We start from the raw sequence: 115,343 nt of genomic DNA, 5'->3' as shown, positions 1-115,343 counted from the left end.
GGTGGTGGAAAACGTGGTTCTGGATCACGAGACCCGAGAAGCGGATTATTCCGACCGGGAGCTGACGCCGAACACCCGTGTGGGATATCCGATTGATTTTATCGATAATGCGGAGATTTCGGGAAAGGGCGGAATCCCGAAGGTGGTAATCTTCCTGACGGCGGATTCCTTTGGCGTACTGCCGCCGATTTCCAGACTGTCCAAGAATGTGGCCATGTACCAGTTCGTCACCGGTTTTACCGCAAAGGTGGCCGGCACGGAGCGGGGCATCAAGGAACCGCAGCCGACATTCTCCACACTGTTCGGGGAACCGTTCATGCCGCTGAGAGCGGAATGCTATGCGGAGATGCTGGGCGAGCGTCTGGAGAAATATGGCACAAAAGTATATTTGGTGAATACCGGCTGGACCGGTGGTGCGTACGGTACCGGTTCCAGAATGAAGTTGAAGTACACCCGGGCAATGATTCATGCGGCTCTGGAAGGAAAGCTGGACGATGTGGAGTACGTTCACGACGACCTCTTTAATTTGGACATTCCACAGAGCTGCCCGGATGTACCGGCAGAAATCATGAATCCGAGAGATACTTGGAAGGATAAGCAGGCGTACGATCTTCAGGCCAGAGAATTGGCGAAAATGTTCCAGGACAACTTTGAAAAAAAGTATCCGGACATGAAGAAAGAAATCGCCGCTGCCGGACCGCATGTAGACAACATCGAGGATGAAGCGGCCGCAATGTAACGAAAAAACAAATGGTGGATAAGGAAAGGAGAATCCGGTGTAAATCGGATTCCTTTTTCTGTTGGAGAATTACTCTTCGTCGATTGGGTAGTTTTCCTATGAAGAGTTGGTGAAGTCGTGGAATTACGGCAATCGATGTGCTATTATCAGTCTCATACGTAGAGTGCTAATTCGCACAGAAAATGAGGTAGATTATGAACGAGGTAAAAACACCGAAGAAACCGGTGATTAATTTCTGGATTGGTGCATTGATGGTACTTCTGTGCATCAATATTTTTCTGAAACCGTATATTCAGAAGATGCAGATTCAAGATGTGAAGTACAGCACCTTTATCTCCCAGACCGAAAAAAAGCAGGTGAAAGAGGTGGAGGTGCAGGAAAATAAAATCGTGTTTACTTTGAAGGATGACGACAAGATCTACGAAACCGCAAAGATGAACGATCCGGAGCTGATCGACCGGCTGTCGGAATCCGGCGCCAAGTTCTCCGGGGAGATTAACGAAACCATGTCTCCGCTGGCAAGCTTCCTGTTGACGTGGATTTTACCAATCTTGCTCTTCATGTGGCTGGGCAAGCGGATGCAGAAGAGCCTGATGGATAAGTCCGGCGGCGGTGCCGGTTCCATGATGTTCGGAATGGGTAAGTCCAATGCGAAGATATACGTGCAGTCCACCAACGGCATCAAGTTCTCCGATGTAGCCGGGGAGGATGAGGCCAAAGAGAATCTACAGGAAATCGTGGATTATCTCCACGACCCGAATAAATACAAGACCATCGGTGCCTCTATGCCGAAGGGCGTGCTTCTGGTGGGTCCTCCGGGAACCGGTAAGACCATGTTGGCAAAAGCCGTAGCGGGGGAATCCAATGTGCCCTTCTTCTCCATTTCCGGATCGGAATTCGTGGAGATGTTCGTAGGCATGGGTGCCTCAAAGGTTCGGGATTTGTTCAAGCAGGCGAAGGAGAAGGCTCCGTGCATTGTTTTTATCGACGAGATCGATACCATCGGTAAAAAGAGAGAGGGCCAGGTTGGCGGAAACGATGAGCGGGAGCAGACCCTGAATCAGCTGCTGACGGAGATGGACGGATTCGAAGGAAACAACGGCGTCATTATTCTGGCGGCGACCAACCGTCCGGATTCCCTGGATCCGGCACTGACGAGACCGGGACGGTTTGACCGGAGAGTACCGGTGGAACTTCCGGATCTGAAGGGACGAGAAGCGATTCTGCGGGTTCACGCCAAGAAGATTAAAGTGGAGCCGAATGTGGATTACGAGAAAATCGCTCGGATGGCCTCCGGTGCTTCCGGTGCGGAGCTGGCCAATATCGTAAACGAAGCGGCACTTCGGGCGGTTCGGGACAAGCGTCACTTTGCCACGGAAGCGGATCTGGAGGAAAGCATTGAAGTGGTTATCGCCGGATATCAGAAGAAGAATGCCATTCTGACGGATCGGGAGAAGTGGACCGTCTCCTACCATGAAATCGGTCATGCTTTGGTGGCCGCAAAGCAGAGCCACTCTGCACCGGTTCAGAAGATTACCATCATTCCGCGAACTTCCGGAGCGCTGGGATACACCATGCAGGTAGAGGAAGGAAATCACTACCTGATGACCAAGAAGGAGATGGAGAACCGAATTGCCACCTTTACCGGCGGCAGGGCAGCAGAGGAAATCGTCTTCGGGGATGTGACCACCGGCGCCTCCAACGATATCGAGCAGGCCACCAAGATGGCCCGTGCCATGATTACCCGATACGGAATGAGTTCGGACTTCGATATGGTGGCGTTGGAGACGGTGTCCAACCAATACCTGGGCGGAGATGCCTCCCTGGCATGCTCGGCGGAGACCCAGAAGAAGATCGACGAAAAGGTGGTAGCGCTGGTGCGTCAGCAGCATGAAAAGGCAGCCGGTATTCTGCTGGAAAATCGAGAGAAATTAGATGAGTTGGCACGGTACCTGTACCAGAAGGAGACCATTACCGGCGAGGAATTTATGAAGATTCTAAATGAAGATGGGGCTCCTGCAGCTGAAATTTAGAAACGCTTTCAAATCGAAAGAGGGCGGATTGTTTCAAAATCGAAACAATCCGCCCTCTTTTTGAAAAGAACAAAATGACGGAGGTAAAGTATTCCAAATCTGTGGAAAAGTTTTCTTGACAAAAGAAAAAAAGACGCTTAAAGGCGAATATCAAAGGGTATCCGAGGTTTTAGTTATCCACAATCAGTTGTTCACGAGATTGTATACAATTTTTCGAATTCTTGTGGAAAATTCCCAATCCGTTGAAAAAACTGACTTTGCGGAATGTTAATAAATTGTAAAGAACAGGTAAGAGCAAAAAAGAACAGCCGGAGTTTTTGACCCGGCTGTGAAAAAAACAATGGAAAACAATTTCCGTTAAAAAGCATTTTTTGTAAATAATTTCTAGTCGTTCGGAGAGGCATTTTCGGCGGCGGAGCCCCCTCGAAACCCCATTACCAGTTCTAGGTATGTTAGAGGCTCGATGACCGGTTGGATAAATGACAGTTCAGAAAGAAATTCCCGGAGGCGATTTTCTGTGGCAGATTTCACATTTAATCGGTTTTCCGGAAGGACAATCTCGACTTCAATGTAGTTTCCCAGTCCGTCCAGTTCGTCCAGACAGACGGTAAGGTCCTCTTTCTTGTATTCTTTCCGGCGCTTCTTCACCTCCGCAGCGGAGCGAAAACCCAGCGCCAGCAGAATCTGCCGCATTTTGTGTTCGTTTTCCACCCGGGTTTCCAACTCTCGGCGGCTCTGACCGATGTGGGAATCATTGGCACCTTTGTAGGTGATGCAGCAATGGGAGGTTCCATCGTTATGCTGTTCCCGACGGATTCGCAGGGCTTCATCCGTCTTCTTAAAATCCCGTTTCGGATGGTTGAAGTATTCGTCTTGCTGAGTGAAGGCGCGGATTTCTTGGAAGCCTTGCTCCTTCAGATGTTGTTCCAGCTCCGGTCGTTTCGAGCTGTCGTATTGTGCTTTCAGTTCGATTTCTTTCATTAAATTGCCGATTTTCCTTTCTAAAATTGCGGAGAATGCAGTTTCCCGCAAACCCATCAACATATATAGGATAAACGGAAAACCCGACGGATTCAATCTTTCTTTCATGGGAAATGGGTGAAATTACGGTAGAAATTGTATACTGCTCATACAATTTTTAAATTTCTTGTATAGAATTATAGACAAACAAAAAAGATTCATGTAAAATAAACGTGTTGTTTTTTACAATTTACTTCGAAATTATATGTGAAGGAGAATGATTTTATGGAAGCAATTAATAACGTGGTTTTGGCGGTCAGCAATTTTCTGTACCAGCCATTCATTCTTCCGGTGATCCTGTTGGTGGGCGGACTGTATTTCACGATTCGTACCGGCGGTGTTCAGATTCGGATGTTCAAGGATTGTCTTCGGGTGGTTACGGAAAAGCCGAAGACGGAGAACGGCATTTCATCCTTCGGGGCGCTGATGGTATCCACCGCATCCCGAGTTGGTACCGGTAATATTATCGGTGTGGCAACGGCGGTAATCTGCGGCGGATCCGGTGCGATTTTCTGGATGTGGCTCAGTGCCTTCTTGGGCGGAGCGTCTGCTTTCATCGAGTCCACGCTGGCGCAGATCTACAAAAAGAAGAATGCGGACGGCTCCAGCTATGGCGGACCGGCGTTCTACATGAGAGATGCGCTGAACGCAAGATGGCTGGGCGTGATTTTCTCCGTACTGATTATCTTCACCTATGCGATTGGATATAACATGCTGGCGGCGTTCAACCTGCAGTCCACCTTCAAGGTGTTCAGCTTCTACGGGGACCGCACACCGGCAATCATCGGTGTCATCCTGGCCGCGCTGTTCGGTGCCGTTGTCATCGGCGGTGCACACCGTCTGGTAAAGGTAACCGGCGTTCTGGTTCCGGTGATGGGCATTATATATGTGGCAATTTCTCTGATTGTGCTGGTACTGAATATCGGAAACGTTCCGGCAATGTTCGCCGGCATCTTCAAGAATGCCTTTGATTTCCAGGCAATTTTCGGCGGTTTTGCGGGATCCTGCATTATGTTCGGAATCAAGAGAGGTCTCTACTCCAATGAGGCCGGTATGGGTTCCGCACCGAATGCGGCGGCAACGGCGGACGTTTCCCACCCGGTAAAGCAGGGTCTGGTTCAGATGCTGTCCGTATTCATCGATACCATGCTGATTTGCACCGCTACTGCGTTCATGTGCCTCAGCACCAACGTCATTCCGCAGAATTATCTGGGTGCGGATGGAAGTGCGGATGCAGCGGGATACGTTCAGGCGGCTACCGCATCCACACTTGGAAAATTCGGTCCAATTTTCATCGCATTTGCAATGTGCCTGTTCGCATTCACCACATTGATCGGAAACTATTCCTACTGTGAAGGATGCATCCGGTTCATCATTCAGAGAGACATCAAGCCGGGCGAGCTGCTGGCATTCCGTCTCTTCGCTACCGCACTGGTATTCGTGGGTTCCATCGCTTCGGCGGCACTGGTATGGAACACCGCAGATATGATGCAGGGCTTGATGGTTATCACGAATATGCCGACCATCTTGCTGCTGGGCGGAACCGCGGTAAAATGCCTGCGGGATTACCAGAAGCAGAAGGCGGAAGGAAAGGATCCGCATTTCGTGGCTGCAGATATCGAGCTGAAGCAGGATACGGATTTCTGGAAATAGGAATTCTGAACATTATAAAAGAAAAGACGGTTTCCCTAGGGTGACCGTCTTTTTGCATATATACGACGAAAGGGGGCACCACGTCCTCGGCCCTGAACGGGAATTCCGACGACACGCCGGCAATGAAGAACCAAAATTAACAGCGGGACCCTTCGAAAAGGATCCCGCTGTTTTGAATGGAATGTAAATATATCGATGACTTAGTTGTTGATCAGCTTCTCATCATCCTTGTTCCAGCTGTACAGCTTCCGGATATCTTCACCCACCGATTCGCAAGGATGCTCCGATGCTCTCTGACGCATCATCTTGAAGTGAACCTGACCGCCGGCCATGTCGTCCAGGAAGCCTCTTGCGAAGGAACCGTCCTGAATGTCGTGGAGAATATCCTTCATCGCCTTCTTGGTGTCTTCGGTGATAATCTTCGGACCGGTTACATAGTCACCGAATTCAGCGGTGTTGGAAATGGAATAACGCATTCCGGCAAAACCGCTTTCGTAGATCAGGTCTACAATCAGTTTCATTTCGTGGATGCATTCGAAGTATGCATTCCGAGGGTCGTAACCGGCTTCGGTCAGTGTCTCGTAACCGGCCTGCATCAGTGCACATACGCCGCCGCAGAGAACTGCCTGTTCGCCGAAGAGGTCGGTCTCGGTTTCTGTTCTAAATGTGGTCTCCAGTACGCCGGCTCTTGCAACGCCAAGACCTGCCGCATATGCCAGCGCTCTGTCCAGTGCCTTTCCGGTGGCATCCTGCTGAACGGCAACCAGTGCCGGTGTGCCTCTGCCTGCCTGGAACTCGGAACGAACAGTATGTCCCGGAGCCTTTGGTGCAATCATGGTCACATCCACGTCAGCCGGTGGATTGATCAGACCGTAGTGAATATTAAATCCGTGAGCAAACATCAGCATATTGCCGGCTTCCAGATTCGGTGCGATGTCTTTCGCATACATTGCAGCCTGTGTCTCATCGTGGGTAAGAATCATAACGATATCTGCCCATTTAGCGGCTTCTGCGGTGGTGAGAACCTTCAGACCCTGAGCCTCTGCCTTTGCTTTGGACTTGGAACCTTCATACAGACCGACAACAACGTCGCATCCGGATTCCTTCAGGTTCAATGCATGGGCATGGCCCTGACTTCCGTAACCGATAACGGCGATCTTCTGTCCGTCCAATACGCTCAGATCACAATCGGCTTCATAATAAATCTTGTGGTTTTCGTAACTGCTCATCTCTAATTTTCCTCCTAATATATTATCCCAACAATTAATCCGCAAACCATACTCAGTTGTATGTTGTATGACAACATAATAAACTTGTCTGACCGCAATGTCAATAGCTTTTTTGTTGTTTTTCACATAAAAACAATATTTTTTTAGATTAACTGTTCCGTCCAAAGCGCACGGTGCAGGTGAATCGTCATGACGCTGCGCATGGCTTCCGCATCTCTTTTTCGCAGAAAGTCGATGATCATGAAGTTGTCGTTGTAGGCCCCTTCCGCTACCGCATCCCATTTGTACTCCAGCTCAAAGGTTTTCTGAATGGTCTGATTCACCACTGGCAGAAAATGATCGAAGAACCGATTGTGAGATGCCCGAATCAGGGCATCGTGAAAAGCGATTTCCCGCTGGATGATTTCTTCATTGTTGAAGTCATGGGTGAACTGCTCCTGGGTGGCTTTCACCAGGCGGACAATCTCTTCAATCTCTTCATCCGTCGCCCGTTGGCAGGCCAGAGCGGCCGCGGCGGGCTCAATAATCAGCCGTGCTTCGTAGAGGTCTTTCAGGGTGACCTTCTTTTCATCGAAAGAGGGAAGGGTAGAGGCCAATTGGTCTTTTCGTTCCGTGACGAAGGTTCCTTTTCCGCGCTGAACCTGAAGCAGTCCTTCCGCGACCAGGATTCGGATGGCTTCCCGCAAAGTGGTTCGGCTGACCCCCAGCTCCAGTGAGAGATGGTTTTCGTTGGGCAGCTTACTGCCCGGTGCGTAATCCACTCCGCTTTGAATCTGGGCTCGAAGGGTATCCGCCGTTCGCTGTGCTAAGTTGGTTTTATTCTGAGACATGGTATTCTCCTAACTCTGTTCCGTAAAAATATATTGCGATGTATGATGTTATACAAATATGACGAGTTATCATACAATAATTTATCACCGAGAAAACAGATTGTAAATAGAAAATCCGGAAAAAGTCTCTAATTCCGGAATCGGCATCCATCAAAAAACAGTAGAAATAACTGGCTATAGGAAGAACCTAATTGAACACCTCTTCGGAATTATTTATACTGAAATGAATAGTGTTATAGAATTCAAGAGGTGAGGTTGAAATCATGAAGGAACAATTGATTATTTTGGACGGCGGCATGGGAACCGATTTGCAGCATTCCGGACTGAAGCCGGGAGAAAATCCGGCGGTGTACGGCATGACCCATGCAGCAGAAATTCGAGATATCCACATGAAATATATCAAGAAAGGCACAAATTGCATCTACACCAATACCTTCGGTGCCAGCGGCAACAAGCTGAAGGGCAGCGGGTATTCCGTGGATGAGGTGGTGCAGCGAAACGTGGAAACGGCCGTGGAAGCGGTACGCTTGATGAGGGAACAGGGCCGGGAGTGCATGGTGGCGCTGGACGTAGGCCCTCTGGGTGAGTTGCTGGAACCGCTGGGGACACTTCCCTTTGAAGAGGCCTACCGGGCCTATGCGGAAATCGTGGAGGCCGGTGAGAAAGCCGGCGCGGATCTGGTGGTGTTCGAAACCTTTACGGATCTGTATGAAATGAAAGCAGCGGTGCTGGCGGCGAAAGAGCATTCCAATCTGCCGATTTGGTCCACCATGTCTTTCGAGGCCAACGGCCGTACCTTCCTGGGAACTTCGGCAGCCGCCATGGCGCTGACCTTGGAAGGACTGGGTGTTGCGGCGCTGGGCATCAACTGCTCGCTGGGACCGAAGGAAATCCTTCCGATTGCGGAGTCCATGATGGAGTGGACAAACCTGCCGATGATTATCAAGCCCAACGCGGGTCTGCCGGATCCGCGAACCGGGAAATACGACATCACCGCGGTGGAATTTGCGGAAGAGATGGTGCCGTTTCTGGAGAAGGGCGTAGGCATCGTCGGAGGATGCTGCGGAACCAATACGGATTTTATCCGTGCCCTATCCCATAAAAGCAGCCATTACAATCCGGCAGGACGGATTCCGAAATCCCGGAATGGCGTATGCTCCGCCGGTTCGGTGGCGGAATATGGAAAGCTGAATATCATCGGGGAGCGAATCAATCCGACGGGCAAAAAGAAATTGCAGCAGGCGCTCCGGGATGGCGACATGGACTACATCAAGAAGCTGGCGGTGGAACAGTACGAATCCGGTGCGCAGATTCTGGACGTTAATGTAGGCGCCCCGGGCGTGGACGAAGTGGCGCTGATGCCAAAGGTGATTCAGGCGGTGCAGAGCGTGACGGACATTCCGCTGCAGCTGGATTCCGTGGATCCGGAAGTACTGCGGGCCGGCCTTCGGGTGGTGAACGGACGGCCGATAGTGAATTCCGTGAACGGAGAACGGGAGCGGCTGGATTCCGTGCTTCCGCTGGTGGCGGACTACGGCACGGCGGTGCTGGGTCTGGCCATGGATGAGGACGGCATTCCGGAAGATGCGGAGGGCCGAATTCAGGTGGCGGAGCGGATTCTCCGGGAAGCAGATGGATATGGGATTCCGCGGGAAGACGTGATTGTGGATTGTCTGACCCTGACGGTATCGGCCCAGCAGGAGCAGGCACGGGAGACGCTGCGGGCAGTCCGTCGGATTCACGACGAGTTCGGCCTGCACTGTGCTTTGGGCGTCAGCAACATCTCCTTCGGCCTCCCGATGCGGCGGTACATCACCACCAGTTTCCTCACCCAGGCGATGGGGGCGGGACTGGATTTTCCGATTGTCAATATTAACGAGAAGGCGATTCGGGATGCCGTAGCGGCGTTCCGGGTGCTGAGCGGGGAGGATGCGGACAGCGGAAATTACATTCGGGATTACGCGGCGGAAGAGGCGGAGCGGAAAGCGAAACTGAAGGCGGCAAAAGAAAACAAGAGCGATGCCGGAGGGACCGGCAAGGGCGTAACGGAATCCGGCGTGTCCGGCGCCAAAAGCGATTCGAAGGAAGATCCGCTGCAGGCGGCGGTCATCAAGGGGTTGGAACAGGAGACCCGGGAGATTACAAAGAAGCTTCTCCTTCAGGAAGAGGCAATGAGTATTATCAGCGGCCGAATCATTCCGGCACTGGACAAGGTGGGAGCGCTGTACGAAAGCGGGGAATTCTTCCTGCCTCAGCTCCTCAATGCGGCGACGGCGGCCTGCGCCGGACTGGACCTGATTAAAAAGGAAATCGCTGCTTCCGGTACCCGGCAGGTATCCAAAGGACGGATTATTCTGGCCACGGTAGAAGGGGATATTCACGATATCGGAAAGAATATCGTGAAGGTGGTGCTGGAAAATTACGGCTACGACGTACTGGACCTGGGACGTGACGTGCCGGTGCAGACGGTGGTGGATGCTGCGGTGGAAAATGACGTGTACCTGATTGGGTTGTCGGCATTGATGACCACCACGGTACCGGCCATGAAAGCCACCATCGATGCCCTGCGAGAAGCCGGTCACCCATGTAAAATCATGGTGGGCGGTGCGGTGATGACGCCGGAATATGCGGAGGAAATCGGCGCGGATTACTATTCCAAGGATGCCCAGGGTGCCGTGGCAATTGCGAAGGAAGTACTGGGCTAGAGAAGGATGGGATGAAAGAAGATATGGAACAATTGACTTTTAGAGAGGAACTGTCCCGGGGGACGATGGTATTCGACGGAGGAATGGGCACCTATTTCTCTGCATCGGAGAAGCTGCCGGGGCAGGGCTGCGAGATGGCAAATATCGAGAAACCTCTGCTGATTTCCGCCATCCACCGGGAATATTTGGAAGCCGGTGCCCGGGCCATTAAGACCAATACATTTTCCTCCAACCGGGTGGCCTATCCCGGCGGAAACGATGTGGTGCTCCGGCAGATTCGGGCGGGATTTCGGCTGGCCGGCCGGACGGCAGAAGCCTATGGCGCACATGTTTTTGCGGATATCGGTCCGGTGACCGGTCTGGATGAGGTGCGCACGAAGGAAGAATATCGGTATATCATCGATGCATTTCTGGAACAGGGGGCGAAAAATTTTCTGTTCGAGACCAATTCCAATACCATCGGACTCCTGGAGAGTGCCCGGTACATTCGAAGCCGGGTGCCGGATGCATATGTGATTATCTCCTATGCGGTGCTGCCCGGCGGATATACCCGTGACGGACTTTTTGGGGAGGATTTGCTGCAGGAAACAGGTGCATCGCCCTTCGTGGATGCGGTGGGCTTGAACTGCATCAGCGGGGTTCGGCAGCTGCAGTCCCTGCTGGAGCAGATGAATACGGAAGGACTGACCCTTTCCGTGATGCCGAATTCCGGAAGCCCGGTGGTCATTCAGCATCGCACCATCTATCAGAGCGATCCGGAATATTTCGGCCGTGAATTGGCAGAACTGGCGGCAAAAGGCGTGGCCATTGTGGGCGGCTGCTGCGGAACCACGCCGAAGCACATTGCAGCGCTGACGGAAGCGTTGAAGAGCGTTTCAGCCGACGGAACACTGCGTTCGGTTCCAAGAGCGGCGGCACCGGAAATGAAGGAGAGTGCGTTCTTTCGAAAGCTGCGGCAGGGGGAGAAGCCCATTGCCGTGGAATTCGACCCATCGGGATACGCGGATATAGGAAAATACATAGAAAATGCCAAGGGGCTCTGTGATGTGGGTGCCGATGTGATTACCATTGCGGACTGCCCGACGGCAAAGGCACGGATGGATTCCAGCCTGGTAGCCTGTATGCTCCGGCGGGAGGGTATCGAGCCCCTCCCGCATTTGACCTGCCGAGATCGAAATCTGAACGCCTCTCAGGCACTCCTCATGGGGCTCAGCGCCGCAGAGGTGCAGAACCTCCTGATTGTCACCGGAGACCCGATTCCGACCGCGGAGCGAGACGAGGTGAAGAGCGTCTACCAATTCAATTCCCGAAAGATGACCCACTTTATTCGCGGTCTGGAAAAGAAAGGGGCAATTCATCCCTTCCACGTGTTCGGCGCACTGAATATCAACGCGATTAATTTCGACGCGGAGTTGGGCCGGGCGGAAAAGAAAATCGACAAGGGCATGCAGGGCCTGCTGACGCAGCCGGTGCTGAGCCGCCGGGGATTGGAGAATCTGAGACGGGCAAAAACATCTTTGAACTGCTATATTCTGGGCGGAATTATTCCGGTTATCAGCGAACGAAATGCTCGTTTTATGAACAGCGAGGTGAACGGCATCGATGTGGAAGAGGCGCTGATTCAGCGATATGTGGGTTTGAACCGGGAAGAGGCGGAAAATCTGGCTCTGGAGGTATCCGTGGAAATCGGGAAAGCGATAGCGAGTTCGGCAGACGGATTCTACGTGATCACTCCTTTTAACCGGGTCAGCCTGGTCAGCCGAATCGTGGAAGCGATTCGGGACGGACATGTCATTTCCTAGACAATTATAGAGTTTTCCCATAGACCGTGTTATAATACAAATACTCAATTTGTACGTTATGATTATGTTAGGAGATATTTGTATGAAAAAGATTGGTGTACTGGGTGCCGGAACGATTGGCATGTCTCTGGCGCGGATGCTGTATAACAGCGGTCACGATGTTTTGGTATGGTCTGCCGTGGAGGCGGAGCTGGTGGCTTGTGAGACGACCCGGAAACATAAGAATCTGCCGGGAATGGTAATTCCGGACGGTGTTCGTTTTACCAGAAGCCTGGAGGAAGTGTGCACGGATAAGGACGTGCTGATGTTCGCCATCCCGTCCGTATTCATCCGTTCCACCGCCGCGAAGGCACGGGATTACATCGTGGACGGACAGATTATCGCCGATGTGGGCAAAGGCGTGGAGGAGAGCACGTTCATGACCATGTCCCAGATTCTGGAGGATGAGCTGAACAAGGACGGAAAGCACGGAAACGTGAAGGTGGTGGCTTTGTCCGGACCGACACACGCAGAGGAAATTGCGCTGGATATGCCGACCACAATCGTTGCAGCCAGTGAGGATATGGATGCGGCGAAATACGTACAGGACGTCTTCACCAATACCTGCATGAGAGTATATACCAATGCGGACGTAATTGGCGTGGAGCTGTGCGGTGCCATGAAGAACGTCATCGCTCTGGCTTGCGGAATTGCCAACGGCATCGGTTGCGGCGACAATGCCAAGGCGGCGCTGATTACCCGCGGTATGGCGGAGATTTCCAGACTGGGTACGAAGATGGGTTGCATGGAGCAGACGTTTACCGGACTGGCAGGAATCGGTGATTTGATCGTTACCGCTACCAGCATGCACAGCCGGAACAACCGTTGCGGCAATCTGATCGGACAGGGCAAGTCCGTAGAAGAAGCGGTAAAAGAAGTCGGTCAGGTCGTGGAAGGACTGAATGCGCTTCCGGCAGCAATGGCTTTGTCGAAAAAGTATGATGTAGAGATGCCGATTACCATGGCACTGGACAGCATCGTGAACCGCGGCGCAAACCCGATTGATGTGGTAGAGAAGCTGATGAGCCGGGCGAAAAAATCGGAGGTATCCGAGGATGTTCTGATTCAGTTCTTCGAAAAGAAGAAGGCGGAACGGAAATAGAATCAGGGGAAAACCGGATTTGATAATAACCCAATAGCAAAGAAAACAGGACTGTCGCTTTTTGATATGTACCCTCTTTCCTGGACACCCAGGAGGGAGGGTACATATCACTTGACAGTCCTGTTTTCTTACGTCTTTTTTGATGTATCGGTTATTGGCCGTCGTTGGCGGCGTCGCCGCCACCGCCGCCGGTATTGCCGCCGCCACCGGTGTTGTCACCGCCACCGGTGTTGTCACCGCCGCCGGTATTACCGCCGCCACCGGTGTTTCCGCCGCCGGTATTGCCACCGCCGCCGGTATTGCCGCCACCGCCGGTATTGCCGCCACCGGTGTTTCCGCCGTTGTGGTTTCCGCCGGAGCTGCTGCCGCCGGAACCGTTGCCACCGCCGCTTCCGGAACCGCCGGTGGACGGGTTGTCCGCAGAGGAACCGGAATCCGGTTTCTTGGAATTGGTGTTCTTCTTGCCGGAACTTGTTCCGGAAGAATTGTTGTAGGAGGAGCCGGAGTTGGTTTCCGTTCCTTTGATGTAGTATTCACTGCCTTTCTGAACCACATCGGCTGGCTTGCTCGGATAGGAGCCTTCTTTTGCCGCCGCGATGTTGTTCATAATCCGTCCCCACAGTGCCGCTGCGCCGGAGGAATCGGAGGACAGTTGGATGTTGTAGTCCGTACCGATCCAAAGGGCTGCCGCGTAGTGCGGTGTGAAACCGTTGAACCAGATATCGTAGTTGTTGGATGTGGTTCCGGTCTTACCGCCGGCCTGAACGCCGGACAGCGCCGCACCGGTACCGGTACCCTGAGAAACAACGGATTTCATCATATCCGTCAGGATGTAGGCAACGCCTTCATCCAATACCTTTGTCTCCTTGGATTCCGAAGTCAGAAGGAGATTTCCGTTCCGATCCAGAACCTTCCGGTATGCGATGGAGGACTGGCGGGTGCCGCCGTTCGGAATGGCGGCAAAAGCCTGTGCCATTTCAATCGGCTTTGCACCGCTGGAGAGGCCACCCAGCGCCAAAGCCGCTGCGTTCTCATCGTTGTTGTCGCCCTCTCGGTTCAAGGTGGTGATGCCGAACTTTTCCACCAGATTTGCGGAATACTCCGAACCAACCTGCAGCCATATTTTTACCGCACATACGTTGGAGGAAAGCTGCATGGCTCTTCTCATGGAAATCCGGCCCTTGTATCCGCCGTAGGAGTTGGACGGCCAGGTCCGACCTTCGAAGGTCAGCGGTTCGTCCACGATGGTGGATCCGGCGGTCATGTAATCGCCGTAATATTTCGTTCCCTGGGTGTCGTTGTTGTAATCCGTGTACTGATATTTCTCATCCTTCTGCAAGTAGTCGTAGCTCTTCTGCAGTGCCGCGCCGTATACCGCCAGCGGCTTGATGGAGGATCCCGGCTGTCTCGGATTCAGTGCTCGGTTGAAGAGACCGCTTCCGTGAGAGCCGCGGCCACCGATCATGGCCTTAATCTCTCCGGTGCCCACTTCAGCGATAACCATGGCACCCTGCGGTTGAATGACTTTATCCGTCATGGTAATCAGCGCATCCTTCAGCACCAGCTTGCTTCCGGATTTCTTAATCATATCCGGGTTGCTCTTGATGTAATCCGCATCGATGGTGACGTTGCCGTTCTTATCCATGGTTTTGTTCGCCGCCGGAATGTTCACGTAGCCGGTGGCGTAGATGTAGAATTCGCCGCCTTCGCTGGTGTAGGAAGGTTTCAGCTCCACGCTGTAATCCGTGCCGCTGTCCACCGTCGTTTTGTAGAAGTTCAGACGTTTTCCGGCCTTGAGGGTAACGGAGCCGTCGGAGTTCTCCTTGAATTCACTGCTTTTCAGCGTCATATCGCCCTTGCCGTTCACCAGGTTGCTGTGCTTGTACAGAGAAATCGCACCCTTGTCCGTGGTCACGTTTCCGTTGCTGTCCGTATGCAAGTTCAGCAGCGACGGGAAATTGCTCGGATTCTTGAAGGCCTCATCCACCGTCTTCTGGGCTTCAGAGTCCATGGTGGAATAAATCTTCAGACCGCCGCTGTATACCAGCTTCTGAGCGGTCTCCTCATCCATATCGTATTCCTTCTTCAGGTCCTGAATGATTTCGTCGGCCATGTAATCCTTGAAGTAGGTGCTGATTTTATCATTATCCGTGGAAATCGTCGGATCGATAAAGTCTGTCAGTTTCTTATCCTTATTCTCCCGATACTGCTTGTCCGAAATGTACCCCTGGTCCTTCATCAGAGACAGGCAGAGCTGACGTCTGGACTTGGCAATATCGTTGGCGTAGTACTTCTCGCCGCCCACGGTAATCTTCGTCATATCCGAAGTGTCCGTGATACCCGACGGATCTTTAATCAGCGCGTAGGTGTCCGGGGACTGAGGCATGGTGGCCAGAGCCGCACACTGAACCAGGCTGAGGTCCTTTACATCCTTGGAAAAATAACATTCGGATGCCGCTTCGATACCGTAGTTGCCGTAGCCGTAATAAATGCTGTTCAGGTATGCGGTGACGATTTCTTCCTTGGAAAGGGCGTGCTCAATCCGCGCCGCGTACCACATCTCGATGATCTTACGCCGCAGGCTTCGCTGGCTCATGATATCCGGAAGGTAGACGTTTCGGGCCAGCTGCTGGGTCAAGGTACTGGTACCGCTGATTCCGCCGCCGGTAAAGGATTGGAGGACCGCACCCACCATTCGCTTCCAGTTGAAACCGTGGTGATCCCAGAACGTTTTATCTTCCAGGGCCACGATGGCGTTCACCATGTTCTTCGGCAGCTGCTTGTACTTGATGATGGTTCTCTTCTGGCCGTTGCTGACGGAATCCACTGCATCCCCATTATCGTCGTAGACGATGGAATCCGTAGAAATCGCATCGTAGATGTTCTTCGGATCGATGCTCGGCGCCGTGATGATGACCACCGCAGAGTACAGAATTCCGAGAGACACCAGCGTGGCAACGGTTCGTCTTCCGAACTTGAAAATCTTCTTTCTCCGGGAGAGAGGATTACCGTTCTTGTCCACCCAATGGTTCGGGTTCAAATCGTAGATGAACGCATCGAACTTCGGATGAGCATCCCGGAAATTATAAAACTTCTCTTTGAGGCTGCCCGCTTTCGCATCCGGTCTCGGCCGTTTCGGTGCCGGCATCTTGTTTCCGGCGTCCTTCTTCTTTCGGCTAAAAGAAAATTTCTTCTTTCCGTCGGTTTCCGGCGAGGCCGAAGTTTCCGCGGCATGCTTGTTCTTTCCGCCGCCCATAAATTCCTGTTCAAAGGCGGCGATATCATCGAACTGCTCGACATCGCGTTTTGGACTGTTTCCGGAAGGGGACGGGCGGCTCGGTGTCGCCGGCCGGGTGCCGGAAGCAGCTTTTCGCAGATCGTCTTTACGAATTACAGTGGTTTGGTCCGATGCATTTCGGGTGGAATCCGTCGCCTGAGGCGGGGTCGCTTTCTCCGCCATTCGCCGGGCGGCCTTCTCCCGTTCCAGCCGCTCCTTCGCCATCTGGCGGGCCAGCTTCTGCATCAGTTCATAATCGGTTGGTTTTCTATCGCTCATAGTCTTTAATCCTTAATTCCTTTACATATAAATACATAAAAGCACATGTTATTTTACCATGAGAGAGGGGTGAAATAAACAAATCCTCGGGATTTCCAGATAAACTTCAAAAAAATAGAACAAAGCTAGAAACAATTACCATGCCCGGAAAGCAAATATTGTTTCGGTTCGAAGAGGTGCGTCAGGATATATATTGAATCAATATCTGATGATAAAAAAACAGAAATGCGGCCTTGATTGAATTGTTTTTCGCCCTAGAGTATAATTACAACATCTGAGATTTTGAGAGGTACATAATTATGAGCAATTACGATTTATCTACGAAGTGCATCCACTCCGGATACACTCCATCGAAGGGAGAGCCTTGCGCTCTGCCGATTTATCAGAGCACGACGTTTAAATACGACACCACGGCGGAGATGGGCGACCTGTTCGACCTGAAGGCAGAAGGCTATTTTTACACGAGGCTTCAGAACCCGACCAACGATGCGGTGGCAGCAAAAATTGCCGACTTGGAAGGCGGCGTGGCGGCTCTTTTGACGTCCTCGGGACAGGCGGCCAACTTCTACGCTGTTTTTAACATCTGCGAGGCGGGAGACCACGTTGTGGCGGCGTCCACCATCTACGGCGGAACTTTCAACCTGCTGGGCGTTACCTTTAAGAAGCTGGGCATCGACTGCACCTTCGTGGATACCGATGCATCGGAAGAAGAGCTTGCGGCGGCATTCCGTCCGAACACCAAGGCGGTTCTGGCGGAGACCATTGCAAACCCGGCACTGGTCATTCTGGATATTGAGAAATTCGCCAAGGTGGCACACGACCACGGTGTTCCGCTGATTGTGGACAATACATTCCCGACACCGGTGAACTGCAGACCGATTGAATGGGGTGCGGATATCGTGACCCATTCCACCACAAAATACATGGACGGTCATGCGGTACAGGTGGGCGGCGCAATCGTGGACAGCGGAAACTTCGATTGGGAGAAGTACGGCCACAAGTATCACGGACTGACGGAGCCGGATGAATCCTATCACGGCATCGTGTACACAAAGCAGTTCGGAAAGAAGGCGTACATCACCAAAGCAACTTCCCAGCTGATGCGGGATCTGGGATCCATTCCGTCGCCGAACAACTGCTTCCTGCTGAACATGGGTCTGGAGACGCTTCCGCTTCGGATGGAACGTCACTGCGAAAACGCTCAGGAAATCGCAGAGTATTTGGATGCCCATGAGAAGGTTTCGCACGTAAGCTATGCCGGACTGCCGGGCGACAAGTACTATGAACTGGCGCAGAAGTACATGAGAGACGGAAAGACCTGCGGCGTCATTTCCTTCGAACTGAAGGGTGGAAGAGAAGCAGCGGTGCGCTTTATGGACAGCCTGAAGCTGGCACAGATTGCCACCCACGTAGCGGCGACCCGAACCATGGTTCTCCATCCGGCCAGCCACACCCACCGTCAGATGAACGACGAGCAGCTGGCGGAAGCCGGAGTATCTCCGGGCCTGATTCGTCTCTCCATCGGTATCGAGAGTGCAAAGGATATCATTGCCGATCTGGAACAGGCGCTGCAGAATGCGTAGAGATTGAAAAGTGAAAGACCTGCGACCACAGAGAAGTTGCCGCAGGTCTTTTTTGGTTCTTCATTTTTTTGCGCCGGAGCGCAATAACGTGGTGCCTCACACTCGTCAAATCCTTGATCTTTCGTTGCGGGGCACCACGTCGCTGGTGCAGACCGGTGCTTCGGAGGGATGGACGTGGTGCCGCACACCTGTCAAAGCCTTGATTTTTCGTTGCGGGGCACCACGTCGCTGGTGCCGGCCGGTGCTTCGGAGGGATGGACGTGGTGCCTCACACCTGTCAAAGCTTTGATTCTTCGTTGTGGGGCACCACGTCGTTGCCGCCGGAAAGCAATTTAACTTTACTGCGAAGCTCTAATTTAGGTGCTTTCCGGGAAAGCAGAAGAAATTGACGACGAAGCGCTCCTCACCGGGGCTTCGTCGTCAATTCTCTCCATTTGAAATTATAGAAATGAAAAGAGCTGCACGAAGGCCCTCCGCCGGTCTTCGTGCAGCTCTTTTACTATTTAATAATCTTAATAAACAATATCCCCCAGTGCGGACTGAATCAGTTTGGATGCCAGGATGCCGGTCTTGTTCCGCTCATCCAGAATCGGATTCACTTCCACCATGTCCATGGACAGCAGTTTGTGGGACTGTGCCAGAAGCTCAACGGCGATAAAGGATTCCCGGGCGGTGAGGCCGCTGTGAACCATCGTGCCGGTGCCCGGTGCCACCTCCGGGGTCACCGCATCGATATCAAAGCTCAGGTGGATACCGGAGGTTTCGTCGGAGGCAATCTCGATGGCTTTGCGAATGACCGTTGGCATTCCCAGTTCGTCAATCATGTTAATCGGGAACACGGTGATTCCGGCCTCCTTCATCCGTTCCGCTTCCTTCGGGTCGATATCCCTTCCGGCAATCTGAACGCAATTCTTTACCTTAATATATGCCGGATCCTGTCCGTAATTCACCATGCAGTCCGGACCGTATCCGCACACTGCGGAGAACGGCATGCCGTGCATGTTTCCGGTGCTGGTGGTTTCCTCATTGTTCCAGTCTCCGTGAGCGTCAATCCAAATGACACCGATGCCGCCCTTATCCTGATATGCTTTGCTGACCGCAGAGATACTGCCGGCGGCGATGCTGTGGTCACCTCCCAGCACCAGCGGGAAACGACCTCGGGACAGAGACGTGGTCACCTTATCGTACAGCTTGCGATTCACGTCGATGACCTGCTCGTAATTTCGCATGGTCTCCGAGGTTTTGCCCCGAAGGAGCGGGAGGATGTCTCCCTTGTCGTGAACGTCGAAGCCCATACCTTTCAGATCATCCAGAAGTCCGGCATAGCGAATGGCGGCCGGACCCATGGCAACGCCTCTCTTGGAAGCCCCAAAATCCATCTGAACACCGATTACGTCAATTGATTTATTCATAGGAATCTCCTTTCCGAAAAAACAACATTACGGCGAGTCGGAAACGTCCGGCGTTCCCCTCGCTCTTTTTATGGCTATTATTATAGCTCAATCCATATCAATAATACAGAGAAAAGTGATAAAATATGGAGCAGTGAAAATTAAGAAAAAATTAAGAAAATACATCGGAAAATCTTAAGATGCCGTAAATATAATGGATTCAAGAAAGAGAGGAGCGGATATGAACATTTTGGTGTGTGACGACGATAAGGAAATTGTGCGTGCCATCGGCATCTATTTGAAGAATGAGGGATATCGGGTGCTGGAGGCCTATGACGGCATTGAGGCACTGGACATCCTGCGAAAGGAAGAGATTCATCTGATTATCATGGACATCATGATGCCGCGGATGGATGGGATGCAGGCCACGGTTCGGATTCGAGAGGAAAAGAACATTCCGATTATCATGCTTTCGGCGAAATCGGAGGATTATGACAAAATCGGCGGTCTGGGAGCCGGAGCGGATGATTACGTGACGAAGCCGTTCAATCCCATGGAGCCTCGCTATCTGAAAGTGGTCTGGGGAACCGGATACAAGATTGAAAAGTACTAGGAGGAACAGATGGACGAGAATAAGAAAAAAATGATTTTTTACGTGGGATTGGTGGGCTGCTTTCTGTGGTCCACCGTCCTGATGGTAACGGTGCCCATGACCCCGATCTTGGTGAGAATTCGGGATTTGCAAGGAAAGATGAAATTCAGCAAAAGCGATTTTGCGTCGAAGGAAATGGTGCTGTGGACCATCGTCATATTTGCGGCCGTTTTGCTAGCAATCAGCATCGGAATGGCCGTTGCAGGATGTGGGCGCCGGGAAGCGGACGGATCCATCCATCGGAACTGGTTTGACCGGTGGCTGCCGGAGCTGCACATCTGCATCGGCATTTTCTGTGCGGTTTCGTACATTTCGATTTCCATCGGAATGTATTCGGCGTACTTCAATTGGGAACTTCCCATGAAGATCTTTGCCGGGGACGGTGCCAAAACCCTGAATGCCTGCATGATTCTGGAAGGATACCATATGGATCTCCTGGGAGATGCCGCCTGGATTTCCGCCGGGGCAATCGTGGCGTTGATGATTTTGGCCACGGTTCTGGTAACGGGCATCGGAATGGCCAGCCTTCTCGCTTTGGTTCGAAATCTGAAGAACAAAACCTTGTTCTCCGGGTCCATCCTGGGACGGCTGTACCCGAGGCTGGTGACGCTGACGGAGCGCAGCGAGAACTTCTACCGAAAGCTGCTCATTGCTTTGATTCTGCTGATTTTCCTTTCCTGCACGCCGCTGGGATTGGTGGTGGCGCTTCTGCTGGTGATTTTTTTCTTCCCGAAATATTACCGAAAGTACGATGAGGTGAAGAAGGGCATCCACGCAGCGGCAGCGGGAGACTTCTCTTACCGAATTCACCTGGAAGGAAACGGCGAATTCGAGCGGCTGGCGCAGGAGGTAAACGCCATCTCCGAGGCGAAAGAGAAAGCACTGGAATCGGAAATGCGAAGCCGGAGAATGAAGACGGAACTGATTACCAACGTATCCCACGACCTTCGGACCCCTCTCACATCCATCATCACCTATGTGGACTTGCTGAAGAAGGCGGAACCGGGCAGCGCAGAGACGGCGGAATACCTGGAGGTGCTGGAATCCAAATCCAAACGGCTGAATCATCTGGTGAACAGCCTTTTCGATGCGGCCAAAGCCAGTAGCGGCGACATCTCGGTGGAATGGATGAACGTGGATATGAAGACCCTGACAGAACAGGCGCTGGGAGAATTCTCCGATGACTTCGAGAAAAATAACTTGACGCCGGTATTCCACGGGACCGAGGAATCCACGATGGTGTATGCCGACGGGAAGCTGATGTTCCGGATTATGGAAAACCTCCTGGGCAACGTGAAGAAGTACGCCATGGCAGGAAGCCGGGTGTACGTGGATCTGGTGCCGGAAGGCAGCCGAGTGACGTTGACTGTGAAAAATATCTCGGCGGCACCGCTGAACATCACCGCATCGGATCTGATGGAACGATCGGTTCGCGGAGACGATTCGCGAAACACGGAGGGGAGCGGACTGGGCCTTTCCATCGCGGGAGATCTGGCGGAACTGATGAAGGGCGATTTCCATGTGGAAATCGACGGCGACCTGTTCAAGGCGGTGCTCACCATGCCGCGAATTTTCTGCGAGACCGAGCCGGCGAAGCCGCAGGACATTAAAGATGATGAAACCGTAAATTTGAATGTTACCACAGCGTCGGATTCGCCGGACATCTTGGAACTATAAAAAGTTTGTAAAATAAATTATTTTTACCGCGACAAAAGTAGTGTGCAACAGCCCCAAAAATGATACAATAACCACGTATGTAAAATTAAGTGATTTACGATTAGGAGATGTATTATGACCTTACTTGATGCGTTTTCGCTGCTTGGAGGTGTGGGGCTGTTCCTTTACGGTATGACCGTCATGTCGGCGGGACTGAAGGATGCAGCCGGAGACAATCTTCAAGCGATTCTGGAGAAAGCGACGTCCAATAAGATAACCGCGGTGTTCGTGGGAATGGTGATGACCATTCTGGTGCAGAGTTCTTCGGCGACGGACATCATGGTAATCGGTTTTGTTAACTCGGGAATGATGACCTTGTTCCAGGCGCTGGGCGTTATCATGGGTGCCAACATCGGTACCACGGTGACGGCACAGATTACGGCCTTCAACCTGGCGGCTTACGCACCGGTGATTATGTTCCTCGGTGTGGTGGCATTCCTCTTTATTAAGAACAACACGGTAAAATATGTGGGCGAGGTAATCATGGGCTTTGGAATGCTCTTCGTGGGCATTACCATCATGAAGACGGCGATTGCCCCTCTGTCCCAGAGCGAAGCCTTTATCCGAGTGATTTCCGGACTGGATAATCCGTTCCTGGCGGTGCTCTTTGGCGTGGCCTTCACGGCGCTGCTGCAGAGTTCCTCCTCCTCGACGGTTATCTTCCAGACCTTTGCGGTACAGGGACTGTTGAGCTATCATACGGCGGTGTACCTGGTAATCGGTGCGGCCATCGGTTCCGTGACACCGAACCTGATTGCGTCCCTGACGGTGAACCGGAACGGAAAGCGTTCGGCCATCCTGAACCTGGTATTTAACCTGATTCGTGCCGTGGTGCTGATGATTCTGATTGCAATCTTCCCACAGATTCTCACCGCAATCCAATCTCTGTCCCCGGACGACATCGGAAGACAGATTGCGAATACCCACACGATGTTCGCCATTATCGCGGTAATCATCGAGCTGCCGTTCATGAAGTATCTGGTAAAAATAGTAGAACGTCTTATCCCGGTACTGCCGGAAGAGAACGAACGGATGATGGATCGTTCGCTGCAGTACATGATCAATGTGAAGAAGATGCCAACCAGTATCGCCCTTCGTCAGACCCAGTTGGAAATTGCCAGAATGGGACGCATTGCGGCAAAGAACCTGCGTGAATCGGTGGAATGCTTCTTCGACTACGATACGTCCAAGGCGGAACGGATTCGGATTCGGGAAGACAGCGTGGATATTCTCAACGATTTGATTGATGAGGGAATGGCGGATCTTCGAGATTTCGCCTTCGGTTCGGAAGGCTTAAAGCATATGTCCGAGTTCTCCATTACCATAACGGATTTCGAGCGTCTGTCGGATCATGCGGTGAACATCGTGGAGTATGCGGAGCAGATGCTGGCAAAGCACAGCCTTATGTCGCCGGATGCCCGGGATGAACTGTACATGATGGCCAGGGATGCGGTAGAAATCGTGGAGTTGGCGGTAGATGTATTTGAATCCGGAGAGACCATTCCGTTGCAGCGGATTGAGAAGCTGGAGAACCGACTGGACCGTCAGGAGAAGGAATTGGTGGATCACCATATCGTTCGTCTGATGGGAAATACTTGCGATCCGTTGGCAGGAGTCATCTTCACCAATCTGGTAACGGATTTGGAACGCTGCGGCGACCATGCGTACAACGTTGCATACGCGCTTTCGGATATCAATCCGAAGGAAATGGAAATGCCGGGTGTGACGGTGGTTCCGATAGAAGATGAAGCGGTGAACGAATAGAATAATGAGCATACGAAAATGCGGCTCCGGATGGGGCCGCATTTTTTCGTATGACGCGTTGTATTGTCGCAATCCTTTGTTATTCTTGATGAAATTTGTTCTTGTGGTTCACCGGATAGAGCCAGTGTCCAAATATGGTGTAGAGAATCATCAGCACGACACCCACGGCCCAGGAGATCGGGTACAGCACGAAGATACCGTTAATTGTGGTGTAGTGAGGCAGAATCAGCTGAATCCAGAAAATCCGGAAGAGGCAGAGGGAAATCAGCAGCACTGCCATCGGCGGAATGCTCTTTCCCGTTCCTCGGATGGTTCCCGCCAGTCCGTGAAGGATGCTCAGCAGCCAGTAGAACGGACAGAAGTAGTGCATGGCTTGCTTCCCGTAGGCCACAACCCCCGAATCGTCGGTGAACAGGCGCATAATCGGGTCGGCGAAAAGCAGAATCAGAGCCCCGGTGACGATGGTGTAGATAATGCCGATCCACAGGGTCTTGTTCATCCCCTTCTTCACCCGGTCCAGCTTTCCGGCGCCGAAATTCTGTCCGGTGAAGGTGGTAACCGCCATGCTGATGCTCATCACCGGAAGGATGTTGAATCCATCGACCTTCAGGTAAGCCCCGAAGCCGGCCATCGACGTCGCCCCGAAGCCGTTGACGCTGGCCTGTACCAGCACGTTGGAGATGGCGATGACCGTGTTCTGGATTCCTGCCGGAAGGCCCACCTTGATAATCCGAATGCACACCATCTTGTGGAAGCGGATTTTCTTCAGGGAAACCTGATAGGATTCATTTGTCTTCAGCAGGAAGTGCATGGAGAACACACAGGAAATGAACTGGCTGAATACCGTAGCGATGGCCGCACCGGCAATGCCCATCCGCAGGAGGGCTACCAGGACAATATCCAAGACGATATTGGTGATGGAAGCGATGGCCAGATAGATCAGCGAACGCTTGGAGTTTCCCACAGCATTCAGTATGCCGGAAACCATGTTATACAGCACGGTAAAAATCGTTCCTGCAAAATAAATTTTCAGATAGACGATGGATTCCGGCAAGACCTCTTTCGGCGTATCCATCCAGAGGAGCAGCGGCCGGCTGACCAGAACCCCCAGGATACTCATGACAACGCCCAGAAAAAGGGCGATGGCGATGGATGTATGAACCGCTTTCTGAACACCGTTTCGATTCTGTCCTCCCAGGTATTGAGAGACGATAACTCCGGCACCCACGGCGGCACCCTGGGCGAAGGAGATGATCAGAAAAATCAGGGAACCGCTGGATCCCACGGCTGCCAGTGCATTGGCGCCGACGAATTTTCCCACGATGATGGAGTCAAAGGTATTGTAAAATTGCTGCAGCAGGTTTCCCAGAATCAATGGGACGGAAAACAGAAGAATTTCCTTGAGAATATTTCCTTCCGTCATCAGATGGGTGCTGCTTGAATTCGTACTCATGAAGGACCACCCTTTCTTTTTTTTATCTATAATGAAATTTTATAACGTAAACTCAAACGACACAATAGTGATTTTAAAAGTCTAAACGGAATCTTCGGATTTGTCAAATGTACTCTTTCGAGTGCTGTTAAAAATAACCAAATAGTTTAAAATGACAGTACGAAGCACTGCGCAATAGGGCGCCGACGGATTCAGAGTCGGAGAGCAAGCCCGATGATGAACAGAAAGGAGGTTTGTCATGAAGAAGAAATTTTTTGCCATTCTTGTGGCAGGAGCGGTATTTTTCTCGATGCTTCCGATGGTGGCATTCGGTGATACCGGAAATGGAAGCGAACCCCCGAACGGGACTCCGCAAACCGAAATGGGTACGCCGAATTCAACCGATCCGGATAATTTGATCGATTCGGAAGAGCCGGATGGTGAGGAGGATGTATACGCCGATTCCGGAGACATGAGCAAGACGTCGGCGAAGATAAAGGCCGGCGAGAAAATGCAGCTGTCGGTAATCAATGAAAATCCGGCAGGATCCTTCATCGACGTGTATTGGGAAACCACCAATAAGAAGGTGGCAACGGTGGACCAGGATGGCAAAGTGACCGCCCTGAAGGCCGGTAAGTGCACTATTAAGGCAACATTCCCGAACGGAAAGGTAATTACCTGTAAGGTAACGGTTGTTCCGCACCTCAAGTACACAAAGGTGACGCTGTGGAAGCAGAGTTCCCAGACCAACAAACTGCTGGGGGCGACATCGAAGGTGAAATGGAAGACTTCTTCCAAGAAGATTGCAACGGTATCTTCCAAGGGAAAGATTAAAGGAAAGAAAGCCGGAAAGTGCAAAGTAACCGCGGTTCACAAGGGTAAGAAGTATGTGTGCACCGTATACGTACGGAATCCGAAGCTCAGAAGCAAGAAAACGACCATTCATAATACGGCATATTATCAGCAGAGAGTTACCGGCGGCTCCGGAAAAATTAAGTGGACCACTTCCAACAAGAAGGTGGCGACGGTGAATTCCAAGGGCAAGATTACTGCTCGAAAAGCGGGCAAGTGCACCATCACCGCTGTGAGAAACGGCGTGAAGATGCATTGTAAGGTAACGGTTCCGTCCAAGTATCAAGGAACGAAGGTTCCGGACTTTGGCGCAAAGTTCGGCAAACTCCGTTACGATACCGAACATTGGGGCGAGGATCCGGATGTTCACATCTACTACAAGAAGGTGAGCAAGGATCAGGTAAAAAAATACTTGGCCGCGGTAAAGAAGGCCGGTTTGAAAAAGCAGAAAATGAGTGACGGCCGGACTTGCTACCAGCATGCAAACGGCGACGGAATCACCTACAGCCTGAAAAAGGGCAAGCTGCATATCAACTTGTACAACATTCACGATTTCGAAAACAGCGGGGCCGATGAAGAGTAAGGCGAGTCGATTGACTCCAAAGCGGGTTTAAAAGATTCCCGATGAAAGTAAACGTGTACTGAAGGGGAAAAATTCCTGCAGTATAATGTTCCCATGGATCGCAGAAAATTGATGATATACACGGGAATGCTGATTGCAGGAATTACCGCAGGGTACATATGTCTGGAGCGGCACCGGCCGGTGGAAGGAATCCTCCTTCTTGCCGGGATTGCCGGGAGCTTCGCCGCAATTTCGGAACAGATAGGTAAAGAGTATGGCATGACGCGAAAACAGCTTCGCGTCATGCTTCTTTTTCTGATGGTGGGATTTTTCAATTTCGCACTGAACTACAACCGCTATTACACCGACGAGACCCTGCTGAAGCGGGACCAAATCGCCTTCAAAGAAATGAAAATCCTCCACGTCCGGGAGCAGGAAAAGTACATCGCCTATGAGGGCACCGCCCATCTTCCTTCCGGCCGCCGCCGGATTCTGTGCCGAGACTATTCGGAGAATCGAAGCCCCCTTTCCGTGGGAACCGTTGCTCGGGTGTCCGGGGAACTGTCCCTTCCGGAAGAGGCCCGAAATCCGGGATGCTTTAACTACCGCCTGCATTTAAAGGGGAAGGGGATTGTGTACACCGTAAACGCGCAAGGAATCCGAACACGCAGCATATCCCGCCGTCCGACGGATGTTTTCCACCGGAAGCTGCAGCAGCGGAGAAACGATTTTCTGGATAAATTTCGCCATCGGCCGACGGTGCGGGGTTTTCTGAAGGGAATTCTCTTCGGCGACCGAGGGGAACTGGAGGAAGAAACCTATCGGGAATTCACGGAAAACGGAACCGCCCACATCCTGGCTGTCAGCGGACTGCACGTGGGGTTCTTGATTGCGCTCTTAAACGCCCTGGCTCGAAAGCGGAAGTATTGGAAGATTACGATGGGGATTTTTCTGGTGCTGATTCTCTACGGCGAGCTCACGGAGTGGAGCCCGTCTACCCTGCGGGCGGTGCTGATTGCCATCCTCTCCATGAGCGGGATGTATCTCAATCGCGCCTTCGACCTCACCACGGGCACCGCCGCAGCAGCTTTTGGTGTGCTGATGGTGCAGCCGTATCAGCTGTTTCAGACCGGTTTCATCATGTCCTACCTGGCGATTCTGGGAATGGCCTTCCTCACCCGGCCGCTGAGCCATTTTCTGGGCGAGGGGCTTGCCTCTCTGATGTCGCTCCAGATGATGATGATTCCCTTTCAGATATACGCCTTCAATCGGTTCAATCCGCTGACGGTACTGATCAACCTGCCCATTATTTTCCTGGCATCGGTGCTGGTTCCCTGCGGGGTCATCCTGTTTCTGTTCAGCGGCCTGATTTCATCCGGCGGCATTCCGGCAGAAAGCATAAGCCGGCTCACCGAACTGCTGGTGGGACTGAATCGGATGCTCCACATGAACGGAAGTCTCAGCGGGAGCTTCACCTCCGCGGGGACGGCGGAGCTCATCCTGTTCTATCTGATACTCCTGTTCCTGAGTTCCGAACTGTTTCGGGTGATGGTTCTTCGCCGGGATGGAACGAATCTTCGGCGTCTCTTTTTAATCCTGACGATTCCCGCTCTGCTGCTGGTTTTGGGATTTCGGAATCCTCTGGCCGGGGCCGAGGTTGTTTTTATCGACGTGGGGCAGGGAGATGCCATTCATCTGCGAAGCGGCGGCAAGAACGTGCTCATCGACGGGGGCGGCGATTCCAAGCGGAATGTGGGCACGGGTACGCTGCAGCCCTATTTGCTGAAAAACGGGGCGCGGACGCTGGATCTGTCCATTTGCACCCACCTTCATATGGATCATTATCGCGGGGTGCAGGCGTTATCGGAGGTTTTGCCGGTAAAAGCATTTGCGCTGCCGGGGGTGTACCGGGGACTTCCGGAGACGCCCAAGGGGGCACGGTTGCTGCGGCGGGGAGAGGTGATTCGAATCTCCGATGAAATGTCCGTGAAAGTCCTGTGGCCGGAATCCGAAGAGCTGCCGGGTGGGGTGACGGAGGCGGAAAGCAGCGATGAAAATCTCCTGAACGGGGTCTATCGGATCGACTACCGGGGCATCCGCATCCTGGTGACCGGCGACCTCCTTGAGGAAGGCGAGGCGGATATGGTAAAATACTACGCAGGTACGCAGGAGCTACGGTGCGATGTGTTGAAGGTGGCCCATCACGGAAGTCACAGCAGCAGCAGCGAGGCGTTTCTGGATGCGGTGCGCCCGAAGGCGGCGGTGATTCAGGTGGGGAAAAAGAACCGGTACGGACATCCTCACCGGGAAACGCTGGAGAAGCTGAAGCGGCGGAATATTCCGGTGTACCGAAATGACCGGCACGGGGCCATCGGGCTGCGGGTGCGCCGGAACAAGATTTTAATAGATAGGATGATGAATTAGATGTCATATAAAGAGTTTCGAAAAGATTTGCGGAGCAGCATGTTCAACAACGTGGTGATGCTCACGGGAAAGGAAAACTTCCTGGTGCACTGGGCGGTGAACCAGCTGAAGAAAAAGTACGGCGGGAAGGAGTTCCAGGCGCAGAACGTTCACGAATTCGACGGTGCCCAGGCGGATATCGACGAAGTCATCGGCATGGCCCGGACCCCATCCATGTTCCCCGGCCACCGGGTGCTGATCGTTCGAAATTATCCGTGGCTTTTCCAGAAGAAGGGGAAGGAAGAGCTGAAGGAATTCCAGGAAGGGGCCGGTGCCCGACTGCTGGAGTACGCGGCCGGGGCGGATCACAGCGAGTACGCGTCCATGATCATCATGACGGTGGATGCACAGTACTATAAGGATTCCAGTCCTCGAAACTGCGGCCTGACGGCCTACGGAAAAAAGCTCCTGCAGAAATCTTCCGGATACGAAATGAATACCCTGAACCGGGCGGAGCTGGAAGGTTTTATCGGGAAGCGGGTGAAGGCGGCGGGAAAGCAGATGACCCGGAATCAACTGAACTATCTGATTGACCTGTCCGGTTATTATAACGAAGAGAGCGTCTATCGCCTGGACGACTTGGAGAACGATCTCCACAAAATCCTCTATTCCACGGAGGGAGAGCAGATTACCAACGAGGAAATCGAGGATCTGATGGCGGGAGATGCGGACAAATTCGTGTTCCACCTAATCGATGCCCTGATGAGCGGCAATCGGAAGACGGCCATCACCCTGACGGAGCATATCCTGTACGAGGACCCCAAAGCCTCATTTCAGGTCATCGGCCTTCTCATCAGTCAGTTCGAGATGATGTACGATGCCCACCTGGCCATCGAGAAGGGGGTGGACCTAAAGCGGATGGCAAAGGAAATCGGCGTCAACGAATACCGGTTCAAGAAGGCCTACGGCGCCGCGAAGAAATTCCGCAAAAACAGAATTCGCGATTTGCTGATTCAGCTGTACAACGCGGATCGGGACATCAAGCGGGGAAATCTAAGCGACCGGGCCGCCCTGGAAGCGTTTATTCTGCATGTGTAGGGATGGAACAGAAAACAAGTTAAATGTAATTCAAAAAAACAGGAATATAAAAAATATAATTTAATATACACAAGAGCGTAAATCCTTTATAATGTAAGAACAGGGATGGAGATTACACGTAAAACTGTTCTAAAACAAAGAGGTGAAGAATATGAACACATTACTTCAACTTGCGATTCTGGTAATAAACATCTTCATTTACGCAGGCATGTTTTACTTATTGTACCGCTTTGTTCGGAAAATACCGGAAATTGATTTGTACTTAAGTCAATTTAGAAAACAAAAACACAATACAGATAATGATAAAAACAAAAAAGATACTGATGCGGATAACTAGAAGATCGGACGAAGATGCGACAACCAAACACAATCCGTTACGGGCGATGCATCTAAAAAAAAGTGAAGAGCCTCAAAACAGGGCTCTTCACTTTTATTTTACCGCGGCAGAGGCGTTTAGTTCCCGTGCGGCATCCAGTGCGCTGGTGCTGTCCGGATCTCCGCTGATCATGCCCGCCAGCATGTGGATTTTGCCGTCCTCATCCAACCGGAGGATATCCGTGTGGGTGGAATTTTCTGACAGGCTTTTCTGGATCCGGAAGTTGGAGTTCCCGTAAGCCGCAATCTGAGGTAGGTGGGTGATGCAGAGAATCTGGTGATGTTCGGAAATCTCCCGCATTTTTTTGCCCACCACCAGGGCGGTTTTGCCGCTGATTCCCGTGTCGATTTCATCGAAAATCATGGTTTCCACCGAATCGTTGTCGCCGATGATGTGCTTGAAAGCCAACATGATTCGGGAAATTTCACCGCCGGAAGCGATGCGGGAAAGAGGCCGCAGAGGCTCTCCCGGGTTGGTGGAAATCATGTACTCCATGGCATCGTAGCCGTTTGGACCGATTTCCGGAAGGCGCGTGGTGTGAATGGCAAATTCGGAATTGGCGAAAGCCAAATCCTTCAGTTCTCGTGTCAACGCTTGGGTGAGCTGTTCCCCGTTTTTCTTTCGGAGGTCGCTGACTCGGTCGGCTTGTTTTTCCAGCCGGGCATAGGCTTCATCCATATCCTTCCGCCGCTGCTCAATCTCGGCATCGAAATTGTCGATGATATTTAGTTTTCCCGCAAGCTCTTCGCCGTATGCGATGATTTCCGGGATGCTCATGCGGTATTTTCGCTTGGCATCTTCGATGATGCTGAGGCGTTCCGAAGCCCGGTCGATGTCCGCATCGGAGTAGTTCAGGGAAGATCGCATGTCCCGAAGGGCATCGGAGATGTCCACGATGCTGTAGTAGTTCTCGTCCAGGGTCTGGGCGAAACTCTCAAAATCTTCGCTGAGGGAGGCGATGGTCTGCAGTCCGTCGATGGCTTTTCGAAGACCGGAAAGCACGGACTCGTCCTTTTCATAGAGGTTGTCATACGCTCCGTTCACCGCGGAATATATTTTTTCACTGTTCTTCATGAGCTCCAGTTGTTCCTTGAGCTCATCATCCTCGCCGTCGTAAAGATTCAGGTTCCGGATGTAGTCCGATTCAAATCGGTAGAAGTCCTGCTGCCGAAGTGCTTCCGCCTCTTCGGATCGAAGGGAGTTGTAGGATTTCTTCCGTTCTGAATACTGTTGGTAGAGGTCGTGCAGTGTATCCAGTTCGCCGGAAAGTTCTTTGTGGCGGTAACGGTCCGTAATTTCCAGATGGTTCTGTGGGTCCAGAATTACCTGATTGTCGTATTGACCGTGGATGTCCACAAAAGAGCTGCAGAATTTACGAAGTTGGGCCAGGGTCACCAGTTCTCCGTTGAGCTTGGAGATACTCTTTCCGGAGGCCATCAATTCTCGGACGATGATGACGTCTTCTCCCTCTAAAGTTCCGGCAATCTGAATGCGGGCCTTGGCAGTTCCGGTTCGAACCATGGAAATGTCCGCCCGGCCACCCAAAGCAGTACTGATGGCTTCCACCAGTACGGATTTGCCGGCACCGGTCTCACCGGTGATAATGTTCAGTCCTTCCGTTAAATCGAAGGAAAGGTGTTCTATGGTTGCAAAATTATCGATGATAATTCGATTAATCATTTCTATCCCTCTTGGAAATCATGTTTTCGAACAGGCTGATAATCTCGGCGACATTCTCTTCTTTGTCCACGATTATCAGCATGGTATTATCGCCGGCAATAGAACCCACCACGTGGTCCAATTCCAGACAGTCGATGGCTTCCGCAGCCGCATTTCCGCAGCCGGAAAGGGTTTTGATGACAATCAGATTTCCGGCATGTGCGGTGGAAATGATGGTTTCGCGGAAAATCTTAATGAACCGGTCGGAAATCGGTTGTTCATCGTATTTCCCGGCTGTATATTTATACTTTCCGTTTCCGGCCAATGCTTTGACCAGCTGAAGCTCCTTGATGTCTCTGGAAATTGTCGCCTGGGTCACTTTGAAACCGGCCTGGTTCAGCAAATCCTGAAGCTGATCCTGGGTCTCTACTACATTGTTGGCGATAATCTCAAGTATCTTGTTCTGTCTCGAATAACGCATGGGGTCCTCCTGAAATGCCGCATGGGTCTGCGCCCATCTTATGATTAGTTTGATTATATCACAGGCATTCACAAAAACGGATAAAAATTTATTATCATGAATATTATATAATTCGATAAAAGTTGTTCCTATCCGGCCATCCGCGCCGCTGCCTGTGCCTGCATTTGCTGTTTCAGAAATTCCTCGGGATTGACGCCCGTTGTTTTTTCCTGGACAGTCGGACTCGTAAAGAATTCCCGTTGGATCATTTTATCTATTTTTTCTGTATCGATGGTACCGCCGCCGTCTTCGAAGGTTGTGAGAATATTTTTGCCCAAAACAAAGCCGAGAGAGGCGAGCTCGACGGTTTTGATGCAGAAATTGTTGCGGTACCCGGCACCCTTTGCATCGTGATACCAGTAACCGAGATGTTCCAGAATATATAGCTTCCCGGTCAGCGGATGCAAAATCAGAAAATCCGGATAGACGATGCGGCCTTCGATGATAATCGGAAATTCATAAATCACAAGCAATCCGGCACTGACCAGGTGGTCGTAGATAATCGCTTCAATCCGGCTGCGCACCAGCGTTCCGTCAATGGTGGAAACAGTGCATTTTTCGGGATATTTCACCGGTATAGATTCCTTTAATTCCAGCAGTTTCAGGTACCACTTCTGAGTTGCATCCGGTACCGGCTCCGCTTCGCGAAGATTCGCCGGAACGTAACATTTCGGAAGCCTCTTGCGGATTTCTTCCGTGGTGATATCGATGTAATTATCCTGAAAATGCTTGAGCGCAGCGATGTTGCTTTCCAGCATCGAAATCAGAACTTTTGTTGCGCGAAGGTTCTGAATTCGTTGTACTGTAGTGTGCTTCTCGTTTCCGATATATTTCGGCTTCTTGCCGGGCCGGTGACCGGTGAAATAGGTTCGTCCGCCGGTTGTGCGAGCGTTGAGAAAGATTCCGTCGTATTCCTTTAGCTTCAGTGCCTTCTGCTTACACTTCCGGAGCAGTTCCTCGTGCTGCTGCAGAATGCCGGAAATTACTTTTAAAAATACAGTTGTCATATTGAGTACCTCCTTATGCTGATTATGCCATAAAAAAAATTCCCCTTCAGTACACATTTATCGAGAATAATCGAGATTTTGCAATATCCGGCCGCATTCGAAGCCGGCCGAGTGCTTGAGCCGCCTGACGTGGTGCTTGCCGACGAAGGAACAAGGGTTAGCGAGGGATGAAGCACCACGCCCCCGGGGCCGGTCGGGAAAATGGGGAGCCGGACGTGGTGCTTCTCGACGAAGAAATAAGGGCTGGAGGGCAGTGAGGCACCACGCCCCCGGGGCCGGTCGGCATTTTGAGGCGGAGGACGTGGTGCTCCTCGACGAAGAAACAAGGGCTGGAGGGCAGTGGGGCACCACGTCCCCGGGGCCGGTCGGCATTTTGGAGCGGAGGACGTGGTGCTTGCCGACGAAGAAATAAGAGCTAGAGGGCAGTGAGGCACCACGTCCTCGGCCCGGCTCGGCCGACTTTTCGATGATTCGCCGGATCATTGTCCGGACGCATGCGAAGCCGGCCGGGCTATTAGACAAAGGAAGCGTTTTTTGGTAAAATAGCCCGAGGAGTTTTAGAAGAATGAGAATACTTGGAATCGATCCGGGGTATGCCATCATGGGATACGGAATCCTGGATTATAACGGAAATCGTTTTCGAACCGTAGATTACGGATCCATTGAAACGGAGGCGCATACACCGATGCCGCAGCGGCTGAATCAGCTGTTTGACGGGCTGAATGAAGTGATTCAGAAATACCAGCCGGAAGAGGCGTCCATTGAGGAACTTTTTTTTAACAGCAATACAACTACGGCGATTAAAGTGGGCGAGGCAAGAGGCGTTGCCCTTTTGGCGTGTGAGCGGAACGGACTTCGTGTTTCGGAGTACACGCCGCTGCAGATTAAGCAGGCGCTGGTGGGCTACGGCCGGGCGGAGAAAAAACAGGTGCAGAATATGGTCAAGGTAATTCTGAATTTGAAGGAAGTACCGAAGCCGGATGATACGGCGGATGCGGTGGCGGCGGCCATTTGCCATGCGCATTCCAGAAATAACAGGGTGATAGGATGATTAGACATATTACGGGAAAATATCTTTTTTATGAGAAAGGATCCATCGTGGTGGAGACGCAGGGCGGAATCGGTTTCCGGATTCACGTGGCGGATACCTCGCCGGTGCTGAATGCTCGGGAGGGAGATGTGGTTCAACTGTATACGTATATGCAGGTGAAGGACGACGGCATGTCCCTGTTCGGTTTTAATGACCGGGATGCGCTGACTCTTTTCGAGCAGCTGCTGACAGTGAACGGCGTGGGACCGAAAGCCGGTCTGGCCATCATGTCCATCGGCACGGTGAACCAGATTAAAGCGTTTATCATGCATAAGGATGCCAAATCCATTGCGAAGGCGCAGGGCGTTGGAAAGAAAACGGCGGAACGGGTGATTTTGGAACTGGCGGACAAGGTGAGTGCCGTTCCGATTCAGGATGCGGAAATCGCGACGGAATCGGCGGTACTGTTCTCCGACGAACGGAACAACGCGGTGGTGGCCCTGACCACTTTGGGATACAGTAAAGCAGAGGCGGAGGAAGCCATCGGTCACGTGCCGGAGGATGATCTGACCATCGAAGAATACATCAAGAAGTCCCTGAAATTCCTGATGTAGGAAAGGAAATTACCATATTTATGGAAGAACAGATTACATCAAGACAGATGCAGCCCTCGGATTTGGAGGGGGAACATACCCTTCGTCCTCAATATCTCAGCGAGTACTGTGGGCAGTCGGGAAATAAAGAGAATTTATCCATATACATCGAGGCGGCAAAGATGCGGGGTGAGTCCCTGGATCACGTGCTTTTCTACGGACCGCCGGGACTGGGAAAAACAACATTGGCGGGAATCATTTCCAACGAGCTGGGCGTGGATATCAAAATCACATCCGGCCCGGCCATCGGAAGAGCCGGAGATCTGGCTGCCATTCTGACCAATTTGAATGAAAACGATGTGCTTTTCATCGACGAGATTCACCGGCTGAATCGGTCGGTGGAAGAGGTGCTGTATTCCGCCATGGAAGACTATGCGCTGGATATCGTCATCGGAAAAGGCCCATCGGCTCGGTCCCTTCGGATTGACCTGTCTCATTTTACCCTAATTGGCGCCACTACGCGGGCGGGAAGCCTTTCGGCACCGCTTCGGGATCGGTTCGGAATCATTTGCAAATTCGATTTCTATACCGTGGAGGAACTGAAGGAAATCCTCCGCCGGTCGGCGCGGGTGATGAACGTGCGCATCGATGAAGAGTCCCTGACGGAGCTGGCGAAACGTTCCCGAGGGACGCCGCGAATCGCCAACCGCATGCTGAAGCGGGTGCGGGATTTTTCGGAGGTCATTCAGGACGGAAACGTGGATATCGATATCACCCGGAAAGCGCTGGATGCTTTGGGGGTCGATGACATGGGACTGGAGAAGCTGGATCGAGAGATTCTCACCACGATTATCAAGGGCTTCAACGGCGGCCCGGTGGGAATCGAGACCATCGCTTCCGCAATCGGTGAAGAGCGAGTGACGCTGGAGGATGTGAACGAACCGTACCTGATTCAGTCCGAGCTGATGTATCGGACGCAGAAGGGACGGATGGCATCCCGGAAGGCTTACGAGCATCTGGGGCTGATGGCGCTCTATTCGGAAAAGTAAAAACAAGATTCGGGAAAGCCGAACGAAACGAAAAATCATATTATATAATAAAGAAGGAAACACATGAAATTAGAAGATTTTGATTATCACCTGCCAGAGGAGCTGATTGCTCAGACCCCGGCACAACAAAGAGATTCCTGCCGGCTGATGGTTCTGAACCGGGAGAAGAACAGCATTGAGCACCGCCATTTTCACGATATTTTGGACTATCTGAAACCGGGAGACTGCATGGTTCTGAACGATTCCAGGGTAATTCCCGCCAGACTGTTCGGGCGAAAGGCGGTGACGGGAGCCCACATTGAATTCCTGCTGATTAAGCGGCTGGAAGGGGATGTGTGGGAAACCATGGTTCGCCCGGGAAAGAGATTGAAGGAAGGAGACACGGTAGTGTTCGATTCCGAGCACCTGTTCCAGGCCCATATTCTGGGTTTCCAGGATCCGGATCAGGGAACCCGGAAGGTTCGTTTTGAGTACGAAGGCATTTTCATGGAGCGGCTGGAAGAGCTGGGCAGCATGCCACTTCCGCCCTACATCGAGCGGCCGGCGGACGACACGGACAAAGAAACCTATCAGACGGTATACAGCCGTATTGACGGATCGGTAGCCGCACCGACAGCCGGACTTCATTTTACCAAAGAGCTGCTGAAGGAAATCGAAGAGAAGGGCGTGAAAATCGCCTATGTCACTCTGCACGTGGGCATCGGCACCTTCCGTCCGGTAAAATGCGAGAATATCGAGGAGCACCACATGCATTTCGAGGAGTATTCGGTGACGGAGGAGAATGCGAAGATCATCAACGACGCCATCGACGCGGGTCAGCGGATCATCTCCGTGGGCACCACGTCCACCCGAACTTTGGAGAGTGCGGCGGTGGAGACGCCGGAGGGCTTCCGGATTCAGGCCGGCCACAACAGCACCGGAATTTTCATCTATCCGGGATATGAATTTAAGATTGTAAAAGCATTGATCACCAATTTCCATCTTCCGAAGTCCACACTTCTGATGCTGATTTCCGCATTATACGATCGGGAACACATTCTGGAAGCGTACGAAGAAGCGGTTCGGGAAAAATATCGCTTCTTCAGCTACGGAGATGCGATGCTGATTGAATAATCTCCGATAAATTGCAATATTAATCAAGAAATAAAGAGGTACTATGAGCAACGCAGTAACATATGAATTAATTCATCAGGATACCAGAACTCGTGCCCGTAGGGGACGGATTACCACTCCCCACGGCACCATCGAAACCCCGGTATTTATGCCAGTGGGCACTCAGGCTACGGTGAAAGCCATGAAACCGGAAGATGTGGAGGCCACCGGTGCCGAAATCATTCTGGGAAACACCTACCATCTCTATTTGAGACCCGGCGAGGATATCGTTCGAGAGGCCGGCGGACTTCATAAGTTCATGAACTGGAATCGCCCGATTCTCACGGACAGCGGCGGCTTCCAGGTTTTTTCCCTGGGTAAATTCCGTAAAATCACAGAGGAAGGAGTTACCTTCAAATCCTACATTGACGGATCCAAGCACATGATGAGACCGGAGACGTCCATTGACATCCAGAATGCGCTGGGGGCAGATATCATCATGGCTTTCGACGAATGCGTGGAATACGAAGCGGAGAAGCCGTACGTGGCACGTTCTCTGGAGCGGACCACTCGCTGGCTCAAGCGATGCAAGGACCACCACCAAAACACGGAGCAGCAGTCCCTCTTCGGAATCATGCAGGGCGGAATGTTCAAGGATCTACGGAGAATCAGCGCGGAGCAGATCGTGGATCTGGACCTGCCGGGCTATGCCATCGGCGGACTGTCCGTCGGAGAGCCGAAGGACATTATGCTGGATGTGCTGGACGATTGTGTGGATTATCTGCCAAAAGAAAAACCGCGCTACCTCATGGGGGTTGGCACCGTGGATTACTTATTCGAAGGCGTTGAGCGTGGGGTGGATATGTTCGACTGCGTACTGCCGACCCGTCTTGCGAGACACGGCGTAGCCATGACCTCCCACGGAAATGTGAACATCAAAAACGCCGTGCATCAAAGAGATTTCAGCACACTGGATCCGGAATGCGACTGCTACGTATGCCGAAATTATTCCAGAGCGTACTTGAGACATCTTTTCAAATCCAACGAGATTCTCAGCTCCATGCTGCTCTCGGAGCACAACATTCACTTCCTGGTGAACATGATGAAGAATATTCGAAAATCCATAGAGGAAGACCGTTTCGTCGAATACAAGAAGGAGTTCTATGACAAATATGGAGAATTTTAAAGAATGTAAGCTGAACGGCCTTTGCGGCGGCTGCCTGCACCAGGGCGTTCCCTATGAAGAGCAGTATCGACTGAAGAATCAGCAGGTGCTGGACCTTTTCGACCGATTCCACGTGGATGCCTCCGTGTATCAGGGAATGGTTCCGGCGGAGACCCCGTACCGGTACCGCAACAAGATGGAATATACCTTCGGAGATGTGGAAATCGGCGGACCTCTGGAGCTGGGCATGCATCAGAAGGGTCGCTTCATGTCCATCGTTACCTGCGATGAATGTCAGCTGGTACCGGAAGATTTCAATCGGATTCTGTCGGCCACCCTGAACTTCTGCAGGGAGAGAGAATATTCTTTTTACCATAAAAAAACTCATACGGGCTTGCTGCGGAATCTGGTGGTGCGCCATGGTGTTCGCTCTAACGAGGTGTTGGTGAACATCATCACCAGCAGCGAGGAGGGCTTTGACGAAGCCGGATACGTGGAGCTGCTTCAGGGACTGGAGCTGGACAATACGCTGGTGGGCATCGTTCGTACGTTCAACGACAGCCTGGCGGATGCGGTAATCGACGAGGGCACGAAAATCCTTTACGGCCGGGATTTCTATTACGAAGAAATTCTGGGCTTGAAATTCCAGGTGAAGGCTTTCGCCTTCTTCCAAACCAACATCAATGCGGTGGAGCGTCTGTATTCCGATGCGCTGAACCTGCTGCCGGATATTCATGAAAAAACAGTATACGATCTGTACTGCGGCACCGGCACAATCACGCAGCTGATGGCGCTGAAGGCGAAGAAAGTCTACGGCGTGGAAATCGTGGAGGATTCCGTGGAAGCCGCTCGGCACAATGCGGAGCTGAACGGAATTACCAACTGCGAATTCCTGTGCGGCGACGTTCGGAAAAAGCTGGACGAGCTGACGGAAAAACCGGACATGATTGTGGTCGACCCACCGAGAGCCGGCATGCACGACAAAGTGGTGCACATGCTGTGCCGGTACGACATCCCGGAAATCCTGTACATCTCCTGCAACCCGAAAACCATGTGCATGAATCTGGAACTTTTCAAAATGAACGGCTACGAACCCGTATACATGAAAACCTACGACAACTTCCCGATGACAAAGCATGTTGAGACGGTTGTATTGCTGTCAAAAATGAACACAACCAAGTAAGAAAACCTATTGAAATCAAAGGCTTTTTCGGTTTCTATCGTTAAACGGTAGAAAGGAACCCGGAGAAGCCTTTAGTTTTATCAATGCTATCGTTCACGTGGAAACATATCCGGAATGGATGGTTGACGCTAGGGGATTGATAACAAGGTAAGTGAACCCTAAAAAGGGTTCAGATTTTCAGGTAAATATTGCTATTTTCAACCAAATGGTTTATAGTGAGAATTACCTTCATCCCAATCATATTCATATTTGTTCATCTATTTCCGATGGTGATTCCCGACACCATCACAATTCATTTTTACGTAGCTTGTGGCTACGATCCTGCGCCAGGTTCGGTGCGAATTTTCAATTATACAAAATCTAATAGTAGAGGAGGATTTAATGTTCACACGAAAAGAGCATCGTTTTTTTAATGACCCTTACTTTAAGATTGTGAGGGAAGAGCAGCAGTACATTGAAGTCCAGTCAGTTAACACAGGACACTGCTGGAATGTTTTTAAGAATCAATTCGAGCCTACATGCAAAGTAAAGCTGTATCACAAGCATAAGAGCACAGATCAGTATTATCACGAGCACAGACAGTGCAGAACTGTTGCAGAGGCCATTAAGGAAATAAAGGAGCATGACGAATACGTTCTTCAGGAAGCTGAGCGAAAGAAGAATCGAGAAGCAAATGCTTCAGAACAAGAAACTCGTCATCTGAAAGTTTATGAGACGAGTGGATATAAGTACAAGCCAACACCTATGATTATGCTGAAAGGCGAATGGCTTAGAAGCTGGGGATTTGACGCCGGAGCAGAAGTAGATGTTGTCTGCGAAGGTGATGGAAGACTTGTAATAAAAGCGGTTAATGAATAATGATATAGCGTTATGGCATAGTAAAGAGCTGTAACGCTATATTTTTAACATTTTGTAAATTTGGTATGCGAATACCAAAATATATTGACAAGAAATAACGATGGTGATATAGTATCGTTAGAAGGTTTAGAATGTCATACACCAGGAGGAGCTACTAATGAAAAAGAACGATGTAAGAATTGATAGAATATATTCCTTCTTCAATGCGATAAGAGGGAACAACACACCAAGTGAGTATCAGAGCGTCTTGGCTATATTAAAAAAGGTTATGGTGCTACAGGATTGTGCACTTAATGAAATGGATTATGATGAGCTGTATCAGCTCATGCTCAGCGTGGCTGAAGATTTTGAAGTTAGAAATCCATTCCCGGATAAAGGAAGGTTTGTAGATATTTACAGAACATTACAAGGTTTTGATGAAGTGACGTGGACAGACATACTTGAGTATGGCGACCCAAGATCGAAGTTTAGAGTTCCGGAATCTGTTGTTGATGAGATGGAGAAAAACTTTATTGATGGGTTCCAGGAAGTGCTTATAGCAGAAGCGGAAAAGTTCTCACCTTTCTTAGAGAGGTTGATTGAAACACATTATGATTCCCATTTCACGCTGACTACAATGGATGCTTTCTACTATAAGGTGTTGACGGAGATGTTCGAAGATAACGAAATGGTAGATATCAAACAGACGAACATTTATCAGTATGAATTTACTTCTGAACGTTTTGACTTGATTCTTGCGGTTCCGCTATTTGGAGTGAGAGACAAAGCTGATGAAAGCTCGCAGTTCATTTGCAGAGAGTATGACATGATCGCAGCAGAGAATCTGGCACTTCATTTAAGAAGCGAAGGTATTTTATCTATTGTGCTTCCGGCCAAAATTACATTTGGTGGTGGTAGTGTAAAAGAATTGAGAGAGTTTCTGCAGTCGATGTATTGCCTTAAGGAGATATCAGATCTTCCTTCAGGAATCTTTGAAAACACTGGCGTGAAGACCTTCCTTCTTAAAATCACAACAGGAAGAACAGATGAAGTTACTATCAAGCGCTTTGTGTTTGAGGATGACAATGCTCGTAAGAGCGGTAATAAAAAGCTGGTACTTCAGGATGATACTTTTGTTCTTGAAGATGAATTAACGGATATGGGCGACTGGAATGTTGATCGTATCTTTGAGTCTCAGGATGAGGACTGGATTAAGTTTCAGGAATCAAATGTGAAGAAACAGGAACTTGGAACCGTTGCAACGATCTTCAGAGGAAAATCTGTAAATCGTAAAGATCCGAATGGAAGTATAGGTGTTGTTAATATTTCTAATATTGGTGAATACGAGATTGATTATTCTTCACTTGATCATCTTGAAGAAGAGGAACGTAAAGTAACGAATTACATTCTTCAGACAGGAGATTTATTGATTCCGGCCAGAGGTACAGCTATTAGAGTAGCAATCTTTGAAGAGCAGCCATACCCATGTATTGCATCATCAAATGTGATTGTAATCAGAGCGACTGATGAGAGTTTATCAACAACATTCTTGAAGCTGTTCTTTGATAGCCCGCTTGGTAGAAAAATGCTTGTTACAAGACAGCAGGGAACTGCGGTAATGAACATCAGTTACAAGGAGTTAAATAATATAGAAATTCCGCTTCCGTCAATCGAGGAGCAGAAGTCGATTGCGGAAGAGTATAACAGAGAACTTGAAGCATACAAGAAAGCGATTCAGACTGCAGAAAACAGATGGAACTCTACGCTGGCTAAGCTTCAAGGAAGAATTTAAGGAGGTCGTTTAATGTTAGGAGCGATTATCGGTGACATCGTAGGGTCACGATTCGAATGGAATAATAATAGGAGCAAGGACTTTGACTTCCTTACATATAAGTGCTTTCCGACAGATGACAGCATTATGAGTTTGGCAGTTGCTCAAGCCATTCTGGTTAGTAAACCGAATCATAGTGATTTGTCTAAGAATGCAGTTGAATGTATGCAGGCGGTCGGAAGAAATTATCCAAACTGTGGTTATGGCGGAAGCTTTCATGGTTGGATTTTCTCAGATAATCCTAAGCCATATAACAGCTATGGAAACGGAGCTGCGATGAGAGTGAGTGCTGCAGGTTTTGCGGCAGATAGCTTGGAAGAGGCAAAACTTCTTTCTAAATTAGTTACAGAAGTAAGTCATAATCATCCAGAAGGTATCAAAGGAGCTGAAGCTACAGCGGTTGCAATTTATATGGCAAAGACCGGTAGCAATATGCTGGAGATAAGAGACTACATTGATAAGAATTATTATCCAATGAATTTTACGCTGGATGAGATAAGAGATACATACCAGTTTAATGAGACTTGTCAGGATACAGTGCCTCAGGCGCTGACAGCCTTCTTCGAGTCGACTGATTTTGAGGATGCAATTAGAAATGCAATTTCAATTGGTGGCGACAGTGATACGGTTGCTGCTATTTGTGGAGGTATCGCAGAAGCATATTATGGCATTCCTACAGATATTAGAAAACATGCATTGACATTCCTGGACCAGCAACTGATGCAGTTGCTTATCTTGTTTGAAAACAAGTATCCGCCAGTGATGGAGAAGAAGCGTAAGAATATGAGTGTTAGCATTAAACGTGCTGCTAGCAAGAAAGTAAAAACAGGAGGTCGTGAGAAGATGATACAGTCAGCTACAGCTACTGCAGATCAGGAACTGAAAGAATCAATTCCTGAGAATGAAGAAACAACAAGTAAAAAGTTATTTGCTCATCTTTATGAGGCCTGCAATATACTTCGTGGACCTATTAACCAGGATGAATTCAAGGATTACGTTACACCAATCTTGTTCTTTAAGAGAATTAGTGATGTATACGATGAAGAAACACAAGAAGCATTAGAAGCCTCTGGCGGAGATGAAGAGTTCGCAGCTTTTGATGAGAACCATAGCTTCATCATTCCTGATGGCTGCCATTGGAACGACCTCAGAAATGCAAGCAAGGATGTTGGTCTTATTATTGCAAAGGCTATGAACGGTATTGAAAGAGCAAACCCTGAAACGCTGAGTGGAGTGTTCTCTAGTTTTGACGGAGTAACATGGACTGATAAATCAAAGCTGACAGACGAAAGACTGAAAGATCTGATCGAGCATATGTCAAGCTTGAAGGTTGGCAATAAAAATTACAGTGCTGATGTAATGGGAGATGCTTACGAGTACCTTATTAAAAAGTTCGCTGATCTTTCAAAGAAGAATGCCGGTGAGTATTACACACCAAGAACGATTGTAAAACTTATGGTAATGCTTCTTGATCCAAAACCGGGCGATACAGTTTACGATCCTGCCTGCGGAACAGGTGGTATGTTAATTGAGGCGATCCGACACATTGATGATCGTCAGATGACTTACGGTAAAATCTATGGTCAGGAGAACAATCTTTCTACATCAGCCATTGCAAGAATGAACTTGTTCTTGCATGGCGCAAGTGACTTCAAGGTTGCTCAGGGAGATACACTCCGTACACCAAGATTTATCGAACATAACCAGTTAATGAAATTTAACTGTGTACTTGCAAATCCTCCATTCGGTCAGGAGAAGTGGGGGGCTGATGCATTCGAGTCTGACAAATATGGTCGTAATATCTGGGGCTGTCCTTCAGATTCTAATGCCGATTATGCGTGGCTCCAACACATGGTTAAGTCAATGAAACCGATGGAAGGAAAGGTTGCTGTTGTATTACCTCAAGGTGTACTTTTCCATAGTGGTAAGGAAGGCGATATCAGAGAGCAGCTCATCAAGAGTGACATGATCGAAGCTGTAATCGCACTTGCAGGTGGAGTGTTCTACGGAACTGGCGTATCAGCATGTATCATTTTCTTGAACAATCATAAGAAAGCAGCTCATAAGGGTAAGGTTTGTCTGATAGATGCAACAAATATCTATACACCGAAGCGTGCCCAGAACGTGATGGAAGAGAAGGATATTAAAGAAATTTATGATCTGTATCAGGGATACGAGGACGTTATTGAGAAGTGTAAGATCGTAACGATCGACGATCTTGATGCAGCAGGAAATACATTAGCTGTGAATACTTATATTGAGAAAAAGAAGCAAGAAGTTGTTTCACCTGCAGTTGTAAAAGCACAGTACTTTGAGGCTTTAGAGAATGTAAGAAAGGCTGAAGCTAAGATGAAAGCATTATTGATTGAAGGAGGTTACGTAAATGAGCAGTAAGATTACTATAGATGAACTCGAAAAATACCTCTGGGGATCTGCAGTATTGCTTCGTACCCATGTGGATGCCGGAGCTTACAAGCAGTACATTTTCCCGTTATTATTTTTTAAACGTCTAAGCGATGTTTATGATGAGGAGAGTAGAAATGCCAAAGAAGAATTTGGCGAAGAAGCTTTGGAGTGGGATGAAAGCCATCAGTTTAAGATTCCAGCTGGTGCTCATTGGAGTGATGTAAGAAATGTTTCGAAGGATGTTGGTAAAGCAATCGCAGAAGCATTCCATAAGATTGAAGCAGCAAATCCAGATAAGCTTCAGGGCATTTTCGGAGATGCTTCATGGACAAATAAAAACAGACTTCCAGATAGATTGTTAAAGGATCTTATGGAGCACTTCAGTTCAAAGACACTGAGTATTGAAAACTGTCCAGCAGACGAGCTTGGCCAGGGATATGAGTACTTGATTAAACAGTTTGCAGATGATAGCGGACACACAGCACAGGAGTTTTACACAAACAGAACAGTTGTAAATCTTATGACCGAAATGTTGAAGCCGCAGCCAGGAGAGTCAATTTATGATCCTACTTGTGGTAGTGCAGGTATGTTGATTTCTGCAGTTGCTTACTTGAAACAGCAGAAAAAGGAGTGGAGAAATCTTGCGATTTACGGGCAGGAAATTGTTACTTTGACATCAGCTATTGCGAGAATGAACCTTCTGCTTCATGGCGTACAGGATTTCCAGATTGTAAATGCGGATACCTTAAAGACACCAGCGTTCACTGATCATGCAAAGTTACAGCAGTTCGATTTAGTTCTCGCAAATCCACCTTATTCTATTAAAAATTGGGACAGAACAGCATTTGAGTCAGACAAGTATGGACGTAATTTCTTAGGAACGCCTCCTCAAGGTAGAGCCGACTATGCTTTCTTCCAGCATATACTTAAGAGTATGGACCCGATTTCAGGCCGTTGTGCAATTCTCTTCCCTCATGGCGTACTGTTTAGAGGAGAAGAACAGGAAATGAGAGAAAATCTGGTGCGTTCAGACTTGATCGAGTGTGTATTAGGTATTGGAAGAAACTTATTCTATAACTCTCCAATGGAAGCATGCATTGTGATCTGCAGGACTAAGAAGCCGGCAGCCAGAAAAGGGAAAATACTGTTTATCAATGCAAAGCATGAAGTAACAAGAAAAAATGCACAGAGTTATCTTGAGGAATCCCATATCAAAAAGATAGCAGATGCATATTTGAACTACGAAGAGATAGATAAGTTCTCAAAGGTAGTTTCAACGAAAGATGTTCTTGCAAATGACGGAGAGCTTACAATTTCACTGTATTTACCAGAAGAAAATACAGATGAGATATTAACAATAGAAGAGGCTGTTGATGCGTGGTCAGAGATCAGCGAAAGAACAGCAAACGAATACACTAAGCTGACAAAAATGATAAAGGAGGTGAATAAGGATGCCACATTATAAGTTTGATCAGATTGCATTTAATATTACTGATAAGAAAATGCCAGAGCCTGGCGACGAAAAGATGTATATCGGTCTTGAGCATCTTGATTCAGGAAGCCTTAAGATTACAAGATGGGGAAGTGAAGTTGAGCTTACTGGACAGAAACTTGTAATGAGAAAGGGAGATGTCCTTTTTGGAAGAAGAAATACGTATCTTAGAAGAGCTGCGATTGCACCGCATGATGGTATTTTTTCTGCGCATGGCATGATTTTCAGACCTAAGACCCAGGTGATTGATCCGGAATACTTCCCGTTCTTCATTTCATCAAATTATTTTATGGACGCGGCGATCCGTATTTCGGTGGGATCTTTGTCACCTACTGTTAACTGGAAAACTTTAAAAGAGCTTGAGTTTGACCTTCCTTCACTGGAAGAACAAAGAAGGAATGCTGCTTTATTAAAGTCGATAAACGAAACAAAGGAAGCATATCAAGAGCTTCTCATTCAGACAGATAATCTTGTGAAATCGCAATTTATCGAGATGTTTGGGGATTGTATAAGGAATGATAAAGAGTGGAATGTTCGCTTATTACAGGATGTTCTTGCAGAAGGATGCCGAGTTACATACGGTATTGTAAAAACTGAAGATGACATTCCTGGAGGCGTTCCCGTATTTCGTCCTGTTGACATTTCGCAGGGACATGTTCCAACCAGATCCGAATTAAAAAGAACATCAAAAGAGATATCAGATCAATATAAGCGAACTATCCTAAATGGAGATGAATTACTGATTACAATTAGAGGTTCTGTTGGAGAAACATTTCAGATTTCAAAGGAATTCGAGGGCTGCAATGTTGCTCGAAATATTGTACCGCTTAGAGCGAATACCGAGATACTTCTGCAAGGCTTCTTGAAGGCAGTAATCGATTCAGTAGCATTCCAAGAGAAAATTGCAAGCATTACGAAAGGTGTAGCGTTGAAAGGAATAAACATCAACGAATTCAAAGTGTGTCCGATTATATTGCCACCGATCGAGATGCAACAGCAATGGGTAGAGTTTGCACAACAGAGCGATAAATCAAAATTTGAATTGAAGGAAGCAATTAAGAGCTGCGATGCACTCATGAAAGCTATCCTGTTTACTAATCTTGAAGAAAAGGAGGGCTAACATATGCCACAGTTTAATGAAGACAATACAGTTGAACAACTGTTTATTGATACATTAAAGAAAAATGGCTGGAAGTATGTTCCTGCGGATCAGCTTCCTAGAGATTTAACAGATGTAATTGTTGAACCTATGGTAAAGGATGCATTGATTCGATTGAATCCAGAGATTGCAGAAGATCCATCCAGAGCTGATGAAGTTATATATAAACTTCGTGCAATGCTCCAGCCATTCCCTAGCGACAATCTGGTTGCTCAGAATGAAGCTTTTAAGAAGAAATTATTCGAAGAAAATTCATATCCATTTGGCAAGGATGGAAGACCGACTCCGATCAATTTCTTTGGGACAATAACAAAAGACGAACTTGCAAAGAACGAGTATGTTGTTACTAATCAGTGGGTATATCCTACGGTTGAGAATGGCAAACGATTTGATATTGTCCTTCTGATTAATGGTTTTCCTGTAGCTATAGGTGAACTTAAAACACCTGTACGTAATGCCATTACATGGTTGGACGGAGCCCAGGACATTGCAGATTATGAGAAATCTGTACCAGAGATGTTTGTTCCTAACGTTTTTAATTTTGCTTCTGAAGGAAAATGCTATCGTTATGGTTCCATCAATATGCCATTAACAAAGTGGGGCCCTTGGCATACACCAGATCATAAGACAGAAGGAAGTCTTGCTGATGTTAAGATCAGCGTTGCTGATATGATCACGCCTGAAAAGGTTATGGACATCATGCAGTTCTTCACTTTGTTCTCAACAGATAAGAAGCATCGCAAGATTAAAGTCATCTGTAGATATCAGCAGTATGAAGCTGCAAACCTTATGGTTGAACGTGTAAAAGCCGGATATCCTAAACAGGGTCTTATCTGGCACTTCCAGGGATCTGGTAAATCGTTACTTATGGTTTTCGCAGCTCAGAAGCTTCGAATGATGCCGGAGTTAAATAATCCTACAGTAGTTATCGTAGATGATAGAATCGATCTTGAAACACAGATTACCGGTGATTTTAATGCAGCAGATATTCCTAATCTCCAGTCACTTGGAACAAAAGAAGAGTTGATGAACTTCTTTGAACAGGATATGCGTAAAATTGCCATTACGACTATTTATAGATTCGGTGATGTCGAAAAGGCACTTAACCTTAGAGATAACATTATTCTGATGGTGGATGAAGCACATAGAACACAGGAAGGTGACTATGGTGAAAAGATGCGTCTTGCATTACCAAATGCATTCTTCTTTGGTTTAACAGGTACACCTATCAATCGTCTTGATAAGAATACATTTAAGACCTTCGGTGCAATCGAAGATAAGAGCGGATACATGAGTAAATACTCATTCTCTGATTCTATCAGAGATAAGGCCACACTTCCGTTGAACTTTGAGCCTGTACCGATTGATTTGCATGTTGATAAGGACAAGCTTAACCAGGCGTTTGATGAAATGACAGAAGGTCTTTCTGATGAAGATAAGGGTGAGCTTTCAAAGAACGTTACGATGAAAGCTATCATGTATGACCGCAAGCGTATCAGAAAAGTTGTGGAGCATATAGTTAATCACTTCAGAACAAAGATTGAGCCTAATGGATATAAAGCTCAGATTGTTGTGTTCGATCGTGAATGTTGCCTTATGTATAAAGAGGAGCTCGATAAGCTGGTTCCGCCTGAGCAGTCAACAATTGTCATGACAACAGGTGACGACAAGGCAGGTCGTTATAAAAAGTACAAGAGAAATCGTGATGAAGAGGCAAAGGTGCTTGATCACTTTAGAGAGCCAAATGATCCGTTGAAATTTGTTATTGTTACAAATAAGCTTCTTACCGGATTTGATGCACCGATTCTTCAGGTAATGTACCTTGATAAACCTATGAAAGACCATAACCTTTTACAGGCAATCTGTCGTGTAAACAGAACCTATGATGAAGGAAAAACAAATGGTCTTATTGTAGACTATATTGGAATTTTTGATAACGTTGCAAAGGCATTAAACTTCGATGAGGCTGGAATGAAGAAGGTAGTAACGAACATCGAAGAAGTAAAGAAGCAGGTGCCCGCTTTAATGCGTAAATGCTTAAGTTACTTTATGGGCGTAGACAGAACTGTTGAAGGCTGGGAAGGTTTACTGGCAGCGCAGGAATGTTTACCTAACAATAAAGTAAAAGATGAGTTTGCTGCAGACTATCGAGTATTGAACAGAGCATGGAACGCTTTGTCTCCTGATCCTTTCTTAGAGCCATTTAAGTATGACTACGTATGGATTAGTAAAGTGTACGAATCTGTAAAACCTACTGATAATAGAGGTGCTCTTGTCTGGGCTGCTCTTGGTGCCAAGACTTTGGAACTTGTACATCAGCATATCGAAGTCGGAGAAGTTCATGAGGATGTAGATATTCTTACTCTTGATGCAGCACTTATCGACGAGTTCATTGAAAAGCAGAAAGATATCAAAAAGACGACTATGAAGGTTGAAATCGACCTTGTTGCAAAGATACAGAAACATGCAAAAGATCCAAAGTTCAAGCAGCTTGGAGAAAAGCTCGAAGAGCTTCGTGAAAAGCATGAGCAAGGTCTTATTACCAGCATCGAGTTCCTTAAGTTACTGTTAGAGCTTGCAAAAGAAGCAGCACGAGCAGAAAAGGAGGTTGTTCCTGAGGAAGAGATCGATCGTGGTAAGGCAGCTCTTACAGAGTTGTTTAATGGACTTCGTAATGATAAAACACCGGTAATCGTGGAACGCATCGTAACTGATATTGACGACATTGTAAAAATTGTTAGATTTGATGGATGGCAGAAAACAACGACCGGAAAGAATGAAGTTAAGAAAGCGCTTAGAAGCGTTGTCTGGATCAAGTATAAGATTAAAGACAAAGAGGTATTCGATAAGGCCTATAACTATATCGAGCAGTATTATTAATACTGTTGTCCCTGATAAAATTTGTTAATGGCGCAGGATGTTGGTATAAAGGAGAAACTAATATGAAAGCGTCATTAATAAAAGAAATTGAAAACAGAATGCAATCGCATTTAGACCCTGAACAGATGGGGCAGCTTCACCAGGTACTGGAAAGCTGCCTCAGTTCTACTAATGCTGAAGATAGCAAAGCGGACTTAATTAAGCTATTTTTGGCTGCAAAAAGGGTCGAAGGCTGTTCTGAGAAAACTGTAAAATATTACGATTCTACGATAAGAAATGCAGTGGAGAAAATTGATAAGGATGTTACGCAGATTACGACTGATGATTTGAGACTGTACCTTGACGACTACCAGGTCACAAGTAAAATCAGTAAGGTTACTGTAGACAATATTAGAAGAATTCTCTCCAGCTTTTTCTCGTGGTTAGAGGATGAAGACTATATTGTTAAAAGCCCGGTCCGTAGAATTCATAAGGTTAAGAGCTGCAAAACTGTCAAAGAGACATACACTGATGAAGACCTTGAATTGATGCGTGATGAATGTGATGGCATTCGAGACCTGGCGATTATAGACATTTTGGCGTCGACAGGTATGAGGGTTGGAGAGCTGGTACGACTTGATAAGAAGGACATAGATTTTCAGAATAGGGAGTGTATTGTCCTTGGAAAAGGTAATAAGCAGCGTAAGGTGTATTTTGATGCGAGAACAAAATTGCATTTAAAAAAATATATTGATTCTAGAACAGATGATAATGAAGCATTGTTTGTTTCGCTTCAGAAGCCTCACAATAGGTTGCAGATAAGTGGTGTTGAGATCAGGCTCCGAGAACTGGGTGCAAAACTTAATATTGATAAAGTTCATCCGCACAGATTCCGTCGCACTCTTGCAACATCTGCAATTGATAAAGGAATGCCGATTGAGCAGGTTCAAAAACTTCTGGGACATCAAAGCATCGATACAACGTTGCAGTACAGTATGGTAAGCCAGAATAATGTTAAGGAGTCCCACAGGAAGTATATTGGATAGCTATCGCAATTTATCGAGATGTTTGGTGATCTTGATAAGAATACAAAACAGTTTCCTAATAGAAAATTAAATGAGATATCAGCATATTGGAATGGTCTTACTTATAAACCTGCTGATGCAGTGGAAGCTGGAAGCGGAACTCTGGTTCTGAGATCAAGCAACATTCAGGATGGATCTTTAGCATTTGACGACAATGTCTATGTGGGGTGCACGATTAAAGAGAAACTCTTTGTTCAGGATAATGATATTCTAATGTGTTCTAGAAATGGAAGCGCCGCATTAGTAGGGAAAACGGCTTTAATTAAAGGTCTTACAGAGCCTACAACATTTGGTGCATTTATGATGATAATACGAAGTGATTATTATTCGTATTTAAAAACATATTTTGAGACTCCTTTCTTTAGAAATAAAATATCAACCGGAACTTCTACTATCAATCAGATAACCGGAAAAATGCTTAATGAGATATCTCTTCCGGTTCCAGATATGGACACAGTTAGAAGGTTTGAAGAGTTTACTCATCAAAGCGATAAATCAAAATTTGTAAGGTTCAAATCGCAATTTATCGAGATGTTTGGGTTGCCGGAGCGCAATACACATGAATATGAAATTGGTACAATCGGAGATGTTGTAAAGGATGTTCATTATGGTACTGCAAAAAAGGCATCGGAAGATGGACGATATATTTATATTAGAATGAACAATATCACATATGATGGTGATTTGGACCTAACAGATATAAAGCGTATTGATGTTCCAGAAAAGGATCTTTCAGGATGTATGGTTCAAGAAGGTGATGTGCTTTTTAACAGAACAAACAGCAAGGATTTAGTTGGAAAGACATGCCATTTTACTGGCGATGAGCCGATGATAATTGCAGGTTATATCATTCGTTTACGTATGAACGGCAAGGTGTTACCGGAATATGTTTCTACATTTATGAACCTTGACCGAAGTAAAAAACTTCTTTACAGCATGGCAAAGGGTGCTGTTGGACAAGCAAATATAAATGCTAAAGAAGTTCAATCTATTCCTATTGTTATACCTCCAGAAAATTTACAACAGGAATTTTTGAAGCTTCGTAAGCAGAGCGATAAATCAAAATAATTATGAGGAGGGGTGCTTTTGCAAAAGTACAAAAGCTTTGAGAAGTATTTAGAAAGTAAATACTACAATGAGATGTTCAAAGCCATCAAAAATTATATGTGGGGCCATAAGAATTCATTGGGTCTGTATTCATACGTGGTCCTGGATATGTCCTACATAGAATTAGATGATATTCACGTAAGAGGTGTATCTTTCCATAAAGGAGAAGGTAATATCCTTACATTTAAAGCATCGGTTGAGGCCGATGTAATTTTAAAAGGATTAGGTACACGAGACTATGAAGCGGACCAGCAGCAGGTATGGTTTTCCGTTTCTTTTACCGGACACCTGCTGGCAGGCTTAAATATGGTTACCATCACTGGAGTGGATTTATACAGCAAAGATAAATTCAAAGCTGAAGATTCACTAAGTAAATTCCTGGTGCCATATCTGTATTCAAAAGACCTGGATTCAGAAGCTGAGAAGTTTTTGAAGAAGTATTATCCTAAGGCGTTAAAAACACCGATGGCTATTGATATGAACGAGTTACTTGAGAATATGTGTCTGGAAATGCGCTATGCGCCGCTGCCAGATAATATTTTCGGTATGACATACTTTGCTGAAGCTGATGTAGAAGTTTGCGATGCACTGAAAAGAAATTCGCATGTAGAGCATATTGAGGCTGGTACTATTCTGATCAATCCGATGATCTTCTTTATGAGAAATGTTGGTTCAAAGAATAATACCGTCATTCATGAAGCTGTCCATTGGGATCGACACAGTGACTTCTTTGAGTTACAGAAACTGCTGAACGACGATATCAGTCACATCAAATGCGAAGTTGTAGAATCATATGATGGCAAAACGGCAGGAATAGACAACGCGTTGAAGTGGATGGAGTGGCAGGCAAACGCTCTTGCACCTCATATTTTAATGCCGGCTGAAACGACTAAGATTAAGTTTAAGGAGATTCTGGCAGAGACCAGAAGGACATATCCAAAAGAGCGAAACGCAGTGATTTTTGAATTCGCAATCACATCGCTGGCTAACTTCTTTGATGTGTCTGTGATTTCTGCAAAGATAAGATTGACTGAACTAGGGTTTGATTTGGCTGAAGGCACTGGTGTCTATGTGGATGGTAAGTATTATCCTCCATATAGCTTCAAAAAAGGAAGTCTGAAGAGAAATCAGACATTCACAATTGATGCACGAAATGCCATCGTCGAGTCATTTGTAAACCCGGCACTTGCTGCCCAGGTTGAGAACGGAAGTATCATATATGCAAATTGCATGTATTGTATCAATGATGAGAAGTACGTGACTCGAAATGACAATGGTACTCCGATACTTACAGATTATGCGTTGGAACATGTTGATGAGTGCTGCTTGGCATTCGATAGAAAGACACGCATCAGTAACAAGTACGACGATTCTTATTACAGAGTTTGTTTCTTATGTAGAGACATCAAGTCTGAGAATATTGTCGAAGCGACGTATGATCCTGACTATAAGAACAACCAGGATGTTGCAGAAAGAGCAAAAGAGATTGCAAAATCTAAGAAGATCATGCAGGAAACTATTAAGGTTCAGAAAGAGACTGCAGGATTAGAATTCCATGAGTGCTTAGCTTACCATATGGAAAGACGAGGCCTTACTGAAGAGGAGTTAGCATTCCGTTCCGGGCTTAGTTCTCGTATGGTTGGTGATTATCATAGAAAGCCTTGTAATATACAGCTCCCGGCGGTGCTGGCACTTTGCATCGGTATGAATCTGAAAAGAGAATATTGCTATTCACTTATTGAGAAGGCTGGATTTACTCTTAAGACTTCCAATGAGCACATGGTATATAAATTCTTGATAGACAATCATACAGATGAGAATCTTGATTCTTGGAATGCGACCCTGGCGGAATTTGGCATTGAGCAGCAGCTTCCAAGCAATAGAAAGAAAGCTGTGTAAAAAAATAAAAATATTTTTTGAAATCCGGAAGTCCGACTTCTGGATTTCTTTTATAAAAATCATATAGAAACAGACAGCCCTATGGCAGACAGGTAAAACTGTTTGCTGTAGGGCTTTTTTTGCGTTAAAAAGGGCCCTTTTTGCATGATTTTCCCGGAAGTCCGGCTTCCTGTTTGAAAAAATCGAATTGAACTATAGTAACGATAGTGAAGCACAAAGCTTCCAAATAGACACTTGGTGATGGCCCTCTGATCAAGGGATTTCCTAACTTTACCGGTGTCTCACAACTTAGTGATGTCGGCAAGAGTAGGACTTGTTGACCACGTAAATCAACGGAGGAATCCATATGATGAGTGGTCACGTAATACCTTTTTTCGACAACTTTAGCTATGCGGTTTCCTCCGCGTCAATCACAGGAGGAAATAGCAGATGGCTAAAAACGAATTTTACAGAGACTTTAGTAACAGAAAATCATTCAACAATGCACCTGTAAGTGCTGATGAAGAACTTGTACCAGCAGTGCTTACAAAGGATATGAAGGTTACATTGAAACCGATGGGTCTGGATTATGGAAATGTTGAAACTTGGACTTTTCCAAATGGACAGAAGGTTCCGGTAGTCTTTATTCCTAACAAGAAAGGCTTCATGGATATTTACATGAAATTCTTTAACGGTGAAGTTGAGAGATATCTGAAACACAAGGATGAAGAACAGTCTGACGATCTGTCATTGGATAAGTTCTTAGAGGACATTGATGATGAAGACGGCGAAGGTTTCGATCCTACTGGAACAACTGAGAACGAGGATAAAGCATTTGTAATGATGGTGTTTGAACTTCTTATTGAGGATCTTGAAGCACAGGACGTTAACATGGGAAAGATTATCCGTTTACTTGCTGATGGTTTTCAGAAGAAAGAGATCCTGGATCAGGTTGATCTTGGAAAAGGTAAAACCCAGGGATATGCTTTTATCGAAAAGACCCAGAAGATCGCTCTTAAGATTTATAACGATAAGTTCCGCGATTAAGAATCTGTAAGCAACAATAGAGAGAGCAGTATCGGAGTAGCTAACCGGTACTGCTTTTCTTTCACTTGCAATCACTCAGAACAAATTGCGCCGAGCGATTGACAGATGTATAAAGGTGTGCTATATTTTAATCAGAACAAAATGTGCCGAGTGGTCAGAACGTATCGTGCAGAGTAAATATATGAAAGGGTGATTATAATGCAGAAATTAAAGAAGTATTTAAGTGAAGTACATCCAGAACAGTATCACATCTTTGATTCTCACCAGGAGCAGATGCTTAATCGTGGCATGGATCATAAGGATAGAGATTATGAAGCTTATAGCTACAACATCCATAAGAACAGTAAACCGAAAGCAGGAGATGTGTTCCTGTATCGTAGACCGGGAAAGTCTACTGCCAATAGAAAGTTTAACATTTATGGGGGTGGCGTTATCGACTTTATTACCGAGCCAGATGCAGATGGTAATGTGTTCGCTGTCGTAAAGCTTCCATTCAAATTAAAGGAACCGTTGGAGCAGAAAACAAGTAAGTTCTTAGAGGACTTTGAATGGACTTCAAAACAGAAGAAGCCTGGTTCATGGGAGCATTTCTGGAACCAGTACGGTATGAACGTTATCGATGAGCATGACTTCTGGGGCTTAGTTGGCGATCAGGAGTACATCGTACCTGGTAATACTAATCCATACAATCCTTATGTTAAAGAAGCGGCAGAAGAGCTCACTGAGACATCAGAGGGTTTTGATATTCAGGGCTTTCAGATCAACATCGAGGATGAAGAGGATCAGAAAAAGATGCCTAGTGGTAAGGCAGAAGCATCTCATGAGTTAACAGGTAAGCACGTGGACTACAAGAAACTCCAGTCTGCTAAGACATCCGTTGGTAAAGCAGGTGAGTATCTGGTATTAGATCTTCTTCGTGAACAGTATGAAGGTACAGATGTTTTTATCGAGCATGTGGCAGAGACAGAAGGCGACGGCTGTGGTTATGATATCAGAATCACCTTCCCAGACAAGAAGGAAATTCGTATTGAAGTTAAGACGACCACATCAGCATACATTGATGGATTCTATCTCACACCTCGTGAGCTGAACGCGGCAAGACAGTGCTTGTTCGAGGAGGCATCAAAGTGGAAGTCATATCACATCTATCGTGTATATAACTTCGATCCTAAAAATAAGACAGCTAACATCAAGATCTTCGATCACTTCAACGACGCAGACTTCAGATTAGCACCGACCTGTTGGAAGGTCCACATTAGATAAGAAAGAGAGGAATTTTAATGGCAGCAAATAATGTCCAGACAAACAACGCAAAACCTACAGCAAATAAACAGTCAGCACCAAAGCAGCCAGCAAAAACAGTAAATAAGAATCCTGGCACAGAAGCAGTAGATAGAGCTTTTGACGGAGTAACTGAATATTGCAAAAACGATCCAAAGACTGCTAAGAGAATCGGTGGAAGTATCATGCTTGGTACTGGTATTGGTATCGCAGTTGGCGGCGGTTTGATGATAGCTTCATCATTCTAATACAACCTAATATACAAAACGAATCCCGGAAAGCAGTGAGTGCTGACCGGGATTTTCTTTTAGTCTTTCTTATAAAATTCTGTTGTGTATCCATCGGCACGAAGTAAGATGTCAGGCATCCATGAAGGATTATGAGCCATAGCCTTACATACATCATCAAGAGATACAGTATCTTTGCATTCGATGATCAGTTCGTCATGGACGTGACCGCAGATGAAGAAGCCGGGCAGGTTCTTCATAGCATTCATAAGCAGGTCCCTGGATACAGCCTGAACTACATTCTCGACGAACTTCGGACCGTAACTTTCGAGACGTTCCCATTTCTTAGTGGAGCCGATACCTTCATAGGTTACAGATTCACCACCAAATTTGTTCTCACCAATACGAGGCTTAATGTATGTAAGCTTCCTTCCAGATGGGAGAGTGATGAACAACATTCCGCTGCGCCAGGTGAATTTAATGCCATGAGAACTGGTGCTGGTATGCATCTTGATTGCGCTCTTAACAGCATTATCAAAGTCCCACCATAAAGATACGATGTTCGGATTAGACTCACGCCAAGCATCTACAAGTGGCTGAAGTTCATCCTCAGTAAGGCCCATTTCAAGAGCTCCCATCGCTTTTAAAGCGCCAACACTGCCGCCATAGCCAAGGGCCAATTCCGCGATCTTACCTTTCTGACGAAGGTGTCCGTTGATGCCATGCTTTTCAACCGGAACATGGAACATCTGTGATGCAGAAGCGCAGTAGATGTCGCCACCGTTTTTGAATACTTCAGCTCGCCAGGACTCTCCAGCAAGATGTGCGATCACACGTGCTTCAATGGCACTGAAGTCTGCTACATAGAACTTGTATCCAGGTCTTGCAATAAAGGCAGTGCGGATCAGCTGTGAAAGTGTATCAGGGATATCATCATATAAAAGTTCTAATGAATCATAGTCACCGATCCTTACAAGCTCTCTGGCTTCAGCAAGATCATTCATGTGATTTTGAGGGAGATTTTGCAGCTGGATGATACGTCCAGCCCAGCGGCCGGTTCTGTTGGCTCCGTAAAACTGAAACATACCTCTGGCACGAGTATCCTTACAGGCGGCATTTTCCATTGCCTGATACTTTTTAACAGAGCTTTTTGCAAGCTGCTGACGAAGGGCAAGTACCTGCGCTAAGTCTTCTGGTGCATCTTTGATGAGTTCAGCGACAGCTTTCTTTCCAAGTGTATCCGTCTCAAGGCCCTGATCAGATAACCAGGCTTTCATCTGAGCTACACTGTTGGGATTTTCAAGGTCCGTCATATCCTTCATCTGGGCTGCGATATCAGTCTTGGAGCGTTCATCAAAAGCAATCGCATTTTTCACAAGCTGCATATCTACAAGAATACCTCTGTCGTTAATGGACTGGTCCAGATGGTACTCATCCCATACAAAGTCCGGAACCGGGAACTTGTGAAGCTTCTCTTTGATTCCCATCTCAACTTCAACGTCACGCTTGTTATAAGCTTTGAAGGTAGACCATTTATCCGGTGCATGATGAGGCAGGTTTCTGGTTCTGCCACCATTGGTCTTGGTAGGCTTGCAAGGGACGCAGAAGTATCGGATTAAATCTTTACCTTCTTTCATTTTCTGATCTTTAAGACCAAGCACAGCACCGACTCCTTCCAGTGATAACGGAAGTCCCATGTAGGCACTCCAGATCATAGTGCAACGCCATGAGGCAGGGTTTAAGTAATTTGATACGGTATCGCCTGCAGCACCATAGGTTTTGAATCGGTCAGGGTAGTGCTTCTTTAACCAGTAAGATAAGCAGACTCTCTCGAATACTGCATTAAAGGCCCATTTGATTACTGTATCATCAACCAGTGCGTCCAAGATCTCATACGGAAGTGTATCCCCGCAGGCAAGATCATAAACTGTGACCGGCTCGTTATTGATGGATACTGCAAAGAGTAGTATCTCGAAATTATCTGATTCAGCGTATTTGTATACGCCGCTTTTTTTGATATCGACATCGCTGTACGTTTCTAAGTCGATGGACATTTCATGTATTGTCATATAGAACCTCCTAACAAAACAGGTGGCTAAGAGATAAGCTCCCAGCCACCTGCCGATTATTCATTGTCTGTCTTAACTTCTTCTGCAATATGCTTCTTGTCTCGGCGGGCCTTGATCTTTTTCTTAATAGTTCTGAACAGATCAACTACCATCATTCCGACCATAGCGATGAACCATCCCATTGTTGCACCAAAGCACATAGATAACATTAAGTGTTCGTAAGTTGTCATGATAAGCACCTCATTTCTTTATTTGTCTTTACGTGAACGCCAGCGGTTAAGATCCTTCATTACAGTTCTATAAGCTGATGTCAGAACAGAAAGAATGAACTTGATCAGGTTGTAGATGATGAAACCGTAGATCACGAAGATCAAAGTATAACCGGCTGCGTAGAACACAAACTGATTTGCAGATTCAATAATAGTTTCCATGGATTTACCTCTTTTCTAAGATGACCGGCAGCAGGTCATCCACTGCCGGCCTTGTGTATTTATTATGATTAGCTAAGGAAATCGTCATCTTCTTCAGTAGCGAAGTCGTCCTCAGCTCTAGACTTACCACCAAGCGGCTCACCATCGCGAATCTTCTGAAGGTTGTTAAGACCACAGGCAATACCACGATTACCGTTAGAGTTGAATGCGTAAAGGTTGATAGAAGCTCTACCATATACACCGCTGTATACCTCAGAACGATCCAAGATAGGCTGACGGTCAGCGTCTACGATACCAGGAGCAGTAGCAGAGTTGGCGTTGATAAAGTAGCTGTTGGCATAGGCTTCATCGCCAGGTCTCTCTCTGTCACCATCACGAAGAGGGTTCTTGATCACATCAAGTGCCGGGCATACCTTTGCGGTACCCTTAAGCTTAGATTCACCTTCCTCGTAAGCTGCCTGGATAGCAGCGCGGATCTTGTTGACGGTTACTGTGTCAGACTTCGGAATGATAAGAGATACGCTGTACTTAGGTGCGCCTCCATTGATTGACTTAGGGTCCCATACGTTTGCGTAAGACCATCTAGTGTTTACTCCAGTAATAACTTTTGTAGGGTTTGCAATTTTAGACATAATATTTTCCTCCTGATTAATTGTCTTTGAAATCATCTGCTGCAGTGTTCATCGCGGGTCTTTTATCAGACTCCGGAACAAGTGCAGGTTTACCCGGTGGCTTATATACAAGTCCACCTAATAACTGTTCAAACTGCTTCTTTCCAAGCAGTGAGCTCATGGCTGTAATACCAAGGAGCTTCTTTTCATATGGATCATATCCAGCTTCCGTTACCGTAGCTGCGACGACTGCTTCGTCTGTATATTTGCGGTTACTTCTACCTTCAACGATCTTGAATCCTTCGTAGTGCGTACCAGCCTGTGCCTGGGTAAGTGCGTAATCTTTGATGTCATTTCCCCAGTTGATGAGCTGATCGATTCTTGGAAGGATTGCTGCAATCTCGAAATCATCTAAGGTTGCTGGCATCTCGAAATCGTACTTTGCAAGCTCAAGGTTTGTTTCCGCACGTTTTCTACAAGTCGCTTTCACTTTACAGAACTGACAGTGATCGCCAGCTTTGAATTCACCTTTGCCTTCATATGCAAGGGCAGCGGTAGGTTTTAATACTTCCTCGGCCCAGGTAAGAAGATCTTCTTTGGTGATGGAGCTAGTAGATACATTGTCGCGGCGAGGCTGGAAGATCGTCATCTCGATGCGGCTTACATCGTATAAGTCATCGAATGCTTCCAGAGCACCTAAGGCGTAGCACATCATCTGTGTGTTACCTTCGCTTTCAACCAGAACTCCCAGTCCATGCTTGTAGTCGATGATGTGAAGGACCTCATCTGCGATGATGACACAGTCGCCAGTTCCGAATCCGTTCTCAACCCAGCGGGAGAAGTCTAAGCGCTGCTCGATGAATACCATCGGATCACTGCAGTAGGCTTTTGCTCTCTCATACTGTTCAAGTACGTAGTTGGTGTATTCCTCGGCGCAATTCTGCATCTCGCCATTGTAATAACTAAGGTTTTCTGTTGGATCTTCTACATCTCTACCCAGAGCCTTTTCTACAAGGTAGGCACACAGTTCATGGCAATCAGTGCCTTCCTGGGCGTAGGGTGAAGATTCATCTTTGATTCCCTCGCAGAGCTTTGCAGACGGTGGACAGTTGATCCAGCGGTGCGAAGCAGAAGCGGAGAGGAATGCATGCTTAGCCATTGATCAGTTCCTCGGCTGCTGCAACTAAAGCAACGTAGTCTTCCTCTTTCACTTCGCTCAGGCGGTTAGCACCGAACTTAGTTAAGAGAGCTTTTGCTTCAGCTTTCTTACCCTTACCAGCAAGTGAAGCCATGATTCCACGTACTTCCTGGAAGGAATACTTCTTTACTTCAGGTGCAGGCTCTTCCTTTTTAACAGAAGGCTTGCTTTCAGTTCTCTCAGGTTCTGCTGTATCAGAGAACATTTCTCTTAAAGCAGTAGCAGCTTCGATCATCTTCTGACCGGCTGTGATCATCTCATCAAGAACCTGATCCAGATTTGACATCTTGCTCATTTGTCTTAACCTCTCTTTCATTTTCTAATTCTTGTCTCAGTTTGGCTGCCAGTCTCTTTGCTACGACACTGATGGCGATGAGGGTATCAATAAGTTCTTCATCGACGGAGTCAATAGCGCTGGCATGATCTCTTGTGGTAGTCATCGTCTTAACCTCGCTTTCCGATTGGCTTTGTGCCTTTCTAACTTCCTAAGGGGATTTGAAGGATGAAATTCCGGGTTTCCAGAAAACTTTTTTATTTTTTTCTTGGAAGCTTTTGTTCAGCTCGTCCTTCTAACTTCCTAAGGGAAAATCCGAGGTGTAATTCCGGGTTTTGTGAAAATAAAAATGTCAGGCCGATTTTCGCTATATAAAAGGAAGCGATTCGGTCTGACATATTTTTTTTGAACTTTTTTATTCGGAAGCCGGAATCTGGCTCACGAAATCCCCTTAGGAAGTTGAAGAAGGAAATCTTCTATCTTTTAACGAAAGGCGGGTGAAAGCGATGAGAGCATACGGCTTCAATCAGGAAGGTTACCCTGATCCAACTGCAGCAAAAGCAGTAGCGAATGTATCGAAGGCAGAAAAGAAGTATTTACCTCTTGTATATATCTGCTCGAAGTATTCCGGCGACACTGCAAACAATACAGAAGCAGCCAAGCGCTACAGCAGATTTGCAGTCGACTCAGGTGCCATTCCGTTAGCTCCACACTTACTGCTTCCTCTTTATATGAAGGAAGACACCGAAAGAGATCTGGCCATGTTCATGGACAAGGTGTTCTTAGGAAAGTGTGATGAGCTGTGGGTCTTTGGAACGGAAGCGTCTCCGGGCATGCGCATGGAGATAGCGAAAGCGAAGAAGCACCGTAAGAAAATCAGATATTTTGACAACGAGTGCAGAGAAACTAATGAAGCTCTGGATATCGGGCCAGAGAGAAAGCAGGAGGAAAGTTAAATGAACTTTGTTATTTACACAGCTAACTGCACTGGAAACGCTGCGAACTGCGACTATCCAAATAAGGTAGTAGTCGATAGCGAGCAGACGCTTAAAGAAGCAGTCAAAAAAGATCATGTCTGTGCTTCTTATAAGGATAACTACAGAAGCAACGACAATTTCATTTCTTCGGATGTGATTGTGATGGATGTGGATAACGACCACACAGCTAATCCGGATGAGTTTATTACAGCAGAAAAGATGGATGAGCTGTTCCCTGATATCAGCTACTGCCTGGTACCGAGCCGCCATCATATGCTGCCTAAGGGAACACACCCTGCAGCACCGAGATTCCATGTGATGTTTCCGGTGGAGGCTATCACAGACGCGAATGCTTATGCAAAGACCAAGGAACTTCTTTATAAGATGTATCCCTTTTTTGATGACAATGCACTCGATGCAGCCAGATTCTTATTTGGTTGTGATGTGAAAGAGATTACCTGGCATGAAGGCTGGCTTTCCATCATGGATGAAATCGCAGACGGTGATCTGGTGGAATCAGATACAGATGATGAAGAGTTCGATGCTCCGGTATCAAGCGGGCCTATCTTAGAAGGAAGCCGCAACAATACCATGAGCCATTTCGCAGGTCGTATCTTAAAGAAGCTTGGTGTATGTGAAAAGGCGAAGCAGGCCTACATGGAAAGAGCTGCAAAGTGCGAGCCTCCATTATCACAGGAAGAGCTTGATACCATCTGGAATAGTGCCATCAAGTTCTATGAGAAGGTGGCAGCGCAGGATGGTTACGTAGCACCGGGAGAATACAACGATGAGTTTGGTACCAGCTTCTTAAAGCCGGAAGATTACTCCGATATTGGTGAGGCAAAGGTTCTGGCCAGAGAGTGTATCAGCAGACTTAGATTTACCAGCGCTACAGACTACATTACCTTCCAAGGAGACCGCTGGCATGAAGATAAACAGAAGTCTCTTGGTACGGTTGAAGATTTCATGGACGCGCAGCTTACAGATGCAAACGAAGCAATCCGTATTGCAGAGGAAGCGCTGATCTCCATTGGTGTCAGCGAAACAGATGTAAAGGGCCGCACAAAGGATCTTCCTAAGATGGTACCAATCGACAAGATGGGCATGCTCTATGCTCTGATCGGTGCGGATACCTATAAGAAGTTCGTCATGAAATACCGTAACTACAAGAACATCGTAAATACCCAGAATGCAGCTAAGCCTATGCTGGCCATTGATGTATCGGAGCTTGATTACGATCCGGAACTCTTAAATACACCTGGCGGTACTTACGATTTAACAAAAGGTCTTGATGGAGCCCATGCACACGATCCGGATGACCTTATTACAAAGGTAACTGCAGTCGCTCCTGGCGATAAAGGCAGAAAGCTTTGGGAGGACTCGCTTAGTTTGTTCTTCTGTGGAGATAAGGAACTGATCGATTATGTTCAGGAGATTGTCGGTATGGCAGCAGTCGGTAAGGTTTACGCAGAGCACATGATCATCGCTTATGGTGGCGGTGCGAATGGTAAGTCAACCTTCTGGAACACCATCGCCAGAGTGCTTGGTAATTACTCAGGCAAGTTATCAGCTGAGGCTCTTACCATGAACTGCAAGCGTAACGTCAAACCTGAGATGGCAGAGCTTAAAGGCAAGCGTCTCATCATTGCATCGGAGTTGGAAGAAGGAACCAGACTTAATACCGGTATGGTAAAGCAGCTTTGTTCGATCGACCCGATTGAAGCAGAGAAGAAGTTCAAAGATCCATTCCACTTTGATCCGTCGCATACACTGGTGCTTTATACGAACCACCTTCCTAAGGTATCAGCCAATGATGATGGTACCTGGAGAAGACTGATTGTCATTCCGTTTAATGCAAAGATTACCGGCAAGTCCGACATCAAAAACTATGCTGATTATCTTTTTGAAAACGCAGGACCTTCCATCATGACATGGATTATCGAGGGTGCGAAGAAGGCGATTGATAAAGGATATAAGTTCAAAGAACCTAAGCTGGTTGCGGATGCCATCAATGCATATCGTGAGGAGAATGACTGGTTAGGTCAGTTCGTAGAGGACCACTGTGATGTGGGTGCTTCTTATGAAGCAAAGTCTAGTGAGCTTTATCAGGCATACCGCGCAAGCTGTTTATTGAATGGTGAGTATGTCCGCAGCACGTCAGATTTCTATGGATCACTTGAGAAGGCAGGCTTTACGAGACGTAGAACCAGAGACGGAAGAATGATCCAGGGACTTCGTCTTAAGTCTGGACAGGACTTCATGGAGTGACACTCGTGACAGTCATTTTCTAAAGTTTGATAGAAGTTATGGCTCTTGTGCCAGTCGTGACACTTAAAACCATAACTTCTTATAACTGAAAATACTGTTTTTTATATATGTGTGTCAGTCGTGCCAGTCTTTACGTAAAAGTCTCTATAGGAGAATAAAAAAATTTATATAGAGAAGGTTATGAAATCACTGGCACGAGCGTCACACTTACAAATTTCAACTGATGAAGAATTGGAGGATTCAGGTATGTTAGCAAAAAAGAATCGAACGATTGATGAATATAAGAAGGCCGGAGCCGAGATGCGACTTTTCAAGAACTTAGGTACTAAGCTCGCGGTGGATATTTCCAAAGTGGTATCTGCTTCCGATTACGAGATGTTAAGTAGAGCCCTTCACCGCATTGATGAAGTATGCAGTAGAGCAGAAGACAATATGTTTTCAGACTTCCCAGAGTTAGGTAATGAATACATCGGTGTCTTCTATGGCAATGTGGGAGACCAGCCACGTAACCACCTTGATGGAGAAATCATCAACCTTGCAAAGCAGGTGAGCGATGAGCTCTTTAAGTAAGCGTGAAAGTTTCATCGAAAAGAAATTAGTGCAGGAGGTTAAGAAGCGTGGTGGCTTATGCGAGAAGTGGATATCCGGAACTTCTGGTTGGCCAGACCGTATCGTAATCCTGCCTGCAGGAAAGATCGGATTTGTTGAGGTGAAGGCTCCCGGAAAGGAGCCAAGACCTCTGCAGGTTCATAGACACAAACAACTACGTGCCCTGGGTTATAAGGTTTACGTCTTAGACCAGGAATCACAGATTGGAGGTATCCTTGATGGAATACAAACCACATGATTATCAAAAGTATGCGACCGAGTTTATTGTGACCCATCCGGTTGCAGCAGTTATTTTACAAATGGGTCTTGGAAAAACAGTCTGTACCTTAGATGCCATTAACCAGCTGATGTACGACAGCTTTGAGGTCCGAAAGGTGCTGGTAATCGCACCGCTTCGTGTTGCAAAGGTTACGTGGAGCGATGAAATCCGTAAATGGAAAAATCTTAGTCACTTAAGATACAGCATCGCAGTTGGTACAGAAAAGGAAAGAATAGCAGCTCTTAATGCAGATGCAGATATCTATATTATCAACCGCGAGAACGTACAGTGGTTGGTAGAAAAAAGCGGAGTGCCATTCGAGTACGACATGGTTGTAATCGACGAGCTGAGTTCTTTTAAGAATTGGAATTCAAAACGCTTCAAAGCATTTATGAAAGTCAGACCTCGTGTGAAGAGAGTGGTTGGTCTTACCGGTACACCTTCTCCCAACGGCATGATGGATTTATTCGCACAGTTTAAGTGCCTGGATATGGGAGCGAGACTTGGAAGGTTCATCACGCAGTACCGTAATTGTTATTTTGTACCGGATCGTATGAACGGACAGATTGTGTATTCCTACCGCTTACGTCCAGGTGCAGAGAAACAGATCTACGATAAGATTTCTGACATCACTATTTCCATGAAGGCACTGGATCATCTTAAGATGCCAGAGCTTATTGAAAACAGATATCCGGTTTATATGGATGAAAAGGAAGCTGCCATGTATGACGAGCTTCGATCTGATTTGATTCTTCCTTATAAAGAAGATGAAGCAATCACTGCAGCGAATGCAGCAGCTCTTTCTGGTAAGCTTTGTCAGATGGCAAACGGTGCTGTGTATTCAGAGGGTGGAGATACGGTACATATCCATGACCGTAAGCTTGAAGCCTTAGAAGATATTATCGAAGCAGCACAGGGACCAATCCTTCTTTGTTACTGGTTCAAACATGACCTGGAGCGTATTGAAAAGAAGCTTCAAGAGCTGAAGGTAAGCTTTGATAGGATCACCACTGAGGATAGTATTCGTAAGTGGAATGCCGGAAAGCTGGATGTTGGTTTGATCCATCCTGCTTCTGCTGGGCATGGACTTAATTTGCAGCAGGGTGGAAACGTGATTGTTTGGTTTGGACTTACCTGGTCCTTAGAGTTATACCAGCAGACCAATGCCCGCCTTTGGAGACAAGGACAGTCTAATAAAACCGTTGTGGTACAGCACATTGTAACTGCCGGAACCATTGATGAAGATATTCTGGATGCCTTAACAAGTAAAGATGCAAGCCAGAACAGACTGATCAATGCGGTGAAGGCACAACTGTAAATGAGCCAAGTATGGCCGAGTCAATCAGAGTCAATCCGAGAGAAATATTATGATCGGAGGTACTCTTATGAGCAATAAGAATTCATACGATCCCTACGAGCAGCTAGCCAATGCAATCGTGTTAGCTGCGGTGAGGGATTACCGAGATGCAAATAGAAAGCTGTCCAGAGGACGAAAGAACCAAGCTGCCCTTGAAACCAAAGAGGAGTGCTTACGATTTTTTCGCTCTGGCTGGTTTAAGGCTCTTACTGAAATCGATCCAGAGTACCTGATTAAGAAGCTGGATGAGGAGGTAGTAAGATGACAGCTAAAGAGTATTTATCACAGGGTTATCGTCTGGAGCAGATTATCAAGCTGATTAAAATGGATATTGAGTATTGGCAGGATCTTGCCAGCAGCGTATCCTCTCCTGGATTTGAAGAGCACTTCAATGCAACCAGAAATACAGACGCACCCTTTGTCAAACAGATTTATAAGATGATGGAGTATCAGGATCTGCTTACAGAAAAGCTGGAACTGCATATGAATCTTAAGAGGGAGATGCAGAAAGCCATTGAATCGATGAGCAATCAGGATGAACGTTTGGTTCTTGAGTTCCGTTATATAAAGAACCTTACCTGGCCGCGCATCGCTGATCTGATGTATGTGGATGAAAGCACTGTTCGCAGATGGCACAACAAAGCTTTGAATCATTTTGTTGTTCCAGAAAATCCTACAACAATTTAATATTGCGCGGAAATGAGCGCCTTTGAGCGGGTTCCTATCATGGTATAGTATAATCAGCGAAAAAGGATAAAGACATGACCCACATAGCCTCGTTGGATAAAAACCACCGGGGCTTTTGTTATGCCTAGACCCAGGAAGGAGGAAAGACCGGTGCCACGAAAACCGAAGAAGCCATGTGCTGTGCCAGGATGTCCGAACCTTACTGAAGGAAGATATTGTGAAGAACATACGAAACAGGAAAACGCACGCTACGAGAAGTATGACAGAGATCCTGCTGTACGCCGTAGGTATGGACGAGTCTGGAAACGTATCCGCGATACCTATGTAAAGACCCATCCCTTCTGTGAGCTTTGTTATGAGAAGGGTGTGATTGTACCTGTTGAAGAAGTGCATCACAAAGTTCCTTTAGCTGAAGGAGGAACTCACGAGCGCAGCAACTTGATTTCTCTTTGCAAGAGCTGTCACTCACAGATACATGCTGAGCGAGGAGACAGATGGAACAAAGATAAAAAATATACTTATTAAGGTGTCAGTCGTGACAGTCAAAGTATAAAGTATTTCAGAATTTTTGTGTGACAGTCGTGTCGGGAGGGGCGGTCAAAATCTCTACGGATCGGCTTCCCCGCCAACGGCGTCGGGGTCAAACGCGCAAAAATCCGATTTCAAACAGGGAATTAAACCCTGAAACGTTAATTCATAAGAAGGCAGGTGCAAGAATATGGCCAAAGATGGAACAGCCAGAGGCGGAGCCAGGTATGGTGCTGGTCGAAAGCCAAAGCCACTGGCCGATAGAGTGATGGCGGGTGAAGCTGCAGTTTCTATAGAGCTTCCTGACCCACCAATTTTTGAAGGGAATGATGTCCCTCCAGTAAAGCAATACCTGAAAGCAAAGCAGAAAGCCGGTAAGGACTTATGCGCTGCAGAGGTATATGAAGAAACATGGAAATGGCTGAAGGATAGAGGTTGCGAAAGGCTGGTAAATTCTCAGTTGATTGAGCAGTACGCCATGAGCGTATCCAGATGGATTCAGTGTGAGGAGTGTATATCTGAATACGGCTTCTTAGCGAAACATCCCACAACTGGCAACGCAATCGCATCTCCATACGTATCCATGTCGCAGCAGTACATGAAGCAAGTAAATCAGATCTGGTATCAGATCTTCCAGGTAGTAAAGGAGAATTGTTCGCAGCCATTTTCCGGTAACACGCCGCAGGACGATGTGATGGAGAGACTGTTAAGAACAAGGAAGGGAATGTAACTATGATTGAAAAAGTAAACCCAAGCCATCCGGATAAGGTGGCTGATCGAATAGCGGGTGCCATTGTGGATTTGGCATATGCTGCAGAAGAAAACCCTAAAATCGCAGTTGAAGTTTTAATTGGACATGGTAAGTGCCATGCGATTATCGAAACTACTGCAGAGATTAATCCACTTGATGTAAAAGATGCGATTCACCGCATTGCCGGCGGTGTATGGGCCGATATTGATATCGTTCCTCAGGATGAACATTTAGCTGGTAACCAGAAAGAGAAAATTCGCTGCGGCGACAATGGTATCTTTAAGGGCATGCCTCTTACAGAGGAGCAGAAAGCACTCTCTAAGATTGCTCGTGAAATCTACACTGTCTATCCATTTGATGGAAAGTATATCCTGGATCAGGCAAAGCTCATTATCTGTCAGTCCAATGCAAAAAGTGTACATTTAAGAGAAATCTACACTGAGGCCATAATCAATCCGCTTGGCGACTGGACCGGTGGCACAGATGTAGATACCGGTGCTACGAATAGAAAACTTGGTTCAGATATGGCCGACTCTGTTACTGGTGGAGGACTTCATGGTAAAGACCTTAGCAAAGCAGATGTGAGTGTAAATATTCACGCATTCTTAAAGGCACAGAGAACCGGTAAGCCAGTCGAGCTTTGTTGTGCGATTGGAGACGACACGATTGATGGCGTGCCTTACAACGAGATTGTTGCTGAGGCAAAAGCATACATTGATTCTGTTGGCGGATTTGAAAAGTTCGCTGAATGGGGTCTTTTCTAAGGAGGCGCCAATGAATACGAATAAAACTACACATATGGAAATGGTAGCAGTTGAAAAGCTGGTGCCATATGTAAACAATGCCCGAACTCATAGTCAGGAGCAGATCACAAAGCTTAGATCTTCTCTTCGTGAGTTCGGGTTTATTAATCCCGTCATCATTGATAAAGATTATGGAGTGATTGCTGGACATGGCAGACTGATGGCTGCAAAGGAAGAAGGAATCACTGAGGTACCATGTGTACTTGTTGATTACCTTACCGAAGCGCAGAAGAAAGCCTACATCATTGCAGATAACCGATTCGCTCAGGATGCTGGTTGGGATGAAGAACTTTTAAAAATTGAGATTGAAGCATTACAGGCAGAGTCGTTTGATGTATCTCTTACCGGTTTTGAGGATCAGGAAATTGCAGATCTGTTTGCTGGTGATGATGAGACTGGTGCAGAGGATGATGATTTTGATTTGTCCGATGCGCTTGAAAAGGCTGCCTTTGTTGAACGCAGTGACATCTGGACGGTTGGTCGACACAGACTGATGTGCGGAGATGCAACAAGCGCAGAAGATGTAGCTGCTTTGATGGATGGAAAGAAAGCGAACCTCATCGTAACTGATCCGCCATACAATGTGGCCTTTGAAAGTTCTGATGGTCTTTCAATTAAGAATGACAAGATGGCCGGAGATAAGTTCTACGAGTTCCTGCTTGCTGCATTTAAGAACATGGCTGACAACCTGGAAAAAGGCGGAGCTGCTTATGTGTTCCATGCAGATACAGAAGGACTTAACTTCCGTAAAGCGTTTATTGACGCAGGCTTCCATTTATCCGGATGCTGTATCTGGGTGAAGAATTCACTGGTGCTTGGAAGATCTGATTATCAGTGGCAGCATGAGCCGGTGCTTTATGGGTTCCTTCAAAATGGCAAACACTACTGGAGTAAGAATGCTGGTCGTAGCCAGACAACCATCTGGAACTTCGATAAGCCTAAGAAGAATAAGAACCATCCAACTTCAAAGCCGCTTGACCTTCTTGCCTATCCGATTGGAAATTCCAGTCGTGAGAACTCTATCGTCATCGATACCTTTGGTGGTTCCGGATCAACGCTTATGACCTGCGAACAGACTAACCGTATCTGTCATACGATGGAGCTCGATGAGAAGTATGCATCCGTTATCCTTCGAAGATATGTGGAGGACACCGGAGATACAGATAACGTCTACGTGATCAGAAACGGTGAGAAGCTTATGTATTCTGATTTGGTGAAGGAAATCGAAGTGTAAAGTGCACAGTTTATCCGACTTCATTTTGGTGGAAATTATGTGCAGATATTACTGGATAATATGTTCCTTTAGAGTGATATATGTACATACCAAAAACAAGGAGGACAGATAAAATGATCTACCATTTTAACGTAACAGGACCAGATAGAAAGAAGCTTGCAAATATTATCGGTGAGCACATTCACCAGAAACCTAAGTACCTTGGAGTTCCAAGCTGCGCATACCAGATTGGAGAATACAACCTTTCAAAAGAAGGAGCTCTTAGCTGGAATGACCTTGATGATGCAGATCCTGCACACATGGAATTAAGCTGCAGCTTGATCCAGGCACTTGAGGCTGAAGGTTTCCGATCAGAAGAAGCCGACTTCATTGAAGAACAGACTGCAGCAATGGCAGAAGCGGATGAGACAATGGTTTCGATTAGCATGCCGGCAGCAATGTTTGATGAGGCTGCACTTGAAAACCTGAAGCGCCTGGTGGAAGCAAAGAAGGAGCTTATGAAGCGAGCCTTCCTTGCGGAGGACCTTCCGGTAGAGCTAAGCGAAGAGACGGTTAGCTTTCCTTGGTTCAAAGCAGACCCGGATGCCGCAGAAAGCTACGCAGTGTTCATTCAGAAGATTTGCGAGATGGCCATTACTCAGAAGCGAATCAATAAGAAGGAAACCAAAGTAGTCAATGAGAAATACGAGTTTAGATGCTTCCTTTTAAGACTCGGCCTTATCGGAGATGAATACAAAAAGGTTAGAAAGCAGCTCATGAAGAACCTTTCCGGATCGGCTGCATTTAAGTGCGGCCATAAAAAAGGCGGTGAGCAGGAATGAGATTTGCAAGACCAGACGAAATTAAAAGATTGAAAGAGCAGTATCCAGCAGGATGTAGAGTGGAGCTTGTATCAATGGATGATGTGCAAGCTCCTCCGGTTGGAACCCAAGGTACCGTTCTTGGCGTTGATGATACAGGTAGCATCATGGTGGCCTGGGACAATGGAAGTAGCCTCAATGTGATCTTTCTGGTGGACCGAGTAAGACTGATTTAAGGGAACACAAGATGTGGTATTTTGGCTTAATTATGCACAATTTCTAACACTATATATTGTTTAATCTATGTGTCTAATTGTCTTGCTATTATGTGCTTTTAGAGTGATATATACAGTACCGAAAGGGAAAACATACACGCAAAAAGCGAAGGAGATAAAGACAATGAACGACAAGACAAGAAACCAGATCGAAGAAATGAAGAAGCAGACAATCGGAGTTGAAATTGAGATGAACAACATCACCAGAGAAGCAGCAGCGAAGCTTGCAGCAGACTTCTTTGGAACCGGAAGATACGAATACACAGCACGCCGCAACGGATACGAAACCTGGAGCGCTTGGGATGGACAGGGCCGCGAATGGAAAATGCAGAAGGACGTCAGCATCCATGGAGCCGACAGCCAGAAATGCGAAATGGTAACACCGATCCTTACCTACGACGACATCGAGCTTTTACAGGAGCTTGTAAGACGCCTTAGAAAAGTCGGAGCCAAGAGCGATGCGACAAGAGGATGCGGAGTTCACATTCACATCGGAGCTCAGGGCCACACACCACAGACCTTAAGAAACCTGGCCAACATCATGGCAAGCCACGAAAGCCTTTTAACAGAAAGCTTAGCCCTTGACCATTACCGAGTTGGAAGATACTGCAGACCGGTTGACGCAGACTTCTTAAAAACATTAAACAAGAGAAAACCAAAAACCATGAGCCAGCTGGCAGACATTTGGTACACCGGAAACGGAGCAAGCTACGGTAGAGATCACCATTACAACGACAGCCGATACCACATGCTTAACCTTCACGCAACCTTCACAAAGGGTACGGTAGAGTTCAGACTTTTCCAATTCGATGCACCAGCAAACGGAAAGAGAAACGGCCTTCACGCCGGACAGCTTAAGAGCTACATTCAGCTTTGCCTGGCACTTAGCAACATGGCCAAGATGGTCAAAAGCGCAAGCGCCAAAGAGCAGCAGAAAGAAAATCCAAAATACGCGATGAGAACATGGCTCCTTAGACTTGGCTTTGTCGGAGACGAATTTGCAACAGCAAGAGAGGTCTTAACAAGAAGACTTGCAGGCGACGCAGCATTCAGAAACGGAACAAGAGCATAAGGACTTAGCCTTATACTTACCGACACCCGCTCAGGCGGGCTTTCGGTGGTAGAAGGGTGAGCCCTTCAGAAAGTGAGGACAACCAATGAAAAAGTATTACTTAGCGTATGGCAGTAACTTAAACGTAGCGCAGATGCGCTGGCGCTGCCCGGATGCAAGAGCCTTAGGAACCGCAACAATCGAAGATTACCGCCTTTTATTCAAAGGTAGCAAGACAGGTTCCTATTTGACAATCGAGGCCCAGGAAGGCGCACAGGTGCCGGTAGCGGTCTGGGAAGTATCTGAAGAGGATGAAAAACGCCTGGACAGATATGAGGGATTTCCAACCTTCTACTACAAGAAGGAACTGGAGCTTACCTTCACCGGAATTAAGACCGGCAAAAAGCGAAAGAGAAAATGCTTTGTTTACATCATGCATGAGGATAGACCGATTGGCATTCCAAGCAGATCTTATGTCGAGACCTGCATTGAAGGATACCGAGATTTTGGTTTCAACCTAAAGTACCTTAAGGATGCATACGAAGCTTGCTGGGAGGTGTGATGATGAAAACGACTGAGACAAACAAAAGAATATGCCCACTTTGCGGCTGCAGCTATACTGGACACCCGGCCTTATCCAGAACGGATAATGAGACGATGATCTGTCCGGATTGCGGAACAAGACAGGCTCTTGAAAGTATCGGTGTAGATTCTAAGGAGCAGGAGAAAATCCTGGCTACTATCCATAAAAATATGGCATAAATTACACAATTTCCGCCGGTGATCTTTGTTGGAAATATGAGTCGAATTAACTGGATATTATGTGCTTTTAGAGTGATATATACAGTACCGAAAGGAAAACACACAAAGAAAAACGGAGGAAACGAACATGACAAGATTTGAAAGAGAACTTAGCGGAGCCCTTGGAGCATATTGGAAAAACAGCGCAGAGAAGGAACTTGAGGAGATCAGAAAAGACCTCGAAGCCGGAAAGATCACCATCGACGAGAACGGAGTTGCAAGAAACTGCATCGGCAGAGTTTTGATGAGCGACATGCTTGAGAAACTTACCTACGTAACCGACGAGGTTGACGCAGAAGCAACCAAGGCAGCAAGAGACGAAGAGGTAACAAGAAGCCTTGCAGACTACAGAAGAAACGCGAAGCCGGCAAGCGAAGAAGAGATTAGCGAGATGAGAGCAGCCTTTGGAGAGGGCCAGACAATCGTAAACATCTTAACCGGCGAGAGAATTACACTTTAAGATTTGGAGGGGGTTTCCATAAACGGAGGCTCCCTTTATCGTGGGAGGAAACATGATCGCATATAAGCTATTCAAAATGAAAAAGAAATATCCGGGTCAGCTCTTCCCATTATATGTGATGGCGAATGAGCCAGTACCGATTGGTGTATGGCTTCCTGCTAAGGAAGGGCCGAGAAATAAAGATGGTAAGGTGTCATCAAAACTTGGACCGTTGGCCTTTAGACCAGGCTGGCATTTATCGGATATTCCTCTGGCTATCCACATTGGTCAGAAGGAAAATGGCAAGATCAAATACATGCATGATGATGAAGTCTGGTGTGAGTGTGAATGTTCCGATGCTATTGATTATCAGCCAGAAGCTGATGCTGCCGGAATGAGAAATGGTAAGTTCATACCTGTTAAGGCGATGCTTACCCATATTCCGGAGGATGGTTTTTATCGTTATAAGACCAGTCCGATGATGCTTGGCAAATGGATCATTGCAGGAAGCATGAAAGTAAATCGAATCCTTCCTGATAATGAGGTAGCGCAGATCTGCAAAGCTGCTGGATATGAGGCGTTACCAAGGAAAACAATCTAAACAATATCCTCACAATATACCCGATAGAAATACACCATAGAAAGGAGCTTCTAAGTGAAAGATACAAGTGAATACGTACCGACAAGGTTTATGTTGGAAGACTCCTACTACGATGAGGAGGCTGCAGACTTTGCGGTCATGTTTATTGAGCAGCTTTGCCATACGAAAGGAACCTGGACCGGGAAGAAATTCAAGCTCTTAGATTGGCAGAGCCAGATTATACGAGATTTATTCGGTGTACTTAAACCGAATGGATACAGGCAGTTTAATACCGCCTACATAGAAATACCGAAGAAGAATGGAAAGAGTGAACTTGCTGCGGCAGTCGCTCTTTTACTTTGTTGTGGAGATGGTGAGCAGCGTGCTGAGATCTATGGTTGTGCTGCTGATCGAGGCCAGGCGACGATCGTTTTTGATGTTGCTGCAGATATGGTTCGAATGTGTCCGGCGCTAAATAAGCGATGCAAGATACTGACTTCCCAGAAGCGTATCTTATTTACACCAACCAACAGCTTTTATCAGGTTTTGTCTGCAGAAGCTTACTCAAAGCATGGTTTCAATATTCATGGCGTTGTGTTTGATGAGCTTCATACTCAGCCTAATAGAAAGCTTTTTGATGTTATGACAAAGGGATCTGGTGATGCACGTATGCAGCCTCTGTATTTCCTTATTACAACAGCTGGTACGGATACCAATTCCATCTGCTTTGAAACTCATCAAAAGGCCAAAGATATCCTGGAAGGAAGAAAGATTGATCCGACCTTCTATCCGGTAATTTATGGTGCCGGTGAAAACGAAGACTGGACTGATCCTAAGGTATGGCTTAAGAGCAATCCTTCCCTTGGTGAGACGATTGGTATTGATAAAGTACAGGCAGCATGCGAATCCGCAAAGCAAAATCCTGGAGAAGAGAATAGCTTCAGACAGCTTCGTTTGAATCAGTGGGTTAAGCAGGCAGTCCGTTGGATGCCAATGGAAAAGTGGGATGCATGTGCGGTTCCGGTAAATGAAGAAATGCTGGAAGGCAGGGTTTGCTACGGAGGACTCGACCTTTCAAGTACGACCGACCTTACATCATTTTGTTTGGTGTTCCCGCCTGAAGATGAAGAGGAACCATATTATGTATTGCCATATTTCTGGGTACCAGAAGATACATTAGACCTTCGAGTAAAAAGAGATCACGTTCCATACGATGTGTGGAATAGGCAGGGCTATCTTGAAACGACCGAAGGCAATGTCGTCCATTACGGATACATTGAAAAATTCATCGAACGTCTTGGTGAGAGGTTCAACATACGAGATATTGCATTCGATAGATGGGGAGCAACACAGATGTCTCAGGATCTTGAGAACATGGGATTTACCGTAGTTCCTATGGGCCAGGGCTTTGCTTCGATGTCACCTCCAACCAAAGAGCTTATGAAGCTAACACTTGAAAAGAAAATCGCACATGGCGGGCATCCGGTTCTTCGATGGAACATGGATAACATTTTCATTCGAACCGATCCTGCCGGAAATATAAAAGCGGATAAAGCGAAGTCGACTGAGAAGATCGATGGTGCCATTGCAATGATCATGGCATTAGATAGAGCAATCCGCTGCGGTAACGATACTTCAGAGAGTGTCTACGATACACGTGGACTTCTCGTATTTTAGAAAGGATGGTGATAGGAATGGGATTATTCACTGGATTATTTCGTACCAGAGATGCACCTAGCAATAGAACCTCAGGAAGCAGCTACAGCTTTTTGATGGGATCAACGACTTCCGGTAAGAGGGTCAATGAACGTACTTCGATGCAGATGACAGCAGTGTATTCCTGCGTCCGTATCTTATCTGAAGCAGTAGCAAGTCTGCCACTGAACGTTTACAGATATACGGATAACGGTGGTAAGGAAAAGGCAATCGACCATAGCTTGTTTCATTTGCTTCACGATGAGCCAAATCCGGAAATGAGTTCTTTCATTTTCAGAGAAACATTAATGACGCACCTATTGTTATGGGGTAATGCTTATGCGCAGATCATCAGAAATGGTAAGGGTGAAGTCATCGCCTTATATCCATTGATGCCAGATCGTATGAGTGTTGATCGTGATAAGAATGGTCAGCTCTATTACAAATACACCAAGAATAATGATGATGCGCCGACGATGGAGTCTGGTTCGGTGTATTTATCACCATCGGATGTACTGCATATTCCAGGGCTTGGCTTTGATGGCTTGGTTGGCTATAGCCCGATTGCAATGGCTAAGAACGCGATTGGTCTTGCGATTGCAGCTGAGGAGTATGGTTCTAAGTTCTATGCCAATGGTGCAGCACCTTCCGGTATCTTGGAACACCCTGGTACATTAAAAGACCCTGCAAGAGTTCGTGATTCATGGAATGCAACATTCGGTGGTTCTTCTAACAGCAACAAAGTAGCAGTGCTGGAAGAAGGAATGAAGTATACACCGATTAGTATTGCTCCAAATGAAGCACAGTTCTTGGAGACTAGAAAATTTCAGATTAATGAAATCGCTCGAATTTTCAGAGTGCCACCTCATATGGTAGGCGACCTTGAGAAGTCGAGCTTTTCTAATATTGAGCAACAATCACTTGAGTTCGTGAAATATACACTGGACCCTTGGGTGATCCGTTGGGAGCAGGCACTTTATAGAGCTTTGCTTTCAGAGGAAGAGAAGAAGACAGTGTTCTTCAAATTCAATGTGGAAGGATTGCTCAGGGGAGATTACGCAAGTCGAATGAATGGTTATGCGACAGCCAGACAGAACGGTTGGATGAGTGCAAATGACATCCGTGAGTTAGAAGATCTGGATCGTATCCCGGCAGAACTTGGTGGTGATCTCTATTTAGTCAATGGCAATATGCTGCCGCTTAATTCTGCGGGCGCAGCTTATGCAAATAGAATTTCTGAGGAAAAGGAGGAACCTGATGAAGAAACACAAGAAGTTCTGGGAATGGAAAAATCAAGTCGAACCAGAATCGGATCAGGAAAGGGTTCTTGAGCTCTATGGACAAATCGCTGAAACATCATGGTTTGACGATGATGTAACTCCGAAAATGTTCAGAGATGAACTTTTTGCTGGTTCCGGTCCGGTGACTATTTTCCTTAATTCCCCTGGAGGCGACTGCATTGCAGCTAGCCAGATTTACACAATGCTTATAGATTACAAGGGTGATGTCACTATCAAGATTGATGGTATCGCAGCATCTGCAGCATCGGTTATTGCGATGGCCGGTACAAAGGTACTCATGGCACCGACAGCACTCATGATGATTCATAACCCTATGACAATGGCCTATGGAAACCATGCAGAAATGGAGAAGGCCATCGAAATGCTGGATGAGGTTAAGGAAAGCATCATCAATGCTTACGAGATCAAAACCGGAATGTCACGTGCGAAGCTTAGTCATCTTATGGACGCAGAAACATGGATGAATGCGGCAAAAGCAATCGAGCTTGGATTTGCAGATGACATTTTGAAGGATGAGAAAAGAGAAGCATCCGAGATTCCAGCTTACGCTTTTTCTGGCAAGGAAACTGAGACACGTCTTATGAATAAGATCACCGCTCACTATAAGCCGGTAACTAAAGCGATGACACCCGCGCAGGCAGCAGCAATTCCTGCGGCCAAAGATGTAACACCTGCAACTGCAGGAAAAACCTACGACGAGCTTATGACTCGTTTGAATTTGATTAGACCTTAAGGAGGATTTCTATTATGAGTAAGATTAATGAATTACGCGCACAGCGTGCAAAGGCATGGGAAAGAGCACAGGCTTTCCTTACAGCAAATCGTGAGAACGGTATGCTTTCTGAAGACAATGTAAAGGCTTATGAAGTGATCGAGCAGGAGATCGTAAATCTTGGACATGAGATCGAGCGCCAGGAGAGACTTGATGCTATGGAACGTGAAATGGCAGCTCCTGTATCTACTCCGATTACTGAAAAGCCTGAAAACAACAAGAAGGTAGACACTAAGAAGGGCATCGCTTCCGATGCATATAAGTCTGCATTCTGGAATCAGGTACGTTCTAAGAACGGCGTATCTTATGAAGTGAAGAATGCACTTTCTGAGGGTGTTGACTCCGAAGGTGGTTACCTTGTTCCGGATGAGTTCGAGGATACTCTTGTGGATGCAATGAAGGAAGAGAGTCCTATTCGTGAGCTTGCACATGTATTCACTACTTCTAACGGTATCCACAAGATCCCGGTAGTACGTACTAAGGGTAACGCAAACTGGATCGATGAAGGTGGTGTTTATGGTGATGGCGATGATGTATTCGGTCAGGAACAGATCGACGCTCACAAGATCGGTACTATCATCAAGGTCTCTGAAGAGCTTTTAAATGACTCTGCATTTGACCTTGAAAAGTACTTCCAGGATGAGTTCGCAAGACGTATCGGTGCTAAGGAAGAGGAAGCATTCATCGTTGGTGATGGTAACAAGAAGCCTACTGGTATTCTTCATACTACTGGTGGTGCAGACATCGGTGTTACTGCAGCAAGCGACAAGGCAATCACTGCAGATGAAATCATCGACCTTTACTACAGCTTAAAGGCACCTTACAGAAAGAACGCAGTATGGATTCTTAATGATTCTACTGTACGTGCGATCCGTAAGCTTAAGGATTCCAACGGACAGTACTTATGGCAGCCTGCTCTTCATGAAGGTGAGCATGAGACTCTTATGGGTAAGAAGATCATGACTTCTCCTTATGTTCCTGAGATTGGTGCTGGTCAGAAGGTAATCATGTTCGGTGATATTTCCTTCTACTGGATTGGTGACCGTCAGGGTATCACCTTCAAGAGACTTAATGAGCGTTACGCTGATTATGGTCAGGTTGGTTTCCTTGCATCTAAGAGAGTGGACGGTAAGCTTGTACTTCCTGAAGCAATCAAGGTTCTTCAGATGAAGGGTGCTGCAACTGCCTAAGAGAAATGCAGAAGGGGGTAGTGATTTGCTACTCCCTTCCTGATTTGGAGGTGACACCACATGATAACACTTGAAGAAATGAAACAGTATCTGAGAGTCGATTATCCAGATGATGACATCTTTATTGGTGTGCTGATCTCCTCTGCTGAAGAATTATGTGCGAGTGTCGCCAGATTGTCAGTGGAGGAGTATCTAGCCCTCCCGGAAGATAACGCAAAGACAGCAGTGCTTTATGCGGTCGCTTATTTGTATGAACATCGTGAAGAAGCGGATCATCATCAGTTGACGATTGATCTTAGATCACTTCTTTTCGGACTTCGAAAGGAGGGATTCTGATGAAGATCGAATTACTCAATGTCCGTATCTTTATCTCGAAGAACGATGTGGTTGTGGATGCTATCGGCAACCATAAAAACAGCTGGAAGGAATACTATACCTGCTATGCAACGGTAAGTGGTGAAGCTGGAAAAGAAAAGACGGATGCGGGCATGGTAGTGGATGATAGTAAGATTGATTTTACGATCCGATCATGCAAGCTCGCAGATGCGCTCACTTCAACGGGATATCGTGTGCAGTTTAATGGAGCCCTTTATGACATCCTTGCTGTAAACCACATGAACTATAAGCACAAGTGCATAAAGTTATCCTGTCAGAAAGTGAGGCGATAATCATGGCGACAAAGGTATCGATTGATGCTATGGCAGATGCCATCATGAAAGAACTCAATGATTACGCCGATACAACTGCAGACGGAGTAAAAGCTGCGGTTCAAAAAGCTGCAAAAACAGTGAAGTCAGAGATACAGTCTGGCGCACCTGTAAAATCGGGAAAATACCAGAAGAGCTGGTCTACTAAAAATACTGCGGAGTCTTCACATAAGCTGGAGATCACAGTGTATTCCAGAAATCGTTATCAGTTGGCACATCTTTTGGAACATGGCCATGCAAAGCGTGGTGGCGGGCGAGTTGTTGCAAGACCGCACATTGCATCTGCTGAACAATCTGGTATTGAACTGTTAGAGCAGGAGATCGAGAGGTGCATTCGAAATGGATAAGCTGTTAGAGATTCTAGGCAAGGCGGGTATCCCGTATGCCTACGATCATTTCGCAGAAGGCGAATCTCCAGACCCGCCATTCATCTGCTATCTTTTACCGAATTCAGATAACTTCTCTGCAGACGGTAAAGCCTATTACAAAATCAATGAAGTCCATATTGAGCTCTATACCGATATTAAGGACTTATCGGTTGAGGGGCAGTTGGAAGCCGTACTTGATGAGTATGGCATTTTTTATGATCGTTCCGAGGTCTGGATCGAGAGCGAGAAACTATATGAAGTCCTTTACTCTTTTGAAATGGAGGCTTAAAAGCTATGGGTAATAAAGTTAAGTATAATTTGAAGAACGTCCATGCGGCGAAGCTTACAGAAACTGTCGTTGACGGTGTAACTTCATACAGTTATGCAACACCAAAGGCTATCCCTGGTGCAGTAAGTATCAGCTTAGATGCAGAGGGCGATTCCAGCCCATTCTATGCGGATGGTATCGTGTATTTCCGTTCTGTATCTAACAATGGTTATTCAGGTGATCTTGAAATTGCGCTTATTCCTGAATGGTTCCGTACAGACATTCTTCAGGAAATACTGGATTCCAATGGTGTACTTGTTGAGAAATCTGATAATGCAGAGAGTGTGAAGTTTGCATTGTTGTTTGAGTTTGACGGTGATGTAAGAGCAATTCGTCATGTGATGTACAACTGTACCGCATCTCGTCCTTCTATTGAATCTGAAACTAAGGAAGATACGATCGAACCTGGTACAGAAACACTTTCTCTTACCGCTGATCCTCGTGAAGATGGTCTTGTTAAGAGCCGTACCGGTGATACCACTTCTGTAGAAACATATCAGAACTGGTACAAGACTGTATATATTCCGGTGGATGAATCGAAAGGTTAATGGAGGTGTAGGAGATGTTACAGAAAACAGTAAAAGTTGGTGAAAAAGAGGTTACTTTCCGTTCCTCTGCCACCATTCCCCGTTTGTATCGTATTAAGTTCAAACGTGATATCTTCAAGGATCTGTCCAAACTGGAAAAGTCTTATAAAGGCAAGAAGGAAGAAGGCAGTTCCTTTGAGATTGAAGACTTAGAGATCTTCGAGAATGTAGCCTACATTATGGCGTATCATGCAGACCATTCTATTCCTGATAACATCGATGATTGGCTTGACCAGTTTGAAATGTTCTCAATCTATGAGGTACTGCCTGAGATCTTAGAGCTTTGGGGAACCAATCTCATCACCGATATCGAGTCTAAAAAAAACTTGCAAAAAGTAGCAGGGAAATAACAACGCCGCTATTCCTTCTGCGCTGTACAGAAATCGGTATTAGTATCGCTGATCTGGACCTACTTACAATCGGTCTGGTTATGGATATGTGGACTGAAAAAGGAAACGATAGCGCGAAATACAATACGACAAGGGTGGCTGGCCAGGAGGAATTCGACAAATTCTAAGATGAAAACGGGGGTGAAGAGATGATTATTCAAGGGACAAACGCTCCGATTACATTAACATTTCCAGTTGATGTATCTGGTGCCAGGGAAATTGAGATCTCTCTTAGTGAAGAGAATGGAAAAGAACTCAAGCACTGGAACAAAGAATCACTCACCGTTGAAGGAAATACCGTTTATTGCAATCTGACACAGGAAGAGACAATTCTGTTTCCTGCCTGCAGATGCAGGATCGAGATAAAATGGCTCGATGAGTATGGAACTTCCAATTTTGCTGATGTGATATATGACCGCATCTCATATAGAGCAGATAAAACGGTGATGGGTGAATCTAGTGGCGGAAATCGTCAAGGTTAACTGTGACAGGGTCCACAAAGTTGAGGTGGATACCTGTCCAGTTTCTTATGATGTCAAGGTCCTTACAGAAACGATAGTACGAAGAGATGCGGTGGAATACTATAAAGGGCCGTATCAAGCAGTGCCAGAAACGGAACCGGTAAGGCTTGAGACAAAAGATAAATTTCTTACACAAGATATCACGATATTTAAAATTCCATACTGGGAAACTGAGAACCAGAATGGAACGACAGTCTATATAGGAGGCGGAGAGAACAATGGCATATAACAAAATCATATATGGCGGTAAGACCTTAATCGACCTTACTGGCGATACTGTTACAGCTGACAGATTGCTTAAAGGTGTCACCGCTCATGACATGTCTGGTGAGGCGATTACCGGTACATGTAATTATGACAGCGATACTTCCGGAGCAACTGCGGTTGTTGCTGAGATTTTGGCAGGAAAAACAGCATTTGTTAGAGGAAGTAAGATAACTGGTACCATGCCTAATAATGGCAGCGTTAAGAAAAATATTACGAAGAAGACAGAAGTCGTAAATATTGCGCAGGGCTATCATGATGGCAGTGGTTCGGTAGGTATTGATTCGGTAGAGCAGGAAAAGTTGATCGCAACCAACATTCGAAGTGGTATTACCATTCTTGGAGTGACAGGTTCTATGTCTGGAACAGAGGATGTTACTGCACAGAGCAGAAGTGTAACGCCAAGAACCACAGAGCAGACGATCACACCAGAAACCGGATTTAACTATCTTTCTTCTGTAACTGTAGCTGCGATTCCATATACGGAATCTGAAAATACTGCGGGAGGCATTACCGTTACGATTGGAGGTTAATGTCTATGGGAGTAAGTAAAGTTGTTTACGGAAACAAGGCAATCATAGATCTGACAGAGGATACTGTTTCTTCGAATAATCTTCTTGCCGGTGCAACAGCTCATGGGGCATCAGGCGAGATAATAGAAGGAGAGGTATCCTTTATTACTTTGTATTCGGGTAGCCAGGCTCCTGAAGATAATATTGGAAATGATGGAGACATCTACATCCTGATATAAGGAGGCTGGTTATGACGATTACAGTATCATCAGATTATAAGACAAGCAAAGGCTCTCTGAATAACATCATCGATGGTAATCGTACTTCTTATTGGGGTGCACAAGATGCACAAACTGCAGGGAAGAGTATTACTTTTTCATTTTCAGGCCCAGTTACTTTTAAAGGCATGACTGCGGTATCCGGATCAGCAAATGGAACACAGATCTTGAAGGGAACTTTACTTCAAGTATCACGTGATGGATCAAGCTGGAAAGATGTCGGTTCTTTTGATGGACAGTTGACATCGATGATATCAGGGATAAATGAACATAGAGTTATTGCTGTTCGTATTCTTTGGAACAGCGGGAACAATAAAAGACTGGCTTTCTATGAAGCTGGGTTGGATTACAGCGAAGAATATGCCTATCGCAAAGTAGATGGCATTTGGATTCCAATCCAGGCTGCGTATAGAAAGAGAGCTGCTGGGTGGGTTGAAACCAAAGACCTATCCGACATACAAAATGAAAATTTGATTGAACGAGGCACCGAGTAAGGTGTCTTTTATTTTGCCGTAAGGAGGTGGAGCGAATATGGCAAGCAGAATAAAGGGTATTACTGTTGAGATTGGTGGCGATACTACCGGTCTTCAGAATGCCCTGAAAAATGTAAATTTACAGATCAAGAGTACACAGTCTGCACTTCGAGATGTGAATAAGCTATTGAAACTGGACCCTTCCAATGCAGAACTTCTGACACAGAAACAGAAGATTTTGAAGGACGCCATCTCCGCCACATCAGAAAAACTTGAGTCATTAAAGACTGCACAGGAACAGGCAAAAGCACAGCTTGAAAATGGAGATCTCGGTCAGGACAAGTACGATGCCCTACAGCGTGAGATTATAGAAACTGAGCAAGAGCTGAAGCGCCTGAAAGAACAGGCGATCGAGTCTAATGCAACTCTAGCGAAGATTGAAGAGATCGGTGGCAAGCTGGAAACCGTAGGAAATAAGATGACAGGAGTTGGTCAGAAACTACTTCCTGTTACAGCCGGTGTTACGGCACTTGGTACTGCGGCTGTAAAAGCAACATCCGATTTCGGTTCTTCCATGAGTCAGGTCCAAGCCACGATGGGTATCACGAAAGATGCCATGTCCGAATTAGATGGTGAATCCGTCAATACAATGGACGCTCTTCGTGATCTGGCTAAACAGATGGGTTCCGAGACTGCATTCAGTGCAAGTGAATGTGCGGATGCAATGAACTATCTGGCTTTAGCAGGATACGATACACAGGAAATCTACGATACACTCCCGACCGTCCTGAACCTTGCTGCAGCAGGTGGCATTGATCTAGCAAGCGCATCGGATATGGTTACCGATGCGATGTCAGCACTTGGTATGGAAACCTCCGAAGCTGATGTCATGGTAGATCAGATGGCAAAGACGGCATCCTCTACCAATACTTCAGTAGCACAGTTAGGTGAAGGTATCCTTACGATTGGTGCTACTGCTAGGACAGTAAAAGGTGGAACCGCTGAATTAAATACAGCACTTGGTATTCTTGCCAACAACGGTATCAAAGGTGCTGAAGGCGGTACACATCTTCGAAATGTTATTCTTTCCTTACAGAATCCAACAGATAAGGCTGCTTCTCAGATGGAAGCACTCGGTGTTTCTGTATATGACTCTGAAGGAAACATGCGCTCTTTAAATGATATCCTTGGTGACTTAAACACCAGTATGGATGGAATGACTGCGCAGGAAAAAGCTAATATTATTAGCACTATCTTCAATAAAGCGGACCTCTCTTCAGTAAATGCTCTGCTTGCAAATACAGGTGATACCTGGGATGAACTGCAGCAGTCCATTATTGATAGTGGTGGAGCTGCTCAGCAGATGGCAGATACACAGCTTGATAACTTATCCGGTCAGCTCACACTTTTAAAGTCTGCATTAGAAGGACTCGCCATTTCTTTTGGTGAGATCTTGATGCCGATGGTAAGAAGTGCTGTCGAGAAGATTCAGGCATTCGTGGATAAATTAAATGGAATGAGTGATGCGCAAAAGGAAACCATCATAAAGATCATGGCCTTTGCAGCAGCTCTTGGACCACTACTAATTATTCTAGGAAAAACGATATCAACGGTCGGATCGACGATGAAGGCTTTCTCATCCCTGTCTAAGGGCCTTGCAAAAGTTGCACTTAACATGGGCTTAAGCGGTGAAGGCGTCAGTGGATTGATTGGTTCTCTTGCAAGTGCAGCCGCACCGATCATAGCGATTGTTGCTGTAATTGCAGTACTTGCAGCTGCCTTTAAGCATTTATGGGATACCAATGAGGCTTTCAGAGATGCGATCACTGGAATCTGGGACGGAATCAAATCGAAGTTTATGGAATTTGGTCAGGCGATTACTGATCGATTAAATGCCTTAGGATTTGATTTCGAAAATATTGTTGAAGTGCTCAAAGCTATCTGGGATGGATTTTGCAACCTGCTTGCACCTGTCTTTGAAGGGGTGTTCCAGCAGATATCAAACATCTTGTCTGCTGTCCTTGATGTGATTGTAGGCATCTTAGATATCTTTATTGGCTTGTTCACTGGTAACTGGTCTCAGCTATGGACTGGTGTTCAGGAGGTGTTTGGAGCCGTATGGAATTTCCTTGTTAGTACCTTCCAGAACTATTTGAATGTGTTCAAGGGTGTTGCAGATGTTATTCTTGGGTGGTTTGGAACGAGCTGGGATGAGCTTTGGACGAACGTATCTACCTTCTTCATCAATATCTGGAATGGAATCACCAGCTTTTTATCTGGTGTATGGGAGACAATCAAAAATGTGGTGCAGACAGGCATCATGTTTATTGCAGCGATTCTAGAAGCAGCAATTGATGTCATTACATTGCCATTTCGATTTATCTGGGAGAACTGTAAGGATATTATCATTACGGTTTGGGACGCAATCAAAAATACAGTGTCCACTGTAATAAATGCGATCAGTACGGTAATCTCTACGGTTTTGAATGCAATTAAAACGGTCTTTTCTACCGTATGGAACGCAATTTGCACAACGGTATCAACGGTTCTTAACACCATAAAAACAACCGTAACGACTGTGTTTAATGCGATTAAATCAGTAGCAACAACGGTATGGAATGGTATCAAGACAGCCATAACAACGGTAGTAGATGGCATTAAGAGCAAAGTGTCTTCTGCCTTCGAAGCGGTGAAGAGCTCTGTATCTTCTGTGTTCAATGGCATTAAATCCACTGCAACATCTGTATGGAACGGTATCAAGAGCGCTATTACAACACCAATTGAAGCAGCAAAGAATACTGTGAAATCAGCGCTTGATAAGATCAGTGGATTCTTCTCAGGACTGAAATTGCAGCTTCCGCATATTAAGTTACCGCACTTTAGTATTTCAGGAAGCTTCTCTATTGCACCTCCAAGCGTGCCACATCTTTCAATTTCCTGGTATAAGGAAGGTGGTATTCTTACCAGACCGACTGTATTTGGAATGAATGGAAGTTCTCTGATGGCAGGTGGTGAAGCAGGTGCAGAAGCAGTTCTGCCACTGAGCAGCTTTTATAAACAGCTGGAAAATATATTGGTTGGAAGACTGAACAATGACAATGTAGAAAAATATCTGTCCATTATTGCTGCTAATAGTGGAAAGGGCATCTATCTGGATGATGGAACACTGGTTGGTAGGTTACTGCCAGCAATCGATAGCGGCCTTGGACAGACACAAAAACTGAATGCGAGGTTGAGCTTATGAAACCAGATATCAAAATAAATGGCGTTTCTATGCTGAGCCTTGGGTGGCTTCGTGAAAGCATTGATTTTCCGACACCACAATCTCAGTCAGAAACAATTACTGTTCCGGGAAGAAATTCCCCGATCAGATACACAGAGGCTCTAGGACGTATCTCCTATGAGCCTCGTTCTTTTGAAATCATACTGTCGATGTTAGGCAGTAGAGAAAAATACAACTTGATGGTTACCGAGATTGTAAATCGTTTCGCAGGGCATTTGTGCCAGGTGATTACCTCAGAAGAGCCGGACATGTATGCGGTCGGAACGATAGAATGTACGCCGGTTTATGATCCTCTTTCCGGTAAGGGTCAGATGACCTTATCTTGTTCAGACGGTGATTCCTATCGTTACCATATCAGAGAAACGGAATTTGTTGTTTCTGGAGGTGGAACGGTCACACTTATGAATGATTTTATGCCGGTGGTGCCTAAGGTAATTACAACTGCAGAGACCACGCTTAGCTGGAGGGTTGGTACAGATTCTTTCAGAAAGACAGTCAGTGCGGGCACGTGGGAAATCCCAGAACTTGAACTGATCTATGGTGCCAATCAGCTGGCAATAACGGGTTCTGGGACAGTTACATTTCGTTATAGGGAGGGTAGGCTATGAGCATTTTTCGAATTTATGTTGATGGTGCTTTGTTCTACCATCCCAATTTATCTAAGCTGGCGATCACCCAAGCGAAGGTGTCAGAGGATGCGGAGAGTGTAGATAGCTTGACACTATCTGCACCATATAACCATCCATATTTGCAAGATATACATCCAATGTCGTCAGTCATTGTCTGTAAAAAGGGTGAAGATACTGTATTTGAAGGACGTGCACTTGATGATGGCAGCGATTTTTATAATACGCATACTTGGACTTGTGAATCATGTCTGGCGTATTTGAAGGATACGCTACAGCCGCCGTTTACGTATAAAGGCCCACTGAAGGGTTTGTTGGAATACTTCATCCGCATTCATAACGAGGCGGTGGAAGAGCAGAAGCGCTTCATTCTTGGGAATGTAACGGTAAAGGATAACAATGACTATATCGCCTACAGCAGTTCTGATTATTCCATTACTATGGATGCGATTAAGAATAAGCTGCTAGATACACATGGAGGTTATCTGCAGGTCCGATATACCGATAAAGGAAAGGTGTTAGATTACCTGGAAGACTTTAATATGCGCTCTTTGCAGAAAGTTGAGTTCGGTAAAAACTTGCTGGATGTAAAAATAACACGTGATCACACAGAGCGAGCCACTGCTTTGATTCCTCTTGGCGCTAAGAAGAAGACCACCGATGAAGAGGGCACTGAGATCGAATCGGATGAGAGAGTAGATATTACTTCAGTTAATGGCGGTAAAAATTATGTCTGCGATGAAGATGCGATTAAGGAAATCGGATGGATTTGGACCAGTGAAGTTTGGGAAGATGTAACACTTCCAGGAAACCTGCTAAGGAAAGCAAACAGTAGACTTGCCGATTTAGTAAATGGCATCACGAGCATTGAGCTTTCCATTGTAGATGAGTCAGATACCGGAGCTGACATAGGAGATATCCGCGCAAGAATGTATGTGGAGTGTATTTCTAAGCCTCATGGTATCAATGGAACGTATCTGGTGGTAAGTAGATCAAGAGACTATCTTAACCCGGCGGGAAATACGATAACCATCGGAGCGAGTGGGGTGACGCTGACAGCTACATCTACCAAACAGAATAAGAATATAGAAATTCTGGAAGATGATCTTTTCGGTCAGACATCACGCATCGATGGCATTGATAAAAAAGTCGATGACATCAATGCGCAGAAGATGTATCGAACAGAGCTGGTGGTAGATGGTGTCAGCATTTTCAAGAATAAAGGCCAGTCAAGCATTATGAGCTGCAATGTTTATTCCTGGGATAAGGATATAACAGATAGCCTTGATGCATCTTGTTTCATCTGGCATCGAAAGTCCTCTGATGAGGAGGCGGACATCGAATGGGATAAAAACCATATCGGTAAAAAGCAAATAACGATCACTACTGAGGACGTATATGACAATGCGTCCTTTTATTGTGAAGTCAATCTATAGGAGGATATTTCATGGGAACAATTTTAACTTCGAGTCAGCAGACCTTCGTTGATATTACAGATCAGCGAAAGCTCTCTGCATATATTACTTCCAATCTTCCGAAGACTCAGAGTGAAGATCCAAATGTTCTGCCACATGAATACGCGCCTAGCTGGGTAAGTACAAACCTTGTGCTTACTCCGGTTCTTTTCCTTGATCAGACGAATGTATCTCCAACAGCAACTGGAGTAACCATCACTTGGAAGAGAAAAGACGGTGTAGCGGCAGAAACAAATCTTACGACTGGTGAAACAGTGAATAAGGGTGTTCTTACGGTCAATGCAAATAAGCTCGCAGCATCTAGCTCCGGCATGATTACTTATATCTGCTATATCAGCTATTACGATTCTGAGACAAAGAACACCATCAACATTACTTCGGATATTACGTATACGCTTGTAAAGAATGCGACCAACGCAAAGCTTTGCTATGTGACAAGTGATACTTACGTGTTCAAGTACGATACCACTTCAGCTTTAGTTGGTGCTTCTCAGGCGACACTTACTGCCCAGGTTCAGGGAGTGACCATTGGAAAATGGCAGTATAAGAACAGCTCTGGTACATGGGTTGATTATCCAAGTACATCGGATAACTCAAGCATTACCGGTGGAACACTTGTAGTGAAGCCAACACACGCTGTATTTAATGACAATGTTGCACAGATTAAAGTTACAACCTCTGATTCGGATGTGTTCGATACCATCACAATCAGTAAGCTTTATGACGGAGCAAAGGGCGATAAAGGTTCTACAGGATCTGCCGGTAGCGGTGGCCTTTCTGTAGTTCTTGGAAATGAGACGCAGACGTTAGCTTGTACCTCTGCAGGTAAAACGTCCGCAGCATCTACGATTTCTATTCCATTTACAGGATATGTAGGAATCACCCAGACAGCTACTACTTGTGCTGTTGGAACATTGCCAACCGGTATCACGCTTAAAACAAATACAGCTGCAACGGCAACTGCAGCAGGACTTATTGAACTGTCTGTAGCAGGTTCTTCTGATCTTGGAGCAGCAGCTACTTTGACCGGTAATATCACACTTACATTTACGATCTCAGGAAAGACAGTAACAAAGGTATTTACCTGGACAAAATCCAAAGCAGGAAGCAACGGAACATCAGCTGTTGTATTTTCTGTTTATGCTCCAAACGGAACCATCGTACAGAATCAGTCAGGTAAGCTTTTACTGGCCACATCTGCTTATAGTGGAACAACTGCGATTACCAGTGCGACTTATCAGTGGGCTAAGTATGTGAATGGTACCTGGACAAATATCAGCGGAGCTACTTCTTCAACGCTTGAAGTTTCCGGTTCAGATATCGTAAACATTCAGTCTTACCGCTGTACGATGACATATTCCAGCAAGACCTATATAGATGTCATTACGGTGGAAGATAAGTCCGATCCGTATGTATCTGAGATGCTTTCTATCGGAGGCTTTACCGTCAAGAATAACCTTGGTGGATTGGTTCCTTACATCATCGTAAGAACAAATCAGCAGGAGGTTGATCCTCTGATGGGTAATATCAGTGAGACTGCACCTTCGACACCGAAGTCCGGAGACTTCTGGTATAAGATTGATCATTCTGCTAAGACGGTTACCTTGATGAAATACAGCGGAACTGCCTGGGCCAATGCAACTGAAAAGCAGAGCCTTACTTATACTTGGTATGCCCAGGATAAGGATGGAAAAGAAGTAGCATTCACAAAGACCGGAAAGGTAATCTATCTTTCTGCAGCGGATATTGATAGCTTGCTTACACTTCAGTGTGATGTTTCCAACTGATCGGAGGTGATTGTGAATGGCACTATTAACCTCATGTCAGCATACCTTTCAAAGCGTAGTTGCTTATGAAGAAGCGTTAGAGGATGTAGAACTTTTGAAGGTTGAGGTGCATGACTGTTATTCGGAGATCGCAAAGAACGCCGATGAGATTACCAGTACCGTTCATGACACCTATATTGAAAAGTCTCAGCTTGAGATCATCCAGAAAGATTTCCAGGCCAGCATTACACAAAACAGTAGTGAAATTCGAATGGACTTTACAGCAATCACTGATGAGATCAAAGGGAACGTCGCTACAAATCAGCAGCTTCTAGAAGAATACATTCGATTCAAAGGAGCGCTGATTGAGCTTGGTAGAGTGGGTAATGCATTCACTGCTGAGCTTTCTAATGTGGAGCTGGCCTTTAAGGAAAACGGTCAGAAGATTGCATACATTTCAAATAACAGCTTGGTTATTACCAATGCAGAAATCAGAAACAAGCTATCCCTTGGTAATGAAACCAGGGGATGGTTTGATTTTATTCCAAGAGCAAACGGAAACCTCTCTATCAAATGGAGAGATCCGGCATCGTAAAGGGGTGAATAATTTATGGCAAAAAGCGGTAGCATAACAACTGGTGAAAAAGAAGGTCGTTCCGTTACCTTATCGTGGACACTTTCTAGTCAAAGTATCGATAAGAATACGTCCACAATTGCATGGTCCATAACCGGTTCTGGTTCTGCTTCTGGATATGTTAAATCTGGTGGATTTAAGGCAGTTATCAATGGAACCACTGTTTATTCCACATCTACAGATACTCGTATTGAATTAAGAAATGGTACCGTTGTAGCTACGGGAAGCACAACCATTACGCATAATGCGGATGGTACAAAGTCATTTAGCTTAAGTGTAGAAGCCGGCGTATACACCTATGCAGTCAGTGTTAGAGCAAGTGGTACGCATACGCTTGATACGATTCCAAGAGCATCTACGGTATCTGCAACGAATGCGAATCTTGGATCGGTATCAACGATTACCATAACGAGGGCATCTTCCTCATTTACGCATACACTTTCGTATACCTTCGGAAGTTCGACCGGAACTATTGTAACGAAGACAACATCTACATCATATTCATGGACTCCAGCACTTACGTTGGCAAGTCAAATCCCGAATGCAGTATCGGGAACATGTACGATTACTTGCGATACTTACAGTGGCACAACAAAAGTTGGAACAAAGACATGCACTCTGACCCTTACGGTTCCTTCCTCAGTAAAGCCGACGATTACAAGTTTAACCGCGACCAGGGTTGATGGGGATGTACCAGCAGCGTGGGCGATTTATGTTCAATCTAAATCAAAAGCAACGCTTAAAATCAACGGTGCAGCTGGTGTATATGGATCGACGATTTCCTCATATGAGATTAGCGGTGGTGGCTTCTCAAGTACTGCATCAAGTTTCACCACAGGATTTCTTACTACATCCGGAACGATCACTTTTACAGCAAAGGTTACTGATTCAAGAGGTAGAGTATCCGATGCAGCGACAGTTTCGATTTCTGTTGTTGCGTATTCTAGTCCAACTTGTTCAAGCCATCTATCTCAAAGAGCTACAAGCGCTGGAACTGTAAATGATGATGGAACCTATGTTAAGGGTACTGTTACCTTTAGCTATTCTTCTTGTAGCAGTAAAAATACGATTACGACTGCAACGTATTATAAGAAATCGTCTGCAGCGTCATGGACCAATGCCAGCAAGGCATTTACTTCCGGTACAGCATTTACCTATGGTGGGGGTGCAATCTCAACGGAGAGCTCCTATGACATTAAATATACGATTACAGATGCATTCACGACCGTTACGATTCTGGATTTTGTATCAACAGCAGCAGTTCTTATGGACTTTAAAGCTGGCGGAAAGGGGATCGCAATCGGAAAGGTTGCTGAGAAGGAAAATGTATTTGAGATTGCAAATGACTGGGAACTAGAAGTTCATGGTAAAACCATTGTTGATTTGATATACCCGGTAGGAAGTATTTATATGAGCGTGAATGCAGCATCGCCAGCGACGTTGTTTGGTGGGGCATGGACGCAACTGAAAGATAGATTCCTTTTAGGCGCTGGATCAACTTATACAGCTGCAGCAACCGGCGGTTCTGCAACACACACACTTTCTGTTTCAGAAATGCCTAAGCATGCTCATGACACACCATTTTTTAATAACATGACGAATAATGGTGATATGAAATCAGACTTTATTGGTGTTTATGGTAAAGGTCAAACAGCAAGCCAGGCACTTAAGGATACAGGTCAAACATCCACGATGGAAATGTGGTGGATTAATCAGACAAATGCTGCAGAGGGTAACGAGTGGGCCTACTTGACCTCATCTAAAGGTGGCGGTGCAGCACATAACAATATGCCACCTTACTTGGTTGTATATATGTGGAAACGAACTGCATAAGATATTCAATTTGGAATCAAGCATCTCTTCGGAGGTGCTTTTTTCATACCAATTTTCTAAGAAATGGAGGAACTAGCAATGAAAGAATTTTGGAATTCAATCCAGCTTGTCTTTACTGGAATCGGTGGTTGGCTTGGCTACTTTGTCGGTGGTTGGGACGGACTTCTTTATGCGCTTATCGCATTTGTAGTGGTGGATTACCTTACCGGTGTTATGTGCGCAATCAATGACAGAACACTTTCCAGTGAAGTTGGATTCAAGGGAATCTGCAGAAAAGTGCTGATTTTTCTTTTGGTAGGAATTGCCCACATTCTTGATGTTCAGGTGATTGGCTCAGCCGGTGTATTACGCACAGCAGTCATTTTCTTTTACATCTCCAATGAAGGCGTTTCTTTGATCGAGAACGCAGCACATCTTGGACTCCCAGTACCTGAAAAAATCAAGGTCGTTTTAGAACAGCTTCACGACCGAGCTGATGAAAAGGAGGACTAACGAATGAATCTTGTTAAATCAATTCTTACTAAGAACCCTTGTTATACTGCAGGCAGAACCATTGCAGTAAAGGGACTTATGCTTCACTCTGTAGGCTGTTCTCAGCCTAATGCATCTGTTTTCATCAACAACTGGAACTCTGCAAGCTATGATCGTGCTTGCGTTCATGGCTTCATTGATGGAAATACAGGAACCGTCTATCAGACTCTTCCTTGGAACCACAGAGGCTGGCACGCTGGTGGGGCAGCTAACAACACGCATATTGGTGTAGAGATGTGTGAGCCTGCTTGTATTAAATATACTGGCGGATCAAGCTTCACATGTTCTGATACCACAACTGCTAAGGCATGTGCGAAGAGAACCTATGAGGCAGCAGTAGAGCTTTTTGCAATGCTTTGTAAGGAATACAACCTTGATCCGATGAAGGATGGTGTCATCATTTCTCATAGAGAAGGATGCGCTAAGGGTATTGCTTCTAATCATGGTGATCCGGAGCATCTTTGGAATGGACTGAATATGGGATATACCATGAACACCTTCAGAAAGGCAGTTAAAGATAAGATGTCTGGAACTACTGCAACACCTGCAAATCCTTCAACCGGCATGCAGGCGACAGCCTTTAAAAATCTGTCTGAAGCAGAAGCTGCAGCTAAGATTGGAGAGCTGTGTAAAGCGGATATGAAGACTTCTGGTATTCTTGCGTCTGTATCTGCAGCGCAGTTTATTCTTGAGTCTGGATATGGTAAGTCTGAACTTGCACAGAATGCTAATAACTGCTTTGGCATGAAATGTTCACTTTCTGGAAATACCTGGTCTGGATCTACATGGGACGGAAAGAGTAAGTATGTTAAGGAAACCAAGGAAGAGTACACGCCGGGTACTTATACGACGATTACTGCTGAGTTTAGAAAGTATCCGTCTGTTGAAAAATCTATTGCAGATCATTCAGCATATCTTGCTGGTGCTATGAATGGCAGCAAGAAGAGATATGATGGTCTTGTAGGCTGCAAGGATTATAAGAAGGCTGCACAGATCATCAAGGATGGTGGATACGCTACAAGCTCTACATACGTATCTAGCCTTTGTTCTATTATCGAGCGCTTTAATCTGACTAAGTATGATGTAGCAGATACAACTGCTACAACTTCATGGTATCGCGTTCGTAAAACTTGGGCAGATAGTAAGAGTCAGATCGGTGCATATAAGATCTTAGATAATGCAAAGGCATGCGTTGATAAGAATCCTGGATACAGTGTGTTTGATCCGGATGGAAAGAAAATCTATCCCGTTTCAGCTGCAAACACTTCTGGCTGTCCGTTCCTTGTGCAGGTTAGTATTGCGGATTTGAATATTCGCAAGGGGCCTGGAACAAACTATGCAAAGACTGGTATGTATACTGGCAAAGGTGTATTTACTATCGTTGAGGTTAAAACTGGAACTGGTTCAAAAGCTGGATGGGGACGTTTGAAGTCTGGAGCTGGCTGGATCAGTCTTGATTATGGAAAACGTGTATAACTGAATAATCACTGTCATTTATGGCCTGTGGATCTCTCTTCGGAGATTTCTGCAGGCCTTATTTTTTTTATCTTTTTTCATCTGAGCCCGGAATCGTAGACCGGAAATCCCCTTAGGAAGTTAGAAGGCAGAACCTTCAAACGATAAGGAGGATACGACAATGACTGATAAAGAAAAAAATCAGATCGCTATATACCGTAATCAGGGTATGAGCTACACACAGATTTCTAAGAAGATGGACCTTTCCATCAATGCGGTAAAAACATACTGCAAGCGACATGGGCTTGGTGGAGTAAGAGCATATGAAGTTGAAAGCAATGCTGTCATTACCGTTTGTGAACAGTGTGGGCAGACTGTGAAGCAGAATCCTGGAAGGAAGCAGAAGCGCTTCTGCTCAGACAAATGCCGTAACGCTTGGTGGAATGATCATATGGATCTTGTGAAGAAGAAAGCCAATTATGAATGTGTCTGTGAGAAGTGTGGTAAGCCATTTGTTTCTTATGGCAATAAGAACCGCAAGTATTGTAGCCATGAATGCTACATCGAAGATCGCTTCGGAGGTACCCGCTGATGGAAGTGACGAAGAATGGAGTTGCTGTAAGCACAGCACCAAGGAAGATCACAAATGAAACCATGCAGTTGGATTTTGAATATGAAATAGCCCAGAAGTTGACCAGATCCATGTATGAAAAGGGCATGATTTCTCTCGATGAGATGAACAGAATATCCGCATTGAATAAGGAAAAATTCTACCCTCTTTATGGCGACATTATGTGAGATATAACTTGCTATTTAGGCCCTTTAGAGTGATGTATAGTACGACCAAACTAGGAGGTGAAACAGTGGCTAAGATAACAAAGATTGAAGCTACGCCGGCAGTAAGAGCCGCAAAGAAAATCAGGGTCGCAGCATATGCCAGAGTTTCAACAGACTCCAATGAGCAGCTGTTAAGCCTTGATACTCAGAAGGAGCATTACGACAGCTACATCAAAGCACATCCGGAATGGGAGTACGCAGGACTTTATTACGACGAAGGTATCAGCGGCACCAAGATGGATAAAAGAAATAGTCTGCTTCAAATGCTGAAAGACTGTGAAGATGGCAAGATCGACAAGGTTATTACAAAATCGATCAGCCGATTATCCAGAAATACTACGGACACGTTGGAGATGGTCAGAAAGCTTTCAAAGCTTGGCATCTACATTTTCTTTGAGAAGGAAAATATCGATACAGAGCACATGAGTTCTGAATTGATGCTTACCATCTTGAGTTCCATTGCGGAAAGCGAATCCAGGTCTATTTCCGAGAACAGCAAATGGTCGATCCGACATCGCTTTGAAGCAGGAACCTACATCATAAGCTACCCGCCTTATGGATATGAGAACAAAGATGGAAAGATGGTAATCGTTCCAGATGAGGCTGAAGTTGTAAAAGCAATTTTTAGTATGGCCCTTTCAGGGGACGGTTCACATCGCATTGCCAATGTACTAAACGAGATGAACATTCCTTCAAAGAAAGGCGCGAAATGGCATCCATCAACGGTCCAGGGGATTCTTAAGAATGAAAAGTATACGGGTGATGTAATTTTTCAGAAAACCTACACCGATTCGAGCTTCAATAGGCATACCAATTACGGCGAAGAAAACATGTACCTTTGTAAAAATCATCATGAGCCGATCATCAGCCATGAAGAATTTGAACTGGTAGCTCAGGCGATGGAGCAGAGATGCAAAGAGAAAAGCATCGAACCTGAAGGTGATAAATACCTTAAACGATATGCTTTTTCAGGAAAGATCATCTGCGGCGAATGCGGATGCACATTTAAAAGGAGATTCCATTACAAACCGAGTGGAGAATACATTGCCTGGACATGCGCAAAGCATATAGAGGATAAGGATTCCTGCTCGATGCTTTATGTAACAGATACAGATTTGAAGCTGGCATTTGTAAGGCTGATAAGGAAACTTCAAGCGGGCCATGTACAGGTTCTGAAGCCTTTTATTGCAGCGCTTAAAGGCATCAATAATAAAGAAAGACTTCACGATGTGATGACCTTGGAGGACAAGATTGAAAAGAATTTAGAACAGCAGCAGGTTCTGATCAATCTCAGGAGTGCAGGATACCTTGAGCCGGAGATTTACCACGCAGAGAAGAACACGCTCATGGTGGAAGCAGATCGCCTGCAAAAGGCAAAGCAGATATTATCGAGTACCATCAACGGTGATTTGACACACCTTGATGAAGCACAGAAGTTACTAAGATTCGTATCAAAGAAAACAGAATTTGCTGAATTTAGCGATGAGGTGTTCTTGGAATATGTCGAGAACATTACAGTCGCAGACAGAAGCACCTTCATATTCAATCTGAAGTGTGGATTAAAGTTAACGGAGAAGGCGGTGAGATCATGACACATGTACCATATGGTTATCGAATCGAAGATGCCGAAGCGGTGATTTATGAACCGGAAGCACAGAAGATTAGAAACTTCTTTGAAGAATACAGAGCCTGCAAATCAATAAGAGCAGCTGGTATGAAGGTGGGTATTGATAAAACGCATTCCGTATTAGGTAGGCTGTTAAAGAATAAGACATACCTTGGAACAGACTTCTACCCAGCCATCATTGACCAGAAAATATTTGATGAGGTTCAGGATATTCGTATCCAGAATGCAAAGGACCAAAACAGGATAAGAGAATACAAGCCGCAGGTTACAGCAGAGTGCAATTCAAAGTTTGTAGCAGCAGCGGTTGAGATAAAGTACGAAGATCCATATCAGCAGGCAGCTTATGCTTATGGATTCATACAGGAGGCAGTAAATGAATAGCAACGTAACATTGATTCCGGCCAGACGACGCGCCGGGAATCGTATAGCAATAGCAGAGGAAAGACCAAAGCTTAGAGTCGCAGCGTATTGTCGAGTTAGTACTGACAGCGACGAACAGGCCGGAAGTTATGAAGTACAGGTGCAGCACTACACTGATTACATTCAAAGAAATAAAGAATGGGAGCTTGCCGGGATTTATACCGATGATGGTATTTCCGGAACCAACACAAAGAAGCGTGAAGGCTTCATGGGAATGATTGAAGACTGCATGGCAGGTAAGATCGATATGGTGATTACAAAGTCCATCAGCCGATTTGCCAGAAACACCATTGACTGCCTGAAGTACGTAAGGCAGCTTAAAGAGAAGAATATTGCCATTGTATTCGAGAAGGAAAACATCAACACCCTGGAAGCCAGCGGAGAATTACTTCTTACGATCATGGCTTCCTTAGCGCAGCAGGAATCGGCATCGCTTTCCCAGAACGTAAAGCTCGGATTGCAGTTTAGATATCAGGATGGAAAGGTCCAGGTCAACCATAACCATTTTCTTGGATACACGAAGGATGAAGAAGGAAACCTTATTATTGATGAAGACGAAGCGGTTATTATTCGACGCATCTTTAGAGAGTACCTTGAAGGAGCCAGCTTCAGAGACATTGCAAATGGACTTGAACGAGACAAGATTAAGACCGGTGGCAAGAGATACAAATGGCACCTTAGTACAATTCAGGGCATTCTGCAGAATGAAAAATACATGGGTGATGCATTGCTTCAAAAGACTATCACGACAGACTTCATGGAGAAGACCAGAATCAAGAATGATGGTTCCGCACCTCAGTACTATGTAAAAGATAGCCAGGAAGCGATTATTCCAAGAGACATTTTTACACAGGTTCAGGAAGAAATGGTTAGACGCGCCAATATGGTGAGTGGCATCGAAGGAAAGAAGAAGCGAGTCTATTCCAGTAAGTACGCTCTTTCGAGCATTTGCACCTGCTCAAGGTGTGGAGACATCTACAGACGAATCGCCTGGAATAATCGAGGTAAGAGATCGAATGTATGGAGATGCTGTACCAGGGTGGAAGACGGACCGAAAGCCTGTGATGCACCTACGGTTCAGGAAACAGAACTTCAGGAAGCAACGGTCAAAGCGATTAACCTTATGGTAAGATGTTCATCTTCCATGAAGGAAATACTGGCAGAGAACATTACACTTGCGATGGCAGATGATAATTCGGGAGAGCTGGAAGAGATCAATGCGGTTCTTGCAGCTAAGCAGAAGGAACTGGTGAAGCTGGCCCATGCAAACAAGGATTACACTTCCTTGGCAAATGAGATCGACAGGATTCGAGAAAAGAAGCAGAGGATCTTGGTGGCAAAGGCGGAAACTGCAGGGTATAAGAAAAAGATTGAAGAACTAAAAGACTTCATCAATGAATCAGGGGATGAGTTAACAGAGTATGATGAGTCCCTGGTTCGAAAATACATCAAAGAGATCAGAATATTTGATGACAAATTCCAGGTTTTCTTTAAAGCCGGTGTGGATGTAGAAATTGCAAGATAAGATAGCGGATTACGGCAGCAGGGTTTAGGCTCTGCTGTTTTTGTCGTTTATAAGGCTGAGATTATGAACCGACTGTAAATATTGAAAATATCAACCATTTGGTTTATAATATATTTTAGCGTTAGTGTATCCTCAGGTGACTGAGCTTCAACTGGAAAAGGTGAGATTATGAACACTTCAAATTTGATTAAAAACTTGTGTAAAGAAAAAGGAATAAGTGTTGCAGAGTTAGCACGCAGGATCGGACAGACACCACAGAATTTCAATAAGAAATTAAAAAGAGAAACGGTAAGTACTGAAGAGCTCATGCTAATTGCTAATGAGCTAGGTGTCATTTTTGAGCAGTCATATATTCTTGAGAATGGAGAAAAACTGACAATCACGAATGAGTCCTAAAAAACGGACATCTGATTTTGTAATATTAGGATGAGAAATAGGAGGTGTGGACGTGGATTGGTCTAAAGTAAAAAAAGAACATGTCGATCAAGCTATCAAAAAGTTCATAGAAGATAAACCGGAGCACCCGGAACCGCGTTCATATTATCTGATATATGAAGGTGAGAAACTTCCGTCTAAGTATATTCGCGGGATGGCTTATTCAATTGCTACAGGAGAAGAGTTCACTCTCAGCGGATTTAGTGGGGGAACAGAGACTGTCAATTTCTTTAAGAAATATGGCTATACAGTTGAACAGGTATCCGATGATGATACTGAGGACAAATACAGTGTTAATGATGCGGTCTGGATTGCAGCAGCGTTATTAGCAGCGGAACAGTATACAGCGAATCCGAATGCTACTCGTGAAGATATGTTCTTCAAGCAGTCGGATATAGTGAAAAAAGCTCAATCATTGATAACAAGTAAAGTCGATTCTGCAAGAGTGTCATGGTGGGTTAATGCTGATAATGAAAAGCATACTCAGAATTATTTACGTGCAGATTCATTACAAGATACTACAGCAAGAAGACTTTCAATGATGGATGAGTTCCCTGACAAAACGTATCCCAAAGGATTAAGTATGTCAGATGAATTTGAGATAAATGGACTCCAAATGACAATGGAAGAATTGTTCTTCTTTGTTAAGGAGCAGTACCCAGAGGTGATCAATAAAATGCAAACAGTAGATATCAATTATATTGGCGTATTGGATTACTTGGCAAATAATCAGGAAATCCCTTATTCCAATCCTGAAGCTCCTGGATTAGCACAGGATGAGAAGGAAAGATTACTGAAAGTTAAAGAAAAGGGACAGGCGGCTGTTGCTGAAATAAAAAAGATGGCAGCACGCTGTTCCCAATTGTATGGTCTTGATAAGTGTCTGCCAGTTGCATGGCTTGATGGATCGAATACGAAAACAAGAAAGTATCTCTGGGCGCAGTTGAAATATAAGGATTACGCGACTAATCCTACAAGCGTTTCATTATTTGTTGAGAAGAATAATGGCGTTACCAGATATCGTATCAGTTTGGAAATTAAGAACGACGGTACTGATAAGAAAACGATGGCTACATACCATTCTCATTTGGATATACCGAAAGAAGATGGGATGGTCTATGTGTCAGGCAGCAATGAATGGGGAAATCCGGCTGTTATCACAGATACAGTCGATGTAATCAAAGCGAAGATCGATTCTGGTGAGATTCGTAAAGTCCAGCTCTGCGTTTATGTTGAATCATCAGGCGGCAAGACAAATGAGCAGTATGATGCGGATGTAATGGCTGCTGTAAAGAAGATCATTCCATATTACGAGCATGTCATTGGTAAAGCCACTACACCATCGACTGGCCGCGCATGGCTGTTAACATGGAATCCTGCAAGCTGGGATTGGGTTAATTACAAGGCGTGGTGTAAAGATACAAAGCTCGGTAATAAATTTGTTGAGCCTTGGACTTGTGCAAGTAAGCAACCTGCTGTTGGTGATGAGATTTTCTTAATTAAGACAGGCTCTAAACCTAGAGGAATTCTTGCTCATGGATATGTTGCGAAAGGCGCTTATGAAGCAGATCACTATGATCCTGAAAAGGCGGCAGTAGGAGTTAAATCCAATCATATAGACGCAGAATATGACTGGATTCAAGATTATGATACAGAGCCAATGTTGATGCAGGATGATCTTAAGATTAAGCTTCCTGATCAGCAGTGGAGTCCAATGGGATCTGGCATTGAGATTAAATCAAGTATTTTGCCAGAGTTGAAAAAGATGTGGCTTGAACTTATTGGTAAGAAAGGTGAAGAAATCACTTACTGGCCAAGCTTAGAAGAATACGACCCAGGAATCACGAAAGAGAAATGGGTAGAATTATTAAACGACCCGGATGTGACAAACGAAGATAACCTCAGAATGTTTAAGATGATGCTTGAACTGGGTGGGGAGTCCACATGTGCTAATCTTGCTGAAATCTATGGTGGTTCAGCTGGTTCATATAATAACTGGGGTCGTATCTTTGGTGAAAGAGTACACAGAAAGACAAATTGTCCATTGTGCGTTGATGGTGATCGTCAGCGTTATTACACAATTCCGTTTGTCGGAAGATACGTGGTTGAAAAGGGGAAGCGTAGATACTCTTGGAAATTTAGAAGTGAATTAGAGGAGGCGTTAAAGGAAATGGATTTATCTCATATTGATCTTACAACAGAGGAAGAATCAGTAATTGCATACGATAAAAATATGATCCTGTATGGCCCTCCAGGAACAGGTAAAACATACAGCACTGCAATTTACGCTGTGGCTATCTGTGATCAGTTTGATCTGGATAGTGTAAAAGCTATGGAGTATGACGAAGTGATGCTCCGTTATCGTGAGTTGTTAGCAGCGGGTCGAGTAGCGTTTACTACCTTCCATCAGTCTTACGGATATGAAGAATTTATCGAAGGCATTAAACCTGTCTTAAATGGCGGTTCAGATATTGGATATACCATTGAAGATGGTGTGTTTAAAAAGTTCTGCGACGATGCACGTATGCCAGAAAATAATGATATTCAATGCTTTGGCGATTTGTGGGCAGTTAGAAGTAGAGCTGGAGATTCAGACGTACCGTTTGACTATGAAGATTATCTCTACAAGAATGGCGTAATCATGGTAGAAACAAACGATGAATACGACAAGCGTCAGTGCAACATGATCTCAAGAATGAAAAAGGGCGATTGGATTGTACTGGGAAGAGATTACAAGATCGCAGCACTGGGTGTGATTGATGATGAAGAAGTATCAGAGATCGATTGTGAACCGTTCCATTGGAAACGTAAGGTCAATTGGTTAGTAACAGGCTTGTCAGCTACTTTCTCTGATATTGGTATTGTTGGTGGATGTTTCTCTAATTTTGCCATCGCAAAATCAAAACACAAAGTTCAGAATTTCTACAAGCTGATTAAGACTGAAAAGAAAAAAGCGAAACCGCACGTATTCGTTATTGATGAAATTAACAGAGGTAATATTTCTAAGATATTCGGTGAGCTTATTACCTTAATTGAAGATACAAAGCGTGAGGGAATGGATGAACAGGCAGCAGCAGTGCTTCCGTATTCAGGTGAATCATTCAGTGTTCCTGCTAATGTGCATATCCTTGGAACTATGAATACGGCAGATCGTTCTATCGCACTGATGGATACAGCCCTTCGTAGAAGATTTCAGTTCGTAGAAATGATGCCGGATGCAGACGTACTTAGAGATATCGGTGCAGATAAGGTAGACGATCTTGATGTTGCAGCTATGCTTGAAAAGATTAATGAACGTATTACTTTCCTCTATGATAGAGAGCACACGATTGGTCATGCATTCTTTACGAAGCTTGCAAAAGCTCCAACCATTGAAACCTTAAAGGCAATCTTTGAGAAATCTGTCATTCCACTTCTTCAGGAATATTTCTATGAGGATTACCAGAAGATTCAGTTGGTTCTTGGCGACAATGGAAAGACAGACCCTTCAACAAAGTTCATTCTTGATGAAGAGGTAAAGGTTAAAAATATCTTCAAGGGAAATGCTGATGATGTTGTAGACCTTCCAGATAAGAAATACACCATCAATGCTGATGCATTTGATAACCTTGAAAGTTACAAACAGATTATTTAAAGCGTGGTGAGATAATGGATAAATTGCTTGAGGTGAGAGAGTTTGATACGATCACCGGAAATGCCGACTTTGAAAATGATGAAAAATATAAATATCTCGATGCAGCAGCCTTCCATGACCTTGTGGAATTTATCCATGAATTCTCAGGAGATGAAGAAAATGCTGATGCATTGGACTTCATGCGCATTTCTTATAAACGTAATGTTGGTGATGTTGTAACTATCAAAAATTACGTCGGCCTGATCCAGATGAATAATGGTTATCAGGTACAGGTGCTTCCTAAGATTAGCTTTGATTCTGGTGAAGACGCCGGAAACAAAGAAACAAAGAGAATATTCCTGAAGATGCTAAAAAGCATGAAGGACTTTCCGAGTAAGGTGTTTAATGATGCGAGCCTGAAAGTAGATCACATGAATCTCTATGAGATTTTTATAAACATGTATCTGCAGGAAGTACGACAGCTGATTAAGCGTGGAATTAAATCTGCATATGTTGGGCAGGAAGACAACCTTAAATTCTATAAGGGAAAACTTCTGACAAGCCAGCATATTAAGACCAACATGGCCCATAAAGAAAGATTTTATGTGGCTTATGATGAATTCCATCCTAACAGACCAGAAAACAAGCTGGTAAAAGCGACATTGCTTAAATTGCAGAAATTGACGACGAGTGCTGAAAACTCAAAAGAGATTAGACAGTTGTTAACTGCTTTTGAAATGGTGGAACCTTCTACGAACTACACGAAGGATTTCTCACAAGTAAAAATCGATAGAAATACTAAAGACTATGAAATGCTCATGCAGTGGTCTAAGGTGTTTCTTCTTAATAAATCATTTACAACATTCTCTGGAAAGAATACATCAAGAGCATTGTTATTCCCGATGGAGAGTGTATACGAAAGTTATGTGGCGCAACAGATGAAAAAAGTTCTAGGACCGGCAGGCTGGGAAGTTTCAAGTCAGGACAAAGGATATTATTTGTTCATGGAGCCAAGACGCCAGTTTGCGCTAAGACCAGATATTGTTTGTAAGCGTGGTGACAGAACAGTCATTATGGATACAAAGTGGAAAAGCCTCATCAATAGTGAACGCGCCAACTATGGTATTTCTCAGAGTGACATGTATCAGATGTATGCGTACTCTAAGAAATATGAAACATCGGAAATCTGGCTTCTCTACCCATTAAATGATGAGATGCGTGATCATTCTGATATAGAATTTGAATCTGGTGATGGAACAACAGTCAGACTGCATTTTGTTGATCTGACACGTATGCCGGAAACGCTGGAAGAATTGAGAGATAAGCTGGAGGTGACTGAGTCATGACAATTGAGGAAAAAGTAATAGAAGTCATTAATGACTATGTCAGCTCAAACGGAACTGCATCAAAGATGACGCCTGACCAATTGTACAGTCTTGTGACTGCTACATATCCTATGAACAGGAATAGTTTCTTACCGGCGGATTATTGCTACAACAGAACTAATGAAGGCATCGATTTTGAAAGACACTCACATCTTTTTGAAAGAACTGATGACGGAAACTATCTTGTTTTAGGTGAAGACTATTCTTATTCCGGACCTGTATATTACAGACGTAGAGGTGAAAAGGAAGATAGTATACGAGGGGTATGGACTAACGGATTATATGAAGAAGGTGCTGCAGTTGTAGATACGACAACGCTTCGTCTTAATGATTTGTTTGATGGGGTTAAAAATACACTTAAGTTAATTCCGGTAACAGTATCTGCAGAGAAGAATGTCGTCTCAGTAGTTTTTCAAGAATTGTCGGTATGCGGAATTAGTGTTGAGGAAGAAGTGTATAAGATCTTCAATGCTACTTCTGATTGGGCTCAAAAGACCTCTTATCATTGTGATGAAGCTAAAGATGGCACTTGGTTCTATTACCTGGAAACAATCGATGAGTGTATTGGTGAAGTTAAACGCCTTGTATCATTTGAAATTCAGAAGTCTGGTCAGGCTAACCATACAAGCGAATTGAGTCAGATGGTTTCTGCTAAGGCCTTTGAAAATGCATATACACATTTTATTGAGCAGGCAGATCGGAATGCTGAATCAAAAAAAGCACAAGGTTCAAAGGTTCCATATGGGTTTAAGGAAAGACCGAATTGTGATGGGGCAGATTTTAAAGCACAGTATGGGCAAGGTACTCCAAGTGCGGCACCTTACATGAATTGGTGGGTTGTATCGATATACTACCTTCCTGAGAATGGAAATATCATCATGGGTATTGAAGAGGATAGATATCCTCATTTAAAGGAAATTCAGATCAAACCATTACGATATGACCAGATTGGAAATAAAAAGGTGAACACTGCAGTATTCTATGCAGCTCATAAGACTTACGTGAACTATGGAGAATTATATGAGAAATTTCTTCAAGTCTGCGAAGAAGTCATGAGATTGGGGTTAAAGTAAGGTCGCTTAGCAGGAGACTTTTTTGAAATGACTATTTGATATGCTTATGCCATATCAAGTAAGGAGGACTAATAGATGAATTATAAAGAAACAGGGTTTAGACCGTTTTATCATCACTTTTGTGTATTACCAATAACAAAGACAACAAAGGCTGCGCTTGCGGATTTTCCTGGTGCAAAGAAAGCAAATGGTGTACTTACCTATGGCTACTATGATCGTGAAGCTGGATTGACATTAGAAGTAATTGCGGCAGCACAAGTAAAGGATGAAAGTGCAAGTTTTGGTGAAACATCTAAAGAAACAAGATCCTTTATTAGAGTAGGAGCTGTTGCTGAAGATGATTTCCTTTTCTTTGCTGATGAAGATGGAAGCTTAGCGCAGAGATATAAAGACAAAATCGAAATGCTTCGTCATTATGATGCTGATGAAGAGGTTGAGCAAACGCGAGAAATGTCTTTCTTAGATAGCTGTAGGCACGAAAACTACATCGATGATATTCTTGTATATCTTTGCAAGGAGGGTAACCAGCCTGAGGGATGTTGGACAAGAATTATCGGACTTGGAGATCATTTCTTTATGGGTATTCTCTTGAATGAGCCTGATCAGAACTTCGGTTATCATGAAGGAGAAAAAATAGCATTCTTTGTACAGAAAACTGATGACGATAGGATTATTTGTTATTCGGATATGAATCCGAGTGCAAAGATTACTGCTGAGGATCTTGAAGATGGAAAGATGCTTGAAGCGGCAGTAACAAGGTTCAATGCTGAAAGAAATGAACCGAACTTCATAGATCTTCTTGAAATCCTTAGAGACAGTTATGTGTGGATACCTTGTACTGCCATCATGAGCGAAGCAGATCAGGCCAGACTTGAAGCGCTTGTTTTAGGATTGGAAGATAATCCGGAGGCTTTAATAGGTGAAGAGTTTTTAGCTCATGACGAGACAAGACTAGTACCGGATATCCTTCAGAATGGAGAAGCATTCTTCTTCCCGATTTTTTCTAATGAAGAAGCGATGGGAGAATATGGTAACGGTTTTTCTAAGGTGCAAAAACACATATTGGAAGTAATACCTCTCGCTAGAAATAATGACAAGGATGTAGTAGGTATTGTGTTAAACGCTTTTTCTGAACCGTTTGTTTTAGATAAAGAGATATGGGATATCGTTGAGAATATGAAGTCTCGAATTCAGTAAGGGAGGGATTTCATTATGATGATTAGTTCAGAAATGTATGCGGAGCAGTTTAAAGACGCTACTTACAAGGAAATGATCAAAGAGCGTGACGGCTTAATCCGATACATTCGCAAATTTGAGAAACTTGAAAAAGCAGGAGATCGTTCCGGCGAAGAGTGGATGATTCATCCGCAGCCAGATGTGAGATATCAGATGTACATGGAATATCTTGCTGCATTGCTTTTAATTATGAAAGACAAATATAACGAAGAATATGTCTGGGGAGATAAGAAGCTATCAGATCCGGAGTAAGGAGACGCTAGTCAAACGGAGGTTTACTATGGAAAAAGAACGAATCATTGAATTGATAGACAAATCTTCCTTGATTAAATCGAAATTTCAAACTGAAAATATTACGATGTTCAGCAGTTATGATTATCGTACAAATAAACGCACATCCGGAGGAATGGACTTTGAGATGATCTACAAAGATCCTGAATTTCAGTTGTGGAGAGATGAACTGTGTCTTGAAATAGCACAGTTGAAACAAGATGAATTTGTAACGGATTTAATGAAACAGCTTAACGGTTTTACTGGCTGGGGAGATAAAAGTAGATTTCAAAGAGTTGAATCTAAATTACAGGTGCTTGGTGAGCACATCGATGAATATGTTGTTGAATCAACTCCAGTTGTTATTGAAGATGAGCGTATTCCGGAACACGTATTGGTTGATAAAATTACTAGGGCGCTGACTAAGCTCCAAAGAAATCATAATTATGATGCTTCAAGTAGTGAAGACACGATGAATGATTATGTGAGAGATATTCTGGATGAGAGTTATCAAATTAAAGATCAGACTCGCCAGGGGGAATCTCAAAAAGGTGATGATGCAGGAGAAGTTGATATTCAGATCTGCGTTGATGGGCTGCCTCTCGTGATGATAGAAGCGCTTATCCTTGATTCACTAAAAAAACAGTATTTGCAAGAGCATATTAATAAGGTGCTTACTAAGTATGATCCTAACGGATGCCCATATGTGGCGGTTATCATTTACGCAACAGTGGCTAGATTTGAAAGCTTTTATTCAAAGCTCTTAGAATATTTAAATGAGTATGATTTTCCATACGAGAAAAAATCAGATGTACAAGATGTAAATACAGACTATACAGAATACCGTCATGCGCAGGTAATATTGAATAGAAGTGGGCAGAACGTTAGAGTTCATTTTATGGTTGCGCATATTACAAATTAATAAGGGTGATTATTTTGGAAGAAAAATGTATTATACAGCTTTTAGGATCTGATGGGATATTTTTTCTTGGAAGAAATACGCAATATACAGAAGATATTCAAGAGGCAGCAATTTTTAGATCCATGTTAGAAGCCCAGCTGTATATTGAAAAAAATAGATTAAATAGAATTGGTAAAATAAGAAAAATAGTAAGTTCAGCAGACACTGAAAAATAAAAGAATGGAGGGAAGCAAATGGCTATCTCAACTAAAGATAATACAAGAGATGCAATAATGCTGTTAGAGCTTGGCATAAGCGAAGACGGTTATGAATTTGCTTCTGACATAAAGACTGCGCTGGCGAGTGCTGAAGTGGAATTGTCAGCAATCGCTTCAAAACTGAATGAGAGTACCAGTACTCTTAAAAAGTTAACACCAGAGTGTGATAAGACAGATTATATCTTGGCAGCATGCAGTGGAGCAATCTGTGGTGTGATGGATATATTCCTTGTAGGAAAACCTGGAGAGTCTCCTGTTGGGGATGTTACAGATAAATGGTTTGAGAGTCGCACTATGGATTTTGCAAAGATGTGTGGTTGGGACGATTCGAATAATAATTCGTTGTCCGCTGCTATAAAACATTTAGAAAAGAAATTCAAAATTCCATATGATCAGAGAGGCGCTGGTGATGCGGCAAGCTGGGTATTTGATCTCAGCCCAAAGAACCATCATTTCAAATCACTAGGACATAATCCAACGCTGTTGGGATTGTTTTTCTCTATTCTTGATCAGTTTACAAATACCTCTCATTTTGTGTCTGGTGGTGAATTAATATCATTACAGGATGCTGATGGTAAATTTGAACTACAGGGGAAAAATGTTCCTAGCAAATTGTTCTGTGGATTTATAAATTGGTTTGGTCATCTGGTTTCAGATATGTCTGGGTCTTCGAGCAGTAAAGGACGTGGCATGGGTATACCGTCTCCGTTCTGGAGCTGGACAAATGACATTATTGCAATTAAGAGAAAACTGAATATTCCAGTCAGTGAATTTGATAAATCATTTAATGAGTTGGCGCTTGAGATATATAAGCAGGGATATGATGTTAGATTTCAAGCTGCACAGGCAATACCTGTATTTGTAAATGAAGTTTTAGTTAGGTCGATGTATTCGATCAGACGCTTGATAAGATTTTTTACTACAACGGAAAAAGCAGACAGGACGTTTTCATCATTGTGGAAAGCTTGTGAGCCGTTTAGCAATGCAACTGTAAAACGCATGCTTACCGTAGCTCATGGTACATTCTGCCTTGTTGATGCAGGTGATGCAGTTGCACGTGGGTTTATTACTGGTGGCGGAACATTTAATGTAGCTGGGTTTTTCATGCGATTGAATATAGTTGGTGTAGGAAGATTCACAATTTCATTATATGGAGAAGCTAGCAGAGGAATAAAACGACATTCACTAAAAGAAGAAGTTGTAGTTTTAAGACGAGAGAAGATCATTGTTGCCGATTATGTTGAGGGGTTAAAGTTCCTTGCTGAAGTGTATGACGATAAAGAGTTGCTTTTGTTCACACAAGAATTAAAAGAAAGTAACATGTATATCAAGGCCTTTGAAAAGTCTACATTGTTGGCGGAGAAAAGAAATGTTCCAAAGGATCAGATATTACGTAATAAGGCGGATATTGATTCTTACTTCAAAGGAGGGAACGCATAGATGAAAGGTAAAAAGAAATCTAAACTTCAACAGGCCCAGGATAAGGCGCAAGCTGCAATCAATCTTACTAATAAAACGATTGAAGAGCTTGGTGGCCATACAAGTGGATTATATGAGTCGTTGACAAGTATACAGGAATTATTTGATAAGATTCGAAATGTTCCTAGCGATAAGAAACTTCAATATGAAGAGCTTAAACAGATCAGATTAAACTGGAAACAGCAGGCAGAGAAGATTGAGAAAGATTATCAGGAAGCTGCTATCAAAAATGCAGGTGCAGGTGCCGCAGGAGCTGGCCTTGGTGTTGCTGTTGTAACGATGGGGCCTACAGTGGCGATGGGAGTTGCAACTACATTTGGTGTTGCGTCAACCGGAACAGCAATTTCTGCACTTAGTGGTGCAGCAGCTACAAATGCTGCATTGGCTTGGCTTGGAGGAGGCGCTCTTGCTGCTGGTGGTGGAGGAATGGCTGCTGGTGAGGCTTTTCTTGCTTTGGCAGGTCCGGTTGGATGGGCTATTGCAGGAGTGTCTCTTGTGGCGAGCGGTTTACTCTTCTGGAAGAGCAGCAGTGATAAGAAGCGCTTGGAGAATGTATTCACAGCCATCAGCCATAGAGATGTAAAATCATATGAGCTTGCAATTGTAGAACTTAAAGAACGTATCTCTCGTATTATCGATGAGAGTGGAAAGCTGAATGAAGCAATTGAGAGCATTCAGACGTTTGGCCTAGACTACAATTTGATGACAGAAGAGCAGCAATACGCGCTTGGCTCTTATGTGAATTTGATGCTTTCATCAACACAGCTTTTAATAAATCCGATCAAAGGTTTAATGCCAAAATTCTCAATGAATGATTTTGATGACTTCATGGATTGGAAGGATAGAAAGGCAAAGAAGAGTACTTGTGAAGAATATAAAGACTTCATTGTTTCTCTTGCCAATCTGCTTTACAAGATCGATTTAGATGACAAGGATAAGAAGCTTTTGTGGAAGTCACTTAGAAAAAACAAGAAGATGCTCAAGTCAATGGATATCTCAAAGAAGGAATTCGATATGGATATTATGAATGCGATTATTGAAGCACTGAAGTACAAATATCAGAGTAAGTAACGATATTACTAAATTTGAATTCTTGGAGGTAGCGATGATAGAAACAGAAAGATTAATATTAAGACCTTGGCTGGAAACTGATGCAGAGAGTCTATATGAATATGCTAAGGAGCCTGCAGTAGGGCCTATAGCTGGGTGGCCGGTGCATTCTTCTGTTGAAAACAGCCTTGAGATAATTAGAAATGTATTGTCAGCAGATGAAACATATGCTGTTTGCTTAAAAACAGATAACGTTGCAATTGGGAGCATTGGATTAATACCACCTGCCCAATCACATACGATAGCAAGTGACACAGAGCTGGAAGTAGGATATTGGATAGGCGTTCCATTTTGGGGAAATGGGTATATTCCTGAAGCGATACGAGCAATTCAAAAACATGTATTTGAGGATCTCGGTTGTACAGCAATGTGGTGTGGCTATTATGAAGGCAATGAAAAGTCAAAACGTTGTCAAGAAAAATGCGGTTTCAAATATCACCATACTGAGAAGAATAAACCATGTGAATTGATGGGTGATGTGAGAACAGAACATTTCACTTATCTAACAAAGGAAGAGTGGGAAAATAGATAAATCCCAGTTTGTCGGGATAATAAGTTTTTAACGATAGAAAACTTATCGTTAAAAACTGTCGTGGATATGTTTCCACATACGGGCAGGAGTGATAGTATGAGGCTAGACGTACATCGGCTCGTGTCAACCCATGTGGAGACATGCTGTCTCCTGCGAAAGCGAGACGAAGTCGACGCTTGAGCAGAAGAGACGCAGTCCGCCAGAGAAACCCCGCGATTGCCGAGCGGCAGCGAAGGCAGAGCGGTAGGTTTCGGGACGGCGACATGCTGTCTCCTGCGAAAGATATAGCTCCGATGAAAGCGAGCGTTAGCGAAGCTTGAATCGATAGAGCTATACGTTGCCAGAGAGACCCGATGACGGCGAGCGGAAGCGAAGCCGGAATCGATGGTCTCGGGACGGTAAGCGAGACGAAGTCGACGCTTGAGCAGCTGAGACGCAGTCCGCAAGGGACGCCCAAGAAGCCGAGCCGGAGGCGAAACTCGAATCGAATGAGCTATACGTTGCCAGAGAGACCCGATGACGGCGAACGACAGGCTTCGGAGTATTGATGTATGAGTCATCGATACTTCGGAGCCCTTGTTTCTATGTTTTGCCACAGGATTACTGTAATTTGACGTGCTTCCTGTGATATACTTTATTCTATGTAAATGTCCTTTGCTTTTTCTGTGATTGCTGATTGATGAATAGATCTTTGTCGAGTACGTGTGCTACTATGCTTTTAACCGAGTTACAAATCGGAATTTGCCGATATATCGAATATGAAAGACCTAATTATGTTGAATTCAAAAAAAGAAGAAAAGTACAATGAAGAATGTATTGTATGTGAAGCTCCGCTTGTTTATCTTGAGAAAGATGAACTGATGGAATGTGTGCTTTGTCATAAAAAAGAATTCAGTAAAACCCGATGTCAGAATGGACATTACGTGTGTAATGATTGTCACACAAAGGGAATGGATGTCATTATCTCCATGTGCTTGAAGGAATCGTCTCAAAATCCAATTGAAATCATCCGGACCATGATGAATGCTTCATTTTGTCATATGCATGGACCGGAGCATCATGTTATGGTTGGGGCAGCGTTGCTCACTGCGTATAAAAATGCCGGTGGAAATATAGAACTTAAGGATGCCCTAATTGAAATGATGCATAGAGGAAAAGCTGTTCCGGGTGGAGCATGTGGATTCTGGGGAGCATGTGGAGCCGGAATCAGTGCCGGTATGTTTGTATCAATTATCTCCGGTTCTACTCCGTTGTCTACGGAATCATGGGGACTTGCAAACAAAATGACATCTAAAGCGCTTGACGCAATCGGATCGATTGGTGGACCGCGATGTTGTAAACGGGATTCGTATCTGTCTATTCTAGCTGCAATTGAGTATGTAAAAGAACATTTTGGTATCGAAATGGACGCATCAGATATTCAATGCAGTCATTATAAACAAAACAACCAATGCATCGGAAACCGGTGTCCGTTTCGTAATATGTAAATCGGAGACCCGCTATGAAAAGTCAAGTATAAAATAAGCAAAAATTTGAATTTCCTTATCGGTGTGGTTGTGTTTGGCAATATCAATGCCGACATAAATCATGAGGTTATACCTCCCTTTCTAATGATTGCTACTTGACAGTCTCCTTCAAATTCGCTATAATAATAGTCGCAAATTTTTAGTGGACTTTTCCGGATTCTGTCATCTTTTTGCCACACAGCTATCTTGTGATAGTTGTGTGGCTTTTTTGTTGCCTGTATCTCGGAAGTATTAGCAGAATGGAGGACTATATCTGTATGGAGAAAATTTTTTTGTCTCTTACCAAGACGCGCCGTAGTGTACGGGCTTATAAATCGGAACCTGTCCCTTCCAAGGCTTTGGACGCTGTACTGGAAGCAGGGACTTACGCTCCTACCGGCGAAGGACATCAATCTCCAACCATCATTGCAATTACAGACCCCAAATATAGGCGGGCGATTGCATTGGGCTATCCGGCTCAGGAATCCGGTCAGCCCGCAGCACGCAAACAAAACTATATCGTTCGGACAATTTGTGGAGAAGAGGGAAAGCATGCAGACCAATAACAAAATGGCGGTTACGCCAGTTGGAAAACTCATCTGGCAAATGTCAATACCGCCACTGATTTCCATGTTTATGCAATATTCCTATAATCTGATAGACAGCGCGTTTGTAGCGCGGTTGAGTGAAAATGCTTTAACGGCTGTTTCCCTGTCGTTTCCCATTACAACTTTGATGAATGCGACATCTATCTGGATTGGCGTTGGCGTGAATGTACTGATTGCAGGGTATCTTGGACAGAGAAAGCAGAATGAGGCAAATACTACCGTCACACATGGATTGCTACTGGCCTTTGGAATTGGTGCTTTGCTCAATCTTCTGTCATTACTGATTATGAAACCCTACTTTGGAGCATTCACCAATAACGAAGAAATTTATCATTTGAGTCTTGCCTATATGAGCGTATGTTCGTTCATGCAAATTCCCAACATGGTGCATATCGCAATCCAGAAGATGATACAGGCTACTGGGAACATGATTGCTCCTATGTGGTTCCAGATTGCAGGAGTGGTCGTTAATTTT

105 protein-coding genes and 1 pseudogene (1 of these 106 running past the window's edge) are annotated in these 115,343 nt (G+C 45.6%); 91 read left to right on the top strand and 15 right to left on the bottom strand.

The features are described 5' to 3' along the window. Both pckA and ftsH read left to right on the top strand, forming a co-directional pair. Positions 1-739 carry the end of a phosphoenolpyruvate carboxykinase (ATP) gene (gene pckA / locus PUE40_RS00535; protein WP_277671574.1) on the top strand. 875 nt of this gene lie to the left of the window's left edge, so only the last 739 of its 1,614 coding nucleotides appear in the window; its start codon lies beyond the left edge, outside the window; its stop codon occupies positions 737-739. A 194-nt stretch (positions 740-933) separates the two neighbouring features. Then, entirely contained in the window at positions 934-2,772 is a 1,839-nt protein-coding gene (gene ftsH / locus PUE40_RS00530) for an ATP-dependent zinc metalloprotease FtsH (protein ID WP_154554711.1), read from the top strand. Positions 2,773-3,156: 384 nt separating this feature from the next. Here the strand turns inward: ftsH and cyaB are convergent, their stop codons facing one another. Beyond that, positions 3,157-3,753: a class IV adenylate cyclase gene (gene cyaB / locus PUE40_RS00525; protein WP_277671573.1), complete on the bottom strand. Its 597-nt coding sequence runs from the start codon at positions 3,751-3,753 to the stop codon at positions 3,157-3,159. 264 nt (positions 3,754-4,017) lie between these two features. On the opposite strand from cyaB, the gene PUE40_RS00520 reads away from it, so the two are divergent. Next, a complete protein-coding gene (locus PUE40_RS00520; RefSeq protein WP_277671572.1) occupies positions 4,018-5,445 on the top strand; it encodes an alanine/glycine:cation symporter family protein in 1,428 nt (475 codons plus the stop codon). A 200-nt stretch (positions 5,446-5,645) separates the two neighbouring features. Here PUE40_RS00520 and ilvC read toward each other — a convergent pair whose 3' ends face one another. Further along, positions 5,646-6,674, bottom strand: coding sequence for a ketol-acid reductoisomerase (gene ilvC, locus PUE40_RS00515; RefSeq protein ID WP_154554890.1), 1,029 nt, complete (start codon positions 6,672-6,674; stop codon positions 5,646-5,648). Between the two features lie 143 nt (positions 6,675-6,817). Beyond that, positions 6,818-7,504, bottom strand: a complete 687-nt coding sequence (locus PUE40_RS00510) for a FadR/GntR family transcriptional regulator (protein WP_277671571.1) — start codon at positions 7,502-7,504, stop codon at positions 6,818-6,820. 263 nt (positions 7,505-7,767) lie between these two features. Between PUE40_RS00510 and PUE40_RS00505 the strand changes: the two genes are divergently transcribed. From PUE40_RS00505 to PUE40_RS00495, 3 genes are all read left to right on the top strand, one after another. Next, positions 7,768-10,209 (top strand): homocysteine S-methyltransferase family protein, encoded by a 2,442-nt coding sequence (locus PUE40_RS00505; protein WP_277671570.1) that lies wholly within the window; start codon positions 7,768-7,770, stop codon positions 10,207-10,209. Between the two features lie 11 nt (positions 10,210-10,220). After that, positions 10,221-12,011: a bifunctional homocysteine S-methyltransferase/methylenetetrahydrofolate reductase gene (locus PUE40_RS00500; protein WP_277671569.1), complete on the top strand. Its 1,791-nt coding sequence runs from the start codon at positions 10,221-10,223 to the stop codon at positions 12,009-12,011. Between the two features lie 82 nt (positions 12,012-12,093). Further along, entirely contained in the window at positions 12,094-13,152 is a 1,059-nt protein-coding gene (locus PUE40_RS00495; protein WP_154554887.1) for an NAD(P)H-dependent glycerol-3-phosphate dehydrogenase, read from the top strand. Between the two features lie 151 nt (positions 13,153-13,303). Here PUE40_RS00495 and PUE40_RS00490 read toward each other — a convergent pair whose 3' ends face one another. Further along, positions 13,304-16,708 carry a transglycosylase domain-containing protein gene (locus PUE40_RS00490; protein WP_277671568.1) on the bottom strand — a complete coding sequence of 1,135 codons (3,405 nt, stop codon included), beginning with the start codon at positions 16,706-16,708 and terminating at the stop codon, positions 13,304-13,306. A gap of 299 nt (positions 16,709-17,007) precedes the next feature. Here PUE40_RS00490 and PUE40_RS00485 point away from each other — a divergent pair, with 299 nt between their 5' ends. Then, positions 17,008-18,291: an O-acetylhomoserine aminocarboxypropyltransferase/cysteine synthase family protein gene (locus PUE40_RS00485; RefSeq protein ID WP_277671567.1), complete on the top strand. Its 1,284-nt coding sequence runs from the start codon at positions 17,008-17,010 to the stop codon at positions 18,289-18,291. 512 nt (positions 18,292-18,803) lie between these two features. On the opposite strand, the gene rocF is transcribed toward PUE40_RS00485, so the two are convergent. Then, positions 18,804-19,703, bottom strand: a complete 900-nt coding sequence (gene rocF, locus PUE40_RS00480; RefSeq protein ID WP_154554884.1) for an arginase — start codon at positions 19,701-19,703, stop codon at positions 18,804-18,806. A gap of 220 nt (positions 19,704-19,923) precedes the next feature. On the opposite strand from rocF, the pseudogene PUE40_RS00475 reads away from it, so the two are divergent. The 3 genes and pseudogenes from PUE40_RS00475 to PUE40_RS00465 form a co-directional block, all read left to right on the top strand. Next, positions 19,924-20,241: pseudogene (locus PUE40_RS00475) on the top strand (response regulator); the annotation flags it as partial. 63 nt (positions 20,242-20,304) lie between these two features. After that, positions 20,305-22,011 carry a HAMP domain-containing sensor histidine kinase gene (locus tag PUE40_RS00470; protein WP_277671566.1) on the top strand — a complete coding sequence of 569 codons (1,707 nt, stop codon included), beginning with the start codon at positions 20,305-20,307 and terminating at the stop codon, positions 22,009-22,011. A gap of 114 nt (positions 22,012-22,125) precedes the next feature. Then, a complete protein-coding gene (locus PUE40_RS00465; protein WP_277671565.1) occupies positions 22,126-23,814 on the top strand; it encodes a Na/Pi cotransporter family protein in 1,689 nt (562 codons plus the stop codon). Between the two features lie 79 nt (positions 23,815-23,893). Here the strand turns inward: PUE40_RS00465 and PUE40_RS00460 are convergent, their stop codons facing one another. Next, the gene (locus PUE40_RS00460; RefSeq protein ID WP_277671564.1) at positions 23,894-25,267 is read right to left on the bottom strand and encodes an MATE family efflux transporter; all 1,374 of its coding nucleotides are present in this window, start codon (positions 25,265-25,267) and stop codon (positions 23,894-23,896) included. A 238-nt stretch (positions 25,268-25,505) separates the two neighbouring features. Here PUE40_RS00460 and PUE40_RS00455 point away from each other — a divergent pair, with 238 nt between their 5' ends. The 4 genes from PUE40_RS00455 to PUE40_RS00440 all read left to right on the top strand — a co-directional run bounded on the left by PUE40_RS00455 (position 25,506) and on the right by PUE40_RS00440 (position 30,498). Continuing rightward, a complete protein-coding gene (locus PUE40_RS00455; protein WP_154554880.1) occupies positions 25,506-26,681 on the top strand; it encodes an Ig-like domain-containing protein in 1,176 nt (391 codons plus the stop codon). Between the two features lie 93 nt (positions 26,682-26,774). After that, on the top strand, positions 26,775-29,084 hold the full coding sequence (locus PUE40_RS00450; RefSeq protein WP_277671563.1) for a DNA internalization-related competence protein ComEC/Rec2: 2,310 nt from the start codon (positions 26,775-26,777) through the stop codon (positions 29,082-29,084). Further along, a complete protein-coding gene (holA, locus tag PUE40_RS00445; protein WP_277671562.1) occupies positions 29,085-30,161 on the top strand; it encodes a DNA polymerase III subunit delta in 1,077 nt (358 codons plus the stop codon). It begins immediately after the preceding gene. 151 nt (positions 30,162-30,312) lie between these two features. Further along, entirely contained in the window at positions 30,313-30,498 is a 186-nt protein-coding gene (locus PUE40_RS00440; RefSeq protein ID WP_277671561.1) for a hypothetical protein, read from the top strand. A 93-nt stretch (positions 30,499-30,591) separates the two neighbouring features. Here the strand turns inward: PUE40_RS00440 and recN are convergent, their stop codons facing one another. The 3 genes from recN to PUE40_RS00425 all read right to left on the bottom strand — a co-directional run bounded on the left by recN (position 30,592) and on the right by PUE40_RS00425 (position 33,723). Further along, positions 30,592-32,217, bottom strand: coding sequence for a DNA repair protein RecN (recN, locus tag PUE40_RS00435; protein ID WP_277671560.1), 1,626 nt, complete (start codon positions 32,215-32,217; stop codon positions 30,592-30,594). Further along, on the bottom strand, positions 32,210-32,677 hold the full coding sequence (gene argR, locus PUE40_RS00430) for an arginine repressor (protein WP_277671559.1): 468 nt from the start codon (positions 32,675-32,677) through the stop codon (positions 32,210-32,212). The genes recN and argR overlap by 8 nt, the downstream gene beginning before the upstream one ends. 128 nt (positions 32,678-32,805) lie before the next feature. Beyond that, on the bottom strand, positions 32,806-33,723 hold the full coding sequence (locus PUE40_RS00425; protein WP_277671558.1) for a hypothetical protein: 918 nt from the start codon (positions 33,721-33,723) through the stop codon (positions 32,806-32,808). 565 nt (positions 33,724-34,288) lie between these two features. On the opposite strand from PUE40_RS00425, the gene ruvC reads away from it, so the two are divergent. The 18 genes from ruvC (at position 34,289) to PUE40_RS00335 (ending at position 57,065) form a co-directional block, all read left to right on the top strand. Next, positions 34,289-34,774, top strand: a complete 486-nt coding sequence (gene ruvC / locus PUE40_RS00420; RefSeq protein WP_154553300.1) for a crossover junction endodeoxyribonuclease RuvC — start codon at positions 34,289-34,291, stop codon at positions 34,772-34,774. Continuing rightward, positions 34,771-35,367, top strand: coding sequence for a Holliday junction branch migration protein RuvA (gene ruvA / locus PUE40_RS00415; protein WP_154553301.1), 597 nt, complete (start codon positions 34,771-34,773; stop codon positions 35,365-35,367). Before ruvC ends, ruvA begins: the two co-directional genes overlap by 4 nt. A 20-nt stretch (positions 35,368-35,387) precedes the next feature. Continuing rightward, the gene (ruvB, locus tag PUE40_RS00410; RefSeq protein WP_277671557.1) at positions 35,388-36,395 is read left to right on the top strand and encodes a Holliday junction branch migration DNA helicase RuvB; all 1,008 of its coding nucleotides are present in this window, start codon (positions 35,388-35,390) and stop codon (positions 36,393-36,395) included. 63 nt (positions 36,396-36,458) lie between these two features. After that, positions 36,459-37,508 carry a tRNA preQ1(34) S-adenosylmethionine ribosyltransferase-isomerase QueA gene (queA, locus tag PUE40_RS00405; RefSeq protein ID WP_277671556.1) on the top strand — a complete coding sequence of 350 codons (1,050 nt, stop codon included), beginning with the start codon at positions 36,459-36,461 and terminating at the stop codon, positions 37,506-37,508. A 43-nt stretch (positions 37,509-37,551) separates the two neighbouring features. Then, positions 37,552-38,673, top strand: coding sequence for a tRNA guanosine(34) transglycosylase Tgt (gene tgt / locus PUE40_RS00400; RefSeq protein ID WP_277671555.1), 1,122 nt, complete (start codon positions 37,552-37,554; stop codon positions 38,671-38,673). Then, positions 38,660-39,835 (top strand): 23S rRNA (uracil(1939)-C(5))-methyltransferase RlmD, encoded by a 1,176-nt coding sequence (rlmD, locus tag PUE40_RS00395; protein WP_277671554.1) that lies wholly within the window; start codon positions 38,660-38,662, stop codon positions 39,833-39,835. Before tgt ends, rlmD begins: the two co-directional genes overlap by 14 nt. A 381-nt stretch (positions 39,836-40,216) precedes the next feature. Then, positions 40,217-40,693, top strand: coding sequence for a SymE family type I addiction module toxin (locus tag PUE40_RS00390; RefSeq protein WP_277671553.1), 477 nt, complete (start codon positions 40,217-40,219; stop codon positions 40,691-40,693). A gap of 157 nt (positions 40,694-40,850) precedes the next feature. Continuing rightward, positions 40,851-42,464: a restriction endonuclease subunit S gene (locus PUE40_RS00385; protein WP_277671552.1), complete on the top strand. Its 1,614-nt coding sequence runs from the start codon at positions 40,851-40,853 to the stop codon at positions 42,462-42,464. 12 nt (positions 42,465-42,476) lie between these two features. Next, positions 42,477-44,897: an N-6 DNA methylase gene (locus tag PUE40_RS00380; protein WP_277671551.1), complete on the top strand. Its 2,421-nt coding sequence runs from the start codon at positions 42,477-42,479 to the stop codon at positions 44,895-44,897. Beyond that, positions 44,887-46,374 carry a type I restriction-modification system subunit M gene (locus PUE40_RS00375; RefSeq protein ID WP_277671550.1) on the top strand — a complete coding sequence of 496 codons (1,488 nt, stop codon included), beginning with the start codon at positions 44,887-44,889 and terminating at the stop codon, positions 46,372-46,374. The genes PUE40_RS00380 and PUE40_RS00375 overlap by 11 nt, the downstream gene beginning before the upstream one ends. Further along, on the top strand, positions 46,361-47,521 hold the full coding sequence (locus PUE40_RS00370; protein WP_277671549.1) for a restriction endonuclease subunit S: 1,161 nt from the start codon (positions 46,361-46,363) through the stop codon (positions 47,519-47,521). The genes PUE40_RS00375 and PUE40_RS00370 overlap by 14 nt, the downstream gene beginning before the upstream one ends. A 3-nt stretch (positions 47,522-47,524) precedes the next feature. Then, positions 47,525-50,440 carry a type I restriction endonuclease subunit R gene (locus tag PUE40_RS00365; protein ID WP_277671548.1) on the top strand — a complete coding sequence of 972 codons (2,916 nt, stop codon included), beginning with the start codon at positions 47,525-47,527 and terminating at the stop codon, positions 50,438-50,440. 62 nt (positions 50,441-50,502) lie between these two features. Next, positions 50,503-51,465: a site-specific tyrosine recombinase/integron integrase gene (gene xerA, locus PUE40_RS00360; protein WP_277671547.1), complete on the top strand. Its 963-nt coding sequence runs from the start codon at positions 50,503-50,505 to the stop codon at positions 51,463-51,465. A gap of 18 nt (positions 51,466-51,483) precedes the next feature. Next, complete coding sequence (locus PUE40_RS00355; protein ID WP_277671546.1) at positions 51,484-52,572, top strand: restriction endonuclease subunit S; 1,089 nt, start codon at positions 51,484-51,486, stop codon at positions 52,570-52,572. Positions 52,573-52,590: 18 nt separating this feature from the next. Continuing rightward, positions 52,591-54,510, top strand: a complete 1,920-nt coding sequence (locus PUE40_RS00350; RefSeq protein WP_277671545.1) for an ImmA/IrrE family metallo-endopeptidase — start codon at positions 52,591-52,593, stop codon at positions 54,508-54,510. Positions 54,511-54,939: 429 nt separating this feature from the next. Continuing rightward, on the top strand, positions 54,940-55,536 hold the full coding sequence (locus tag PUE40_RS00345; protein ID WP_277671544.1) for a hypothetical protein: 597 nt from the start codon (positions 54,940-54,942) through the stop codon (positions 55,534-55,536). A 198-nt stretch (positions 55,537-55,734) separates the two neighbouring features. Continuing rightward, positions 55,735-56,799 (top strand): protein NO VEIN domain-containing protein, encoded by a 1,065-nt coding sequence (locus PUE40_RS00340; protein ID WP_277671543.1) that lies wholly within the window; start codon positions 55,735-55,737, stop codon positions 56,797-56,799. Positions 56,800-56,816: 17 nt separating this feature from the next. Further along, positions 56,817-57,065: a hypothetical protein gene (locus PUE40_RS00335; protein ID WP_277671542.1), complete on the top strand. Its 249-nt coding sequence runs from the start codon at positions 56,817-56,819 to the stop codon at positions 57,063-57,065. Between the two features lie 59 nt (positions 57,066-57,124). Here PUE40_RS00335 and PUE40_RS00330 read toward each other — a convergent pair whose 3' ends face one another. The 6 genes from PUE40_RS00330 to PUE40_RS00305 all read right to left on the bottom strand — a co-directional run bounded on the left by PUE40_RS00330 (position 57,125) and on the right by PUE40_RS00305 (position 61,793). Then, positions 57,125-59,113 (bottom strand): DNA polymerase, encoded by a 1,989-nt coding sequence (locus PUE40_RS00330; protein ID WP_277671541.1) that lies wholly within the window; start codon positions 59,111-59,113, stop codon positions 57,125-57,127. Positions 59,114-59,169: 56 nt separating this feature from the next. Next, positions 59,170-59,343, bottom strand: coding sequence for a hypothetical protein (locus PUE40_RS00325; protein ID WP_277671540.1), 174 nt, complete (start codon positions 59,341-59,343; stop codon positions 59,170-59,172). Positions 59,344-59,612: 269 nt separating this feature from the next. Then, positions 59,613-60,176 (bottom strand): DUF2815 family protein, encoded by a 564-nt coding sequence (locus PUE40_RS00320; protein WP_231190400.1) that lies wholly within the window; start codon positions 60,174-60,176, stop codon positions 59,613-59,615. 16 nt (positions 60,177-60,192) lie between these two features. Beyond that, on the bottom strand, positions 60,193-61,314 hold the full coding sequence (locus PUE40_RS00315; protein ID WP_277671539.1) for a DUF2800 domain-containing protein: 1,122 nt from the start codon (positions 61,312-61,314) through the stop codon (positions 60,193-60,195). Next, positions 61,307-61,648, bottom strand: coding sequence for an rRNA biogenesis protein rrp5 (locus PUE40_RS00310; RefSeq protein WP_277671538.1), 342 nt, complete (start codon positions 61,646-61,648; stop codon positions 61,307-61,309). Before PUE40_RS00310 ends, PUE40_RS00315 begins: the two co-directional genes overlap by 8 nt. Beyond that, a complete protein-coding gene (locus PUE40_RS00305; RefSeq protein WP_231190392.1) occupies positions 61,614-61,793 on the bottom strand; it encodes a hypothetical protein in 180 nt (59 codons plus the stop codon). Before PUE40_RS00305 ends, PUE40_RS00310 begins: the two co-directional genes overlap by 35 nt. Before the next feature lie 340 nt (positions 61,794-62,133). Between PUE40_RS00305 and PUE40_RS00300 the strand changes: the two genes are divergently transcribed. The 59 genes from PUE40_RS00300 to PUE40_RS00005 all read left to right on the top strand — a co-directional run. Beyond that, complete coding sequence (locus PUE40_RS00300) at positions 62,134-62,583, top strand: DUF7768 domain-containing protein (protein WP_231190389.1); 450 nt, start codon at positions 62,134-62,136, stop codon at positions 62,581-62,583. Further along, positions 62,584-64,872 carry a phage/plasmid primase, P4 family gene (locus tag PUE40_RS00295; RefSeq protein WP_277671537.1) on the top strand — a complete coding sequence of 763 codons (2,289 nt, stop codon included), beginning with the start codon at positions 62,584-62,586 and terminating at the stop codon, positions 64,870-64,872. 180 nt (positions 64,873-65,052) lie between these two features. Next, a complete protein-coding gene (locus tag PUE40_RS00290) occupies positions 65,053-65,442 on the top strand; it encodes a hypothetical protein (RefSeq protein WP_277671536.1) in 390 nt (129 codons plus the stop codon). Next, positions 65,426-65,719, top strand: coding sequence for a VRR-NUC domain-containing protein (locus tag PUE40_RS00285; RefSeq protein WP_277671535.1), 294 nt, complete (start codon positions 65,426-65,428; stop codon positions 65,717-65,719). Before PUE40_RS00290 ends, PUE40_RS00285 begins: the two co-directional genes overlap by 17 nt. Continuing rightward, complete coding sequence (locus PUE40_RS00280; RefSeq protein WP_277671534.1) at positions 65,700-67,058, top strand: DEAD/DEAH box helicase; 1,359 nt, start codon at positions 65,700-65,702, stop codon at positions 67,056-67,058. Before PUE40_RS00285 ends, PUE40_RS00280 begins: the two co-directional genes overlap by 20 nt. A 67-nt stretch (positions 67,059-67,125) precedes the next feature. Continuing rightward, on the top strand, positions 67,126-67,362 hold the full coding sequence (locus tag PUE40_RS00275; protein WP_231194653.1) for a hypothetical protein: 237 nt from the start codon (positions 67,126-67,128) through the stop codon (positions 67,360-67,362). After that, positions 67,359-67,784, top strand: a complete 426-nt coding sequence (locus PUE40_RS00270) for a DUF1492 domain-containing protein (protein WP_231190375.1) — start codon at positions 67,359-67,361, stop codon at positions 67,782-67,784. The genes PUE40_RS00275 and PUE40_RS00270 overlap by 4 nt, the downstream gene beginning before the upstream one ends. A gap of 150 nt (positions 67,785-67,934) precedes the next feature. Next, positions 67,935-68,309 carry an HNH endonuclease gene (locus tag PUE40_RS00265; protein ID WP_231190373.1) on the top strand — a complete coding sequence of 125 codons (375 nt, stop codon included), beginning with the start codon at positions 67,935-67,937 and terminating at the stop codon, positions 68,307-68,309. A gap of 193 nt (positions 68,310-68,502) precedes the next feature. Then, positions 68,503-69,042, top strand: coding sequence for a P27 family phage terminase small subunit (locus PUE40_RS00260; RefSeq protein ID WP_231190371.1), 540 nt, complete (start codon positions 68,503-68,505; stop codon positions 69,040-69,042). Positions 69,043-69,044: 2 nt separating this feature from the next. Beyond that, on the top strand, positions 69,045-69,827 hold the full coding sequence (locus tag PUE40_RS00255; protein ID WP_277671533.1) for an S-adenosylmethionine synthetase N-terminal domain-containing protein: 783 nt from the start codon (positions 69,045-69,047) through the stop codon (positions 69,825-69,827). Positions 69,828-69,837: 10 nt separating this feature from the next. Then, the gene (locus PUE40_RS00250) at positions 69,838-71,100 is read left to right on the top strand and encodes a site-specific DNA-methyltransferase (protein WP_277671532.1); all 1,263 of its coding nucleotides are present in this window, start codon (positions 69,838-69,840) and stop codon (positions 71,098-71,100) included. 113 nt (positions 71,101-71,213) lie between these two features. After that, entirely contained in the window at positions 71,214-71,921 is a 708-nt protein-coding gene (locus PUE40_RS00245) for a hypothetical protein (protein ID WP_277671531.1), read from the top strand. Continuing rightward, positions 71,918-72,136, top strand: coding sequence for a DUF4314 domain-containing protein (locus tag PUE40_RS00240; protein WP_277671530.1), 219 nt, complete (start codon positions 71,918-71,920; stop codon positions 72,134-72,136). Before PUE40_RS00245 ends, PUE40_RS00240 begins: the two co-directional genes overlap by 4 nt. A gap of 163 nt (positions 72,137-72,299) precedes the next feature. Further along, positions 72,300-73,247 carry an amidoligase family protein gene (locus PUE40_RS00235; RefSeq protein WP_277671529.1) on the top strand — a complete coding sequence of 316 codons (948 nt, stop codon included), beginning with the start codon at positions 72,300-72,302 and terminating at the stop codon, positions 73,245-73,247. 85 nt (positions 73,248-73,332) lie between these two features. Beyond that, complete coding sequence (locus PUE40_RS00230) at positions 73,333-73,788, top strand: gamma-glutamylcyclotransferase family protein (protein WP_277671528.1); 456 nt, start codon at positions 73,333-73,335, stop codon at positions 73,786-73,788. Positions 73,789-74,115: 327 nt separating this feature from the next. Continuing rightward, a complete protein-coding gene (locus PUE40_RS00220) occupies positions 74,116-74,487 on the top strand; it encodes a hypothetical protein (RefSeq protein WP_277671526.1) in 372 nt (123 codons plus the stop codon). Positions 74,488-74,539: 52 nt separating this feature from the next. Next, a complete protein-coding gene (locus PUE40_RS00215) occupies positions 74,540-75,067 on the top strand; it encodes a hypothetical protein (protein ID WP_277671525.1) in 528 nt (175 codons plus the stop codon). 54 nt (positions 75,068-75,121) lie between these two features. Further along, complete coding sequence (locus PUE40_RS00210; protein ID WP_277671524.1) at positions 75,122-76,723, top strand: terminase TerL endonuclease subunit; 1,602 nt, start codon at positions 75,122-75,124, stop codon at positions 76,721-76,723. 17 nt (positions 76,724-76,740) lie between these two features. Beyond that, positions 76,741-78,072, top strand: coding sequence for a phage portal protein (locus PUE40_RS00205; protein WP_277671523.1), 1,332 nt, complete (start codon positions 76,741-76,743; stop codon positions 78,070-78,072). Then, positions 77,999-78,775 carry a head maturation protease, ClpP-related gene (locus PUE40_RS00200; RefSeq protein WP_277671522.1) on the top strand — a complete coding sequence of 259 codons (777 nt, stop codon included), beginning with the start codon at positions 77,999-78,001 and terminating at the stop codon, positions 78,773-78,775. Before PUE40_RS00205 ends, PUE40_RS00200 begins: the two co-directional genes overlap by 74 nt. 14 nt (positions 78,776-78,789) lie before the next feature. Beyond that, on the top strand, positions 78,790-80,004 hold the full coding sequence (locus PUE40_RS00195) for a phage major capsid protein (RefSeq protein ID WP_277671521.1): 1,215 nt from the start codon (positions 78,790-78,792) through the stop codon (positions 80,002-80,004). A gap of 60 nt (positions 80,005-80,064) precedes the next feature. Further along, positions 80,065-80,340, top strand: a complete 276-nt coding sequence (locus PUE40_RS00190; protein ID WP_277671520.1) for a head-tail connector protein — start codon at positions 80,065-80,067, stop codon at positions 80,338-80,340. Next, a complete protein-coding gene (locus PUE40_RS00185) occupies positions 80,340-80,672 on the top strand; it encodes a phage head closure protein (protein ID WP_277671519.1) in 333 nt (110 codons plus the stop codon). Before PUE40_RS00190 ends, PUE40_RS00185 begins: the two co-directional genes overlap by 1 nt. Before the next feature lie 2 nt (positions 80,673-80,674). Next, the gene (locus PUE40_RS00180; protein WP_277671518.1) at positions 80,675-81,058 is read left to right on the top strand and encodes an HK97 gp10 family phage protein; all 384 of its coding nucleotides are present in this window, start codon (positions 80,675-80,677) and stop codon (positions 81,056-81,058) included. Continuing rightward, positions 81,051-81,368, top strand: a complete 318-nt coding sequence (locus PUE40_RS00175) for a hypothetical protein (RefSeq protein WP_277671517.1) — start codon at positions 81,051-81,053, stop codon at positions 81,366-81,368. The genes PUE40_RS00180 and PUE40_RS00175 overlap by 8 nt, the downstream gene beginning before the upstream one ends. Before the next feature lie 5 nt (positions 81,369-81,373). Further along, on the top strand, positions 81,374-81,955 hold the full coding sequence (locus PUE40_RS00170) for a major tail protein (RefSeq protein WP_277671516.1): 582 nt from the start codon (positions 81,374-81,376) through the stop codon (positions 81,953-81,955). 14 nt (positions 81,956-81,969) lie between these two features. Then, complete coding sequence (locus PUE40_RS00165; RefSeq protein ID WP_277671515.1) at positions 81,970-82,344, top strand: hypothetical protein; 375 nt, start codon at positions 81,970-81,972, stop codon at positions 82,342-82,344. Between the two features lie 188 nt (positions 82,345-82,532). After that, positions 82,533-82,865 carry a hypothetical protein gene (locus PUE40_RS00160; RefSeq protein ID WP_277671514.1) on the top strand — a complete coding sequence of 111 codons (333 nt, stop codon included), beginning with the start codon at positions 82,533-82,535 and terminating at the stop codon, positions 82,863-82,865. Further along, on the top strand, positions 82,843-83,133 hold the full coding sequence (locus PUE40_RS00155) for a hypothetical protein (RefSeq protein WP_277671513.1): 291 nt from the start codon (positions 82,843-82,845) through the stop codon (positions 83,131-83,133). Before PUE40_RS00160 ends, PUE40_RS00155 begins: the two co-directional genes overlap by 23 nt. Beyond that, the gene (locus PUE40_RS00150; protein ID WP_277671512.1) at positions 83,123-83,701 is read left to right on the top strand and encodes a hypothetical protein; all 579 of its coding nucleotides are present in this window, start codon (positions 83,123-83,125) and stop codon (positions 83,699-83,701) included. The genes PUE40_RS00155 and PUE40_RS00150 overlap by 11 nt, the downstream gene beginning before the upstream one ends. Before the next feature lie 5 nt (positions 83,702-83,706). Further along, complete coding sequence (locus tag PUE40_RS00145; RefSeq protein WP_277671511.1) at positions 83,707-83,919, top strand: hypothetical protein; 213 nt, start codon at positions 83,707-83,709, stop codon at positions 83,917-83,919. Positions 83,920-83,930: 11 nt separating this feature from the next. Next, a complete protein-coding gene (locus PUE40_RS00140; RefSeq protein WP_277671510.1) occupies positions 83,931-84,452 on the top strand; it encodes a discoidin domain-containing protein in 522 nt (173 codons plus the stop codon). 37 nt (positions 84,453-84,489) lie between these two features. Continuing rightward, positions 84,490-87,675: a phage tail tape measure protein gene (locus PUE40_RS00135; RefSeq protein ID WP_277671509.1), complete on the top strand. Its 3,186-nt coding sequence runs from the start codon at positions 84,490-84,492 to the stop codon at positions 87,673-87,675. Continuing rightward, complete coding sequence (locus PUE40_RS00130; RefSeq protein ID WP_277671508.1) at positions 87,672-88,322, top strand: hypothetical protein; 651 nt, start codon at positions 87,672-87,674, stop codon at positions 88,320-88,322. The genes PUE40_RS00135 and PUE40_RS00130 overlap by 4 nt, the downstream gene beginning before the upstream one ends. Continuing rightward, positions 88,319-89,776 (top strand): phage tail protein, encoded by a 1,458-nt coding sequence (locus tag PUE40_RS00125; RefSeq protein ID WP_277671507.1) that lies wholly within the window; start codon positions 88,319-88,321, stop codon positions 89,774-89,776. Before PUE40_RS00130 ends, PUE40_RS00125 begins: the two co-directional genes overlap by 4 nt. 11 nt (positions 89,777-89,787) lie before the next feature. Continuing rightward, complete coding sequence (locus PUE40_RS00120; RefSeq protein ID WP_277671506.1) at positions 89,788-91,602, top strand: autotransporter outer membrane beta-barrel domain-containing protein; 1,815 nt, start codon at positions 89,788-89,790, stop codon at positions 91,600-91,602. 16 nt (positions 91,603-91,618) lie between these two features. After that, entirely contained in the window at positions 91,619-92,176 is a 558-nt protein-coding gene (locus tag PUE40_RS00115) for a hypothetical protein (RefSeq protein WP_277671505.1), read from the top strand. Between the two features lie 15 nt (positions 92,177-92,191). Then, positions 92,192-94,048: a DUF859 family phage minor structural protein gene (locus tag PUE40_RS00110; protein ID WP_277671504.1), complete on the top strand. Its 1,857-nt coding sequence runs from the start codon at positions 92,192-92,194 to the stop codon at positions 94,046-94,048. Positions 94,049-94,126: 78 nt separating this feature from the next. Then, the gene (locus PUE40_RS00105) at positions 94,127-94,540 is read left to right on the top strand and encodes a phage holin family protein (protein WP_277671503.1); all 414 of its coding nucleotides are present in this window, start codon (positions 94,127-94,129) and stop codon (positions 94,538-94,540) included. Positions 94,541-94,543: 3 nt separating this feature from the next. Then, complete coding sequence (locus tag PUE40_RS00100; protein WP_277671502.1) at positions 94,544-96,055, top strand: glucosaminidase domain-containing protein; 1,512 nt, start codon at positions 94,544-94,546, stop codon at positions 96,053-96,055. Positions 96,056-96,215: 160 nt separating this feature from the next. Further along, positions 96,216-96,626: an RNA polymerase subunit sigma-70 gene (locus tag PUE40_RS00095; RefSeq protein WP_277671501.1), complete on the top strand. Its 411-nt coding sequence runs from the start codon at positions 96,216-96,218 to the stop codon at positions 96,624-96,626. Continuing rightward, a complete protein-coding gene (locus PUE40_RS00090; RefSeq protein ID WP_277671500.1) occupies positions 96,626-96,832 on the top strand; it encodes an SHOCT domain-containing protein in 207 nt (68 codons plus the stop codon). Before PUE40_RS00095 ends, PUE40_RS00090 begins: the two co-directional genes overlap by 1 nt. 65 nt (positions 96,833-96,897) lie before the next feature. Then, positions 96,898-98,463 (top strand): recombinase family protein, encoded by a 1,566-nt coding sequence (locus PUE40_RS00085; RefSeq protein ID WP_277671499.1) that lies wholly within the window; start codon positions 96,898-96,900, stop codon positions 98,461-98,463. Next, on the top strand, positions 98,460-98,879 hold the full coding sequence (locus PUE40_RS00080; RefSeq protein WP_277671498.1) for a hypothetical protein: 420 nt from the start codon (positions 98,460-98,462) through the stop codon (positions 98,877-98,879). The genes PUE40_RS00085 and PUE40_RS00080 overlap by 4 nt, the downstream gene beginning before the upstream one ends. Next, positions 98,872-100,443, top strand: a complete 1,572-nt coding sequence (locus tag PUE40_RS00075) for a recombinase family protein (RefSeq protein ID WP_277671497.1) — start codon at positions 98,872-98,874, stop codon at positions 100,441-100,443. The genes PUE40_RS00080 and PUE40_RS00075 overlap by 8 nt, the downstream gene beginning before the upstream one ends. Before the next feature lie 168 nt (positions 100,444-100,611). Beyond that, positions 100,612-100,839 (top strand): helix-turn-helix domain-containing protein, encoded by a 228-nt coding sequence (locus PUE40_RS00070; protein WP_277671496.1) that lies wholly within the window; start codon positions 100,612-100,614, stop codon positions 100,837-100,839. Between the two features lie 52 nt (positions 100,840-100,891). After that, entirely contained in the window at positions 100,892-104,512 is a 3,621-nt protein-coding gene (locus PUE40_RS00065; RefSeq protein ID WP_277671495.1) for an McrB family protein, read from the top strand. Between the two features lie 14 nt (positions 104,513-104,526). Next, positions 104,527-105,837, top strand: a complete 1,311-nt coding sequence (locus PUE40_RS00060; protein WP_277671494.1) for an McrC family protein — start codon at positions 104,527-104,529, stop codon at positions 105,835-105,837. Then, on the top strand, positions 105,834-106,949 hold the full coding sequence (locus tag PUE40_RS00055; RefSeq protein ID WP_277671493.1) for a DUF7225 domain-containing protein: 1,116 nt from the start codon (positions 105,834-105,836) through the stop codon (positions 106,947-106,949). Before PUE40_RS00060 ends, PUE40_RS00055 begins: the two co-directional genes overlap by 4 nt. Before the next feature lie 75 nt (positions 106,950-107,024). Further along, positions 107,025-108,146 carry an SseB family protein gene (locus PUE40_RS00050; protein WP_277671492.1) on the top strand — a complete coding sequence of 374 codons (1,122 nt, stop codon included), beginning with the start codon at positions 107,025-107,027 and terminating at the stop codon, positions 108,144-108,146. A 15-nt stretch (positions 108,147-108,161) separates the two neighbouring features. Then, complete coding sequence (locus tag PUE40_RS00045; protein WP_277671491.1) at positions 108,162-108,437, top strand: hypothetical protein; 276 nt, start codon at positions 108,162-108,164, stop codon at positions 108,435-108,437. 28 nt (positions 108,438-108,465) lie between these two features. Beyond that, positions 108,466-109,377: a hypothetical protein gene (locus tag PUE40_RS00040; protein WP_277671490.1), complete on the top strand. Its 912-nt coding sequence runs from the start codon at positions 108,466-108,468 to the stop codon at positions 109,375-109,377. A 14-nt stretch (positions 109,378-109,391) separates the two neighbouring features. Next, positions 109,392-109,592: a hypothetical protein gene (locus PUE40_RS00035; RefSeq protein WP_277671489.1), complete on the top strand. Its 201-nt coding sequence runs from the start codon at positions 109,392-109,394 to the stop codon at positions 109,590-109,592. Between the two features lie 18 nt (positions 109,593-109,610). Continuing rightward, positions 109,611-111,074: a hypothetical protein gene (locus tag PUE40_RS00030; RefSeq protein ID WP_277671488.1), complete on the top strand. Its 1,464-nt coding sequence runs from the start codon at positions 109,611-109,613 to the stop codon at positions 111,072-111,074. Further along, on the top strand, positions 111,075-112,184 hold the full coding sequence (locus PUE40_RS00025) for a hypothetical protein (RefSeq protein ID WP_277671487.1): 1,110 nt from the start codon (positions 111,075-111,077) through the stop codon (positions 112,182-112,184). 34 nt (positions 112,185-112,218) lie between these two features. Further along, positions 112,219-112,755: a GNAT family N-acetyltransferase gene (locus PUE40_RS00020; protein WP_277671486.1), complete on the top strand. Its 537-nt coding sequence runs from the start codon at positions 112,219-112,221 to the stop codon at positions 112,753-112,755. 773 nt (positions 112,756-113,528) lie between these two features. Then, on the top strand, positions 113,529-114,242 hold the full coding sequence (locus PUE40_RS00015) for a DUF5714 domain-containing protein (protein ID WP_277671485.1): 714 nt from the start codon (positions 113,529-113,531) through the stop codon (positions 114,240-114,242). A gap of 296 nt (positions 114,243-114,538) precedes the next feature. Next, complete coding sequence (locus PUE40_RS00010; protein WP_277671484.1) at positions 114,539-114,826, top strand: nitroreductase family protein; 288 nt, start codon at positions 114,539-114,541, stop codon at positions 114,824-114,826. Then, positions 114,813-115,343 (top strand): MATE family efflux transporter (locus PUE40_RS00005; RefSeq protein WP_277671483.1); only part of this gene is annotated, 531 nt, incomplete at its 3' end. The genes PUE40_RS00010 and PUE40_RS00005, both read left to right, overlap by 14 nt.

It is taken from the genome of Mogibacterium kristiansenii (genome assembly GCF_029224645.1).
Taxonomy (GTDB): Bacteria; Bacillota; Clostridia; order Peptostreptococcales; family Anaerovoracaceae; genus Mogibacterium_A; species Mogibacterium_A kristiansenii.
The sequence above is the reverse complement of the archived record's forward strand: the minus strand, read 5'-3'. Positions and strand labels throughout refer to the sequence as shown.

Bases quoted from the DNA above. Each gene is read 5' to 3' on its own strand.
- ftsH (WP_154554711.1), top strand. From the start codon at position 934: ATGAACGAGGTAAAAACACCGAAGAAACCGGTGATTAATTTCTGGATT.
- cyaB (WP_277671573.1), bottom strand. From the start codon at position 3,753: ATGAAAGAAATCGAACTGAAAGCACAATACGACAGCTCGAAACGACCG.
- PUE40_RS00520 (WP_277671572.1), top strand. From the start codon at position 4,018: ATGGAAGCAATTAATAACGTGGTTTTGGCGGTCAGCAATTTTCTGTAC.
- ilvC (WP_154554890.1), bottom strand. From the start codon at position 6,674: ATGAGCAGTTACGAAAACCACAAGATTTATTATGAAGCCGATTGTGAT.
- PUE40_RS00510 (WP_277671571.1), bottom strand. From the start codon at position 7,504: ATGTCTCAGAATAAAACCAACTTAGCACAGCGAACGGCGGATACCCTT.
- PUE40_RS00505 (WP_277671570.1), top strand. From the start codon at position 7,768: ATGAAGGAACAATTGATTATTTTGGACGGCGGCATGGGAACCGATTTG.
- PUE40_RS00500 (WP_277671569.1), top strand. From the start codon at position 10,221: ATGAAAGAAGATATGGAACAATTGACTTTTAGAGAGGAACTGTCCCGG.
- PUE40_RS00495 (WP_154554887.1), top strand. From the start codon at position 12,094: ATGAAAAAGATTGGTGTACTGGGTGCCGGAACGATTGGCATGTCTCTG.
- PUE40_RS00490 (WP_277671568.1), bottom strand. From the start codon at position 16,708: ATGAGCGATAGAAAACCAACCGATTATGAACTGATGCAGAAGCTGGCC.
- PUE40_RS00485 (WP_277671567.1), top strand. From the start codon at position 17,008: ATGAGCAATTACGATTTATCTACGAAGTGCATCCACTCCGGATACACT.
- rocF (WP_154554884.1), bottom strand. From the start codon at position 19,703: ATGAATAAATCAATTGACGTAATCGGTGTTCAGATGGATTTTGGGGCT.
- PUE40_RS00470 (WP_277671566.1), top strand. From the start codon at position 20,305: ATGGACGAGAATAAGAAAAAAATGATTTTTTACGTGGGATTGGTGGGC.
- PUE40_RS00465 (WP_277671565.1), top strand. From the start codon at position 22,126: ATGACCTTACTTGATGCGTTTTCGCTGCTTGGAGGTGTGGGGCTGTTC.
- PUE40_RS00460 (WP_277671564.1), bottom strand. From the start codon at position 25,267: ATGAGTACGAATTCAAGCAGCACCCATCTGATGACGGAAGGAAATATT.
- PUE40_RS00455 (WP_154554880.1), top strand. From the start codon at position 25,506: ATGAAGAAGAAATTTTTTGCCATTCTTGTGGCAGGAGCGGTATTTTTC.
- PUE40_RS00450 (WP_277671563.1), top strand. From the start codon at position 26,775: ATGGATCGCAGAAAATTGATGATATACACGGGAATGCTGATTGCAGGA.
- holA (WP_277671562.1), top strand. From the start codon at position 29,085: ATGTCATATAAAGAGTTTCGAAAAGATTTGCGGAGCAGCATGTTCAAC.
- PUE40_RS00440 (WP_277671561.1), top strand. From the start codon at position 30,313: ATGAACACATTACTTCAACTTGCGATTCTGGTAATAAACATCTTCATT.
- recN (WP_277671560.1), bottom strand. From the start codon at position 32,217: ATGATTAATCGAATTATCATCGATAATTTTGCAACCATAGAACACCTT.
- argR (WP_277671559.1), bottom strand. From the start codon at position 32,677: ATGCGTTATTCGAGACAGAACAAGATACTTGAGATTATCGCCAACAAT.
- PUE40_RS00425 (WP_277671558.1), bottom strand. From the start codon at position 33,723: ATGACAACTGTATTTTTAAAAGTAATTTCCGGCATTCTGCAGCAGCAC.
- ruvC (WP_154553300.1), top strand. From the start codon at position 34,289: ATGAGAATACTTGGAATCGATCCGGGGTATGCCATCATGGGATACGGA.
- ruvA (WP_154553301.1), top strand. From the start codon at position 34,771: ATGATTAGACATATTACGGGAAAATATCTTTTTTATGAGAAAGGATCC.
- ruvB (WP_277671557.1), top strand. From the start codon at position 35,388: ATGGAAGAACAGATTACATCAAGACAGATGCAGCCCTCGGATTTGGAG.
- queA (WP_277671556.1), top strand. From the start codon at position 36,459: ATGAAATTAGAAGATTTTGATTATCACCTGCCAGAGGAGCTGATTGCT.
- tgt (WP_277671555.1), top strand. From the start codon at position 37,552: ATGAGCAACGCAGTAACATATGAATTAATTCATCAGGATACCAGAACT.
- rlmD (WP_277671554.1), top strand. From the start codon at position 38,660: ATGGAGAATTTTAAAGAATGTAAGCTGAACGGCCTTTGCGGCGGCTGC.
- PUE40_RS00390 (WP_277671553.1), top strand. From the start codon at position 40,217: ATGTTCACACGAAAAGAGCATCGTTTTTTTAATGACCCTTACTTTAAG.
- PUE40_RS00385 (WP_277671552.1), top strand. From the start codon at position 40,851: ATGAAAAAGAACGATGTAAGAATTGATAGAATATATTCCTTCTTCAAT.
- PUE40_RS00380 (WP_277671551.1), top strand. From the start codon at position 42,477: ATGTTAGGAGCGATTATCGGTGACATCGTAGGGTCACGATTCGAATGG.
- PUE40_RS00375 (WP_277671550.1), top strand. From the start codon at position 44,887: ATGAGCAGTAAGATTACTATAGATGAACTCGAAAAATACCTCTGGGGA.
- PUE40_RS00370 (WP_277671549.1), top strand. From the start codon at position 46,361: ATGCCACATTATAAGTTTGATCAGATTGCATTTAATATTACTGATAAG.
- PUE40_RS00365 (WP_277671548.1), top strand. From the start codon at position 47,525: ATGCCACAGTTTAATGAAGACAATACAGTTGAACAACTGTTTATTGAT.
- xerA (WP_277671547.1), top strand. From the start codon at position 50,503: ATGAAAGCGTCATTAATAAAAGAAATTGAAAACAGAATGCAATCGCAT.
- PUE40_RS00355 (WP_277671546.1), top strand. From the start codon at position 51,484: ATGTTTGGTGATCTTGATAAGAATACAAAACAGTTTCCTAATAGAAAA.
- PUE40_RS00345 (WP_277671544.1), top strand. From the start codon at position 54,940: ATGGCTAAAAACGAATTTTACAGAGACTTTAGTAACAGAAAATCATTC.
- PUE40_RS00340 (WP_277671543.1), top strand. From the start codon at position 55,735: ATGCAGAAATTAAAGAAGTATTTAAGTGAAGTACATCCAGAACAGTAT.
- PUE40_RS00335 (WP_277671542.1), top strand. From the start codon at position 56,817: ATGGCAGCAAATAATGTCCAGACAAACAACGCAAAACCTACAGCAAAT.
- PUE40_RS00330 (WP_277671541.1), bottom strand. From the start codon at position 59,113: ATGACAATACATGAAATGTCCATCGACTTAGAAACGTACAGCGATGTC.
- PUE40_RS00325 (WP_277671540.1), bottom strand. From the start codon at position 59,343: ATGACAACTTACGAACACTTAATGTTATCTATGTGCTTTGGTGCAACA.
- PUE40_RS00320 (WP_231190400.1), bottom strand. From the start codon at position 60,176: ATGTCTAAAATTGCAAACCCTACAAAAGTTATTACTGGAGTAAACACT.
- PUE40_RS00315 (WP_277671539.1), bottom strand. From the start codon at position 61,314: ATGGCTAAGCATGCATTCCTCTCCGCTTCTGCTTCGCACCGCTGGATC.
- PUE40_RS00310 (WP_277671538.1), bottom strand. From the start codon at position 61,648: ATGAGCAAGATGTCAAATCTGGATCAGGTTCTTGATGAGATGATCACA.
- PUE40_RS00305 (WP_231190392.1), bottom strand. From the start codon at position 61,793: ATGACTACCACAAGAGATCATGCCAGCGCTATTGACTCCGTCGATGAA.
- PUE40_RS00300 (WP_231190389.1), top strand. From the start codon at position 62,134: ATGAGAGCATACGGCTTCAATCAGGAAGGTTACCCTGATCCAACTGCA.
- PUE40_RS00295 (WP_277671537.1), top strand. From the start codon at position 62,584: ATGAACTTTGTTATTTACACAGCTAACTGCACTGGAAACGCTGCGAAC.
- PUE40_RS00290 (WP_277671536.1), top strand. From the start codon at position 65,053: ATGAAATCACTGGCACGAGCGTCACACTTACAAATTTCAACTGATGAA.
- PUE40_RS00285 (WP_277671535.1), top strand. From the start codon at position 65,426: ATGAGCTCTTTAAGTAAGCGTGAAAGTTTCATCGAAAAGAAATTAGTG.
- PUE40_RS00280 (WP_277671534.1), top strand. From the start codon at position 65,700: ATGGAATACAAACCACATGATTATCAAAAGTATGCGACCGAGTTTATT.
- PUE40_RS00275 (WP_231194653.1), top strand. From the start codon at position 67,126: ATGAGCAATAAGAATTCATACGATCCCTACGAGCAGCTAGCCAATGCA.
- PUE40_RS00270 (WP_231190375.1), top strand. From the start codon at position 67,359: ATGACAGCTAAAGAGTATTTATCACAGGGTTATCGTCTGGAGCAGATT.
- PUE40_RS00260 (WP_231190371.1), top strand. From the start codon at position 68,503: ATGGCCAAAGATGGAACAGCCAGAGGCGGAGCCAGGTATGGTGCTGGT.
- PUE40_RS00255 (WP_277671533.1), top strand. From the start codon at position 69,045: ATGATTGAAAAAGTAAACCCAAGCCATCCGGATAAGGTGGCTGATCGA.
- PUE40_RS00250 (WP_277671532.1), top strand. From the start codon at position 69,838: ATGAATACGAATAAAACTACACATATGGAAATGGTAGCAGTTGAAAAG.
- PUE40_RS00245 (WP_277671531.1), top strand. From the start codon at position 71,214: ATGATCTACCATTTTAACGTAACAGGACCAGATAGAAAGAAGCTTGCA.
- PUE40_RS00240 (WP_277671530.1), top strand. From the start codon at position 71,918: ATGAGATTTGCAAGACCAGACGAAATTAAAAGATTGAAAGAGCAGTAT.
- PUE40_RS00235 (WP_277671529.1), top strand. From the start codon at position 72,300: ATGAACGACAAGACAAGAAACCAGATCGAAGAAATGAAGAAGCAGACA.
- PUE40_RS00230 (WP_277671528.1), top strand. From the start codon at position 73,333: ATGAAAAAGTATTACTTAGCGTATGGCAGTAACTTAAACGTAGCGCAG.
- PUE40_RS00220 (WP_277671526.1), top strand. From the start codon at position 74,116: ATGACAAGATTTGAAAGAGAACTTAGCGGAGCCCTTGGAGCATATTGG.
- PUE40_RS00215 (WP_277671525.1), top strand. From the start codon at position 74,540: ATGATCGCATATAAGCTATTCAAAATGAAAAAGAAATATCCGGGTCAG.
- PUE40_RS00205 (WP_277671523.1), top strand. From the start codon at position 76,741: ATGGGATTATTCACTGGATTATTTCGTACCAGAGATGCACCTAGCAAT.
- PUE40_RS00200 (WP_277671522.1), top strand. From the start codon at position 77,999: ATGAAGAAACACAAGAAGTTCTGGGAATGGAAAAATCAAGTCGAACCA.
- PUE40_RS00195 (WP_277671521.1), top strand. From the start codon at position 78,790: ATGAGTAAGATTAATGAATTACGCGCACAGCGTGCAAAGGCATGGGAA.
- PUE40_RS00190 (WP_277671520.1), top strand. From the start codon at position 80,065: ATGATAACACTTGAAGAAATGAAACAGTATCTGAGAGTCGATTATCCA.
- PUE40_RS00185 (WP_277671519.1), top strand. From the start codon at position 80,340: ATGAAGATCGAATTACTCAATGTCCGTATCTTTATCTCGAAGAACGAT.
- PUE40_RS00180 (WP_277671518.1), top strand. From the start codon at position 80,675: ATGGCGACAAAGGTATCGATTGATGCTATGGCAGATGCCATCATGAAA.
- PUE40_RS00175 (WP_277671517.1), top strand. From the start codon at position 81,051: ATGGATAAGCTGTTAGAGATTCTAGGCAAGGCGGGTATCCCGTATGCC.
- PUE40_RS00170 (WP_277671516.1), top strand. From the start codon at position 81,374: ATGGGTAATAAAGTTAAGTATAATTTGAAGAACGTCCATGCGGCGAAG.
- PUE40_RS00165 (WP_277671515.1), top strand. From the start codon at position 81,970: ATGTTACAGAAAACAGTAAAAGTTGGTGAAAAAGAGGTTACTTTCCGT.
- PUE40_RS00160 (WP_277671514.1), top strand. From the start codon at position 82,533: ATGATTATTCAAGGGACAAACGCTCCGATTACATTAACATTTCCAGTT.
- PUE40_RS00150 (WP_277671512.1), top strand. From the start codon at position 83,123: ATGGCATATAACAAAATCATATATGGCGGTAAGACCTTAATCGACCTT.
- PUE40_RS00145 (WP_277671511.1), top strand. From the start codon at position 83,707: ATGGGAGTAAGTAAAGTTGTTTACGGAAACAAGGCAATCATAGATCTG.
- PUE40_RS00140 (WP_277671510.1), top strand. From the start codon at position 83,931: ATGACGATTACAGTATCATCAGATTATAAGACAAGCAAAGGCTCTCTG.
- PUE40_RS00135 (WP_277671509.1), top strand. From the start codon at position 84,490: ATGGCAAGCAGAATAAAGGGTATTACTGTTGAGATTGGTGGCGATACT.
- PUE40_RS00130 (WP_277671508.1), top strand. From the start codon at position 87,672: ATGAAACCAGATATCAAAATAAATGGCGTTTCTATGCTGAGCCTTGGG.
- PUE40_RS00125 (WP_277671507.1), top strand. From the start codon at position 88,319: ATGAGCATTTTTCGAATTTATGTTGATGGTGCTTTGTTCTACCATCCC.
- PUE40_RS00120 (WP_277671506.1), top strand. From the start codon at position 89,788: ATGGGAACAATTTTAACTTCGAGTCAGCAGACCTTCGTTGATATTACA.
- PUE40_RS00115 (WP_277671505.1), top strand. From the start codon at position 91,619: ATGGCACTATTAACCTCATGTCAGCATACCTTTCAAAGCGTAGTTGCT.
- PUE40_RS00110 (WP_277671504.1), top strand. From the start codon at position 92,192: ATGGCAAAAAGCGGTAGCATAACAACTGGTGAAAAAGAAGGTCGTTCC.
- PUE40_RS00105 (WP_277671503.1), top strand. From the start codon at position 94,127: ATGAAAGAATTTTGGAATTCAATCCAGCTTGTCTTTACTGGAATCGGT.
- PUE40_RS00100 (WP_277671502.1), top strand. From the start codon at position 94,544: ATGAATCTTGTTAAATCAATTCTTACTAAGAACCCTTGTTATACTGCA.
- PUE40_RS00095 (WP_277671501.1), top strand. From the start codon at position 96,216: ATGACTGATAAAGAAAAAAATCAGATCGCTATATACCGTAATCAGGGT.
- PUE40_RS00090 (WP_277671500.1), top strand. From the start codon at position 96,626: ATGGAAGTGACGAAGAATGGAGTTGCTGTAAGCACAGCACCAAGGAAG.
- PUE40_RS00080 (WP_277671498.1), top strand. From the start codon at position 98,460: ATGACACATGTACCATATGGTTATCGAATCGAAGATGCCGAAGCGGTG.
- PUE40_RS00075 (WP_277671497.1), top strand. From the start codon at position 98,872: ATGAATAGCAACGTAACATTGATTCCGGCCAGACGACGCGCCGGGAAT.
- PUE40_RS00070 (WP_277671496.1), top strand. From the start codon at position 100,612: ATGAACACTTCAAATTTGATTAAAAACTTGTGTAAAGAAAAAGGAATA.
- PUE40_RS00060 (WP_277671494.1), top strand. From the start codon at position 104,527: ATGGATAAATTGCTTGAGGTGAGAGAGTTTGATACGATCACCGGAAAT.
- PUE40_RS00055 (WP_277671493.1), top strand. From the start codon at position 105,834: ATGACAATTGAGGAAAAAGTAATAGAAGTCATTAATGACTATGTCAGC.
- PUE40_RS00050 (WP_277671492.1), top strand. From the start codon at position 107,025: ATGAATTATAAAGAAACAGGGTTTAGACCGTTTTATCATCACTTTTGT.
- PUE40_RS00045 (WP_277671491.1), top strand. From the start codon at position 108,162: ATGATGATTAGTTCAGAAATGTATGCGGAGCAGTTTAAAGACGCTACT.
- PUE40_RS00040 (WP_277671490.1), top strand. From the start codon at position 108,466: ATGGAAAAAGAACGAATCATTGAATTGATAGACAAATCTTCCTTGATT.
- PUE40_RS00030 (WP_277671488.1), top strand. From the start codon at position 109,611: ATGGCTATCTCAACTAAAGATAATACAAGAGATGCAATAATGCTGTTA.
- PUE40_RS00025 (WP_277671487.1), top strand. From the start codon at position 111,075: ATGAAAGGTAAAAAGAAATCTAAACTTCAACAGGCCCAGGATAAGGCG.
- PUE40_RS00020 (WP_277671486.1), top strand. From the start codon at position 112,219: ATGATAGAAACAGAAAGATTAATATTAAGACCTTGGCTGGAAACTGAT.
- PUE40_RS00015 (WP_277671485.1), top strand. From the start codon at position 113,529: ATGTTGAATTCAAAAAAAGAAGAAAAGTACAATGAAGAATGTATTGTA.
- PUE40_RS00010 (WP_277671484.1), top strand. From the start codon at position 114,539: ATGGAGAAAATTTTTTTGTCTCTTACCAAGACGCGCCGTAGTGTACGG.